Annotated in this window: 107 protein-coding genes and 1 pseudogene (2 of these 108 only partly in view); 32 read left to right on the top strand and 76 right to left on the bottom strand. The window is 41.6% G+C overall.

Annotated elements, in window-relative coordinates; translation table 11 throughout:
• Together CDC37_RS03145 and aat are read right to left on the bottom strand one after the other, a co-directional pair.
• Window positions 1-986, bottom strand: partial view of a pentapeptide repeat-containing protein gene (locus tag CDC37_RS03145; protein WP_096620450.1) — the 5' portion only. 385 nt of this gene lie to the left of the window's left edge; only the first 986 of its 1,371 coding nucleotides appear in the window; the start codon lies at window positions 984-986; its stop codon lies off the left edge, out of view.
• A gap of 295 nt (window positions 987-1,281) precedes the next feature.
• Entirely contained in the window at window positions 1,282-1,857 is a 576-nt protein-coding gene (gene aat / locus CDC37_RS03140; RefSeq protein WP_096620449.1) for a leucyl/phenylalanyl-tRNA--protein transferase, read from the bottom strand.
• 166 nt (window positions 1,858-2,023) lie between these two features.
• On the opposite strand from aat, the gene CDC37_RS03135 reads away from it, so the two are divergent.
• Window positions 2,024-2,353, top strand: coding sequence for a hypothetical protein (locus tag CDC37_RS03135; protein WP_096625864.1), 330 nt, complete (start codon window positions 2,024-2,026; stop codon window positions 2,351-2,353).
• A 378-nt stretch (window positions 2,354-2,731) separates the two neighbouring features.
• On the opposite strand, the gene rpsN is transcribed toward CDC37_RS03135, so the two are convergent.
• The 3 genes from rpsN to CDC37_RS03120 all read right to left on the bottom strand — a co-directional run bounded on the left by rpsN (window position 2,732) and on the right by CDC37_RS03120 (window position 7,722).
• Complete coding sequence (rpsN, locus tag CDC37_RS03130) at window positions 2,732-3,034, bottom strand: 30S ribosomal protein S14 (RefSeq protein ID WP_096620448.1); 303 nt, start codon at window positions 3,032-3,034, stop codon at window positions 2,732-2,734.
• A gap of 439 nt (window positions 3,035-3,473) precedes the next feature.
• On the bottom strand, window positions 3,474-4,298 hold the full coding sequence (locus tag CDC37_RS03125; protein WP_157780628.1) for a DUF3598 family protein: 825 nt from the start codon (window positions 4,296-4,298) through the stop codon (window positions 3,474-3,476).
• Between the two features lie 343 nt (window positions 4,299-4,641).
• Window positions 4,642-7,722 carry a carboxypeptidase regulatory-like domain-containing protein gene (locus CDC37_RS03120; protein WP_096620446.1) on the bottom strand — a complete coding sequence of 1,027 codons (3,081 nt, stop codon included), beginning with the start codon at window positions 7,720-7,722 and terminating at the stop codon, window positions 4,642-4,644.
• A gap of 1,206 nt (window positions 7,723-8,928) precedes the next feature.
• On the opposite strand from CDC37_RS03120, the gene CDC37_RS03115 reads away from it, so the two are divergent.
• Window positions 8,929-9,297 carry a hypothetical protein gene (locus CDC37_RS03115; RefSeq protein ID WP_096620445.1) on the top strand — a complete coding sequence of 123 codons (369 nt, stop codon included), beginning with the start codon at window positions 8,929-8,931 and terminating at the stop codon, window positions 9,295-9,297.
• 131 nt (window positions 9,298-9,428) lie between these two features.
• On the opposite strand, the gene CDC37_RS03110 is transcribed toward CDC37_RS03115, so the two are convergent.
• Window positions 9,429-11,537, bottom strand: a complete 2,109-nt coding sequence (locus tag CDC37_RS03110; protein WP_231943204.1) for a tetratricopeptide repeat protein — start codon at window positions 11,535-11,537, stop codon at window positions 9,429-9,431.
• 530 nt (window positions 11,538-12,067) lie between these two features.
• Window positions 12,068-14,410, bottom strand: a complete 2,343-nt coding sequence (locus tag CDC37_RS03105; protein WP_096620444.1) for an ATP-dependent helicase — start codon at window positions 14,408-14,410, stop codon at window positions 12,068-12,070.
• A gap of 819 nt (window positions 14,411-15,229) precedes the next feature.
• On the opposite strand from CDC37_RS03105, the gene CDC37_RS03100 reads away from it, so the two are divergent.
• Together CDC37_RS03100 and CDC37_RS03095 are read left to right on the top strand one after the other, a co-directional pair.
• The gene (locus tag CDC37_RS03100) at window positions 15,230-16,429 is read left to right on the top strand and encodes a PQQ-dependent sugar dehydrogenase (RefSeq protein WP_096620443.1); all 1,200 of its coding nucleotides are present in this window, start codon (window positions 15,230-15,232) and stop codon (window positions 16,427-16,429) included.
• A 143-nt stretch (window positions 16,430-16,572) separates the two neighbouring features.
• Window positions 16,573-17,010, top strand: coding sequence for a hypothetical protein (locus tag CDC37_RS03095; RefSeq protein ID WP_231943203.1), 438 nt, complete (start codon window positions 16,573-16,575; stop codon window positions 17,008-17,010).
• 105 nt (window positions 17,011-17,115) lie between these two features.
• Here the strand turns inward: CDC37_RS03095 and prfA are convergent, their stop codons facing one another.
• From prfA to rplC, 31 genes are all read right to left on the bottom strand, one after another.
• Window positions 17,116-18,213, bottom strand: a complete 1,098-nt coding sequence (prfA, locus tag CDC37_RS03090) for a peptide chain release factor 1 (RefSeq protein WP_096620441.1) — start codon at window positions 18,211-18,213, stop codon at window positions 17,116-17,118.
• Between the two features lie 100 nt (window positions 18,214-18,313).
• Window positions 18,314-18,553, bottom strand: coding sequence for a 50S ribosomal protein L31 (gene rpmE, locus CDC37_RS03085; protein ID WP_096620440.1), 240 nt, complete (start codon window positions 18,551-18,553; stop codon window positions 18,314-18,316).
• Between the two features lie 280 nt (window positions 18,554-18,833).
• Entirely contained in the window at window positions 18,834-19,250 is a 417-nt protein-coding gene (gene rpsI / locus CDC37_RS03080; protein WP_096620439.1) for a 30S ribosomal protein S9, read from the bottom strand.
• The gene (gene rplM / locus CDC37_RS03075; protein ID WP_096620438.1) at window positions 19,250-19,708 is read right to left on the bottom strand and encodes a 50S ribosomal protein L13; all 459 of its coding nucleotides are present in this window, start codon (window positions 19,706-19,708) and stop codon (window positions 19,250-19,252) included. The genes rpsI and rplM overlap by 1 nt, the downstream gene beginning before the upstream one ends.
• Before the next feature lie 186 nt (window positions 19,709-19,894).
• Window positions 19,895-20,734, bottom strand: a complete 840-nt coding sequence (gene truA / locus CDC37_RS03070) for a tRNA pseudouridine(38-40) synthase TruA (protein WP_096620437.1) — start codon at window positions 20,732-20,734, stop codon at window positions 19,895-19,897.
• 20 nt (window positions 20,735-20,754) lie between these two features.
• Complete coding sequence (gene rplQ / locus CDC37_RS03065; protein ID WP_096620436.1) at window positions 20,755-21,105, bottom strand: 50S ribosomal protein L17; 351 nt, start codon at window positions 21,103-21,105, stop codon at window positions 20,755-20,757.
• Window positions 21,106-21,345: 240 nt separating this feature from the next.
• Window positions 21,346-22,305, bottom strand: coding sequence for a DNA-directed RNA polymerase subunit alpha (locus tag CDC37_RS03060; protein ID WP_096620435.1), 960 nt, complete (start codon window positions 22,303-22,305; stop codon window positions 21,346-21,348).
• A 203-nt stretch (window positions 22,306-22,508) separates the two neighbouring features.
• Window positions 22,509-22,904 (bottom strand): 30S ribosomal protein S11, encoded by a 396-nt coding sequence (gene rpsK / locus CDC37_RS03055; protein ID WP_096620434.1) that lies wholly within the window; start codon window positions 22,902-22,904, stop codon window positions 22,509-22,511.
• Window positions 22,905-23,223: 319 nt separating this feature from the next.
• Window positions 23,224-23,604 carry a 30S ribosomal protein S13 gene (rpsM, locus tag CDC37_RS03050; protein WP_096620433.1) on the bottom strand — a complete coding sequence of 127 codons (381 nt, stop codon included), beginning with the start codon at window positions 23,602-23,604 and terminating at the stop codon, window positions 23,224-23,226.
• A gap of 116 nt (window positions 23,605-23,720) precedes the next feature.
• Complete coding sequence (gene rpmJ / locus CDC37_RS03045; RefSeq protein ID WP_096620432.1) at window positions 23,721-23,834, bottom strand: 50S ribosomal protein L36; 114 nt, start codon at window positions 23,832-23,834, stop codon at window positions 23,721-23,723.
• A gap of 126 nt (window positions 23,835-23,960) precedes the next feature.
• Window positions 23,961-24,185: a translation initiation factor IF-1 gene (gene infA, locus CDC37_RS03040; protein ID WP_006196724.1), complete on the bottom strand. Its 225-nt coding sequence runs from the start codon at window positions 24,183-24,185 to the stop codon at window positions 23,961-23,963.
• Between the two features lie 355 nt (window positions 24,186-24,540).
• A complete protein-coding gene (locus CDC37_RS03030) occupies window positions 24,541-25,101 on the bottom strand; it encodes an adenylate kinase (protein WP_096620430.1) in 561 nt (186 codons plus the stop codon).
• Between the two features lie 635 nt (window positions 25,102-25,736).
• Entirely contained in the window at window positions 25,737-27,050 is a 1,314-nt protein-coding gene (gene secY, locus CDC37_RS03025) for a preprotein translocase subunit SecY (RefSeq protein ID WP_096620429.1), read from the bottom strand.
• 126 nt (window positions 27,051-27,176) lie between these two features.
• Window positions 27,177-27,623, bottom strand: coding sequence for a 50S ribosomal protein L15 (gene rplO, locus CDC37_RS03020; protein ID WP_096620428.1), 447 nt, complete (start codon window positions 27,621-27,623; stop codon window positions 27,177-27,179).
• Window positions 27,624-27,643: 20 nt separating this feature from the next.
• Complete coding sequence (rpsE, locus tag CDC37_RS03015; protein ID WP_096620427.1) at window positions 27,644-28,174, bottom strand: 30S ribosomal protein S5; 531 nt, start codon at window positions 28,172-28,174, stop codon at window positions 27,644-27,646.
• A gap of 54 nt (window positions 28,175-28,228) precedes the next feature.
• The gene (rplR, locus tag CDC37_RS03010) at window positions 28,229-28,591 is read right to left on the bottom strand and encodes a 50S ribosomal protein L18 (RefSeq protein ID WP_096620426.1); all 363 of its coding nucleotides are present in this window, start codon (window positions 28,589-28,591) and stop codon (window positions 28,229-28,231) included.
• A gap of 3 nt (window positions 28,592-28,594) precedes the next feature.
• The gene (rplF, locus tag CDC37_RS03005) at window positions 28,595-29,143 is read right to left on the bottom strand and encodes a 50S ribosomal protein L6 (protein ID WP_096620425.1); all 549 of its coding nucleotides are present in this window, start codon (window positions 29,141-29,143) and stop codon (window positions 28,595-28,597) included.
• 100 nt (window positions 29,144-29,243) lie between these two features.
• Window positions 29,244-29,645 (bottom strand): 30S ribosomal protein S8, encoded by a 402-nt coding sequence (rpsH, locus tag CDC37_RS03000; RefSeq protein WP_096620424.1) that lies wholly within the window; start codon window positions 29,643-29,645, stop codon window positions 29,244-29,246.
• A gap of 21 nt (window positions 29,646-29,666) precedes the next feature.
• Window positions 29,667-30,212 (bottom strand): 50S ribosomal protein L5, encoded by a 546-nt coding sequence (rplE, locus tag CDC37_RS02995; RefSeq protein WP_096620423.1) that lies wholly within the window; start codon window positions 30,210-30,212, stop codon window positions 29,667-29,669.
• Window positions 30,213-30,337: 125 nt separating this feature from the next.
• Window positions 30,338-30,688 (bottom strand): 50S ribosomal protein L24, encoded by a 351-nt coding sequence (gene rplX, locus CDC37_RS02990; RefSeq protein WP_096620422.1) that lies wholly within the window; start codon window positions 30,686-30,688, stop codon window positions 30,338-30,340.
• Entirely contained in the window at window positions 30,688-31,056 is a 369-nt protein-coding gene (gene rplN, locus CDC37_RS02985) for a 50S ribosomal protein L14 (RefSeq protein ID WP_096620421.1), read from the bottom strand. Before rplN ends, rplX begins: the two co-directional genes overlap by 1 nt.
• Before the next feature lie 62 nt (window positions 31,057-31,118).
• The gene (rpsQ, locus tag CDC37_RS02980) at window positions 31,119-31,358 is read right to left on the bottom strand and encodes a 30S ribosomal protein S17 (protein ID WP_096620420.1); all 240 of its coding nucleotides are present in this window, start codon (window positions 31,356-31,358) and stop codon (window positions 31,119-31,121) included.
• A gap of 33 nt (window positions 31,359-31,391) precedes the next feature.
• On the bottom strand, window positions 31,392-31,625 hold the full coding sequence (gene rpmC, locus CDC37_RS02975; protein ID WP_096620419.1) for a 50S ribosomal protein L29: 234 nt from the start codon (window positions 31,623-31,625) through the stop codon (window positions 31,392-31,394).
• 4 nt (window positions 31,626-31,629) lie between these two features.
• Window positions 31,630-32,061 carry a 50S ribosomal protein L16 gene (gene rplP, locus CDC37_RS02970; RefSeq protein WP_096620418.1) on the bottom strand — a complete coding sequence of 144 codons (432 nt, stop codon included), beginning with the start codon at window positions 32,059-32,061 and terminating at the stop codon, window positions 31,630-31,632.
• Between the two features lie 116 nt (window positions 32,062-32,177).
• Window positions 32,178-32,933, bottom strand: a complete 756-nt coding sequence (rpsC, locus tag CDC37_RS02965; RefSeq protein WP_096620417.1) for a 30S ribosomal protein S3 — start codon at window positions 32,931-32,933, stop codon at window positions 32,178-32,180.
• 75 nt (window positions 32,934-33,008) lie between these two features.
• The gene (gene rplV, locus CDC37_RS02960; protein WP_096620416.1) at window positions 33,009-33,368 is read right to left on the bottom strand and encodes a 50S ribosomal protein L22; all 360 of its coding nucleotides are present in this window, start codon (window positions 33,366-33,368) and stop codon (window positions 33,009-33,011) included.
• 2 nt (window positions 33,369-33,370) lie between these two features.
• A complete protein-coding gene (gene rpsS, locus CDC37_RS02955; RefSeq protein ID WP_096620415.1) occupies window positions 33,371-33,649 on the bottom strand; it encodes a 30S ribosomal protein S19 in 279 nt (92 codons plus the stop codon).
• A 106-nt stretch (window positions 33,650-33,755) separates the two neighbouring features.
• Window positions 33,756-34,619 (bottom strand): 50S ribosomal protein L2, encoded by an 864-nt coding sequence (gene rplB, locus CDC37_RS02950; protein ID WP_096620414.1) that lies wholly within the window; start codon window positions 34,617-34,619, stop codon window positions 33,756-33,758.
• A 260-nt stretch (window positions 34,620-34,879) separates the two neighbouring features.
• The gene (locus CDC37_RS02945) at window positions 34,880-35,206 is read right to left on the bottom strand and encodes a 50S ribosomal protein L23 (protein WP_096620413.1); all 327 of its coding nucleotides are present in this window, start codon (window positions 35,204-35,206) and stop codon (window positions 34,880-34,882) included.
• The gene (gene rplD, locus CDC37_RS02940; RefSeq protein WP_096620412.1) at window positions 35,199-35,831 is read right to left on the bottom strand and encodes a 50S ribosomal protein L4; all 633 of its coding nucleotides are present in this window, start codon (window positions 35,829-35,831) and stop codon (window positions 35,199-35,201) included. Before rplD ends, CDC37_RS02945 begins: the two co-directional genes overlap by 8 nt.
• Window positions 35,832-35,905: 74 nt before the next feature.
• Window positions 35,906-36,550 carry a 50S ribosomal protein L3 gene (rplC, locus tag CDC37_RS02935; RefSeq protein WP_096620411.1) on the bottom strand — a complete coding sequence of 215 codons (645 nt, stop codon included), beginning with the start codon at window positions 36,548-36,550 and terminating at the stop codon, window positions 35,906-35,908.
• A gap of 843 nt (window positions 36,551-37,393) precedes the next feature.
• Between rplC and CDC37_RS02930 the strand changes: the two genes are divergently transcribed.
• Together CDC37_RS02930 and CDC37_RS02925 are read left to right on the top strand one after the other, a co-directional pair.
• Window positions 37,394-38,644, top strand: coding sequence for a glycosyltransferase (locus tag CDC37_RS02930; protein ID WP_096620410.1), 1,251 nt, complete (start codon window positions 37,394-37,396; stop codon window positions 38,642-38,644).
• A 17-nt stretch (window positions 38,645-38,661) separates the two neighbouring features.
• Window positions 38,662-39,540, top strand: coding sequence for an alpha/beta fold hydrolase (locus tag CDC37_RS02925; RefSeq protein WP_096620409.1), 879 nt, complete (start codon window positions 38,662-38,664; stop codon window positions 39,538-39,540).
• Between the two features lie 285 nt (window positions 39,541-39,825).
• Here CDC37_RS02925 and CDC37_RS02920 read toward each other — a convergent pair whose 3' ends face one another.
• The 4 genes from CDC37_RS02920 to CDC37_RS02905 all read right to left on the bottom strand — a co-directional run bounded on the left by CDC37_RS02920 (window position 39,826) and on the right by CDC37_RS02905 (window position 42,939).
• Window positions 39,826-40,770, bottom strand: coding sequence for an energy-coupling factor ABC transporter permease (locus tag CDC37_RS02920; RefSeq protein WP_096620408.1), 945 nt, complete (start codon window positions 40,768-40,770; stop codon window positions 39,826-39,828).
• Between the two features lie 173 nt (window positions 40,771-40,943).
• Window positions 40,944-41,558, bottom strand: a complete 615-nt coding sequence (locus CDC37_RS02915; protein WP_096620407.1) for a hypothetical protein — start codon at window positions 41,556-41,558, stop codon at window positions 40,944-40,946.
• A 441-nt stretch (window positions 41,559-41,999) separates the two neighbouring features.
• A complete protein-coding gene (locus CDC37_RS02910) occupies window positions 42,000-42,473 on the bottom strand; it encodes a hypothetical protein (protein ID WP_096620406.1) in 474 nt (157 codons plus the stop codon).
• A gap of 103 nt (window positions 42,474-42,576) precedes the next feature.
• On the bottom strand, window positions 42,577-42,939 hold the full coding sequence (locus CDC37_RS02905) for a TerB family tellurite resistance protein (protein ID WP_096620405.1): 363 nt from the start codon (window positions 42,937-42,939) through the stop codon (window positions 42,577-42,579).
• A 1,170-nt stretch (window positions 42,940-44,109) separates the two neighbouring features.
• On the opposite strand from CDC37_RS02905, the gene CDC37_RS02900 reads away from it, so the two are divergent.
• Complete coding sequence (locus CDC37_RS02900) at window positions 44,110-46,395, top strand: tetratricopeptide repeat protein (protein WP_096620404.1); 2,286 nt, start codon at window positions 44,110-44,112, stop codon at window positions 46,393-46,395.
• A 223-nt stretch (window positions 46,396-46,618) separates the two neighbouring features.
• On the opposite strand, the gene CDC37_RS02895 is transcribed toward CDC37_RS02900, so the two are convergent.
• Window positions 46,619-47,779 (bottom strand): DUF58 domain-containing protein, encoded by a 1,161-nt coding sequence (locus CDC37_RS02895; RefSeq protein WP_096625860.1) that lies wholly within the window; start codon window positions 47,777-47,779, stop codon window positions 46,619-46,621.
• Window positions 47,780-48,814: 1,035 nt separating this feature from the next.
• Between CDC37_RS02895 and CDC37_RS02890 the strand changes: the two genes are divergently transcribed.
• Window positions 48,815-50,032 carry a type IV pilus twitching motility protein PilT gene (locus CDC37_RS02890; RefSeq protein WP_096620403.1) on the top strand — a complete coding sequence of 406 codons (1,218 nt, stop codon included), beginning with the start codon at window positions 48,815-48,817 and terminating at the stop codon, window positions 50,030-50,032.
• Between the two features lie 11 nt (window positions 50,033-50,043).
• On the opposite strand, the gene CDC37_RS02885 is transcribed toward CDC37_RS02890, so the two are convergent.
• Window positions 50,044-50,307, bottom strand: a complete 264-nt coding sequence (locus tag CDC37_RS02885) for a BrnA antitoxin family protein (protein ID WP_096620402.1) — start codon at window positions 50,305-50,307, stop codon at window positions 50,044-50,046.
• Between the two features lie 211 nt (window positions 50,308-50,518).
• Here CDC37_RS02885 and CDC37_RS02880 point away from each other — a divergent pair, with 211 nt between their 5' ends.
• The 3 genes from CDC37_RS02880 (at window position 50,519) to CDC37_RS02870 (ending at window position 53,870) form a co-directional block, all read left to right on the top strand.
• Complete coding sequence (locus CDC37_RS02880) at window positions 50,519-51,643, top strand: RNA-guided endonuclease InsQ/TnpB family protein (protein ID WP_096620401.1); 1,125 nt, start codon at window positions 50,519-50,521, stop codon at window positions 51,641-51,643.
• 637 nt (window positions 51,644-52,280) lie between these two features.
• The gene (locus CDC37_RS02875; RefSeq protein WP_096620400.1) at window positions 52,281-52,778 is read left to right on the top strand and encodes a hypothetical protein; all 498 of its coding nucleotides are present in this window, start codon (window positions 52,281-52,283) and stop codon (window positions 52,776-52,778) included.
• A gap of 264 nt (window positions 52,779-53,042) precedes the next feature.
• Window positions 53,043-53,870, top strand: a complete 828-nt coding sequence (locus CDC37_RS02870) for a P pilus assembly protein, chaperone PapD (RefSeq protein ID WP_096620399.1) — start codon at window positions 53,043-53,045, stop codon at window positions 53,868-53,870.
• An 81-nt stretch (window positions 53,871-53,951) separates the two neighbouring features.
• Here CDC37_RS02870 and CDC37_RS02865 read toward each other — a convergent pair whose 3' ends face one another.
• The 3 genes from CDC37_RS02865 to CDC37_RS02855 all read right to left on the bottom strand — a co-directional run bounded on the left by CDC37_RS02865 (window position 53,952) and on the right by CDC37_RS02855 (window position 55,930).
• Window positions 53,952-54,131 carry a hypothetical protein gene (locus CDC37_RS02865; protein WP_096620398.1) on the bottom strand — a complete coding sequence of 60 codons (180 nt, stop codon included), beginning with the start codon at window positions 54,129-54,131 and terminating at the stop codon, window positions 53,952-53,954.
• A 262-nt stretch (window positions 54,132-54,393) separates the two neighbouring features.
• Complete coding sequence (locus tag CDC37_RS02860; RefSeq protein WP_096620397.1) at window positions 54,394-55,458, bottom strand: DUF3326 domain-containing protein; 1,065 nt, start codon at window positions 55,456-55,458, stop codon at window positions 54,394-54,396.
• A 268-nt stretch (window positions 55,459-55,726) separates the two neighbouring features.
• Window positions 55,727-55,930 carry a hypothetical protein gene (locus CDC37_RS02855; RefSeq protein ID WP_096620396.1) on the bottom strand — a complete coding sequence of 68 codons (204 nt, stop codon included), beginning with the start codon at window positions 55,928-55,930 and terminating at the stop codon, window positions 55,727-55,729.
• Window positions 55,931-56,307: 377 nt separating this feature from the next.
• Here CDC37_RS02855 and CDC37_RS02850 point away from each other — a divergent pair, with 377 nt between their 5' ends.
• A complete protein-coding gene (locus tag CDC37_RS02850) occupies window positions 56,308-58,641 on the top strand; it encodes an ATP-binding protein (protein WP_255408935.1) in 2,334 nt (777 codons plus the stop codon).
• A 123-nt stretch (window positions 58,642-58,764) separates the two neighbouring features.
• Entirely contained in the window at window positions 58,765-62,094 is a 3,330-nt protein-coding gene (locus CDC37_RS25630; protein ID WP_096620394.1) for a GAF domain-containing sensor histidine kinase, read from the top strand.
• Between the two features lie 78 nt (window positions 62,095-62,172).
• On the opposite strand, the gene CDC37_RS02840 is transcribed toward CDC37_RS25630, so the two are convergent.
• Both CDC37_RS02840 and CDC37_RS02835 read right to left on the bottom strand, forming a co-directional pair.
• A complete protein-coding gene (locus CDC37_RS02840) occupies window positions 62,173-62,943 on the bottom strand; it encodes an SDR family oxidoreductase (protein ID WP_096625858.1) in 771 nt (256 codons plus the stop codon).
• 55 nt (window positions 62,944-62,998) lie between these two features.
• Entirely contained in the window at window positions 62,999-64,327 is a 1,329-nt protein-coding gene (locus CDC37_RS02835) for a deoxyguanosinetriphosphate triphosphohydrolase (RefSeq protein ID WP_096620393.1), read from the bottom strand.
• Window positions 64,328-65,731: 1,404 nt separating this feature from the next.
• On the opposite strand from CDC37_RS02835, the gene hetI reads away from it, so the two are divergent.
• Window positions 65,732-66,478 (top strand): 4'-phosphopantetheinyl transferase HetI, encoded by a 747-nt coding sequence (gene hetI, locus CDC37_RS02830; protein ID WP_096620392.1) that lies wholly within the window; start codon window positions 65,732-65,734, stop codon window positions 66,476-66,478.
• Window positions 66,479-66,549: 71 nt separating this feature from the next.
• Here hetI and CDC37_RS02825 read toward each other — a convergent pair whose 3' ends face one another.
• From CDC37_RS02825 to CDC37_RS02815, 3 genes are all read right to left on the bottom strand, one after another.
• Window positions 66,550-67,731, bottom strand: coding sequence for an RtcB family protein (locus CDC37_RS02825; protein WP_096620391.1), 1,182 nt, complete (start codon window positions 67,729-67,731; stop codon window positions 66,550-66,552).
• Between the two features lie 613 nt (window positions 67,732-68,344).
• Entirely contained in the window at window positions 68,345-68,791 is a 447-nt protein-coding gene (locus CDC37_RS02820) for a hypothetical protein (RefSeq protein WP_096620390.1), read from the bottom strand.
• Between the two features lie 76 nt (window positions 68,792-68,867).
• The gene (locus CDC37_RS02815) at window positions 68,868-69,248 is read right to left on the bottom strand and encodes a VOC family protein (protein WP_096620389.1); all 381 of its coding nucleotides are present in this window, start codon (window positions 69,246-69,248) and stop codon (window positions 68,868-68,870) included.
• A gap of 271 nt (window positions 69,249-69,519) precedes the next feature.
• On the opposite strand from CDC37_RS02815, the gene CDC37_RS02810 reads away from it, so the two are divergent.
• From CDC37_RS02810 to psbA, 3 genes are all read left to right on the top strand, one after another.
• Complete coding sequence (locus CDC37_RS02810; RefSeq protein ID WP_096620388.1) at window positions 69,520-70,602, top strand: class I fructose-bisphosphate aldolase; 1,083 nt, start codon at window positions 69,520-69,522, stop codon at window positions 70,600-70,602.
• Between the two features lie 779 nt (window positions 70,603-71,381).
• The gene (locus CDC37_RS02800; protein ID WP_096620386.1) at window positions 71,382-72,452 is read left to right on the top strand and encodes an LOG family protein; all 1,071 of its coding nucleotides are present in this window, start codon (window positions 71,382-71,384) and stop codon (window positions 72,450-72,452) included.
• 871 nt (window positions 72,453-73,323) lie between these two features.
• A complete protein-coding gene (psbA, locus tag CDC37_RS02795) occupies window positions 73,324-74,406 on the top strand; it encodes a photosystem II q(b) protein (protein ID WP_096620385.1) in 1,083 nt (360 codons plus the stop codon).
• Between the two features lie 98 nt (window positions 74,407-74,504).
• Here psbA and xseB read toward each other — a convergent pair whose 3' ends face one another.
• Window positions 74,505-74,759, bottom strand: coding sequence for an exodeoxyribonuclease VII small subunit (gene xseB / locus CDC37_RS02790; protein WP_096620384.1), 255 nt, complete (start codon window positions 74,757-74,759; stop codon window positions 74,505-74,507).
• Between the two features lie 455 nt (window positions 74,760-75,214).
• On the opposite strand from xseB, the gene CDC37_RS02785 reads away from it, so the two are divergent.
• Window positions 75,215-75,826: a TMEM165/GDT1 family protein gene (locus CDC37_RS02785; RefSeq protein ID WP_096620383.1), complete on the top strand. Its 612-nt coding sequence runs from the start codon at window positions 75,215-75,217 to the stop codon at window positions 75,824-75,826.
• Window positions 75,827-75,939: 113 nt separating this feature from the next.
• Here the strand turns inward: CDC37_RS02785 and aroF are convergent, their stop codons facing one another.
• From aroF to CDC37_RS02765, 4 genes are all read right to left on the bottom strand, one after another.
• The gene (aroF, locus tag CDC37_RS02780) at window positions 75,940-76,860 is read right to left on the bottom strand and encodes a 3-deoxy-7-phosphoheptulonate synthase (protein ID WP_096620382.1); all 921 of its coding nucleotides are present in this window, start codon (window positions 76,858-76,860) and stop codon (window positions 75,940-75,942) included.
• Window positions 76,861-77,502: 642 nt separating this feature from the next.
• The gene (locus CDC37_RS02775; RefSeq protein WP_096620381.1) at window positions 77,503-77,676 is read right to left on the bottom strand and encodes an AvaI/BsoBI family type II restriction endonuclease; all 174 of its coding nucleotides are present in this window, start codon (window positions 77,674-77,676) and stop codon (window positions 77,503-77,505) included.
• Window positions 77,660-77,935: a hypothetical protein gene (locus tag CDC37_RS02770; protein ID WP_231943202.1), complete on the bottom strand. Its 276-nt coding sequence runs from the start codon at window positions 77,933-77,935 to the stop codon at window positions 77,660-77,662. The genes CDC37_RS02775 and CDC37_RS02770 overlap by 17 nt, the downstream gene beginning before the upstream one ends.
• A 228-nt stretch (window positions 77,936-78,163) precedes the next feature.
• Entirely contained in the window at window positions 78,164-78,715 is a 552-nt protein-coding gene (locus tag CDC37_RS02765; RefSeq protein WP_096620380.1) for a 2'-5' RNA ligase family protein, read from the bottom strand.
• Between the two features lie 472 nt (window positions 78,716-79,187).
• Here CDC37_RS02765 and CDC37_RS02760 point away from each other — a divergent pair, with 472 nt between their 5' ends.
• The 3 genes from CDC37_RS02760 to CDC37_RS02750 all read left to right on the top strand — a co-directional run bounded on the left by CDC37_RS02760 (window position 79,188) and on the right by CDC37_RS02750 (window position 81,288).
• Entirely contained in the window at window positions 79,188-79,676 is a 489-nt protein-coding gene (locus CDC37_RS02760) for a hypothetical protein (RefSeq protein ID WP_096620379.1), read from the top strand.
• 163 nt (window positions 79,677-79,839) lie between these two features.
• Window positions 79,840-80,703, top strand: a complete 864-nt coding sequence (locus CDC37_RS02755; RefSeq protein ID WP_096620378.1) for a pentapeptide repeat-containing protein — start codon at window positions 79,840-79,842, stop codon at window positions 80,701-80,703.
• A 90-nt stretch (window positions 80,704-80,793) separates the two neighbouring features.
• The gene (locus tag CDC37_RS02750; protein WP_096620377.1) at window positions 80,794-81,288 is read left to right on the top strand and encodes a glutathione peroxidase; all 495 of its coding nucleotides are present in this window, start codon (window positions 80,794-80,796) and stop codon (window positions 81,286-81,288) included.
• 285 nt (window positions 81,289-81,573) lie between these two features.
• Here the strand turns inward: CDC37_RS02750 and CDC37_RS25090 are convergent.
• Window positions 81,574-81,849: pseudogene (locus CDC37_RS25090) on the bottom strand (RNA-guided endonuclease TnpB family protein); the annotation flags it as partial.
• 281 nt (window positions 81,850-82,130) lie between these two features.
• Window positions 82,131-82,880, bottom strand: a complete 750-nt coding sequence (locus tag CDC37_RS02740; protein WP_096620376.1) for a red chlorophyll catabolite reductase — start codon at window positions 82,878-82,880, stop codon at window positions 82,131-82,133.
• A 159-nt stretch (window positions 82,881-83,039) separates the two neighbouring features.
• Between CDC37_RS02740 and CDC37_RS02735 the strand changes: the two genes are divergently transcribed.
• From CDC37_RS02735 to CDC37_RS02725, 3 genes are all read left to right on the top strand, one after another.
• Window positions 83,040-83,996, top strand: a complete 957-nt coding sequence (locus CDC37_RS02735) for an NmrA/HSCARG family protein (RefSeq protein ID WP_096625856.1) — start codon at window positions 83,040-83,042, stop codon at window positions 83,994-83,996.
• A gap of 63 nt (window positions 83,997-84,059) precedes the next feature.
• On the top strand, window positions 84,060-84,881 hold the full coding sequence (locus tag CDC37_RS02730) for an NAD-dependent epimerase/dehydratase family protein (protein WP_096620375.1): 822 nt from the start codon (window positions 84,060-84,062) through the stop codon (window positions 84,879-84,881).
• 615 nt (window positions 84,882-85,496) lie between these two features.
• Window positions 85,497-86,558: an HlyD family secretion protein gene (locus CDC37_RS02725; protein ID WP_096620374.1), complete on the top strand. Its 1,062-nt coding sequence runs from the start codon at window positions 85,497-85,499 to the stop codon at window positions 86,556-86,558.
• A gap of 104 nt (window positions 86,559-86,662) precedes the next feature.
• On the opposite strand, the gene CDC37_RS02720 is transcribed toward CDC37_RS02725, so the two are convergent.
• Window positions 86,663-87,718 carry a hypothetical protein gene (locus CDC37_RS02720; protein ID WP_442861059.1) on the bottom strand — a complete coding sequence of 352 codons (1,056 nt, stop codon included), beginning with the start codon at window positions 87,716-87,718 and terminating at the stop codon, window positions 86,663-86,665.
• Window positions 87,719-87,895: 177 nt separating this feature from the next.
• Entirely contained in the window at window positions 87,896-88,360 is a 465-nt protein-coding gene (locus CDC37_RS02715) for a PepSY-like domain-containing protein (RefSeq protein WP_231943201.1), read from the bottom strand.
• A 904-nt stretch (window positions 88,361-89,264) separates the two neighbouring features.
• Here CDC37_RS02715 and CDC37_RS02710 point away from each other — a divergent pair.
• The 3 genes from CDC37_RS02710 (at window position 89,265) to CDC37_RS02700 (ending at window position 93,785) form a co-directional block, all read left to right on the top strand.
• The gene (locus tag CDC37_RS02710) at window positions 89,265-91,955 is read left to right on the top strand and encodes a TonB-dependent hemoglobin/transferrin/lactoferrin family receptor (RefSeq protein WP_096620372.1); all 2,691 of its coding nucleotides are present in this window, start codon (window positions 89,265-89,267) and stop codon (window positions 91,953-91,955) included.
• Window positions 91,956-92,191: 236 nt separating this feature from the next.
• Window positions 92,192-92,560: a VOC family protein gene (locus CDC37_RS02705; RefSeq protein ID WP_096620371.1), complete on the top strand. Its 369-nt coding sequence runs from the start codon at window positions 92,192-92,194 to the stop codon at window positions 92,558-92,560.
• 283 nt (window positions 92,561-92,843) lie between these two features.
• On the top strand, window positions 92,844-93,785 hold the full coding sequence (locus tag CDC37_RS02700) for an ABC transporter substrate-binding protein (RefSeq protein WP_096620370.1): 942 nt from the start codon (window positions 92,844-92,846) through the stop codon (window positions 93,783-93,785).
• Window positions 93,786-94,372: 587 nt separating this feature from the next.
• Here the strand turns inward: CDC37_RS02700 and CDC37_RS02695 are convergent.
• Window positions 94,373-94,636 (bottom strand): ParE family toxin-like protein, encoded by a 264-nt coding sequence (locus CDC37_RS02695; RefSeq protein ID WP_096620369.1) that lies wholly within the window; start codon window positions 94,634-94,636, stop codon window positions 94,373-94,375.
• Complete coding sequence (locus CDC37_RS02690) at window positions 94,614-94,835, bottom strand: hypothetical protein (RefSeq protein ID WP_096620368.1); 222 nt, start codon at window positions 94,833-94,835, stop codon at window positions 94,614-94,616. Before CDC37_RS02690 ends, CDC37_RS02695 begins: the two co-directional genes overlap by 23 nt.
• Before the next feature lie 50 nt (window positions 94,836-94,885).
• Between CDC37_RS02690 and CDC37_RS25390 the strand changes: the two genes are divergently transcribed.
• Window positions 94,886-95,020: a hypothetical protein gene (locus tag CDC37_RS25390; protein WP_255408884.1), complete on the top strand. Its 135-nt coding sequence runs from the start codon at window positions 94,886-94,888 to the stop codon at window positions 95,018-95,020.
• Between the two features lie 4 nt (window positions 95,021-95,024).
• Here the strand turns inward: CDC37_RS25390 and CDC37_RS02685 are convergent, their stop codons facing one another.
• Window positions 95,025-95,624 (bottom strand): hypothetical protein, encoded by a 600-nt coding sequence (locus tag CDC37_RS02685; protein ID WP_096620367.1) that lies wholly within the window; start codon window positions 95,622-95,624, stop codon window positions 95,025-95,027.
• Between the two features lie 358 nt (window positions 95,625-95,982).
• Between CDC37_RS02685 and bioD the strand changes: the two genes are divergently transcribed.
• Window positions 95,983-96,693: a dethiobiotin synthase gene (gene bioD / locus CDC37_RS02680; RefSeq protein WP_096620366.1), complete on the top strand. Its 711-nt coding sequence runs from the start codon at window positions 95,983-95,985 to the stop codon at window positions 96,691-96,693.
• Window positions 96,694-96,981: 288 nt separating this feature from the next.
• Window positions 96,982-97,773, top strand: coding sequence for a DUF6816 family protein (locus CDC37_RS02675; RefSeq protein ID WP_096620365.1), 792 nt, complete (start codon window positions 96,982-96,984; stop codon window positions 97,771-97,773).
• A 90-nt stretch (window positions 97,774-97,863) separates the two neighbouring features.
• On the opposite strand, the gene CDC37_RS02670 is transcribed toward CDC37_RS02675, so the two are convergent.
• A complete protein-coding gene (locus CDC37_RS02670) occupies window positions 97,864-98,874 on the bottom strand; it encodes a 2-hydroxyacid dehydrogenase (protein ID WP_096620364.1) in 1,011 nt (336 codons plus the stop codon).
• Between the two features lie 376 nt (window positions 98,875-99,250).
• Here CDC37_RS02670 and CDC37_RS02665 point away from each other — a divergent pair, with 376 nt between their 5' ends.
• On the top strand, window positions 99,251-100,057 hold the full coding sequence (locus tag CDC37_RS02665; RefSeq protein WP_096620363.1) for a hypothetical protein: 807 nt from the start codon (window positions 99,251-99,253) through the stop codon (window positions 100,055-100,057).
• Here CDC37_RS02665 and CDC37_RS02660 read toward each other — a convergent pair.
• From CDC37_RS02660 to CDC37_RS02625, 9 genes are all read right to left on the bottom strand, one after another.
• Window positions 100,040-101,134 carry a M48 family peptidase gene (locus tag CDC37_RS02660; RefSeq protein WP_231943199.1) on the bottom strand — a complete coding sequence of 365 codons (1,095 nt, stop codon included), beginning with the start codon at window positions 101,132-101,134 and terminating at the stop codon, window positions 100,040-100,042. The two genes, CDC37_RS02665 and CDC37_RS02660, sit on opposite strands and share 18 nt — an antisense overlap.
• A gap of 965 nt (window positions 101,135-102,099) precedes the next feature.
• The gene (locus tag CDC37_RS02655; RefSeq protein WP_096620362.1) at window positions 102,100-102,975 is read right to left on the bottom strand and encodes an SWIM zinc finger family protein; all 876 of its coding nucleotides are present in this window, start codon (window positions 102,973-102,975) and stop codon (window positions 102,100-102,102) included.
• On the bottom strand, window positions 102,947-103,096 hold the full coding sequence (locus CDC37_RS24665; RefSeq protein WP_172892748.1) for a hypothetical protein: 150 nt from the start codon (window positions 103,094-103,096) through the stop codon (window positions 102,947-102,949). Before CDC37_RS24665 ends, CDC37_RS02655 begins: the two co-directional genes overlap by 29 nt.
• A 17-nt stretch (window positions 103,097-103,113) precedes the next feature.
• Window positions 103,114-104,451 (bottom strand): ferredoxin reductase family protein, encoded by a 1,338-nt coding sequence (locus CDC37_RS02650; protein ID WP_172892747.1) that lies wholly within the window; start codon window positions 104,449-104,451, stop codon window positions 103,114-103,116.
• A 194-nt stretch (window positions 104,452-104,645) separates the two neighbouring features.
• Window positions 104,646-105,548: an SMP-30/gluconolactonase/LRE family protein gene (locus CDC37_RS02645; protein ID WP_096620361.1), complete on the bottom strand. Its 903-nt coding sequence runs from the start codon at window positions 105,546-105,548 to the stop codon at window positions 104,646-104,648.
• A 55-nt stretch (window positions 105,549-105,603) separates the two neighbouring features.
• Window positions 105,604-108,243 (bottom strand): MGH1-like glycoside hydrolase domain-containing protein, encoded by a 2,640-nt coding sequence (locus CDC37_RS02640; RefSeq protein WP_096620360.1) that lies wholly within the window; start codon window positions 108,241-108,243, stop codon window positions 105,604-105,606.
• Between the two features lie 242 nt (window positions 108,244-108,485).
• The gene (locus CDC37_RS02635; RefSeq protein ID WP_096620359.1) at window positions 108,486-109,295 is read right to left on the bottom strand and encodes a glucose 1-dehydrogenase; all 810 of its coding nucleotides are present in this window, start codon (window positions 109,293-109,295) and stop codon (window positions 108,486-108,488) included.
• 269 nt (window positions 109,296-109,564) lie between these two features.
• Complete coding sequence (locus CDC37_RS02630; protein ID WP_096620358.1) at window positions 109,565-110,281, bottom strand: hypothetical protein; 717 nt, start codon at window positions 110,279-110,281, stop codon at window positions 109,565-109,567.
• 312 nt (window positions 110,282-110,593) lie between these two features.
• The gene (locus CDC37_RS02625) at window positions 110,594-111,241 is read right to left on the bottom strand and encodes a chromophore lyase CpcT/CpeT (protein ID WP_157780626.1); all 648 of its coding nucleotides are present in this window, start codon (window positions 111,239-111,241) and stop codon (window positions 110,594-110,596) included.
• A 677-nt stretch (window positions 111,242-111,918) separates the two neighbouring features.
• On the opposite strand from CDC37_RS02625, the gene CDC37_RS02620 reads away from it, so the two are divergent.
• Window positions 111,919-113,628: a pentapeptide repeat-containing protein gene (locus CDC37_RS02620; protein ID WP_096620356.1), complete on the top strand. Its 1,710-nt coding sequence runs from the start codon at window positions 111,919-111,921 to the stop codon at window positions 113,626-113,628.
• 353 nt (window positions 113,629-113,981) lie between these two features.
• Here the strand turns inward: CDC37_RS02620 and CDC37_RS02615 are convergent, their stop codons facing one another.
• Together CDC37_RS02615 and CDC37_RS02610 are read right to left on the bottom strand one after the other, a co-directional pair.
• Window positions 113,982-114,620, bottom strand: coding sequence for a histidine phosphatase family protein (locus tag CDC37_RS02615; RefSeq protein WP_096620355.1), 639 nt, complete (start codon window positions 114,618-114,620; stop codon window positions 113,982-113,984).
• Between the two features lie 357 nt (window positions 114,621-114,977).
• Window positions 114,978-115,343 carry the final stretch of an ATP-dependent 6-phosphofructokinase gene (locus CDC37_RS02610; RefSeq protein ID WP_096620354.1) on the bottom strand. The gene runs 690 nt beyond the window's last position, so only the last 366 of its 1,056 coding nucleotides appear in the window; its start codon lies off the right edge, out of view — the gene reads right to left on this strand; its stop codon occupies window positions 114,978-114,980.

The raw sequence follows: 115,343 nt of genomic DNA, 5'->3' as shown, positions 1-115,343 counted from the left end.
AGGTTTTTGGTGGTGACTATTTGCCGAATTGTGGGGTTATTTAAGTAGCTATTACTAATTTGAGCTAGGTGAATATTTTTGACTTGAAACCAACAGGTTCTAGTTAAATTGGCTTGGGTAAAATTGGCGTTTTTGATTGATGATTTACTAAATTTTGCGTCGGTTAAATTGCTATTTTGAAAATTAGTACCGTAGCGAGTTGCCAGGGATATTGCGGCTTTACGCACGATGCTTTGTTTGGTATCTTCAAATAAAGCCAAACAACCAATATAGGCAGATAGTAACACCACACAAACCGCGATCGCGATCGCAACTCCCCCGGTTAAAATATTTACCTGTAATGCCGCCACCGATACTGCACCACAAATCAATGCTGTAACTGCTACAGTTAATGTCACCGCAAACATTCCTGCAATCGCTCCGGCAAGGGTGACAGTACCCGCAGCTGCGACAGTGCCCGCAATTATACCTAAAACTGCTACGACTCCTGATACAATCACGGCCACGTTGGCAGCTATTTCCATCGCCCCTGTTGTTGTTGCTTCTCCAGCCCAGGTGACGGCGACTACACCAGCCCAGCCAACGGCTGCAATTCCTGCGCAGGTGACGAAAAAGGCTAAAAATCCGAAGGCAGCAGCGATTCCGCGTCGCACTGTAATCAGAAAAAATACGGTAATCACTGCGACACAAACAATACCAACATACAGATTTTCGCGATTGTTACCTAATAATAAAACACCGACTAGGGAGCCACCCACTGCTGCTAACAAACCAGATAGGGAGGCTAAGATTAGTGTCAAAATCATCAACAAAATTGCCCAGCGACGCTGTAATCCCGTATTGGTCTGGCTAAAATCAGCACCAGTGAGATTCGCGCCACTAAAATCTGCGCCACGAATATCTGCGCCCGTAAAGTCTACACCACTTAAATTACACCCGCGAAAGGATTTTCCTCGTAGTTTGGCACGGCGATAATTTTCAGTCATCTTCTAATTGGGGAGTAGGGAGTAGAGACGACCCGACGGATCGTCTGTACAGGGAGTAGGGGAGAGACGACCCGACGGGTCGTCTGTAGGAGAGATTGGGAAGACAAATTCAATATTCAGTCTGATTGATGATTGTTTATCTTCCTATCTCTTGTCTCCTGTCTCTTGCATCCTGTATTCTCAATTCAAAATCCACAATCCAAAATCCCATGACCGTTCAGGATATCAGTTTTTTACTTTTTTCGGTATCTTCCCTGGGTTTCAAAAGATAACAAAACTGAATTTAACCTGGAAGTTAGATGAATTTACAGGGGAGGGACAAAGCTGAATCCAGCATGATTTTATACTCAATATCACCAACCCGAAAGGCTCCAAATCTCTCTAAGTGGGGATTCATCATTTGAGCATCAAATATTTTAAAGTCACGCGATCGCAAATGTTCTACTAGTTTCACCATTGCGACTTTTGAGCCATCGGGAATCCGAAAAAACATGGATTCGCCAATAAATGCACCCCGAATCGCAATTCCTAAAATTCCCCCGGCTAATTCATCACCCGACCAAGTTTCAAAACTATGGGCCCATCCTGCTTGATGTAGGGCATAATATATATGTTTTAATTCGGCTGAGATCCAGGTAGTTTCTCGATTGGCACAACCTTCCACTACTGCGGTAAAATCCCGGTTAATAGCGACTTGAAACCGTTGTTGGTTCAAGACTCGACGGAGGGATTTCGGGTAGCGAAATCTCTCATCCAGGGGGATTAAAGTGCGATCGCGACTACTATACCAACCCAAGCTATCATCATCGTCTGCCATGAGAAAATAACCTTGGGCGTAACCTTGGATAATAGCTGCGATATCATAATCCATAAGTATCAAAATACAAAATGCAGGGTGCAGGATACAGAATCAAATTTTAATTAGGCTTAATTAGACAAAATATACAATTTATCCGCAATCAACTTGTCGGAAACTACTCCAGCTAATCTATCCTGACTCCTGTGTCCGAATGGGTGAATTATTTTTATCACAATCTATGACACAAGCAATACCACCAATTACTTTACCACCATCCCAACATCCAGAACAGGAAGGAGAATGGTTAAAAGAAAAACTACACAAATGGCTAGATGAAGAATTTTTACCCGAAGCCATAAATCAAAAAATCGCCGAACGAGCATCAGCGATTTTTGTGCGTCAACGGATGGAAGGAGAAAATGACCTTGGTTCCTTAGTGATAGCCATTGTCACCGAAATGCAATCCTTTGACTTTTCTAAAAGCTTTTACGGAGAATTTGCGATCGCAAATGCAGTTAGCGACCTCCTCCTGGAAAGTTTGGGTATTGACAAGTGTTGCGGACAGTAAATCAGTTTGTAGAGACGTAATATATTACGTCTCCACACAATATATATTACGTCTCCACAGATATTGTGTTTCGTATTTATGGAGGGTGCATCCCAGCTTTTATTACTCGGTAACAGAATAATATGATCACTGTATTGGAAGTATGACCTTCAGTAATCGATGGACTCATTCCGAGTGATGGATTTTGCGATTGCTACTCTTCGAGAACGCTCCGCGTACGCTGCACTCACTGCGGACAAAACATGTTTTTATATAATTGGGATGCTCCCACTATGGATGTGTTGCCAACATTTTGGGAATTGGTACTAACCTGAAATCAAAAAAATTGGATTTTGGATTTTCAGTCAATCTGAATGCATCCAAGATCCAAAATTCCGATTACCAACTCGATTTAACCACACCAGGTAATAAACCTTTGTGTGCCCAATCCCGCAAAACGTTACGGCACAAACCGAAGTCCCGATAATAAGCACGGGGACGACCTGTCACCCAGCAACGATTATGACGGCGACTAGGAGCGCTATTTCTGGGCAATTGCTGTATTTTGCGATGAATTTCCAGCTTTTGCAACGGATTTTCCGCTTTTCTAAACTCTTCCAACAATGCTTCTCGCTTTGCAGCGTATTTCTCCACCATTTTAGCGCGTTTACGTTCGCGCTCAATCATGCTCTTTTTTGCCATGCAGTTAGTATAACTTAAATTTTAGACAGCATTCCCTATTCTATCTAGAAAAAGCTAATTTGGAAGTCTTTCTAGAAAAAGAATTTGCAGAGGAGACAGAATATAGGGAAACCTGTTGATACCCCAATACGCTTGGTGTTAAAGATAACTGTAGGTTGGGCTGAGGCTTTGCATAGACTGCTGATTTTGTGGAAATTGACCCATAAGTTAACACAGTTTGTGTGATGATCTCGTCCCGATGCTCCGCGTGGGGACGTATTCCACGAGGGCTACTACCTCTAGATTCTTCAATCCAACCTACCCAATAATCAGGCTTTTAAGTCTAAATGAACTGTATTGGTTGATACCCAACAGTGCAAATAATCCAAAATCTAGCTGACAATACCACATTCAGGTGATCGCCCTTTGTCAACAAACCGACCACGGTAAATAAATTGTATTATCCGACCTTCTTTTCAATCATTAATGAAACTTCCTGCCATTCACCAAATTGGTTGTAGTAGCGAGTAATACGGTGACGAACATGGGGTTCAACCAACCAAGCCATTTCTAAATACACAGGTTTGCGCATTTGTAATTTAGCAGGGAAGGAAAGGGAAGCACCACCAGGTAACAACACAACTTTTTGGATTCGCTCGGAATCGTTATCAAATAAAAATAACTGTCCTTTAATTTGAGCAGAGGATTGCCAATGATAGCCATTAACATGTTCATCCTGAGCCAAACGTTGATATTCATCAATGTAGTAATTAACCGTTGTCGTGTATTTAACTCCAGGACGACCATCAAGGTAAATCGTTGTCCCTAAACCTTCCCACTTTCCCAGCAAATCCTTGGCTCCAAAGCGTTTAATTGATTTAGACTTTTCAGTACCTTCCAGGTATTCAGGAATCAGGATTACTCGACCGGGGTATCCCACCACATCAAATAAAACACTTCCCCGCAGTCGGCGTGAACCATGAATTAAGCCGAATTCGCAGGCAAAATCGCCATAGGCTGCGTAATTTAAATTACCCTGGGAATAGGAACCATCTTGGTGGTAAATAATATTTTTGGGTAAAACACTAAATTCTAGCTTTAAATCGGGAAAACCATCCCGTTTTAGACAGGTACGAGCATGTTGCTGGTTATTCAAAGTCTCGACACAACAACAACTCGGAATTTCATGAATCACCCGACCATCCATCGTATAGGTGATATATGAACCTTCCCAAATACCCACATTTTGTAAAAAATATTCCCATTGCGTCTGTGTGTCAATCATTTGGATTTTGGATTTTGGATTACTCTTCGGTTGATCCGCACCACGTGCGTCTATAGATTTTGGATTTAGCTGAATACGGTTCAATTAAGGAGAATTATATTTTGGATGGAGGTGTATATTTTAGTTTGTAGTGAGGACTTTAGTCCTCAAAGTCAGCGTTATACGCACTGACTACAAACAAAAAATCAAAATTATTGTGACACTTGCGTCAGTCCAATAAATTCCCTGCGGAATCGGCTAGTACTTTGTCAACTTTAATTGGATTATGTGACGCTAGTGTAGGTATCCTGTCCGTGTTTGAGTTATAAATAAATGTATCCATCATTTCTATTTTGACAAACCACTAGATATTTCCTTGGGGAAGGTCTTGTGTTAGACGTTTGAGTAGTTGGTTAAGACGGTTTTCATATTGATTATTATTCATTCCTTCCCCAAGAGAATTAATTGTCTCCCTATCTCTATGAGAATCTTCAGCTACCTGTAAATTTAATTCTTGAAAAGATTCTGAATTCTCGTCTAACTGCAAATTACTAATTAATTGACTATTAACTAAAATCTGATATCCCCCCTGTCCTAATCCTTCCAAATAATAAACTCCTGCCGAATTTGTTACGGAAAACCGTCGTTTCCCATCCGCAGAAATTGCTTCCACCCTGACACCAGCCATTGGTTGACCCTGAGCATCCGTAATCACCCCAGAGCGACTGTAGGCACGAACGAGGGGAATCATCACCTCGGTATAACTACCAGCAACGACTTGAACCGCGATCGCATCTTGTTTGGTTTGCCAATCAATCGGATATCCAGCAGGATCTAGGTCTACTCGATAGGTTCCGGGAAATAATCTCACATTGATGCGATCGCGTTGAATATCTGATTGAAAGCGTTTCAGGGGTTTATTATTCACCACTACCAGGGAATCTGTATTGTTGGTATAAAATTCTTCACCTGGGTCATGTTTCCCGTTGTGATTACGGTCAAAGAAGGGACGTAACATCAATCCCCCTTGGGTACGTAGGTAATTAGCCCGTCTGTCTCCGGGACTAAAGCCTCCTTGCAGATTCAAGCTGGAAACTAAATCGATGCTAAAAGTAGCCGTATCGGAAGTTAGGGAGACTCCCTGGTAACGTCCCCGCAATAAAATTCCTGGTATAATTGTTGTCCCAACGGAAGCCGTAATCCCATTTCCCCGACTACCAATAGCGTAACCAAGTTGTCCTTCCAATGCGTAATAACCGTCGTTACTACGACCAGGTGAACGATAACGCCATCCCACCGTCAGTAAATTATCACCTTGATTTTGACTGCGGGTTTCGTAATTCAACAGTAGTGCATGACCCCGACTCGCACTGCGGGAAAAATTGTAAGTAAATTCCGATAAGGTACCGATTTCATTCCCATTTTGCCGAAATTCAGCCCTTCCCCAGCGCTGTAACCAGTTCCACCTTAGTTGATTTGCCGTATTTAAACTCACCCGTCCAAAAGTGGAATAACCCCGTCTACTAAAACTAAATTGGAAACCAGCACTAGCAGGATTGCGATTATCGGCATTGGCAAACACACTTAAACCCCGCAATAAATTCCAATTCACATTCCAACGCTGGGAAAAGCGATCGCTATTAAAGTTCAGACTCAACCGTCGTGATGGTTCAAAACGCACATTAGAAATAATATGCCATTTATCCCCGGAAAGCGCGGATACCGCCATTTCCAGAGGGAAATTACGGGGACGATAAAATATTTCCCCTAATCCCCGTACCCCTTCATCATAAATTGAACCAACTCCTAAGGTCAGAGCTTCCGATACTCCCCACCGTCCGGCAATTCCTCCACTCAAGTCTGTAAAATTACCGAATAAACCAGAATCCCGGTCAAAGCGACGACGATATCCTCCAGAAACAATCCAAGCGGAAGCACCAGGGGGTATTTGACCAGGAACGGTGGAAACTTCAGCGTTGCGGATTTCTGGAGTCGCAGTTAATCGTCCCTCTGGATAAATAAACACACGATAATTAGTCGCAAATGCATCATTCTTGGTGGTAATATTCTCAAACCGATAAATTCCCGACGAATCCACCAACACTTCGGCGATCGCTATATCACCAAATCCTTCTACTAAGCGAACTAAACTCCCTGGTTCCGCTTGTCCGCTAATGGTTCTACCAACGTTTGCTGCTTGTAAACGTTGACGGGGGTCGGAAAAACCACTACTAAAGCGCTGGGGTGGTCGAAATCCCTGACGGTTAATGTAGGTAAATCCCACATAGCCAGCATCATTGCGTCTTTGCCAAAAAGTTGGATGGGAACCGATGAAGTAATCTGCTTGGTTGGTTTGTCGCAGATATTGAGCTTCCGTAATTCGCCAAGTCTCACGGTCGTTGAAGCGAGGTTGGTCGGTACGCACAAACCAGGAACCACCAGCGAAGGAACCAACTGCTTGCAAGTCTCCTTGGTAGGTCGTATTCCGAGTACTACTACCTGCTGCATTCAACTGTTGTTCTATTCCTGCAAGATTAAATCCACCCGGTTGAAACTGGGGTAAACCATCCAAAATCACCGGTAAATCCTCCTGGACAAACCTTCCCCCCCGTTTACCTAACCAGGGTATATCAAATGCGATCGCATATTCGTTGACATCAAATTCAATCCCCACTCCAAATAAACGCCGAATCTCGGCAACGGAAAACACTAAGCCTAATTCGGAGTCGGTTGACAGAGTGCGAGGATTAATCCGTGTCACTAGACCGGGAGAACGTATTTCTAGTTGACCATCATCTAAGGTCTTTACATCTAATCGCAATGCTTCTACGACAGCATCAAAGGGTACTAACCAAGCTTCAAAATTGGTGGCTTGTTCTCCATCTTCCCGACCGCGAATCAAAACGCTTCGCAGTACGTTTCGCCGACCAATATTAATCCCAACTGGAAAAACGCTGAAGTTGGTGGTGTCGCTTGCGGAAAGTTGGACGGGTGTATTTGTTTGTTCGTTGGTGTTTGGCTCTAAGTTATTTGGTTTTGGCTGTTTCTGTAATTGTTGATGACTGGGAAGTTCAGTTGATAGGTCGTTATTTAGGTGATGGGAATTATCTGCTAAATGGGTATTTTCAGATATAACAGCAGGTTCTATCTGAAGTTTGCTGGAATTGACATCGAATAAAGTATCCTGCTGTGCTTGTAGTTTCTCCCAACTACGACGACGTAATCTTTCCCGCCAATTTTCTGCTTGAGGAATAGGCTGTGTCTCTGCAAGGTGACTGGTGATGTGGGGTATTGAATCATCATCTATTCCTAATTCCTCTTCTTCACCAGGTGTATCTATCGCCTTTGCTGATGGAGAAAATAGCTGCAAACAAAATACGACTATTGTGAATAAATAGCTGTTTTTGAGGAAACTATTGGTTAGGAAAGATAGCCGAATCATCATTTTATTTTGCAGATATATATTTTTAACTTCAAATCAGTCAATATCCCAGATTTGGAGCAAACTCCTCAAACTTTTCCGGAGTAGGGATAGATAACCCGGTGAATCGTCTTTATTAGGGATTAGTTGGACAATTAACCCATTACTCAACACTTATCACTCCCCTTATGAGAAATACAGGAAAGAAATATCTTATTTTTCCATAAGAGAACAGAAAATCACGCTCTCAATGAAATTTTGGATATTTTTTCCTGTTAAATAAAATCTCCAGAATTTCCATATCTGATTTAATCGATATTTCAACCTATTTTCAAAAACATTTTTTCAATTAATTGAATAATTTAGTTACATAATCATTGACGTTACACCATGACAACACCGAACCAATTGTAAGCTGCCCAAATCCATTCTCCACAAATTATTTATCTCCGTAAAATTACTATTAGTAAATGCATCTAGATAAAAATACTTGTTTTATCCAGCAGCAAAATACTAACTACAAGGACACAAAAACCGTGGCATTTGGAAATCCACATAGTTATGTTTCCCCAAAACACAGCAAAAATAACATCCCATGAATCATGATTATTTACATTTTTGATTCAAACCACAATCACCGTAGAGACGTAGCGATGCTACGTCTCTACAACATTGGTTTCGTGATGAATCAGGATTCAGTAGAAGATAGCGTCAATAAACACCAGTGTCTGATTGATTAGTTATTTAAATATACAAAAATGCCAAAATTTGACATCTCCCCGGTTTTTCGGCTTATTGACAAAACGACCCGGCTTATTCTCAATATTATTGACTCTATTCTCAATATGCCGACGAAATAATCATACTTTCAGACTGATTATTGACATCTTGACAAAAACCACCTAAGCTAAAGTAAAATTGGGCAAACTATAATTATTTACGCAAGTCTTGTCTGGCATAACCTAAACACCCCCTAAAAGCAACTCACGAAGGCAAAATAGAAGAACAAATAAACAATAGTGTAATAGTGTCAGGATCTAAGCTAGCTATTGGCACATTTTTTTTGCTATTGGAATTTTTTGCTATCGGAATTATTTTGGATTTTGAAAATTACAGCACTCGCCGACCGCATCAAGTTTCTTCGTTAAGTCCGAGAAGTTACTAGCGGCGGGTGAATGGGGTCGTTAGCCGATCAATAGAAGTAGCTCGCCCGTTTCTTGAGGCATTACAATGGCATTTTCAATCAATAACTATGATGAGTTAATAGCACTTCATCGCGTAGTGATGGAGGCTAAATTCAGCACCGATCCAAATGATCCAGTAATACAAGGAAGTCCTTTAGTTTCTACAGTCGCTAATCAAGTTGTTGAAGCATTGATAGAAATGGAGGTTGAAAAAGAGGGAGAAGCGTCGCGGCTAAAATGGCAAGAATGGCGACAACTCTCTCCAGAGCGCAGAGAGTATCAGATCATTCAAGCAAAACTCAAATCAGATTTCTCCTGGAAGAAATGGAATCCAGATGAACAAGTGAAGTATGTAAGAGATTTGGCTAGTCCACTGCAAGTCACTGACGAGCTAATTAGTAATTTGCTCAATTAGATTAGGAATTGTTGATACATCTGTTTGGATCAAGGTGTTTTGAGATCGCAGTGGTCAAGTTCGCCAGCAGTTTGAAGTTCTGATGAGCGATCGTGAAATTTTACTTTTTTTCCGCAGACCCGAAACAAATACTAGTTTGATTGAGTTGGGGATTGATTTTTGAGAATCTCTTCAACCTGATTGCGGGCATTGATAGCAGCTTGATAATCGGGTTTGAGAGCGATCGCTCGTTCATAGGCGGTGCGGGCATTGGTATATTGCTGTAGATTAAAGTAGGCATTACCCTGGGCAAACCAGGCTTCTGGGTGATTATCATCGGCACGGAGGGAGCGGTTGTAAGCAGCTAAAGCTGCACTGTACTTTTGTTGTTGATAGAAGACATTGCCTAAATTGTAATGGGCTTGGTAGTGATTGGGTCGTAGAGCGATCGCTTGATTGTAGGCGGTGATGGCTTCATCGTAGCGTTGTAATTGGTGTAGTGACCAGCCTTTGCCATACCAAGCGGTATAATTGCGGGGGTTGAGTTTATTTACCTGGGTAAAGGAGGCGATCGCATCTTGGTAGCGTCTTTGATTCATGAGAATATTGGCTTGGGATAGCCAAGCTGCGACAAAATCCGGTTTGAGTTCGACAGCTTTTTGGTAGGATGCCAAAGCATCTTGATAGCGTTGTAAATTGAATAGGGCATTACCACGCTGATACCAGGTATTAACGGAATTACTGTGGAGGTTAATGGCTTTGTCGTAATTTGTCACCGCATCATCAAAGCGATTTAATTTTTGTAGAGCCAAAGCCTTATGATAGTAAAACCCTGGATTTTCCGGATTAATTCCAATAGCTTCATCGTAAGCCTTAATTGCCTGTTCTAGCTGGTTTAACTGACTTAAGGCATTACCCTTCGCATTCCAGATAGTCGCATTTTTGCCATCAACAGCCAATACCCGGTCAAAAGCGCTAATTGCCTCGTTGTAGCGTTGTAATCGGACTAAAACCAAACCCCGTTCTCCCCAAGCATCCAGTAAATCCGGTTCTAGTTGAATTGCCCGGTCATAGGCAGCTAAAGCCTCGCGATCGCGTTTTAAGGCAGAAAGAACTTTACCTTTACCATACCAAGCCTGGGGGAAATTATCGCGCATTTCTAAAGCTTTGTTATAAGCTTGTAATGCATCTTCATAACGGTTTAAGTCATAGAGGGTATTTGCTTGTTCATAAAATTGACTGGAATTAGCAGTATTAATCCCCTTAATTACAAAAGCCGCAGTAATTAAACCAGCAGCAGTTAATCCCACAGCCGAAACCATCCACACCATCAGGGATTTTTTCCATCTCGGAAAAGAATTCCTAACTGGTGTCACACCTCCAGAGGGGGGAGCTAGGGCTAAAGTTGCCGTATTTTTCCCCTGCTGCATCCATTGTTGCAAATCAGTCAAAACCGCACCAGCACAACTGTAACGCATCCGAAAATCATGGCAAACCATCTTGTCGATTAAATCCGCTAATCCCCCATCCACCTCACCTGGACAAATATCTCGCCAAGCAATTTCATAGGTATCAGGATGGCGAGGAAAATCCGTGGGATTTACCCCCGTTAAAGCTTGAATTGCCAATATCCCCACCCCATACACATCACTACTAAGACAGGGATTACCCTGAGCTTGTTCCGCCGACATATACCCAGGAGTCCCAATCACCACAGTTCGATTCTGGGGAACCATCTGGGTATTGACAATATTGGTAGTAATTTGCTTAACCGCACCAAAATCAATCAACACCAACGAGCGATCGCGCGATCGCCGAATAATATTCCGGGGATTAATGTCGCGGTGAATCACATTTTGTTGATGGACAAAATCCAAAATTGTCAGGATTTGCTGCAAAAACTCAACCACCTGCTGTTGATTCCAGGGTTGATGGGGGATAAACTCTCCAGCTAAATCCTCCCCGACAATCAACTCCTGAACCAAATAAAATGAGTGATTATCCTCAAAATAGGCTAATAGCTGGGGGATTTGCGGATGATTACCCAACTGAAATAACACCTTGGCTTCCGTATCAAACAACCTGCGAGCAGTTTGCAGCGTTTCCAAATCATCCGCCAACGGCTTTAACTTCTTGACCACACACTGCGGTGAACCAGGAAGTTGGGTATCGCAAGCAATATAGGTTTCCCCAAAACCACCTTCACCCAAATTACGTATAATTTCGTATCTACCAACAAGTTTGGTTCCCAGCATTTGCATGATGCAGTATCAACTAGATATTATTTTAGATTGTTTGAATCGGCGAGTGGGAGAGCAGGAGTCACCTACAGGTGTTGCTTAACCAATTTATTTAGGGCTTGCTGAAAAATAGTAAAACTCTGATTTTGCAAGGAATCTACGGGATTTTAAGTCGTAAAAAGTGCAAACAATAGGCATACAGAAATTTTCAGGAGCCAATAAAAAGAGGAGTTTTTGGTTTAAAACTACTGGTTTGTCCCATTAATTTTGAGGGGTTACAGGAGTAGTTCTAGTCCTTGATTTGAGGGATAAATTCCTCACTACTAAACCTTCAAAACTTATGGGACAGACCACTACTCCCTACTCCCTTCCCTCACTAAAAGACTTTTTCCGCAGACCCCATTTAATTAATATTTAAAGATGCGTATGAAGAACCCCACCCCTTAACCCCCCTAGACAGGGGAAACAAAAATCCAGTTCCCTCCCCGAAGTTTGGGGAGTAATTTGCAAGCAGTTTAATAGAGAAAAATCCAAAATCTCAAATTCATGTATCACCTTGGTGGCAAATTGACCTGATATTCTGCGAACCGCTTTAATAAAGCCGAAAAAACAGGACAAGCAGCTTGTTCTTGTAAATTTTCGGGTTTACTCCAGGTAAATGGGGCTTTTTTTGCCGCAGACATCCACAATAAACGTTTTGCACGGGTAATAGCCACATACAACAATCGATACTCTTCAGCGATTTTCAAATATTTCGCTTGTTCCCAAGCTTTACCGACATCGGGTAATTTTTGACTTCCGTGTAAGGCTGCTCGAATTTGGGCACGGGCTACCTCCGATAGGGTAAAATTACCGAGGAATTGGAATTGGGGAGGTATCCAGGATTTACCTGGTATCAAATTTTCGTGGAGAAAGGGGATAAATACATAATCCCAATCCAATCCCTTGGCTTTGTGCATGGTGATAATTGTTAACTGTCCGGTTTTCGTATATTTCGCTTCCATATTTCCCTCTTCAACGGGTTCAAAGCGCTCGGAACTAACTATTTCCCCTAATACACCCAACATTGTTCCCATATTGGCATTTCCAGCAATTTGTTGATTCACCCGTTCGCTAAGTTTATCAGCAGTCGCGAGTTCAGCTTGTTCATAGTTCAGGGTCAAAGCCAAAAAGGAAATTAACTGGTATATCGGTAATTCCATCCGCGCGCGGAGTAAACTACGACAAATGCGGGCGGCAATACGGGCAGAATCACTGGGGGGTGGAGTTAGGGGAGTTGGGTATAAAAAGTCCTCTGGTTGGGCTGCGAGGGCGTTTAAATCCTGGGTGGGGATGAGTTGACGTTGGACTAAAACCGTGAGTGCAGCTTTGAGATTGTCGGGGGAATGGGGGCGATCGCAAAATTGCAGGAGTGCTAAAATTTCACTGGGAATGTGGGAATGGCGATCGCGTTCTCCGGCATCGTAGAGGGGAATATCATGGTCTTGGCAGATTTGGGCTAAGGCTGCGGCCATCCAGCGACCTTGACGATTTTCCCGCACTAAAATGGCGGCATTGGTTTCTCGGTTGGTTGTCAGTAGTTCTACTATGCGTGTGGAAATCAATTCGACCGTATGGAAAATATCATAGGGTACATACAGTTCTAATCCTTTTCCCTGCGGTGCTGGGTTTTGTTGGAGGTCGTCCGGGTCTAGGGGATGGATGATTTGATTACGAAAGGGTGTGGGGGGAGGAGAGTCTGGTTGTGCTTCCTGGAATTTTTGCCCATAGAAGTTATTGACCCAGCGCAGGGTATAATTTGCGGCTTCAATAATTATATGGGTACTGCGTCCCGCACAGTCCATTGTTGCTAAACGCTGGATTTGTTGACATTGTTCACAAAATTCCCGAAAATAAATTGGGTCTGCGGGGGTAAAGGTGGAGTTAATTGCTTGGTTAGGGTCGCCAACGCGGATAATATTGGGGGGTATACCTTCATCATTGGGGTCACGGGCTAAAATTTCCAGTAATTGGGTTTGCAGGGGACTGGAATCCTGGGCTTCGTCTTCAAAAACGGCAAAAACCTGGTTTTGTTCGCTACGTCGGGTGAAAGGATGATTTAATACCCGTAAAGCCGCCAAAATCATATCATCGTAATCAATGAAATCCCGCGTTTTCATCAGTTCTTCGTATTGAGCATATAACCCGGCAGCAATGCGTAAAATTCCATATTCATCTTCCGTGCTATTACTTAGTTCCAGCAAATTTTCGGGTAATAAACCAGAACTTTTGGCTTCATGGACAACAGTTGTCGTTAATTCCGGTAAAACCTCCGTCCGCAGCACCGATTGACGACGCAACCGTTCCGTTTCCTCCCCATCAAACTGTATCCCCTCCAACAACCGCAGATATGCTTGGGGGTGACTAGCAATCCATTTTTCCACCGCTAACCGGACAAAGCGATGGCTTTGATTGGGTGTAATCAGGGTGGCATTATTCAAATCCAAACCGGACAAATCCGGATGGCGAGTAGCAATATTTAATGCTAATCCGTGCAGGGTATAAACCGCAAAACCCGTTTGGGGAAGAGCCATTTTTTTTAGGTTTTCCGCAATTTTCGCCTTAATATTTGCCGCCGCCGAACGGGTAAAAGTTACTACCACCAACTGCCGACGGGATACAGACCGACCACTATTAGCCACCGCTAAATATTGTCGCGCGATCGCGATAGCAGCAGCAGCAGCCATCCCATAGGATTTTCCCGCACCAGGAACCGCAGATACGGCTAACTGTCCACCCACCCAATCAGCCATTTGTTGTTGTCCACTCCGCAATTTTTGCCGCAAGAGAGCAATACTTGCAGTTAATCGGGTTTGGATATCGGGGTTGATAATTTTATCAGTGGTGTCAGTCATGGGGATTTTGGATTTGGGATTTGGGATTTGGGATTTTGGATTGGTTATACTTCGTACCTTGAATGTAGGTGAGTTATACCGTTTTACTTGGAAGTTGATACCGAAGGGAAGCTTTTGGGAGCAGGGGAAGAAAATGTATCAAAATTTGAAATTTGAGTTCATGAGTTAAATGGTAATTAGATGAACTTTAAGGAATGAAAGTATTGTCTAGTAAAGGTTTGGAAAGCAGCTTTTGCTCAACATCTTTGAACTTATAGATAACAAAACCAATAAATCTGGTATTTGTCAATTATTGACTCTATTGTCAACCAACCAGGGGAGCTTGATGTAAATCCGCATTTCTCACAAAACCCTAAAACTCACAGGGAGTAGGGAGTAGAAGGAAAATCAATCCGTTACTCAAGGCTTATTACTTACTTGTGAGAAATCCAGGTAAACTATAGTTATCATAACCACTAATATACAAGGCTTGTAGCTCTGAAAAAAAAGCTATCTCATCAAGCTACAGTACTATTGTTCATTTTTTTTGCTAAGTCAATACCTTTAGATTTGTACTGCTTAATAATCCATCAACTTTTCTTGGTACAAGATGTCAGCAGACAAGTGTAGCGCAACTTCTCTTCCAGTAACAGTTCCGTGGGAGCATGGTGTTTTCTGGAACATAAACCTGGAAAAATAAGTGGGAACTAAGAACTCTTCCCCCAGACAGTTGAAATTTTTTACTGTCAATTACTAACCTGCGAATGATAAAACAGAAACAATCGACGAATTAAGATGGAAACAGTTCTTAACTAAAAGCTTTCCCCAAAATCTATACAAATGCATATCATATCCATCTCTGCAATTCGTCCCAGCCTTCCCCTCACCTTGTGTCTCGCAATCCTGGTAATATCTGCCTGCAATACCCAAGCATCTAATCCCATCTCCCCAGAAATATCCCCGACCACTACAGCGACAGCGACAAATATCACCAAAACCACCGTAGCTAGTGGTTTAGAAAATCCGTGGGCTATGGTTTGGCTTCCGGATGGGACAATACTAATTACCGAACGTTCGGGAAGGTTACGAATTGTCCGTGACGGTAAACTTGACCCGACACCGATTACAGGAGTCCCAGAAGTTCTGAATCTTGGTCAGGGTGGTTTACTAGATATTGCTTTGCATCCACGTTTTGAGGAAAATAATTTTATCTACCTCACCTATGCCCACGGTACGGAGAACGCGAATTGTACCCGTGTAGCTCGTGCAACATTCGATGGGAAATCCCTTCAGGATGTAAAAGTAATTTTTGAAGTATCCCAAGCTAAATCTGGTGGACAACACTTTGGTTCCCGAATTACCTGGTTGCCCGATAACACCATGTTAGTTGCGATTGGTGATGGTGGCAATCCTCCTGTCCAATTAGCTGGGGAATTAATTCGTAAACAAGCTCAAAATCTCCGCAGTCATCTTGGTAAAATAGTTCGGATAAATGATGATGGTTCCATCCCCCAAGATAACCCCTTCGTCAATAATCCTCAAGCAGACCCAGCAATTTGGAGTTATGGACACCGCAATATCCAAGGGTTGACCTTTGATCCAGTGACCAATCGGGTTTGGTCAACGGAACACGGAGCTAGGGGGGGTGACGAACTGAACCTGATTAAACGGGGAGAAAATTACGGTTGGCCAATTGTCACCCATAGTCGGGAATACTTTGGTCCAGAAATTAGCACCGAGCGATCGCGTCCTGGAATGATTGATCCTCGTATCGTCTGGGAAACTGCGATCGCTCCCTCTGGTCTGACTGTTTATAATAGCGATCGCATTCCTGGATGGCAAGGAAATTTATTTGCAGGTGGGTTGGTTTCCCAAGATATCCGTCGGATTCAAGTGGACAATCAGGGTAATATATTAAGTCAGGAATCCATTCCCATCGGTGAACGTGTGCGCGATGTCCGTCAAAGTCCTGATGGCTTTTTATACGTTTTAACTGATGCGCAAAATGGCCAATTAATTCGTTTGGAACCCCAAGGTTAAGGTCATTGGATTTTGGATTTTGGATTACCCTTCGGTCGATCCGCTAGCCTAAAGGCATGGCTTTCGCCAACGCGTCTATGGATTTTGGATTGTAAAATATTCCCTACTCCCTACTCACCCTATTTACGTAAATAAGTACAGACGTGACATGTCGCGTCTCTACCAATTCCCTCACCCTATTTACAGTAATGATCAACCTATTCAAAAAACTGCGTGGTGGAGCCTTAATGGCTATTGGTTATATGTTATCTCCACTTTCTTGGTGGAATGACCTATTTTTTAATTTACCCATAGCCTTAATATTTGCCTATGCAGTAGCTTGGCTGAACCCAAGTTGGTTTTTACCTGGAGCCATCATTGGATATTGGCTCTCTAACTTACTTGGTATCTTAATGATGCAGTTTGGAGCTACGGATATATTTGTAAATGAAGATAAACGCAACTTGAAGCGAGATTTATGGATTAGCTTGGGTGGTTCAACAATTTATACCATAGCTGTGGCAGCTTTGGTTTATTTCCACATCCTCCAAGTGCCTGAATTCTTTTTGAAGCTATTCCAACTCCAAGCGATCGCATCCTGATTTTTCACTGTTTAGCACAGCAAAGGGTGAAAATATCGCCTCGACTCAACGATTTTTTCACCCATCCTAATTACACTTAAATTAATTAATTAAATTTAAGACAAATTATTTATTTGCAGAAGCCGCAAGTTCAGCTAACTGGTCTTGTTGGTCTTGGGAAATACAGGATTGAATAATATCCTCAATATCTCCTTCTAAAACCGGTGCTAGGGAAAAATTCTGATTAATCCGGTGGTCAGTCACCCGGTTATCTTTATAGTTATATGTCCGGATTTTCTCGGAGCGGGAACCCGTACCAACCTGCAATCTCCGGGCGGATGTAATCGCGGCTTGTTGCTCTTGAAGTTTCATTTCATACAACTTTGCACGCAAAATCTGCATTGCTCGCTCTTTGTTCTGTAACTGACTCCGCTCTTCAGTACAGAAAATGCGAATACCAGTTGGTTTATGGAACAAATCAACGGCAGTTTCCACCTTGTTGACGTTTTGTCCACCTGCACCACCGGAACGAGCTGTTTTCATTTCTATGTCTTTCGGGTCAATTTCTACTTCCACATCATCTACTTCCGGCATAATTGCCACCGTTGCGGTTGATGTGTGTACCCTTCCCCCTGCTTCCGTGACAGGTACTCGCTGCACCCGATGCACACCAGCTTCAAATTTCAGTTTGCTGTAAACGTTATCGCCTTGAATTTCCAGAATCGCTTCCTTGAAGCCACCCATTTCCGCTAATGATTCGCTTACGAGTTTTACGCGCCAACCTTGGCTGTCAGCATAACGGGAGTACATCCGCAACAAATCCCCAGCCCAAATACTGGCTTCATCACCACCCGTTCCAGCGCGAATTTCCAGCATAATATTTTTATCATCGTTGGGGTCACGAGGCAGCAGTAATATCTTCAGACGCTGTTCCAACTCGACGACCTTCGCTTCCAATGACTTTACTTCTGATGATGCCATCTCCTGCATCTCTGGGTCGCCACTTGCCTCTTTTAAAATTTCCCTCGCACCAACTAGTTCTTCCTGGGTTTGCTTCCATGTCTCGTAGGTACTGACTACTTCCTCCAGGGAAGAACGAGCTTTGGCTATTTTCTGATATTCGTCTTGGTTTTTGGCTGTATCGGGATCAGCTAGACGACGGGTCAATTCGTGAAAGGTTTGCTCAACGGATTTGAGTTTCTCCAATAAATACTGTTCAGCCATGATGGGCAATACTCCTATAACAAAAATAACAAATTGGCTCGGTCAAATATAACGATCGACCCAGCACATGCAGGGTCGTCATTTTTCACCAGCCAAGCCGCTACTTTTTGTCTTCTTTGGCGGAGGATTGCGTGTCAAACATGCCGTATTTACGCATAAAGCGTTCTACACGACCTTCGGTGTCAATAATTTTTTGGGTTCCGGTGTAAAAGGGGTGGTTTCCAGACCAGACATCAACATGTAATTCGGGTTTGGTTGAGCCGACGGTCATCACAACTTGTCCGTTGCAATAGACTTTTGCTTCTGGATACCACTCCGGATGAATTCCTGGTTTTGCCATTTTCCTGATGTGGTTTACTTCTTGGTACTACTGATTATATCTTGAGTTTGGGAAAAAAATTTATGGGTAAGAGTTATACTTGGCACGCTGATATATTTCTCTTTTGGTTTGTTGACAGTTAACTGGTGACAGTAGAGATGTCGCAATCCTTAAGTCTTTTCAGATATTAACCATCAAAACCAAGAGCTTAGTTATTGACCGTGTAAAGTATCATCACCGTTACCATTGTCACAATGGAGAATTCCGGGTGGTCTTACGTCTACTTATTCCCGATTCTAGCCTATCGTTTGGAGTATTGGGGAGCTTTGCGAGCTTTGTGTAATCCGTATTTCTTCCGTTCTTTGGCGCGGGGGTCACGGGTAAGGTACCCTTCGATTTTCAAAGGCGGACGATTATTGGGATCAAGTTGACAAAGGGCGCGAGCAACTCCTAAACGAACTGCGTCGGATTGTCCGGTGAGTCCACCACCTTCGGCGGTGACGAGAATATCGTAATCATTCTCCATGCCCAGGGTTTCCAAGGGCGCTTTAATGGCTCCAAGATAATTGGCATTAAATTGGAAGTATAAATCTCCTGGTTTCCCGTTGACAATCAATTGGCCACTGCCGGGGACTAGACGCACACGAGCGATCGCGGCTTTACGACGACCTGTACCAAAGTACATAGCCCGTCCGCTATTAGTTTCGGTTGCTTGCATTAATTATTTTCTCCTGGAATTGTCTGAATGTTTAGTTCTTTGGGCTTTTGGGCTGTGTGGGGATGGGTTGGTCCGGCGTATACTTTGAGCTTGGTAAATAGGCTTTTACCGAGACTGTTTTTTGGTAACATGCCTTTGACTGCTTTTTCGATAATCCGTTCGGGTAGACGGGCTTGCAGTTTTTCAAAGGTTTCTGTTTTCATTCCGCCGGGACGACCGGAGTGACGACGGTAGAGTTTCTGGCTGCTTTTTTTACCAGTTACTACAACTTTTTCCGCATTTACAACTATGACAAAATCTCCCGTATCCATGTTAGGAGTATACTCAGGCTTGTTCTTGCCACGCAATACCCGGGCAATCTCACTGGCTAAACGTCCGAGGCGCTGTTCTGCGGCATCGACGACGTACCAGTCTCCTTGATTACCGTGGGGAGGTAAGTAGGTTTTTTCTCCGTTCATTTGTTTCTAAGTCTTCCTAAATAATTTTTGTTGTCATCTTCGTGAGATATACTGCCAGGGATTGGATATTCTTTACAGGCTGATATTTTTCCCTTTTAGTTTGTTGATGGTTGACCTTTAAGTATTAACCATCTCAACCCAAAGCACACTTTTTGACCGTGTAAAGCATAGATTCAAGGAAAATACTCAGGCAAATATCTCAGAATGGAAGTGGAAGTGGGGTTGTGTATCAAACCAAACTTCCGGGGGAAAGGGAAAATCGGGATAACCGACACGCAGCAAACACAGCCCTTGGGGGGGAGCGGCATAGCGAATTTCCTCCCGTTGTTCCTGTTTCCAGAGGTCTGTAAATTTGACCAAGGAAAGTGTACCAGAACCTACTTGAACTAACATTCCCACCAATAACCTCACCATGCCATACAAAAATCCGTTGGCTTGAATTTCAATCTGGAGCAAATCTCCATTGCGATCGCATTTAACGGCTTGGACTTCCACCCAGGAATGGGGACGGAGGGAGTTGGAACGGCGAAAGGCGCTCAAGTGGTGCTTTCCCACTAACGGTTGGAGGGCTGCTTGGATTAGGGTCTCATCCAGGGGAGGCTGGTAATAATGCCACACATAGGGACCAATAAATAGGTTCGGTCGTTCACCCGTATACAAGGTGTAACGATAACGCCGATAACTAGCACTAAAACGAGCGTGCCAAGTTGGGGCGACGGCTGCGGATGCCAATATGTTAATATCTTTTGGTAGTCGGGAATTGAGTACCTTTGCCCATTTGTGCGGGGGAATTTTACTTGTCACGTCAAAATGGGCAACTTGAGCGGCTGCATGAACTCCACTATCTGTCCGACCAGCGCCGTGGAGTGTCACCCTTTTACCCACAACAGTTGCGATCGCCGTTTCAATTTCGGCTTGAACGCTGCGATGCTGGGGTTGTCGCTGCCAACCATGAAAATGAGTACCCAAGTACTGTATCACTAGGGCTACTCGTTGCTTGGCTGGACTTGGTTCTTGGTCGCTCATTTCGCCTATGACTTGGCTTCCTAAACCAGTTCAATAATTGCCATATCGGCGTTGTCTCCCCGACGGGGAATGGTCCTGATAATCCGGGTATATCCACCGTTACGCTCTTGATAACGGGCAGGAGCTTGCTCAAATAGGGCGTGAACTAGTTGTTTATCATAGATGTATCCCATTGCTTGCCGACGGGCAGACAATGAACCATCTTTGGCGAGGGTAATCATTTTATCAACTTCTGACCGCACGGCTTTGGCACGGACTAAAGTGGTGGTGATTTTCCCATGACGGATTAATTCCGTCGTCAGCGCTCGCAATAAAGCACGACGCTGGTCGGCTGGTTTACCCAGTTTTTTCACTCGGCAACGATGACGCATAACAATTCAACAATTAAACAATAACAACAAAATTTAACAGCATCTTCGACTCTGTTTGGATATACCCCTTAATCTCAACTAGGTTGTCGCAAGCAAAGAGCGGGTTTTACCTACCCTAGGTTGGATTTTCACTTCTAGATTTTACCAAGCTGATACAGCAAAGCTTCCCAATCTCTATTTGCTACGTCCATCTTCCACCTAAGTCAGATTTAATACTCCCTACTCCCTGACCTTGCGTGACTAACCATGTTTAGATGCTCTTTCCGTTGGCAGGGTAATTCCCAATCGTCTTTGGAGAGCTTCTACCACCTCTTCGGCTGATTTTTGCCCAAAGTTTTTGATTTCCAGTAGGTCTTCTTGGGTATAATCCAATAGATCCGCAACGGAATTCACTTGGGCCCGTTTCAGACAGTTGTAAGCCCGTACCGACAATTGCAACTCTTCAATCGGAATTTGGGCAGTTGGGTCGAGGTCTTCAACTATACCCGTATCTTGTTCGGCGTAGGTGAAGTCTTTCAGAGGATTAAATAAATCAACTAAAATCCCGGCCGCCGATGATAGTGCTTCCTGGGGACTAATACTGCCGTTTGTCCACACTTCCAACAATAATCGATCCTTGGGAATACCGTTTTCTCCACGGGTTTCCTCAACGCTGTAATTTACCTTGCGCACGGGCATAAATACAGAGTCAATTTGCAGAAAATCGATGGAAGTTGCTTCTTCTCGGCTTCTTTCCACCGTCCGATACCCCTTACCCCGTTCAATCCGAAATTCCATTTCCAGTTTGGCCCCTTCGGCTAAACTAGCAATATATTGGGTCGGATCAATGACTTCCACTTCACTCGGTAAATCAAAATGGGCGGTGGTGACGGTTGTAGAACCAGGGGATTGAGCGTGAACGAGTAATCGGCCTATTTGCGGTTGACTGGAGTAACTTTTGAGAACTACCTCTTTCATCCGCATCAAAATTTCTAACACGTCTTCACGTACGCCGGGAACGGTGGCAAATTCGTGGCTCACACCTTGAATTCTCACCGCAGTCACCGCCGTCCCTTCCAGGTTGGACAACAAAACCCGTCTTAATGCATTACCAACGGTTGTACCCTGTCCCCGCTCTAGTGGTTCGATGATAAACCGACTGTAATGATTGCGACTTTCTTCGCTAGCTGATTCTAAACATTCAATTTGAAATTGCGCCACGGAGTTACCTCCCTTAATTCAGGTGCTACGAACAAACACGGCCCTAGTAGTTTAGCAAGGGAACTTTGCCTGATACCAAAAATCTCTTTCCCCTGCGTATCCTAACTCCCTGCTTTGTCCCGACGGCTTCATTTCTGAGGAGCATAGGGATTGATCGCTTGGAGTATGTGTGATGAGTTCCCCCATTGGCAGGGTAAATCAGGCTAAACTCGCCGACGTTTCGGTGGACGACACCCGTTGTGAGGGATTGGGGTAATATCTCGAATCAGGGTAATTTCCAGACCTGCGCCTTGTAATGCTCGAATTGCTGTTTCCCGTCCTGAACCAGGACCACTGACCATTACTTCGATTTGCCGCATTCCTTGGTCAATGGCTCGCCGTGCTGCTGCTTCGGCGGCGGTTTGCGCTGCAAAGGGAGTACCTTTTTTCGCCCCTTTGAATCCGCTTGAACCAGCACTAGCCCAGGAAATCACATCTCCGTTTTGATCGGTAATTGTGACGATGCTATTGTTGAAGGTAGATTGGATATAAGCAACTCCGTTGGGTACATTCCGTTTTTGCTTTTTGCTCCCGCTTTTTTTGGTTCCTTGTCGCGCCATATTGGTGTAATCAAATTAATCTCTAAAAAGTGAGTAGTGAGTAGTCAGCCAGCTACCTAATCGCAAAGGACTGAAGTTGAAGCTGCAACTCCTCGACTGAGGCTTCGCCCCACCTCCGAACTGTTGTGTACCAACGTTCTCCAAGAGAAGGCTGCGCCTACATGGGGGAATCGTTTGCAAGTAGTGGTTAGGGGAAGAATAAAAAAACTCTCTAGCGGTAGGCGAGACTTGTTCCCCAGAGGTTACAGTCGTTTTCTGATTTAGTTGTGTCCAACCTCTATGGGGGGCTAACTTGCTAGTGACAATTCCCGGATCCAGTTTATTTCCCTGGTGCTTTTTTCTTCCCGGCAACGGTTTGTCTTCTACCGCGTCGAGTCCGGGCATTGGTGCGGGTACGTTGTCCACGTACTGGTAATCCCATCCGATGCCGACGACCACGATAGGTGCCAATATCAATCAAACGCTTGATATTCATGGCTTCCCAGCGACGCAAATCACCTTCAACCTGGTAATTTGTTTCTACTTCTGCCCGTAAAGCTGCTACATCCGCATCGCTCAAATCCTTGACGCGGGTGTCGGGATTTACTCCCGTTGCTGCCAGAATTTTTTGCGATCGCGATAAACCAATTCCAAATATATAGGTTAGACCAATCTCTATCCGCTTGTCCCGGGGAAGGTCTACTCCGGCAATCCTTGCCACGATGAATATCTCCCTGCTTGTAACTTAACTTGTATTTTTCTGTTTCAATTGCGTTCCTGGCAGCAGCGTCAAGTATCTACTGGTGTGGGGATACTTTGCTGACGCTTTCTCGCTGACTACCCTTGGCGTTGTTTGTGTTTGGGGTTGGAACAAATCACCATCACCCGACCACGACGGCGGATTACAGTGCATTTGTCACATATTTTTTTGACTGAAGCTCGTACTTTCATTGCTTTTTGATGACTCCAAATGTAGAATTATAGCATTTTCCAGGAAAATTTTCTGTTGATTTAACCAGGTGGCGAAGACAAATTTTTCATCACTGATCAATTTGTGTTAGAATCCTCCTGATTAAATCACTTTTTCCGTAATCGGTAGGTAATGCGACCTTTGCTTAAGTCGTAGGGGGTTAGTTCGACTTTCACGCGGTCTCCAGGTAGGATTTTGATGTAATTACGGCGAATTTTGCCAGAAATATGGGCCAAAACGTTAAACCCATTATCTAGATCGACACGAAACATTGCATTGGGCAATGATTCCGTCACCGTACCTTCCATTTCAATTAGGTCTTGCTTAGACAATTTGCTGTTTCCTCAACTTGAATAATATTTCCGGATTTTACTGGCGCTGTATTCGAGTTAAATTATGATGGAAAAGGTAATACCAATTCTTTAAAATCAAACTATGGGGCTAAATATCACCTCACCCCTTGATTCCATGAGCGAAATCAATTCGAGATGGAGCGATCGCGTGTTTCTTTTTTAATCAATCATCATATTGTTCCAGTCCGTTTGAGACTATACACATTTCGACAAATATATCAACAGTTTATTAATATATCTTATTTAAAAGCAATTTGCATTGTCAGTTCAGCAATTCAACAGGTTGGTATCGGGGGTATTTGCAAATTTATCCCCGATGGAAAGGCTGCTAAAACTAGGAATTAATCAATCGGTGTAGTTCCTCTGTCACCACTTCTGGGGATTGATTTCCATTGACGCTCAAGAGTTGACCCTTTTGTTTGTAATAATCGATTAGGGGGGCAGTCTCTTGGCGATAAACCTGTAGGCGACGACGAATCACCTCTTCCGTATCGTCTTTGCGACCTCTGGCAATTAAGCGCTCAACGACGACATCATCAGGTACATCGAGATTAATCACTTTTTCCTCGTTTTCACCCTTGGTGTGCAGCAGGTGTTCTAAAAACTCGGCCTGTTTAACGGTACGAGGGAAACCGTCTAACAACCAACCCCCTTTAGCATCAGTTTGTGCTAATCGTTCCTCAACCATTTCCTGGACAAGTTGGTCAGGTACTAATTCACCTTGATCCATATAGCTTTGAGCTTGAATACCTAAAGGTGTTTGCTCGCTTAGAGCTTGGCGGAGGATGTCACCTGTAGAAATATGAGGTATACTCATGACTTGAGCTAATTGTTTAGCTTGAGTACCTTTTCCCGCTCCTGGCGGTCCTAAAAATATAAGTCGCGTTGCTGTCATTCGTTGTTAGATTTTGAATTGTGGATTGTGGATGACTGACTTGTAAATGGAGTGAGTCGTGAATAGGGATTGGGGAGTAGCCTAAATGCACTGCTGACACCAGAACTGGTATTGGAGATGAAAGTTGTTTTTTCCTAGTAATCGCTACTCTCTACAGTCTCTTGTCTACTGCTTGTGCATCTACAACTTCCAAACCAGGAATGAGTGATTAACACGGTTTGCTTGTGAATAACATTCTCTTAGGATTCTCTACAGAGAAGGCTGCACCTGGTGGGTAGGAGAATTGCTTGATGCAGGGGGAGTGGAGAGTAGAAATGAACCATAACCCTCTTTTGTTAGTTGATTTGAAACTAGTCTCCAGAAGGCTGATGATACTTGAATTTCATCGTTTTAGTTTCAATTTTTAGTTTTTATGGGCAAATAAAACCTCAAACTTAAACTAGTCTTAACTTTCAAATTTTACCTGAGACTTGGACTTTATCCCGATATTGAAAAAATAGAGATATACTCACTATGCTATTCCCCACCCCCTACTGGTTATTTTCCAGTTAAGGATGTCACTGGAAAAGGGCGATTTCCCAATCCAGTGAGCCTATTCCGGGTAATGTATACCCCAAAAACACATTGGTGATTAATTATTGTTTCACCATTCCTTCATAGCGCTGGGAAATAACGTAGGTTTGTATTTGTTTTGCCGTATCAATTGCCACACCAACTAAAATTAGCAAGGAGGTAGCACCCAAACCGCGGAAGGTGGGAACACCGAGTGCGCGTTCAATAGCAGCTGGCAAAATTGCAATTAAGCCCAGGAAAATTGCACCCAGGAAGGTTAAGCGATTCAAAACACGCTCAATATATTCGCTAGTGGCTTTACCAGGACGAATACCGGGGATACTAGAACCCATTTTCTTCAAATTTTGGGCAACATCAACTGGGTTAACAATCAGGGAAGAATAAAAATAACTAAAGAAGATGATCGAGACAAAGTTAACCAGGGTATACACCCAAGACTGGGAACCACCAGGACTGAGGTAAGTATTAACGACTTGAGCTAACTCCGGGTTTTTGATAAAGTTGGCAACAATCAGGGGTAAGCTGAGAATCGCGGTGGCAAAAATGATGGGCATCACTCCACCTTGATTGAGACGTAGGGGTAGGTAACTACGTTGTTCCGCTAAAATCCGGCGACCAACCTGACGACGAGCGGAAATAATGGGGATGCGACGGATACCTTCCTGCACAAAAACGATACCGATAATTGTCAGCAAGAACAGCAGCAGCAGGACAATCACACGACCGACTACTTCCCGATTGCCGCTTTGGACAAAATTTACCGTATCCCCTAATGCCTTGGGTAAGGTGGCAACGATGTTCACAAAAATCAACAAAGAGGCTCCATTTCCCAAACCTCGTTCGGTAATTAATTCCGAAGCCCACATGACAAACATGGAACCCGCTACCAAGGCGATCGCGGTTTCGGCGACGAAAAGGGGGCTAAAATTCAAGGCAAAGGGACGCAACCAAAAGGCAGCCAAAAACACACTTTGCAGAACTGCCCATCCCAAGGACACATAACGCGTAATCTGAGAAATCTTCCGTCGTCCCGCTTCCCCTTCGTTTTTTTGTAAGTTTTCTAATGCCGGAATTGCCGCAGTCAGCAATTGGATGATAATCGAAGCGTTAATATAGGGCAAAATTCCCAACGCGAATACACCTAAAGCTGACAGTCCACCTCCGGAAAAAATATCCAAAAAGCTTAATATTTGATTGTTATTGGCGATCGCATCAGCGAAGGCTTCCCGGTTAATCCCTGGTACAGGGATGTGAATCCCCAGACGAATCAACAATAAAATTCCGACGGTGACAAGCAACCGACCGCGCAGTCCGGCGGCTTGAGCCATCTGCATAAAGGTTTCTTGAGCAGTTGGTGGTCTATCTCGACTAATCATAGGGGCTACCTCGTGAATGGACTCGGCGCGGCGGTTGTGGCGAAATACACCAGTGAATCATCTCCACCAGAAGAGAAATCGATGTGAAGCGGGACTAATTTAAGTTTGATCTAAATCTGACCCAAATCAATTGACGATTTCGCAACTTCCGCCAGCTGCCTCAATTTTGGTGCGGGCGGAGTTGGTAAACGCCGCCGCTTTGACTTGCAGTGCCACATTTAACTCACCATTTCCAAGAACCTTAAGATCACCCTTGGCATCAGTTAGAATACCTGCTGCGAGTAAGGACTCTAGGGTGACTTCGGTGTTGGGGGCGAGGGTGGCTAATTTTTCGACATTAATCGTAGTGTAATGTTTTCGGTTGACTAGTGGGAACCCCTTGAGTTTGGGTAAACGGCGATATAAAGGCTGCTGACCACCCTCAAATCCGGGTCTGGTTCCGCCACCAGAACGGGCTTTTTGTCCCCGCATCCCGGCTCCACAGCTTGCGCCTTGTCCGGCGGAGACACCACGTCCGACACGACGACCACGTTTTTTTGAGCCGGCTTGCGGCTTCACATCATTGAGTCTCATGAATAATTACCTATTCGTGATTATTGGGCGTAGAGGTTCTGAATCGGCACACCCCTATCTTCGGCAACTTCCGCAAATGTACGTAGGGTTGCCAGGGCGTTAACTGCGGCTCTAGCGTTATTTAAGGGGTTATTAGAACCCAACTGTTTGGCAAGGACATTCTTCACCCCTGCCAATTCCAATACAGTCCGCACTGCGCCCCCTGCAATTACACCTGTACCAGGAGAGGCTGGACGCATTAAAACTTTGGCTCCACCACCTGTACCGTTGATGGGGTGGGGAATGGAATTGGATTTGGTCATGGGGATATCAATCAGGTGTTTTTTGCCATCAGCGACCCCTTTTTTGACGGCGCTAATCACATCTGAGGCTTTACCGACCCCAACACCCACCTGTCCGCGTTCATTACCCACGACAACGATGGCGCGGAAACTGAGTTTTTTCCCACCTTTGACGACTTTGCTGACACGACGGATTTGGATTACCCGCTCTTGCCAATTAGTTTCTTCTTTTTTGGCTCGACTTGCCTTACGACGACCACCGGTTGCCATATCTATATCCTTAAGTTACTTTCTACCTAACAGGGCTGGATTTGCAATTGGAGGTTAAAATTCCAAACCAGCTTCACGAGCCGCATCTGCCAAAGCTTTGATACGTCCATGATACAGATTGCCACCACGGTCAAATACCACTTTGGATATACCCTTGGATAGCGATCGCTGGGCAATTAATTTGCCGACGGCGACGGAAGCTTCACAATTCGCACCGGAACTAATAGTTCCCCGCACTTCCGGATCGATTGTAGATGCGGCTGCTAGGGTATGGTGCTGAGTATCGTCAATCACCTGTACATAAATGTGCTGATTGGAACGAAAAACAGCCATTCTGGGACGTTCTGGTGAACCTTTGACTTTGCCACGAATCCGTCGATGACGACGAATTCTTGATTCTTTCCTGGTTAATTTCATAGTTTATTTCTTACCACCTTTACCAGTCTTACCAGCTTTACGCCGTACCACTTCACCCGCATAGCGAATACCTTTACCTTTGTAGGGTTCTGGTGGACGTACTGCTCGAATGCGAGCGGCGGTGTTGCCGACTACTTCCTTGTCAAAGCCACTGACGATGACGTTGGTGTTATTTTCGACTGCGAACTGCACACCCTCCGGTGGTTCAATTTGTACCTGGTGGCTATAACCTACACTCAGTACTAAATTTTTCCCTTGGACAGCAGCTCGATAACCAACCCCTTGTAATTCCAAACGGCGTTGAAATCCATTGGAAACTCCTTCCACCATATTGGCAACTAGGGTGCGGCTTAAACCATGCATTTGTCTTGCTACCCGTGAGTCATTCCGACGGGTGACGGTAACGGTTTCCCCTTCCTGTTTGATTTCCACTTGCATGGGTAAATTGCGGGAAAGTTCTCCTTTTGGACCTTTGACAATTACGTTATTGCCATTAATCGTGAGTTGAACTTTGGCGGGAACCGTAATTGGACGTTTACCAATTCGAGACATAGTTCTGTTTCAGTTAGTGAGTAGGGAATAGGGAGTAGGGAGTTGTTGTGACACAGTTTAGAAGGAAAATCCTCCTGTATCCTGCCTCCTGTCTCCTGTCTTACCAAACGTAGCAAAGCACCTCTCCGCCTAAATTTTGGCGACGGGCTTCCCGGTCGGTCATAATTCCACTGGAGGTGGAGATAATCGCAATCCCAATCCCACCTAATACCCGTGGTAAATCTTTGCGATTGGAATATACACGTAATCCTGGTTTACTCACCCGTTTGAGGGCGGTAATTAGGGGCTGACGATTTTTACCTTTGTATTTGAGTGAAATTACTAGGTTCTTTTTGACTCCCTCGCCAGATTCTTCAAAGTCGCCGATAAATCCTTCATCGCGCAAAACTTTAGCGATACTGCGGGTCATTTTTGTCGATGGCACGATTGTGGTTTGATGCCGTGCCATTGTGGCATTGCGGATGCGCGTGAGCATATCAGCAACTGTGTCATTTACCGCCATTATTTCCTCTTTCGCTCTCTTCTAATTTTCCCGGAAGGGCATTCCCATTTCTTTAAGTAAGGCTCGACCTTCTTCGTCGGTTGGTGCGGTGGTAATAATAGAAATATCCATGCCGCGGATTTGGTCGATGCTGTCGTACTCGACCTCTGGAAAGATTAACTGTTCACGGATACCCAAAGTATAGTTTCCCCGTCCGTCAAAGCTTTTGGGGCTAATCCCCCGAAAGTCACGGATACGTGGTAAAGACAGGTTAATCAGACGGTCGAGAAAATCGTACATGCGATCGCCGCGTAATGTCACCATAATTCCTACGGGCATTCCTTCACGGATCTTAAAGCCCGCGATCGCTTTTTTGGCACGGGTGACTACGGGTTTTTGACCAGTAATAATACCGATTTCATTTAAGGAGCTTTCGAGAGCTTTGGCGTTTTGAGCCGCTTCCCCTAAACCCCGGTTCACTGTCACCTTTGTCACTTTGGGTACTTGGTGAATGTTCTTGTACTCGAACTGTTGAATCAGTTTCGGGACAATAGTCTCTTGATATAACTTTTTTAGTCTTGTGGCCATTGTTTTTTCCTGTAGTTCCCTGGTCTTGGTCAGGGCTATGGGGGATTTTGATTTTTGGATTTGCGTGTAGCGAGGGATTAGCTGTTAGCTTCTAGCTAAATTAATCACCCACCAAACGAACCCACCTATTTATCCAAAATCTCACCGGTTTTTTTCAGCATTCGCACTTTTTTCCCTTCCGGGGTAAAGGTGTAACAAACACGACTAGCAACGTTTTGCTTGGTGGAGTAAAGCATGACGTTGGAACTGTGAATCGGATATTCCTGGGTGACAATTCGTCCCGATTCGCCCTCTGCTTGGGGTTTGACGTGTTTGGTTTTCAGGTTGACACCTTGAACTACCACCTTGCTTTCCTGGGGTAAAGCTTTAATTACTTCACCCACTTTGCCTTTGTCACTACCGGAAATCACCTGAACGGTATCACCGGTTTTGACATGCATTTTGTAAAACTTTGGTTTTTGCTTTTTCGCTGCCATTACAGCACCTCCGGTGCGAGGGAAACGATTTTGGTAAAGTTTTTGTCGCGTAATTCCCGCGCAACTGGACCAAATACCCTTGTCCCGCGTGGATTTCCGTCTTTGTTAATAATCACCGCCGCATTGTCATCAAAGCGAATTGTCATCCCACTATCACGACGGATATGGTGACGGGTACGAACAATCACTGCTTCGACGACATCGGACTTTTTCACTGCCATGTTGGGAATGGCATCCTTGACAACAGCAATCACGCGATCGCCGATAAAGCCATAACGAGCATTACCTTTGCCCAAAACTCGAATACACATGAGTTTACGAGCTCCGCTGTTGTCAGCAACGTTCAAATAGGTTTGGGGTTGAATCACAACTGTTTCCTCGGCACACTAATTTTTAGTCAAGTTGCTCAACAACAATTACTGTTAATCAGCTATTTCGCCAGGATTTCCATCACCTGCCAACGTTTGGTTTTACTCAAAGGGCGGGTTTCTTGAATCCGGACGCGATCGCCGATTTTACATTTGTTGTCTTCGTCATGGGCTTTAAACCGCCGGGTTTTGACGACGATTTTTTTATACTTAGGATGAGGAGAGCGGTTCTCAACGGCAACAACTACCGTTTTCTGCATTTTGTCGCTGACAACCAAGCCTACCCGTTCTTTTACAGCCATAGTTCTCTAACTCTTGTTAGTACCAAATTACACTTAACTATCACTACTATCACTAGCTTGATGAGCAGCTGCTCGTTTCCGTTCCCCCTCTACCGTCAACAACTGGGCTAACCGGTGACGAGCATGGCGGAATAGATGGGGTTTTTCCAATTGACGTGTTGCTTTTTGCAACCGCAGTTGAAACAACTGTCTTTTCACCGCCAAAATTTCTTCTGCTAGTTTCTCATCGCTCAACTCGCGTGCTTCGGCAATTTTTGGAAGTGCCATATTCTTAACCCTCCTCCGAAACAATGTCCTGTTCCCGGACGATAAATTTGGTTTTAATGGGTAGTTTGTAAGCAGCCAGTCGCATTGCTTCCCGTGCAGTTTCTTCGGCAACACCGGCAATTTCAAATAAAATCCGACCGGGTTTGACAACTGCTACCCAATATTCGGGTGAACCTTTCCCGGAACCCATCCGTGTTTCTGCTGGTCGCATCGTTACTGGTTTATCCGGGAAAATCCGAATCCAGATTTTACCACCCCGACGAATATAACGTGTCATCGCTCGTCGAGAGGCTTCAATTTGTCGGGAGGTAATCCAGGATGGCTCTTGAGCTTGCAGTGCAAAGTCACCGAAATTAATCGTACTTCCCCGCGTCGCCAAACCCTTCATTCGTCCGCGCTGCTGCTTACGGAATTTTGTTCTTCTTGGACTTAACATATCTCTAAATACCAATTAAATTGGATTTTCCTGATTTCAGACCCAGACTCGGTATTCACGCCAGCACAAAAAACCAGATCAAATCATGAATCCAAAATCTAAAATCCGAAATCCTTTTATCCTTCATTCGAGCGGTCTTCAAATTGCTGACGACGACGCTGTTGATTGCGACGACGGGGTTCCCGTTCCCGATTAGCTGGGGGAACTTGAATGTCTTCCTGACCAGGAATCACTTCACCCTTGAATATCCACACCTTAATACCGAGAATCCCATAGATGGTTTTCGCAGTCACGTAGGAATAATCAATATCCGCACGCAAGGTATGCAAAGGCACTCGTCCTTCCCGTGTCCACTCAGTTCGAGCAATTTCTGCCCCATTCAAGCGACCACTGACTTGAACTTTTATCCCCTGGACACCAGCTTTTTGAGCGCGTTGGATGGCTTGACGCACAACCCGACGGAAGGAAACCCGACGTTCCAATTGCTGGGCAATAAACTCGGCAATCAGGTAAGCATCCGCATCAACCCGTTGTACCTCCACAACGTTAATCCGGATTTGTCGGGTTCCCCCTAACAAGTCCTGTAATCCTGTCCGCAGAGAGTCGATTCCCTGACCACCACGACCAACAACCACACCAGGACGAGCTGTACGTACTTCCAAGTCAATTTGGTCGGCTTTACGCTCAATCCGGACATCGGAGATACCCGCATTATTCTGGGCATATCTGCCCAATTTTTCCTCAATGTAACTGCGCAGTTTGTAGTCTTCCTGCAACAGTTCTGGATAACGACTCGGTTCTGCAAACCACTGCGATTTATGCTCTTGAGTAATCCCCAACCGAAAACCGACTGGATGAATCTTTTGTCCCACGAACTATTTCCTCTCAAAATTTCTGACTGTAGAGTTTTTGTCTCTGGATGTATTTACACTAATCCAGCAAGAAAATTAATCCTCAGCCGCAACCGCTAGGGTAATATGACAAGTTGGTTTGCGAATCTGATAGGCTCGTCCTTGGGCACGAGGTTGGAAACGTCGTAGGGAAGGACCCCCATCTGCGTAGGCTTGGGTAATTTTCAGCGAGGCTCGATCCAGTCCGGCATTGTGTTCGGCATTGGCTGCGGCACTACGCAACAGTTTTAACACCGGGTCACAAGCCCGATAGGGCATAAATTCCAGAATAATCAAGGCTTCGCGATAGGAACGACCCCGAATTTGGTCTAAAACGCGACGAACCTTGTAGGGAGACATGCGGACAAATTTGGCTACCGCTTTGACTTCGTTGGGCTGTAATGTTTTTGTCGCCATGATTATCTCCCTGATTTTTTATCGCTTTTGGCATGTCCGCGATAGTTTCTGGTGGGTGCAAATTCACCTAATTTATGACCCACCATTTGGTCGGAAATAAATACGGGAACATGCTGTTTACCGTTGTGAACGGCGATTGTGTGTCCTACCATCATCGGCAAAATCGTGGATGCTCGCGACCAGGTTTTAATTACCTCTTTTTTATTGTTCGCGTTCAATTTTTCGATTTTTTTGAGCAGATGGTCGGCAATAAATGGTCCTTTTTTCAGTGAACGACCCATAGTTGTTTCTGTTTTGAATTAACTGCAATTCACAATATTTTTTGTTTGTTTTGCTGTTGTGACTAACTCGCTGGCGGTATATCAAGTGTCAATCGGCTAATTACGACTAGGATTCCCGTCCACCACGTCCGCGCTTGGATACCTTACGACGACGACGTACAATGAACTGATCACTGGCTTTCTTCCGTTTCCGGGTTTTCAAGCCTAAAGCTGGTTTACCCCAAGGTGTCACCGGTCCAGAACGTCCAATTGGCGCACGTCCTTCTCCACCTCCGTGGGGGTGATCGACTGGGTTCATCACACTACCCCTGACTTGGGGACGACGACCTTTCCAACGGGTGCGTCCTGCTTTTCCAGCGCTGAGGTTTCGATAATCTGTGTTGCCGACTTGACCAATGGTGGCGTAACATTCACGTCGTACCATCCGCACTTCCGTTGAGGGCAGTTTCAAGGTTACGTAGTCACCTTCTTTCGCAACCACTTGAGCACCTGCACCTGCTGCTCTGACGATTTGTCCTCCTTTTCCGGGTGTGAGTTCGACGTTGTGAACCACTGTACCCAAGGGGATATTCATCAAGGGTAAGGCATTGCCGTCTTCGATTGGTGCATCGGGACCAGCGATGATGGTTGTTCCCACTTTTAAGCCGTTGGGTTGGAGAATATAGCGTTTTTCTCCGTCCTGATAAAATAGCAAGGCAATGCGAGCGTTCCGGTTAGGGTCATACTCTATGGCTGCTACTTTGGCGGGAATATTTCGCTTGTCCCGTTTAAAATCGATGATTCGGTATAGTTTTTTGTGCCCACCACCCCGGTGACGACAGGTAATTACACCTTGGCGGTTACGACCTTTGGCTCTGTGTTTATGAACCGTTAATGACTTTTCTGGTTCACTTTTGGTAATTTCCGAAAAGTCTGAAACCGTTAGTTGTCGCGTACTGGGGGTATAGGGACGAAATGAACGAGTACCCATAGTTAGTTCTAGATTTTTAAGTGGAAATTTACTGAATTTTTAGGCTGGTATTTTTTGGATTTGGGATGAACCCCCAACCTAAAATTCACAATCGACATTAGAGGATATTTGTCAAGTATCAATCGATACTTTCTCAACCACTTCTTGAAGACAGCAAATCGGCCTAAACGGTATTTTTATCGTTATAAACTACTCCCGATTCCCTTCTGCCTATTCCCAAAAAGCGAGCTTGTTAAGTATAAAATATTTCAAACATCCTCTTAGACTTCAGGGAATAGAACCTGACGGATTTTCTCCTCATCCCCAGCCGCAACGGTGACAATTGCCCGTTTATAATGGGGTTTATAGCCAATAAATCTACCGACGCGTCGCTTTTTCCGAGGCGGATTTAAGGTGTTGATTTTAGTCACCTTCACCTCGAATATGGTTTCAATCGCTGCTTTAATCTCAGGTTTTGTGGCTTTTGGAGCAACCTCAAAGGTATATTTATTTTGCTCCATCAACAGCGTTGCTTTCTCGGTGACTATCGGACGACGAATTAAATCCGCGAGTGACCGGGGGTCAAACTCTGTGACTAACTTACCCACCGTAAACCTCCTGAATTTTTGCAAGCGCGGATGGGGTGACAATAATCTTGTCTGCGTGTAATAAATCGTAAACGTTGAGATTGGTGGCTAAAATCAGTTTGACATTCTCTACGTTCCGAGCTGATAAATACACTCCCTCAGATTTCTCACCAGTAATTAATAAAGCTTTGCTATCTGGATCACACCCCCAACGGGCGATCGCATTTACCAATTCTTTGGTTTTAGGGCGTTCAAATTGACTATCAAATTCCTCAACCACGATGATGTCATCCACACGACTAGCAAATGCTGTCCGCAATGCTAAACGCCGCTCTTTGCGATTCATTTTGATGTCATAATCCCGTGGCTTCGGTCCAAATATCACCCCACCACCTCGCCATAGGGGAGACCGAATCGAACCCGCGCGCGCTCGTCCAGTTCCTTTTTGCCGCCAAGGTTTACGTCCTCCACCCCGCACTTCCGAACGGGTTTTGGTACTTGCGGTTCCCTGACGGGCATTGTTCATCTGCCGCACTAAAGCCCGATGGACTACGTGACTGGCGGTTTCTTCTTTGGCAACCCGCAACTCGAACGTTGTCTGTCCGACCTGCTCGCCTTGCCAATTTTTGACTACACACTCAAACATGTTTCTGTTGTCCTTCAATTTTCGCTGTTAGTTTTTTCTCAACAATCAATGTATTAATCAATACAAGCTAACAACTACTTGGATTTGCGAGTAACTAGGTTGGCAGGGACAATATTTAGCAAGGCTCCAGGTTTTCCGGGAACCGCACCCTTGATTAAAATTAGATTTCTTTCCGCATCAACACGCACTACGGTTAATTTTTTGACCGTCACCTTTTTGCCTCCCAGGCGACCAGCACCGCGTATACCCGGAAATACACGACCGGGGGTAGTACCAGCACCGATTGAACCTGGTTCACGGTGATTTTTAGAACCGTGGGACATGGGTCCTCGACCAAAGTGATGCCGTTTTTGATAACCAGCAAAACCCCGTCCGATACTGTCTCCTGATACGTCTATTAGTTGACCGGGACTAAAAATATCTGCCGTAATCTGTTGACCTAAAGAATACTCTTCTGCGTTTGCAGTCCGATATTCCCGTAAGTGACGCAATGGCGGTGCTGATGACTTTGATAGATGACCTAACAAAGGTTTATTGAGCGCCTTTGGCTTCACTTCCCGATAGCCAACTTGAATCGCAGAGTAACCGTCGGTCTGTTTTGTTTTTACTTGTGTAACGGTACATGGACCCGCTTGCACTACAGTTACAGGAATCGCAACTCCAGCTTCGTCAAAGACTTGGGTCATGCCCAGTTTGGTGCCGAGAATACCTACAGACACAGTTACTGGTTCTCCTTTATACTTAAGTTGGATATGAATACACGTCCGATTCGGTCGATGATTTCTAACCATCAAGATTTGTTTGGCGAATCCGTGTAGAACAAACACACCTCACGTTTGCAGATCGAACTTAATTCATCCACAAAAAAATTGTGTTGACAATCCAATGACAATACAAACAGTGAATGTGTCACGTGCAACAATGAATTTAGATACTGTCAATCAAGAACATCTAAACCAATTGTCTTGGCACTTTCCGAAGGGTTTAGGGACTTAAACAGCTTGCTGTTCAGTATCCACGACACAGAGTTTTTGATGATAATGCCCAAACCAACATTTTCACTCTGTCTATACCATTTACCCTTAACTTGCGTTGAGGAACCCGTCGGCTTTGGAAACAAATTTACTTTGAATTACACTCCCACCAAATTTAACACATAACTTTGGTGGGTGGCGATGAGCCTAGGGCTTAACGCGTCGTTTCACCTGAGTATTGTTTCTGCTGTGGCTTATTTATATTAACCTCAAACTGAACTAACAATACTCTAGATAGATTGCGATCGCATTTAGTAAAATTTGGTCACAATCTAAAAATATAAATCATGCTTTTCTTTTTGTCTAGCGTTTTGACTGGAAATTTTACGAATATGCTGTGGAGTCCTTGCAGGGATTAACTAGCATTGAAGCTTTAATATCAAGGCGCTATACCCGCAGGTTTGTCGTAGACTAGCGCTACTACGAACCTTTCCTCACCCATTGCAAGTTAATGCTGGCACGAATTTTATAGGAATGTACCTCACCTATAGTATCCTACCTAAAGATTAACCTTCAACTTGCGAGATTATGCCCCATATTGGTCTATACTGTCCTGCGGAAACTGGCCATTTGCATACAATGTTACCGTTGGGACAGGAATTACAACGACGCGGACATCTGGTGACTTTTTTGGGTGTACCGGATGCGGAGGAAAAAGTCCGGACAGCGCAGTTAGATTTTATGCCAATTGGTGCGACAAAGTTTCCCCTGGGGACGACGGAGGCGATGTTTGCCAAGTTAGCAACTTTAAGCGGGATTAGGGCTTTGTTGTTTACATTGAATTGGATTCGGGAGAGTGGGAAGGTTTTTTTGGAAGAAGCACCAAGTGTTTTGAAACAAGCGCAGGTAGATATTTTAATTGTGGATCAGATTACTCCGGAGGGGGGAACGGTTGCGGATTTTGTCGGGATTCCGTTTGTGACTGTATGTAGTGCTTTACCGATGATGCAGGAGTCGAGTATTCCTCCTTTTTTTACGACTTGGGTGTATTCTCAATCGATGTGGAATCGTTGGCGAAATAAACTGGTTTATCAGTTAATTAATCCTTTTAATTTACCAAGTCAAAAACTGCGTCAAAAATATCGACTAAAGTGGAATTTACCAAGGGAAAATTCTCCCGATTCTCCCTATTTAATTTTGAGTCATCAACCGGTAGGATTTGAGTATCCCCGGCAAAATTTACCTCAACACTTTTATTTTACTGGACCTTATCATAATCAACAAAGTCGGCGAAAAGTTGATTTTCCTTGGGATGAATTGGTCGAAGGTAAGCCATTGATTTACGCTTCAATGGGTACTTTGCAAACTGGCTTAAAACAGGTTTTTGCAAAGATTGCTGGTGCTTGTGCAGATTTAGATGCTCAATTAGTTATTTCCTTGGGTGGTTCGGGGGATTTAGATGGATGGAAAAATCTACCGGGAAAGCCCTTAGTTGTTAACTATGCACCGCAGTTAGAATTGCTGCAAAGGGCAAAATTATTTATTACCCATGCGGGGATGAATTCGGCTTTGGAAGCTTTGACCTACGGAGTTCCGATGGTGGCTATTCCTATTACCAATGACCAACCAGGAATTGCTGCGAGGATTGTTTGGTGTGGTGTGGGTGAATTAGTTCCTTTGGGTCAACTGACGGTAAGTAATTTAAAATTGGCGATTAATCGGGTGTTAAATCAGCTAAGTTATAAACAAAAAGCACTAGAGTTACAAGCTGAAATTCGTCAATCTGGGGGAGTTGTCCAAGCTGCGGATTTAGTGGAGGGTATACTATGGAAAAAGTAAAAGTTGGGGTGGGGTAAATGGATAGTTATCTACCGAAACAAACTATTAATTTAGGTGAGTATACTGCTGCTTATGCTGTTTTGGGTGAGGGTGAACCGATTATTTTTTTACATGGCTTTTTCGGTGATGGTTGGACTTTAAGACCAATTATGGAGCAGCTGCGGTCTAATTATTGTTGTATTGGTTTAGATTTACTGGGTTTTGGTGATTCTTCTAAACCGAATATTCGTTATTTGATTGACCATCAAGTGGGGTTTTTAAAAACTTTTTTGGCGAAGAAACAAATTCAAAAGTTTTATTTAGTTGGTTATTCCTATGGTGCATGGGTAGCTGCTGCCTATGCTATTTCTTTGGTCAATTCCCATAGTCGTCAAACTCAACAAGATAGAGATAACTTGTTAGGAATGACTTTAATTGCTCCAGCCGGAATTCGAGACGATAAGTTTGTCGGCAGGTATAATCATCTAAAGCCATTGCTGTGGGATACTAAATTAGTTGATCTGGCTTTGAATGCGATCGCTCCCCTCTCCAATCTTACAGGAAAACAGCAAGCCTTTCAAGGGATTCGACAAGCTCGAATGGAACTGGTTCGACAACCTGCGGCAAAATCTTTACTGTGCGATCGCCTCAAACCGGAGGATGCTGTCGATACGGTGGAAAACCAGATTCACTGCATCAACACACCGACTTTGGTAATTGCGGGTGGTGCTGATAGACATATACCGTTATGGCACAGTCAAACCTATGCAGAGCGGATTCCCAATGCCAAGTTAGAAATTATCCCCGGTGCTGACCATGATTTGGTGCAAACCCATAGTTGGGAAATTGTTTGTTTACTCCAGCAGTGTTGGGAGTTGAAAATTGGGAGTCGGGAGTCGGGAGTCGGGAATGGGTAATAATGTTGGGAAATTGTTTGTTTACTCCAGCAGTGTTGGGAGTTGAAAATTGGGAGTCGGGAGTCGGGAATGGGTAATAATCAAGTCATGCTTTCCACGAGATAATCAAGTTGACAGCCAAGGATGGAATCGGTGTTTCAGCTAATCCCGAACTCAGGTTAATTATCACTATTTTGACTCCCTATTGCCGTACAGACGCGACACGTCGCGTCTCTTCCTGCTCCCAAAAACGATAATTCAAGCATTAAAATCGACTTTTAAAACATCCTCTTAAACCCATACAAACTAGGGATTGACAATATTGCGATCGCTATTTGCGCTCTGGGTAAATTTGACAACCACAAAAGCTGTCACAAAGCAAATAATTGCACCGACAATTCCGGAAATACTTGTACCTAAAGTATTTAAACCGGAAATACTATAATCAGCGAAAGGAGTGGGAACGGCTATAGGAATATTTTCCGCTAGTTTAGCAAAACCAATTTCTTCTGCTACTGCTTCCAAACCATCTGGCCATGAAGATGCAAATAGGGATAGGATTGCAGCAACAACAAAAATCCCAATAACGGGTATCAACCATCCCTTCAGGGGTTGTTCGATGGCGACAAATAAATCCGGTCTAAATTTGACCAAACCAGCAACCACAACAGCAGTAATTATCCCTTCACCAATACCAATTAAAACATGTATGCCAGCCATTGCTGGTAACACCACACCCAGGGGTACAGTATGGGAAAGGGCTAACTCGATACTACAAGCGATCGCAGCCATGACGACGCTGATTCCTGCACCAATTCCCGCAAATAGGGGTAAACGGTTCCAGGAATTACCAAACTGGGTTCGGAGAATTTGGGTTAATCCCCAACCTACCCAAACACCGATCACGCTAATATTCAGGATATTTACACCTAAAGCTGTAATTCCCCCGTCAGCAAAAAAGACCGCTTGAATAATTAACACTAGAGCAGTAGATAGGGTTGCTAACCAGGGACTTCCCAGGATGATTGCAGCCAAAACTCCCCCTAATAGGTGTCCGCTTGTACCACCTGTAACGGGAAAATTCACCATTTGAGCGGCAAAAATAAAAGCTGTAGTTAAACCGAAAATAGGTGCTGTTTTTTGACTGAAGGAAACTTGGGATTTTTTGAGGGAAAATGCGATCGCACCTGTACTTACCAAACCTGTTCCCAGTGCAACCGGGAAGGAGATAAAACCATCGGGAACGTGCATACATCACTCCTTAATGATGGGATGGTGTGGATCCCTAATCATACCAGATACCAAGGAGGAAGAGTATGTACATTTGCAAACATCAGACTACTTGTTTTTACTATTCTTGGTTCACCAATTGTAGATGCCTTGAGGATAAATTTTCAAGCAAGATAGCGATCGCATCCGCTTTCCTATTTTACCCAAATTGCTAAACCACCACCCCGTCCCCGTGCGGCGATAAAATCTTCGGCGACTAAAAAAAATGCAAAGAATGGTAATTTTGCAATGGGTTGTTGTGCAAAATTTGGAGAATTCCCTTTTTTCCTAATTTTTCCTTTATAAATAATCCGATTTAAGCAAGATATTTCTACCTGTTCAAAATCAAATGCTAGTAAATTTTTCTTCTCTAAATATTTACATAATCCTGTTAATTTTAATCGAAATCCAGCTATTTCTATTTGATTGGTAATTACTCCAATATTTTCCGTTTGATGATTCGGTTCAAAATTAATATCAGCGAAAACGAACTTAGGCAGATAAAACCCTTTACCTAAAACAATTCCTGCTCTTTGCTGCGCTTTTTTCGTACCCGTTGCAAAATACAAGCGCCATTGTCCACTTAAATTTCCAAACTTGTAATTCAGCCGTTGCTTTTTTGCCGCGATTTCTGCATTCAATAAAGCAGATACCACATTACTCGCACTCGGACGCACTAAAACTTTTGGATTCCTAGCTGCTACTGCTTGCTGAATAATATCTAAATAATCAGAATTATCAGATAAAAATTCATTCCTTTTTTCTTTCATTATCACCCCACCCCAACATAAAATAGGACTTACGCAAAAGTAAAGTCACTGCGTCATTACTTAACTTGCTTCCAGCAGAGTGCGGATAGGGAAGTCATCTCTCACAAGAAGCCGTACTATGCGCGTCTACACACAAATAAGAGCGATCGCTTCCCTACACTGCGTTTCGGTCGCTGCGGATAAATTTTCTCTTATGAGAAACCACACTACCTGCGTCTACATTGCCTCAGAGGATGTTTGTCAAGTGTTAATAAATACTTTATCAACCACTTATTTTCAGACAGTAAATAGGCTCAAACTGTATATTTGTCGTTATAAACTACTCCCGATTCCCGTACAGACGCGACTTTTAAAACACCCTCTAAGTCCTTTAAAATATCCCAATCTTATCTTAAACCTTGTCTGGCTAGAAAATAGGGAGTAGCCATCATAAACAGGAATTTAAAAATTCGGAATACAACCTGTTCCTTGTCTTTGTAAACAGTCGATAAATCTATTTGCTCCATCAATGGTACGGTCAGCTTGATTAAGTGCCACTCCAGCATTATAGTTGGCAATCATTCGCTCAATCACAAAATTCCTTTCATTCGCTCTTGCTCTAATAATTTGCATCATCTGCGCAACCGTTCCATTGGTGACTGGTAAGGGTTGTCCAGTACGCTGATGGTAGGCATAATGGATTTGGCTTATTTGGGTTGCCAGACTCTGTTGTCGAGGAGTCCAGGAATTCCACAGATTCCAACTTCCTTGGGTTGAGATGGCAGCAGATTGACAGTTTCCGCGACGGATAGGGTCAGTGATTCTGGCACAATTAGCAAGGGCTGAATTCAGGGCTGGATTAGCAAAAACAGGTAAACTGGTTACTATACTAACTATACCAAATACGGCAGTAGTTAAGATTTGCACTTTCTTCATAGATACCTCACAAATTTTTATTTACGGAAAAATCCATCAACTCAAACAATACCCACATTTGCAGCAAATTCTCAGATTTATTCTCTACATCTGAGTTACTTACCTATCCCAGCAATTTGCGCAAATCAATATTCCAGATGTCCCCTAAATAGGTAATTAAATACGCTTCTCCTTCCGAGATATTACCATCAGCAGCAATCACTTCAATTGCAAACTGCAATAGGTGAATTCGCTCCTGTCCATAACTGGAGTTTCTAAATATTTCAGCTGCATTTGCAAACTCTTCGAGAATACCTGCACCACTGAGGTAGCTAATCGCCTTAATTGTACTTTCAACATCAAAGTTAATGCTATTCAAATTACTCATTAAAAAGTTTGAGATAACTTGAATTTTTCTGTCATCGACCACACCTTCAGCAATTGATAAGATATAGAGAATCTCGAAAGCTGCCTGAAATTTATCCATTTTACTCTTTGATTTGTAGGTACATTTTTCGCCGGGTAATTACTTTCTCACTACCTAGTAGTCGATAGCTTAATCCTTTTTTAAATACTGGGGGATAAGGCAAAAATACAATCAATAATGACGAATAAAATCCCTTGTATGAACAAAAATCAAGGGCTTATTCCTTTACTTTCAGATACTTTTATCGTCACAAAGTCAAATTTAATTTAAAGCAAAACTGTGAGAATTACTTCTATTTTTATGCTCCTATTTTTTAGTGTATAAATTACTTAATCAAACCAACAAATCTTGATTTATAATGTCTAATGATGCACTGTCAATTGATATATTCAACGCAATAATTATCTCTACATATGCACCATTTTTTTTATTAGCAGTAGCATCTCAATAACTAAGGATTCCCAAAAATTCCATTTTTATTTGGGAGGATATTATATTTTGTGGCGAGTATAGGATTTCCTTTGATTTCCTCGACAAAATTCATCAAGCCTAATTTATCCCTAATTTATTGATTGAGAATGCTCCCGATTTTTACTGCTACAAATGTTACTACTAATATTTGATGAAGCCAATTACGGGGAACAATTTATTTCTGTTCAAACTATGTCTGACTGAACCCTTGTAGTTACATATTATGTCTTGTCATCTAGGGACGGCAATACACAAAAGCTGGAAATTACACCTCACATTTGTGAGTTGGTATTTTGACTATGGATAGGCTTAATTACTCACTATTTTTGTTGTTTTGTGCTTATTTGTATTTTTTCAACTTGATTTGAGACAAGGAGGTGTATTAGATTATTATTTAATTTGTTTACTGATGCAATGAGCATGTAAAAGAAAAAGGCAAAAGGCACTCCAAAAGAAAGAAAGAAAGCCTATTTTTAATCTGACACCATGTATAATTTAAAAATATATTTTTCCCAGTATTTATCCAATTAATCTACTACATTTCCCGAATCTTGCACGCACAATATTTTCAAATTCTGATGAAATCTAGGTTGCCATATTTTCCTCTGCACTGTAGCCAGGATTCAAAATACTGGAAAAGATAGTTGAGTAAAGGATTTACAAAAATCATCCTCAAACTTTTGATAAATCCAAGATTATCATTAGTACGTTCCTAGATATCAGCAAGTATTTCATATTGATTTACCATTTTTAAAAACTATGAACCAGGATGAGTTTCAGAAAATTTATTATCAACTAGGGGATAAATGCCGTCAGGTCTTACAATTGAAATTAGCTGGTAAGAGTAATAAAGAAATTGCTGATAAATTAGAGATTAAGAGTGAAGCTACAGTTAGAAAGCACTTGGAAATAGCATATAAAAAATTTGCGATCGCCAGTGAGGATAAGCGGGGTAGTTGGGCTGATTTACAAAGGTTGTTTACTCAATTTATCCCGGAATTAATTCCTCCGATTCCCAGCTACTCCCAACCTAAGTGGGTGGGAAGAAGTTGGGAAATCAACACATTACAACGGTGGAAAAACGAAAGTTATCAAATTATAATGCTGGTTGGTGAAGGTGGGGTTGGGAAAACCACGTTAGCAGAAAGATTTATTAGTGTGTGCGATTTTCACCAACGTTTAGATATCAAAATTGCTCTGGAAATAGCTAATCTGGAAAGAGCGGAAAAAGTTGTACAAACCTGGTTACAACGGGATTTCCATGAAGATGTACCTCGTGATTTTTATCTGAGTTTAAAGTTATTGTCAGAAAAGTTGATTCAGTCAAAGATTTTAATTTTTATTGATAACCTGGAAACTTTATTAGTAAACGGTGTATTTTTACCTGATTACCGTGATTATTTAGAATTATTCAGGGTGCTGAGTGACCCTCGTAATCGAGGTTTAACCTTAATTACCAGTCGTGAATATTTAAAGGAAGCACAGATTAAAGATATTCAAACTCTGGGTTTATCTGGATTAAGTTTAGGAAATTGGCAAGAATATTTTGGTCAAAATTTATCATCTGAAGATATTATTTATTTAGAAAAGTTCCATAAAACATATAATGGTAATGCCTATGCAATGAAGCTTTTGTATAGTGAAATTCATCATCAATACAATGGTGAGATTAATACTTTTTACCAACAAAATAGATATGATATTCAAAATTTAGAGCCATTTTCCTCTTTAATTGACAATCAACTAGACCGATTAAATCAACATTCTCCAGCCGCTTATAGGTTAATTTGTCGTTTAGCCGCTTGTCGCTATCAACAAATCGAATGGCTACCGGATAGTTGCGTGAAAAGTCTACTATGGGATATCGAACATGAACAACGTGGAAAAATAGCTAGAAGATTATTTGACTGTTCCTTAGTGCAATTTCACCGTGGTGAATATCGAATGCATCCGGGAATTTGTGCTGCGGGATTAACTCGTTTGCAACAGAGTGATGATTGGGAACAAACTCATCGCACTATAGGAGAATTTTGGTATCAAAGCCATCCCCAAATTCAATCATCACGACAGGGTTTAGAAGTTTTAGAAGCGTACCATCATTATGTGAAAATACAAGATTATGATGCTGCTTGGGATGTTCTCCGTCGTCCAGCAATTTCCGATTTACCTGAAGAATTGTTTCTGTATTTTTTATCCTGGGGATTCATTCGTGAAGTCAAACAATTAGCAGAGGAATTAATTGGCAAAATATCACCTATCAAAGAAGCAAGTTTATTACGTTGTTTGGGTGATTGTCATGCATATTTACTTGAAAATGGAATTGACACAGCCCTAGAATACCATCGACAAGCACAAATATCTGCTCAAAAATCAGGTGATATTTGGACAGAATTTAACTCCTACAGTGATATGGGTTTATGTTACTACATTGCCGGAGAATATGAACAAGGTTTAAATACCTATAAAAGCAAACTCAAAATAGCCCAGTCTCCAGTTTCGGGAATTATTCAAGCGAGGGAAAATAGTTGCTGGTGTGAAATTGCGCTGCTAAATTCCTGTTTAGGGAACATCTTTGCCACGAAACATGCAATTACATCTTTAGGTGATTATACAGACCATCCCCTGGATTTTGTTCCTCCTTGGCAGGTTTGTTGGGATTTAAATATGTTAGCCTTAGCGCAACGTAATACTGGTAATTATACGGATGCACTGGCTAACCTTGAGCAGGTAATGGTTTTAGCGGAACAGTTTAACTTTAACTGCGACCGAGCCAGATGTTGGTCAACCAAGGGAGATGTGTATCGATTAATGCAGGATTTCCCCCAATCACTGAAGTATCAACAACTGGCGATCGCATTTTTTGGTAAGATAGGCAATAGTTACGAATTAGGGGAAAGTCAATACTATTTAGGACAGCTATATTTAGCTATGGGAAACTTAGAACAAGCGAGGGAATGCTGGCAAAAATCCCTCCAGCTTTTTCAAAAAATGCAACTTTCTCGACAAGTAGCTAAGGTATTAACTACACTGGATGGGATTAGCTGATAATTTTGGATTTTGGATTACTCTAGCCTACTGTGCTACACACAGAGAAATCAGAGAACGATCGATCCACCCTATTTGGGTCTATGGATTGGGAACCCCTTTTTGTATCCAGGTTTCTTATTTCTATCTGTCGCATTCCTTTTCAAATTGGTATAGAAAATGTTTGTGATAAATTACTCCACCCACCCCTATTCCCGCAGAGACGACCCACTGAGTCGTCTCCTCATACCCTCTTTTGTAACTGCATCACCAGGTCTGTATGGGGTTCCATAATCATACCGGGGATATCTCGTTTGAGAATCTGTTGGGGATTAGATAAATCATCATTTGTCCAGAGAATTCGACGGCTACCTGGTGGTAAATTGATCGTAGTTTGCTGGGTTTGGGTGAGCCAAATTATGGGACTCGTGAAAGCTGTTTCTCTTGATAAATCTGAGTTTACATCCTCTTGGGGATGGGTTGCAGCTAAGGTCATTAAAACTTGTCGATTTCCGCGAATAGTTCCCGTTGCTGCTGTCCACAATTGCACCTTTAAACCCTGACGTTGAGCATAAAAGTACAAAGAAGCAGCTGTGGTGACTGCGGCTTCAAAATTATTGTCATCCCAGGAAGTCACCGTATCCAAGGCAATAATTACCTCCTTTCCCTCTGTAATCGTTTCTAACTCCCGTACCCGTAATTCCCCATAACGAGCGCTACTACGCCAATGTACCAAACGAATCGGGTCGCCGATATGGTAAGGACGTACTGCCCTAACCAAACCCTCCATCGCAGCTTGGTAGGGATTACCAAACCAATCTTCCCGTCTGCTGTCATCCCGTCCTAGTTCATCAATAATTGGACAACTGGTGAGGGGAAGAATTTGCGGATAAACGTAGGCAATAGCTGCACAAGCTTGGGAACGACGACACCAAAATAACCCCAAAGGAGCACCACTAATTAAATCGACAGTTTGCCAACGGTACACACCCCGTCGAGAGGTGGGATAGGTGTATTCCCATGTATAGGTGGTTTCCGGAAATATTCCATCAATGGGTTTACTAATGGGTTGTCCTAGAACTATTGGTATTTTATCTTCAATCCGCAACAAATTGACGGTCTTTTTGCCGTGATTGTGAATTTCCAGGGTGACGCTTAAATCATCCCCCACCGTGACCGGGGTGATTGGTTGACGCACTACTGATAAACTCGCAAGCGATCGCGCTGGTAAAATTGCCGCCACAAATAGTAAAGCACAACTAATCCCACTAATTACATACAGCCACCCAGCCATTGTGTTAATTGCTGCACCAAAAAAACAAATACAAATTCCTCCCAACACCCAACCACTGTAAGCAGGTGTGCAGAAGCGTCTTTCTAACCAATTTGTTAATCTGCGAACCATTTTTAGATTATAGATTTTAGATTTTGGATTGTAGAGACGCGATACATCACATCTCATACTCATGGATTGCGTCGCGGGACAATCAAAAATAAAGGCGATCAAAACAAAAAATTCCCCTAAATCAACGTGAGTTTGATGAACCTCACCCCAACCCCTCTCCAGGATGGAGAGGGGCAGAAAAATCCGTAGTTTTAACCAAAAATCAATGTTTTCAAAGCCTCTCTCCAAGAGGGGAAAGGTTTGGAGAGGGGTTATTTGAATCCGTCGTAGTTCGCTACGACCTAGGAGTACTCACGTTAAATCAGCTAGTTGCTAGATAGTTCAACCTTAAGATACCCAGGGAATACACATAAATTCACACTTCCCTCGGTTTTTTGTGAAATGACTGTAAAGGGTATGGCGCTATCGTGGAGATTAACTAAGATAGTTGTAGACTAACTATCTCCGTATGTTTGCGGTTGAGCTTGGTTTCGCTGATTAAAATTTTTTCTATTGTTGAAAATTTGAATCGGTGATTTCAAGTCCAGATACAAACTCCGATGATGTTGATTCAATAGTTCGATAGGATGAAGATGTATAAATTGATGCATAGAATACGAAAACCTCCATAGCCATCAAACAGCTATACTTTACACGGTCAATAAGTAAGCTTTTGGTTTGGATCAGCAAAAACTCACATAACTACTTGATGTGCTATTGACAGCTAACAGTTAACGATTAACATTTGTAGGCGTAGATGCGCATAGCGCGACCTTCTGTAAAGAGAACTTATTGCAGGGAACAAGTCATCTATCAAAAGTAGTAAATATACAACTTAAAAACACAACAGCTTGGTTAAAGCTTAAAGGTCAACTGTCAACTGTGAACAAACCAAAGGGAAAATATATCAGCGCGCAAAGTATACATCTCCACATCTAAACCCATCGTCAAAGTCAGCTACATCCAAATTTTGACAGTCCTAGAAAAAGGTGGCAAAACAGAAATTGTTTTCTCCTGTCTCCTGTACCCTATTATTTTTTACCCAAGGAAGCAGCAATGGAAGAGCCGCTCGCGTCCCCCTTATCCAACCCTAATTTGCCCCATTTACCTTCGTCTTCTTCCCATTCCTTTGGCAATGGACGGTTAGAGATGGTGACAAATAACACTATGACTATCCAGCAGATGGTACGCGATGCCCATACTCAACAAGCTTCCGACATTCATATTCGAGTCGGTGAGGTACCACGATTTCGCGTGCGTGGACAGATTTTGGTTTACCAGAAAGGGGAAATTGTTACACCCCAGGACTTTGAAGCCTACTTGATGGAATTACTTACCCCATCCCAGCGATCGCGTTTTCTCGAAACCAAGGAATTAGACACGGGAATATTCTATCCTGGTTTTGTACGCTGTCGGGTAAATTGTTTTGAAACCTTGACAGGAGGAGCGATGGTGCTACGGTTAATTAACCTAGAAGTACCATCCATAGAAAGTTTACGCCTACCTGCGGTACTCAAGGATATCGTCAGTCAGAAACAGGGTTTAGTCTTAGTCACCGGTGCAACCAACTCCGGTAAAACCACCACCATCGCAGCGATGATTCGCTTTTTAAACGAGAACTTTCAAAAGCATATCGTCACCATCGAAGACCCGATTGAATACGTCCATACCTCCCGTAAATCCCTAGTTACCCAGCGAGAAGTGGGTTTACACACCCAAGCTTACCACGATGCCCTACGCTCAGTGCTACGGGAAGACCCGGATGTAATTATTATTGGAGAAATACGCGATCGCTTGACCATCGATACCGCCATTAAAGCCGCTCAAACCGGACACCTGGTAATTGGAACCCTACACACAAAAAATTCCCTGGTCGCCATTGATCGATTACTCAGCCAATACCACCCCGAAGAACAGGCAATGATGCGGGTACAAATTGTTGATACCCTAGTAGCGGTAATTACCCAGCAACTAGTCCCCAGCACTGACGGACGCAGAGTAGCAGCTCTAGAAATTTTGCTGAATAATCCCACCATGCAAGATTATTTACTCAAAGGTGAAGACAAAGCAATTTGGCAATTAATGGAATCCAGCACCCACGAAGGAATGCAACTCATGAATTATGCCCTATGTGCTTTAATGCGTAGTGGCAAAATCAGCATCGAAGAAGCCATCAACGCTTCCCCCGATGTCGCCGATTTACGTCGTCGCACCAGAAATGACGCTATAAATCCCCTACCCATCACCCAGAGGGCGATTTGTCGTGAAGTATAGAAACCCGACTTCTAGGCACAATCCTGCATACGTTCAAGTTCTTCACGAATTACGCTCCGCAAAACATCCTCCAAAGGTTCGCGACTCTGCTGAATATACTGACGCAAAGCCTCATTAATCAGGGTTTGATAGTTTCCTCCCCCAGCAACATTAACTTGCTCCCGAAACCACGCTAAAACCTCATCATCTAACCGAATTGTAATCCGAGTTTTTCCCCTTGGAGTTGGGTCAATCGCACCCCGCTTACCTTGACTAAAATCATATTCAGCTTCCATAGTTACCGAAAGAATGGGTCTAAAGCCCCGTCCTGGAAGGACGGCTTTTTCTTTAATCTTCAGGTTTCTAATGAGTTCTCTAAGCACATCAGTTTTTGTTCTGCCGACAAATAAGCAGTAGTCTTCAAGGATTTGAAGTTCGTGTTCTTCTACTCTAAAATCTAATCGTTTCTTCATACTATTGTACAGCGCTATTGTGTACAATAGTAGCATGAGAACACTACGATTTAAGTTGTACGAACACAAACGCAATAAACACCTCAAGCGAATGATTAACGCTTCTGGGGTGATTTATAACCATTGCATTGCCCTTCATCGTCGATACTACCGGATGTGGGGTAAACACTTGAGTTGTGCGAAACTCCAATCTCATATAGCCAAATTGCGGAAGCGTAACTTGTTTTGGCAATCAGTAGGTTCTCAGGCAGTACAAGATATTTGCCAACGCATTGAGAAAGCATACCAATTATTTTTTAAACACAACAAGAAGGGGGTTCGTCCACCAGGATTCAAGAAAGTTAAAAAGTACAAATCATTCACCCTTAAGCAAGCGGGTTATAAGTTTTTAAGTGGCAACAAGGTAAAGATTGGTAATCGAATATATCAATTTTGGAAGTCAAGAGAGATAGAAGGAACAGTCAAAACTTTAACTAGAAAACGCACATCATTAGGTGAGCTGTTTATGGTTATTGTTGTTGATGATGCTAGCAATCCAGACGTTGAAATCAAGACAGGTAAAATCGCTGGTTTCGATTTGGGATTAAAGACATTTCTCGCTTGCTCAGACGGCACTAAAATGGAGTCGCCCCAATTCTTCAAACAGTCACTTAATGCTATTAAAAAAGCCAGTAGGCAGCATTCCAAAAAGTTGAAAGGGTCAGCTAATCGAGAACGGGCTAGAAAGAATTTAGTACGCAAGTATGAGGATATTTCTAATGCTAGACGTGATTGGTTTTGGAAATTAGCTCACGACCTAACTAATAGGTTTGATGTGTTGTGTTTTGAAACACTCAACCTCAAAGGAATGCAACGTCTTTGGGGGCGCAAGATATCAGACCTGGCTTTTGGAGAATTTCTACAAATTCTAGAGTGGATTGCCAAAAAGAAAGGCAAACAAATCGTATTTATTGATCAATGGTATCCGTCTAGCAAAACTTGTTCTAATTGTGGACACGTTCTAGAAAAATTAGATTTGTCAGTTAGAAAGTGGCGTTGTCCGTCCTGTCAGTCAGTCAATGGGAGAGACGAAAACGCAGCTAAAAATATTTGTGCAGTTGGGACATCGACTGCTGGGTTAGACGATTTAAGACGGACTTTGTCCGCAATCGTTGTTTGAGCCTAGAATCTCTGCTTTTGTAGGGCAGGGAGTATGTCAACTTTCCTAATTAGGGCTTGCTAAAAACTAGTAAAACTCTTGTCTTGTAAGCTTTTAAGGGTATTTTAGTCGCAAAAAGTGCTTTCCAAATAGGCGTATATTGCAGTATGCACACCTGTACACCAATACATCCTATGAGGGATTAACTTCTTGCCAAAAAATCACCGTATAATCCCGATCTTTAATTTACTCTTAGCTACACAGCAAAACCCAAAAACAGTATATACACGCAAAAAACTATGGACAATATTTTGCGTGTAATCACCCTAGAAAATGTCTATTTTGCTAGTTAAACTTGTTTGCAGACACCAAAAAAATCAAAGATTGAATTAATTCGCAATTTGTTTCCACTTGCCGTTTTTTAGATTATTTACATCCAGTTATATCAGCCTTGGTGTTAGCAATTCACAGCGCATATTCAACTAAAGAAATATTCACAGTTTCAGTATTTATCAAAGTTGAAAATCTCCAGCATATATTTACATATCTCCATGCGGTGCATTTATCAACCTTTAAATACGTGGACTGAACGCGTGATAAATAGGTTGCCTGATTTTTCACTTAATTTGGACAAAATTTTTAGTAAGAGGACTTTTTCATGTTACGTCGTTTTATTTTGGTCTCCGGTTTGATTGCTGCTACTGCATTAGGTTTCGCAGGTCGCGCAAGTGCGCAGGTTTCAGAAACCTTTGAAGCTAGATTTTCCGGTGGTATTAATGATGCTTGTACACTGGGTGACCCTGCTACCACAACAGGAGAAACTGCTAGCGGCACCTTGACCTATGATACTGCTAACAGACGATTCACCGGTTCACTGGCTAATCCCATTGCTATTAATTGTTCTGGAGGAACCCTGGAAGCATCGGTTACAGAAGGAACAAATCCCACCCCCGCAGAAAGTGTTGTTGCGACAGTTTCAGATGGTACTAACACAGCTACTGCTAACTTAACTACTTCTGATGAATTCACCGTAGCAAACAGTGCAACAGGTTTAACTGTTGGTTTAGAAGTTACTTTCCCTGCTGATCCTGCTCCTGCTCCTACTTCTGGTGCTTACACATATGTAGTTACTCTCACTGGAACTTCTGCTCAGTAATCTTTCGATTAAATGCAGCGTTCTCTAAATGAATAAATATGCAAAAAGCCTGCGATTGTGGGCTTTTTATTTATGGACTGTTTTTCTGTGGAATATACGGTTTTATTTTATTCAGATAAAAACCATCATGAGTAAAAAATCATCAGTCAATAGTCATGAATGATTATTTTATTACTTGCGATATATAGAAACAAAATATATAAATTCTCAGTCAAAATTTACAGTTAAATCGTCAATTTAATAACTACAAAGCCGGAAAATACTGTGTTGAAATCATCTGTTACTAGCCTTATTTTTACGACAACGGCAATTGTTGCATCTCCCTTTATTGATCAAAGTGTCGCATCTGCTCAAGTATCCATATCTCCGATTACTATCGAAGTAGAGGCCAAGCGTGGACAAGCACAGGAATTTATCGATGTAACTAATCCAGGTGACAGACCCTTTCGAGCGCGGGTCTATGCAGAAGCTTTCACCTATGATGCTGATACTGGTTTTAAAATCTTAAAATCTAGTCCGACAGATTTACGTCCCTACCTCCAATTTTCACCACGGGAATTAGTAGTTCCCCCCCGTACTACTCGGAAAATTCGTTTGATTACTCGTCTAGCACCAAACCTTCCTGATGGTGAATACAGAGCCATGATTTTTACTGAGCCATTACAGGAAAATATTACTCGAAATACTCAGGGTGCGAGAACTCGGGTAATTACTCGTGTTGGTTCTGCACTTCTAGTCAGGAAAGGAAATGTTAGTCCAAGATTATCTGTGGAAAATGCTCAGTGGGATAAAAACACTAAAAAATTAAGATTATCAGTACGTAATACTGGTAAAGCATCAGCATTTGCCAGAATGAATTGGAGTCTCACACAAAATGGGAAAAATATCAAAAGTGGAAGAACAGCCACTTCAGCTTTAATTGCAGAAGGATTACGAAATGTAGTTGTAAACACCTCAAAAGAGGATGAATTAAACCTCACACCTGGAAATTATCAACTTACAGGTGAGTTTACCTGGGGTAGAAATAATGAAAATAGACAACCATTCAGTATCAATTTCACCATACCTGCACAAACAGGGGTGAGAAAATAGCACACGGATTGAATGACGACGGAGACAATGTATCGAACTAACTAAACAACCACAATCCGTCGTCAACTAATAATTAGCAATTTATAAAATTCGTTGATTAAACCCGTCCCGAATCCGAAAATCAGCCTCTTGAATCATTCTGTTCATTAAAGTTAGTATGGCTCCTACAACTAATGCGATCGCAGATTCCCAAACTGGCTTGGAAAATGCAGCCGCAAACGGTAGAATGAAAACAAGAAATTCTTCCCGTAGCAAGTTCATCAGAAACATTCCAAACTATCTGATTTCTGATCTTGCTACCATTTCCTCTTCAATAAAATAGATAAAGTCGAGCTTAGAGGTTGTGTTAAAAGTTGCTTTTAACACTTAACAAGCTTGCTTTTTGGGAGTAGGGAGTAGGGAATCGGGAATAGTTGATAAAAACAAATATACTGTTTGAGCTTATTTCCTGTCTTCACAAGGTGGTTAATATGGTGTTTATCGATAATTGACAAACATCTTTTTATCGTTAAAGGTTGCTTTCTCAAGTTAATCTTTCGATATGTTGGGACGATTTGGTTGTGATAAAACCTTGGGGGTCGATACCTGATTTATGAGCTGCGAGGATACCGATGGCTTCTAAGTAGGATTGAACTTGTAATGATTTGATGCCGATTGTATGGGGGAGTACTTGAATTTGGGTGTAATTTTCTTCAACAGCGATGATCAGTGTGTTTTGTTGGCTGAGGTGCATGACACAACTATTTCCACTTGCGGTTGCAGGGATTACCAGCGCGTCTACTTGGTTTGACCAGATATCCCATGGTTGGGGAAACGGGTCTGATGGATGGGATAGGAACTGGGGAGCGCGATGGAGTCCAACTAGGACGCTGGGTAAAAATGTATAGCCAATTTCTTCGGCGGCGGAACGGGGTGATAGGTTAGTATCTAATGGAGGTGGGGAAAAGGCTGGTGCGTGAGCGCAGGGAATTTGAAATTCACGGACGATTAGATGGCTAATAATTGCTTCGCACCCGGCTATTGGGTCTACGCCTTGACCTTTGCGGTAATTGAGGTCGGCAATTGGATCTATTTCGTCGGGGAAGCGAGCTACTACTGCGATCGCATTTACGTTTGCTTTTTGAATCAATTGATCTGCGGCTTGTAACAAGGCATCCGGGTTCCTAATTGTACCCCAACTACTACCACTGTTTGATATTTGCAATTCGACACCTAGGGGTGCATCTGTAATTATGTAATCGGATATTTGCAATCCCAAGGTGGCTCTGGCTGCATCTGCTGCTTGTAGTTGCCTAATTCTTAATTCTGGCTCTATTTCCTGGTCTAAGATTATACCGATTTTATTCTGATGTACTGGACGTAAACCCCAATTTCCAGAAGCAAAGCGGTCGAGTCCGTATCCTTCCACGTAGAGGGTGTTAGGTATAGGCCAGTACATCATTGCCCCGTTCATGACGTTGGGGTGGGTAATCAGTCTATCCACAACTTGTGACATGGCTTTGGCTACGGGTAGTCCGTCTCCAGCATAGCCACCGATGGCTGCACCAATTCCTGTGGGGATAATCAAAATTGCTGTATAGGGACGCACGGAGGGTTATAGGATTTTGGATTAGAAAGTACGTAGGGAGAGACGCGATATATCGCGTCTCTACGCCGAAGATTGGTTGCATTGTGGTTTTATGTTTAATTGTACCTACCTTATCTGTCGTATTTTTTTTCAAATTGGTATTACATTGACTAAGATTAGGATTTACCAAGATTTAGGTGAATACTCAGCTACTACTACTTTTAAACACAAAACAAAAAACAACTTTCTTCAGGCATCTGTAACAAGGTTTTTCAATGTACTGCAAGTCTTAAATATCTTCGGGAATGACCCATTTAGGTGGTTCCATGAGTTTTTTTAGTCTTGCGGCTTCGGCGATTTCTAGCATTTGGTCAAGGGATGTTTCAGCAATAAATTTGGTTGTTGCTTGGCGGTTTTCTAGATTTGGGCATTTTTCTGGGAGAAGACAACCGTTAACGCAGTCTACTTTACAGTTAACTTGTGTTTCTTCCATGATGTTCTCCTGGTGATGTTGTTTGTGATTAATCTTAGTTGGCAATAATTAGGATTTTACCCGATGTGGAGCCTTTGCGTTGACACCCTCGTAAAAGGATTTTGACGTTGATTCAAAAGATGCAGGATGTACAATCATAGTTCATTAAATAAATTCAAATGCTCCTACTTGAAAGTAAGTGGGAAGTGGGGAACAAGGTGTGGGAAAAACTACTTTTATGGGTTCTGGTGTCCGCAGTCAATGTAGGTGTCATAATTTCTGGTTGGAAGTTTAATTTTTCAGGCAAAGTGGGAAGACTAAACATAGAAAATGTTCAGCAATAGTAAGGATTTCTTCCCAGTATGATTACTAACCACGGCAGTATTCCCTGATACGAAATTCTCGAAGAACTATATCATGGTTCTCGGACAATTGTTTATCGAGCAATTCGAGAAGGCGATCGCTTACCTGTGGTGGTAAAACTACTGAGAAATCCTTCTCCGACTCCCCAGGAGATATTTAGATTTCGTCACCAGTACACCATTACTCAAAAACTGGATATAGCGGGTGTTGTTCCGATTTACAGTTTTGATGTATGTGGGAATAGTTACATGTTGGTGATGGAGGATTTTGGGGGAATCTCTCTATGTAAATATTTCGGGGAGGGAAATAGGGGTGTGGGAGAGGTTTTAGGAGTTGCTGTACAAGTTGCTGGGATTTTGGAACATGTTCATCAGCAAGGGGTTATTCACAAGGATATAAAACCTGCGAATATTTTGATAGAACCGCAATCGGGACAGGTAAAGCTGATTGATTTTAGTATTGCAGCTCTGGTTTCTCAAGAAATTCGGGAAGTTGGAAACCTTGATACTTTGGAGGGGACTTTAGCTTATTTGTCTCCCGAACAAACTGGAAGGATGAATCGGGGGATTGATTACCGAAGCGATTTTTATTCCTTGGGTGTGACCTTGTATGAACTATTAACGGGGGAATTACCCTTTGCTGGGGATGACCCAATGGAGTTGGTTTATGCTCATTTGACGAAAAATCCTCCTGCTTTCCTTCCAAATAAGGGGATACCAACGATGGTGGAAAGGATTGTTGGTAAATTAATGGCAAAGAATCCGGAGGATAGATACCAAAGTGCTGGGGGTTTAAAGTCAGATTTACAGCGATGTTGGCAAGAATATCAGCAAACAGGTACTGTCAATAACTTTATTTTAGGGCAACGGGATACTCCTATGGAGTCGCTTCGCGATCGCATGTCTCAATTACGTATTCCGGAAAAACTTTACGGTCGGGAAACCCAGGTCAAAACCTTACTAGATGCGTTTGCTACCGTCCAAAAGGGTGGTTGTCAGGTGGTGGTGGTGTATGGATATTCCGGTGTAGGGAAAACCTCCTTGATTCGGGAATTGCTCAAACCTGTCACAGCTAGTCGTGGTCATTTTATCAGTGGAAAGTTTGACCAGTTGCAGAGAGATGTTCCCTATGCTTGTATTGCAGCTAGTTATAGGGATTTGATTCGACAAATATTGAGTGAGGGTAAGGAAAGTTTACAATATTGGCGCGATCGGTTTTTAGCAGCTGTGGGTTCAAATGGACAATTGATAATTGATTTGATTCCGGAGTTGGAGTTATTAATTGGTCAGCAACCATCGGTGGAGGAATTACCTGTACAGGAAGCACAAAATCGTTTTGAACAGACTTTGATGGATTTTGCAACTGCTACTGGGAGTCCGAAATCTCCTTTGGTGGAGTTTATTGATGATGTACAATGGGCTAATTTAACGACCATATCTTTTCTAAAAAGGTTGTTGACAAGTTCCCAGACTCAGCATCGTTTGGTAATTTTAGCCTATCGGGATAATGAAGTTGACCCCACCCATCCCTTTATACAAGCTTTAGCTGAAATAGAAGCGCAAGGGTTAGGTTTGACAAGGATTGTTTTGGATTCTTTGTCATTACATGATGTGATGCAATTAATTGCGGATACTCTGAATTGTCATTTTTCACGGATTCAACCCTTGGCAAAGTTACTGTATGAAAAAACCCAGGGAAATCCTTTCTTTTTAATTCAACTACTCAAATCTTTGCAAGAAGGAAACTTATTGAGTTTTGAGAGAGAAACAGGTGAATGGAAATGGGATTTGACGGCAATTAGGCAGCAAAATATTACAGATAATGTGGTTGAGTTAATGATAGGTAAATTGCGAAATTTATTTATGTCAACTCAGGAAGTATTAAGATTAGCTGCATGTATTGGTGACAAGTTTGATTTACAGACTTTAGGAATAATTAGTCAACAATCTCCCCAATCTGCGCTCAAAAATTTATGGCCAGCGATAGCACAAAATTTAGTTATTCCCTTAGATAAGGATTATAAATTATTCTTAGATGAGATTATAGCTCAATATAGCGTTCAAGATAAAAACCCTAGATTTAGATTTCAACATGACCGAATCCAAGAAGCTGCTTATTGTTTGATTCCCCAGGAGCGAAAACAACAGGTTCACAAGCAAATCGCTGAGTTACTTTTACAGAGCATATCTTCAGAAAAGTTAGCAGAAAATATCTTCGAGATTGTCAATCACGCCAATCAGGCTGTTTCCCTATTTAAAAATCATTCAGAAAGGGAAAAATTTGCCCAATTAAATCTCATGGCTGGGAAAAAAGCCAAAGCTGCAATTGCTTACGAATCCGCTTTGAATTATTTTCATATGGGATTATAATTCATTAATTTTACTTCCCAAATTATTAGTCACAGTCAGGGAAAAATAGCAAATGGAGATTTAATTTTAGCACTGTTAGAAGAAAAAGCAGAAGCTGCTTATTGCTGTGGTAGATTTGCGGAAATGGAAGAATGCCTCAAAATCATTTTTACAAAAACCACAAATAAACTAGACCGCATCAAAGCCTATGAAATTCAGATTCAAGCCTACGCAGTTCAACATCGATTTTTAGATGCGATCGCAATTGCTTGCACAGCTCTAAAAGAGTTTAATCTCAACTTACCAGAAACTGTCACCTCTGCGGATACAATAGCTGCTCTAAAGGAAGTTCAAGACTTATTAGGGAATAAAACAACAGATGATTTATTAAATTTACCAGCAATGATAGATGCAGAAGCATTAGCTATTGCTAGTTTATTATTTAAAACTACTCCAGCTATCTATATATGTAAACCATATTTATATCCATTAGTGATACTAATTCAGGTTAAACAATTAATTTTATATGGGAAAAATTCAAATATAGCTTATATTTACGCTGCCTATGGAGCATTAAAAAACATAATTTTAGAAGACATATGCGCAGCCTATGAATTTGGGAACTTAGCGCTGCAAATGCTAGGTCATTTGAATCATTATAACCGCAGTAAAGTTAATCTCGTTGTTGCCCAATCTAATCTTAACTGCAAACAACACTATCGCGATAGTTTGCCACTTTTAATTGAAGGTTATCAAGTAGGAATGGCTGTAGGGGATAGGGAATTTGCTGGGTATAATGCTGGATTTGCGATTCACTGTGCTTATTTGACAGGAGTCAATTTGAAAACAGTTATAGATGACGCTCAAGCTTATATTCAGCAATTACAAAAATTTAATTTATTATCCGCTTTAGATTTAGCAAATATAGCTATTTTTGCAGTCAGAGATTTAGAAAATTTTCTCGATAAAGCAGTTGTTAAATCACAAAAAGAGGAATTTTACAGTCGTATTCATAAAACCGGAAGTCTAAATGGATTATGTTTATATTGGTTCTATGAAATGATTCATGAATATCTGTGCGATCGCCGAGAAGAGGCAAATCAAGCTAATGTTCATGTTCATCAAACCATAGTATCCTTTGCAGGGACTATTTTTATTCCTCTTTTTCACTTTTATGATTCTCTGGTTGCCTTAAATAATTACCCGCATTGTACCGATGAAAATGGAAAAGAAGAGATTTTAGAAAGAGTCAAAAACAACCAACAAAAACTACTACATCGCGCTCACCATGCACCGATGAATTTTCAGCATAAGTATGATTTAGTGGCAGCCGAGATGCATCGCATTCTCGGTAATATTCCAGAAGCGATGCAAATGTATGACGAGGCAATTCAAGGTGCTGTAGCTCATGATTATATCCAAGAAGCTGCATTAGCTAATGAACGTGCAGCAGAATTTTATTTAGAAATTAATAAACCTAAAATTGCCTGGATATACCTACAAGATGCCCATCAATATTATCAAGAGTGGGGTGCAAAAGTAAAAGTACAACAATTGGAAACAAAATATTCCCAATTATTCAACCTTAAATCTCAATCCAGTAATTATTTACCTCGAAATCTAACTCAAACTTTTACCCAAACTAGAGGTAGTAGTAGCACTGCAATCCAACTTTTAGATTTGGGTACTGTGATGAGAGCTGCAACAGCAATTTCCAGTGAAATTATCTTAGAAAAATTGCTGCACAAGTTACTACAAATTATCTTAGAAAATGCAGGAGCGCAAAAAGGCTGTATTATTCTGGAACAGGATGGGGATTTATATGTTGAAGTTGCTGATTGTAACCAGGAAATTAGAGAAGTTGTTGTAAATAAAGTTTCTCTGGAAACAAGCGAAAGTTTCCCCGTTGAACTCATTCAATACGTTGTTCGCACCCAGGAACCCCTGATTTTAAACAATGCAGCGAAAGAGGGGATGTTTATCAATAACCCCTACATAGTTAAAAACCAACCAAAATCCATTCTCTGTTTACCCATTTTCTCCCAAGGGAAATTTTTAGGTTTGGTGTACCTAGAAAACAACCTATTGAAAGCAGCATTTACCAGCGATCGCCTGGAGGTTGTTAAAGTTTTAACATCCCAAGCTGCGATCGCCATTGAAAATGCTCAACTCTACAGTCGGGAACAGGAAAAAGCAAAGGAATTGACCCAGAAAGAACAGCAGTATCGTAGTATTTTTGAAAGTGTCAACGATGGATTAGGTATCTGGGACTTAGAAACCGGTGAGTGTCTTGCTGTCAATCCAGCAAATTGTCGAATGTATGGTTATTCTCAGGAAGAGTTTTTAAAAATAACTGCTGCGGATTTTGTTCATCCCGATTATTTACATGTATTTACAGAATCTCTACAAGCTGTTACCGCAGGTAAAGATTTCTACGGTCATGCAATTGTAATCCGAAAAGATGGTAGTCAGTTTGATATCGAGGTGAGGGGAACACGCTGTTTTTATAATGGTAAATATCAGGGTTTATTTATTGGTCGGGATATTAGTCAACAAAAAGCCGCAGAACGGGAAAAAGTACGAGCAGAAGCGGAAATTAAACGTAAAAATCAAGAGTTAGAGCAAGCTTTAATGCAGCTACAACAAAGTCAAGCTCAGGTAATTCAATCGGAAAAAATGTCGGCTTTAGGTAACTTAGTTGCAGGTGTTGCGCACGAGATTAATAATCCGATTAGTTTCCTCAATGGTAGTATCAAAAATGCTCAAGATTATATTCGAGATATTTTAGGTCACTTACAACTTTATCAAGAACAAGTGGAAGCAACATCAGTTATTCAAGAAAGTGCAGAAGAAATTGATTTAGAATTTCTCATGGAGGATTTACCGAAAATATTATTAGGTATGCAAACAGCTACTGAGCGAATTAAAAATATTAGTAACAGTCTACGAACTTTCTCCCGCGCAGATACGGAGCATAAAGTTACTGCTAATATCCATGATGGTTTGGAAAGTACTTTATTAATCCTCAAATATCGTCTCAAAGCCAATGAGCATCGTCCCGCAATCGAGGTCATTCGTGAATATGGAGATTTACCTCCGATTGAATGCTTCCCTGGTCAACTCAATCAAGTATTTATGAATATTTTGGCTAATGCCATTGATATGTTTGATGAAGTGTCACAAAATCAAAGTATGGAAGAATTAAAAGCTCATCCACAGAGAATTTGTATTAGTACAAGTATGGCAGATGAAGAGTTACAAATTCGGATTCGAGATAATGGTAAAGGAATGACTCCGGAAATTCAAAGTAAAATATTCGAGCATTTATTTACGACTAAAGGAGTGGGGAAAGGAACAGGGTTAGGATTAGCTATTGCGAAACAAATTATTGAAGAAACCCATGCAGGTAAATTAACTTGTGTTTCCCATCTTGGTCAGGGTACGGAGTTTATTATCACTATTCCGACTAAATAGGGTTGGCTGAAAATTAGTCAAGAGACGTAATATATAGAATGTAATATTTATGTAGAGACGTAATATATTATGTCTCTACTAACGACGATGTACTAGGGTGCTACTAGCTTGATCAACTGGCATGAGAATCACCTGATTAATATTCACATGGGGAGGACGGGTTGCGCAAAAAAAGACGACATCCGCGATATCGTCCGCAGTTAGGGGTTGCATACCTTGATAAACACTAGTAGCACGTTCAACGTCTCCGTGAAAGCGAACCTGACTAAATTCTGTTTCCACCATACCTGGGTCTACGGATGTCACCCGAATTGGTGTACCGACTAAATCTAATTTCATCCCCTCGGAAATGGCTTTAACTGCGGCTTTTGTTCCACAGTAGACGTTTCCACCGGGATAGGTTTGATGTCCGGCAATGGAACCAATGTTAATAATATGTCCATATTCTCGTTCAAGCATACCGGAAATTACGTAGCGACTCACATACAATAAACCCTTAATATTGGTATCAATCATTTCTTCCCAGTCTTGAAAATCCCCGGACTGAATTTTATCTAAACCACGACTAAGACCAGCATTATTAATCAAAATATTAATACTTTGCCATTGTTGAGGTAGGTTGGCGATCGCATTTTCGACAGCAGAGCGATCGCGTACATCTAGTTGAATTAGATAGGTATCAGTTGGACATTCTTGCTGAATCTGTTTTTCCAGTATCTGTAATCTTTCTAACCGTCTGGCTGCCAAAATTAATTTTGCTCCTGCGGCTGCAAATATTTTGGCACAGGATGCACCAATTCCGCTACTTGCACCTGTAATGAGGACAATTTGGTTAGCTACGGATACCATGATGTATTTTCCAACCTGATGTGTTTTCAAATCAAAGTTAATTTTACCGTTTAATTTAACCCAAGGAAATACCACTATATTTTTTAAATATGCTGGTTGCATAGGAATCACTCATCCCCGAAATATAATCGGTAATCCGCAGAATTTTGTTATACAAACTTTCATTGGGGAAAGGGCGATATTTTTCGGGTAAAGTTAGTAAAATTAATTCGGATTTTTTACTATTACTTAAAACTGCATCGATGAAATCGGTAAATAATTTCCCTAAAACCTCATATCCAGCTATTCTGGTTTCTAAAACATCTGGATGTAGGAAAACTTGTGTGGATACCGTTGTCGCTATATTTTGTAATTCTGGCAAGTATTTACTCAATTTTAATAAATTATTATCAAACTTACCAGCCAAAATTTCCGATTCAAAATCGAGAAAAATAGATGCGGTTTCATCCACTAAATTATTAATTGACTTTGCACGCAAATGCTTAATTAACTCCGCATTACTTGCATGGTGATGGGATAAATCTAAATTAGCGATCGCAGCTAATAAATCACGGGCTTGTTCAAAACTAATATAACCCATCCGATACCCATCTTCCACATCTACAATCGAGTAACAAATATCATCCGCAGCTTCCATTAAAAAAGCTAAAGGATGACGACACCACCAAGCGATATCGGGATGACGACGGATTAATCCTACCTGCTGTGCAACCTGACTAAATAATTCTTTTTCGGCTTGAAAAAAACCGTATTTTTTGACACTGCAACCTGTGTAACCGTTTAATTTTTCTGGGGGAATATAGGATTCTCTAGGATACTTAGTAAATGCGGCTAAAGTTGGACAAGTTAAACGCATTCCCCCTAAACGAGGTTGGGTTTCTAATTTTGTTAAAATCCGAAATCCCTGCGCATTCCCTTCAAACAAATCTAAATCTGTTTTTTCCGCAATACTTAATAATGATTCCACACTATTAATTAGCTGATTATACCAATTTTTAAATCCTGTTTGAATTGCATCTTCCCCTGAATGACCAAAGGGGGGATTACCGATATCATGGGCTAAACATGCAGCTGCAACAATATCACCAAAGTCTGATGCACTTAAATCTAAATTATCTAAATGATGACGCTGAACAATGTCGTAACCAACTATTCTTCCTAATGACCTCCCCACACAAGATACTTCTAAACTGTGAATCAAACGGGTACGAATATAATCATTTTTTGCTAGGGAAAAAACTTGGGTTTTATCCTTGAGACGACGAAAGGGAGAAGAAAAAACAATCCGGTCGTAATCTTTATGAAAGGGGGTGCGGTGATAGCGAATATCTTCCGCTTCTTTTTTCCCTAAGCGTTGCGGAGTCAGTAGTTTTTGCCACTCCATTATCCCCTGCTCCGTGATGAATCGAAGTTATAGAATTATATTATACATGATTTTTTAAGAAATTCAGCCAATCCCTCTGTAATACAGAGGAGAGGGGCGGCAAAATCCGTAGTTTTAACCAAAAATAAATGTTTCTAAAATTTCTCTACAAGAGGGAGAGGGGTTCTTTGAATCCGTCGTAGTACTCACGTTTTTTCAGGTATGGTGGATATGACTGGACATACTCAAAAACTTAGTGCGGCTAAATACAATTATCAATGGAAAATGTGGAGATTTAGATTTATTATTTTGTTGGTTTGAAAATACTAAAGTAGGAAAAAATATATTCGTGGTGATGAATTGATATTAGGAAAATTGTAAGCGTAATTATGATTTTTAATCTTGGAAGTAATTATATCTAATCTTGTCCGAATCAACTCATTATAACTAAAAAAATTTAGAAATGTGACATTTTATATTTTTATAATTTTTGACTATTTATTTTTTGATAAAAATCACTACAATAGGAAATTAACAGCAATATGAAGTTTCTGTGAACCTGAACTTTTAAGCTCAAGCTCATCTTTGTATAACTGCTTTACAGGTTGTTGATCGTTGATTGTTAACCGTTAACAGTTAACTTCAACAATGAGTAGATATACAATTTAAATGTGTCAAAGCTTAACAAATATTACTTATTCACCTATCCGATTGAATTTAACTTTTCAATGGGATGATACTCCTGTATTTGACTAGCTATATCTAGATGATTTTTCTCGGTATAGTTACTGTTACTGTGTCCAATTTATTTCCTGTAAAAGCTATGTTGACTTATTTGTGAAATAAATATTTGAACCTTTTGGAAATTGACCCGTTTACTTGTGAATTCTCAATTAATAATACAAGACGAGAAGAATGCTAATATCAAGCCTTTTTGAGTTCATTCAGGACAATCAGGCTGATTTACCCTAAATTCCTAAAATAAGGAGTAAAAATATCAAGATATTGTCATGCTTAACAGTTCCTTGATAACTGCTTCAGCTAAACTAAACAAAGATATGAATAGACTTCACTAATAATTCATGGTAGACAGGCTAGAGACAAACTCCACAGTCCCTAGCCAATACCAGCGAAGATGAAATAACCCACAGGTTAAAACAACAACTAAAATTGCCCAATTTAAATTTACAGCAGTGACTGCACACTGTGCCAATTTGTTGTGGAAATTAGTGTATCTACCAAGTAGGCAAAATTAACTAGCTGTCAATTTTCGTCAAGCAAAACAATAATTACTTGATTAAAACAACTGACGAAAAAAGATGGGCTATGTTCCGGGCTTACTTTTTGAATATGAAATCGACCCTGTTCCTCTAAACTAATTTCATTCGGCTTTCACTGGAAGTCGCACACACTGAAGATATTAAAATGCAAAGACCTAAACTGCGTACCTCAACCATCAACAGCCCTAGCGCATGGCTACCTGCACCGAAGGAAATGACAATACTACCGGATGAAATTCACATCTGGCGGATTGATTTAGATCAATCTGAGTCTACTTTAAAACATTTTGCCACGATTTTATCTGCTGATGAATTATCGCGGGCTGACCGTTTTTATTTCCAACAACATCGCCAACGCTTTACTGCTGGACGGGGTATTCTACGAACTATTTTAAGTCAATATCTCAATGTTACACCTGGGGAAGTAGAATTTAGTTACGAAGAATTTGGTAAGCCAGTACTCTCAGAAAAGTTTAGCGATCGCAAAATCTGGTTTAATTTATCCCATTGTCAAGGATTAGCATTGCTAGCTGTGTGTCAAAATCGTCCCATCGGGATTGACTTAGAGTATGTACGTCCCGTTTCTGATGTACTTTCCTTAGCCCAGCAATTTTTCTCCACCAATGAATATGCTGTGATGCGATCACTCTCACCTTACCAGAAACAAGAGATATTCTTCCGGTATTGGACGTGTAAGGAAGCATATCTCAAAGCCACTGGTGCAGGTATTTCCCAATTACAAAAAATCGAAGTCAGCATCAACGGCAACGAACCAGCTAAACTCCTATCCGTCAGTGACTGGAGTTTACTAGAACTTGTTCCCGAACATAATACCGTCGCTGCGATCGCTGTTCCGGGTAAAATCAGTTCAATCAAGTGCTGGCAATATTGATCCAATTGGTTGACCGTTGACGGTTCACGGTCAACAGTCAACATTCAGCAGTCAATAAAAACCAGCTAACTTTACCCTTTAACACACACTACCTGCTTCAAAGTCGCAACCACCTCCACTAAATCCGCTTGATTTTCCATTACCTGTTCAATCGGCTTATAAGCTCCGGGAATTTCATCGATTACCCCTTCATCCTTACGGCATTCTACCCCGGCGGTTTGCGCAATCAAATCATCCAAAGTATACACTCCTTTGGCTTTGCTACGGGACATCAACCGACCTGCACCGTGACTACAGGAGCAAAAACTATCAGCACAGCCTTTACCTTTGACGATGTAGGACTTCGCACCCATTGAACCGGGAATAATCCCGTAATCTTCAGTTTGAGCGCGGACAGCACCTTTACGGGTGACATAGACCTCTTCGCCAAAGTGTACCTCCCTTTCTGCGTAGTTGTGATGGCAATTGACTTCCAGCAAAGGTTTAAATGGTTTTCCTCCCGCAAGATGTTTCTCCAGGATGCGTTTGAACCTTGCCATCATCACATCGCGATTCATACGCGCATAATTTTGTGCCCATTGCAAATCATGCCAATAGGCTGCAAATTCGGGTGTACCAGCCACAAAATAGGCTAAATCAGCATCAGGAAGTTTGATTTGTGCCATTTTCGCCAATTCCTTCGCTGTATCGATATGACAGCTAGCCAATTTATTGCCAATATGACGAGAACCGGAATGTAACATCAACCACACTTGATTATCTGTATCTAAACAGACTTCAATAAAGTGATTACCACCACCTAAAGAACCCATTTGTCGCATGGCTTTGGTTTGCAAATCCTGCACCCCTGGATGCAGCTGATTAAATTCCCGCCATTTTTGCCAGTTAGTTACGGTTTTTTCGATGTCTTTATTTTCCTCAAAACCAGTAGGAATAGCGGCTTCAATTTCTTGACGAATTTGCTTAAGTTTTCCCTCTAGTTTATCTCCAGAAAAAGGTGTTTTAATTGCTGCCATTCCACATCCAATATCCACACCAACTGCGGCTGGAATAATCGCTTCTTTTGTGGCAATTACTGAACCAACTAGTGCCCCTTTTCCTAAATGAACATCGGGCATTAAGGCAACATGTTTAAATACAAATGGTAAGGAAGCAACGTTTTGAGCCATTTTACTTTCATCACTTCCCAGTTCATGATTTGCCCAGGATAATATGGGTGATGGAGTTTTTAATTCTAATTTTTGATAAGGCATAATCGATTTTGGATTTTAGATTTGGGATTTAAATTATGATATATGATAGTTAACGGGATAATTTCATACCCTTCATTTGCTGAGGATATTAGATTGTTCGTTGATGTGCGACAAACTCCGTTGTTCGCACACTCTAACTTCTAACACAGACCAACAATATTTACCTGTATTTATCACCGGTGAATGGTAAGTTTTAAGTCAGGGCTTAATTAATTATCTTTCTCCCTTGATGCAGAGGAAGTAGAAATAAACTATTTTCTTATTTTATTGTGTCCAAACGACATGGAAAACTTGCTAGAAAACAGGGTGTCAGAAGTGGGAAAACTAACTTTCATCAGTTCTAGTTTACGTAGTACATGACGACTATTCTCTTTTCCTTGCTCCCTGAAAGTTTTCGGTTTTTGTGGAAAATCTGGGATTTAGGCTGTCATTATGTAATATAATATAATACACATAGTTACAAATGTCAATCCAGTCCCATTGTCATCATGGGAAAATAGGCTAAAACACACTTTGTTTTTAATCAAAAAGGCTTTAATTATATACCCTCCCGTACAGACGCGACATGTCGCGTCTCTTCCCACTCCCTACTCACTTGGTTAAAAATATAGCTTTAAAAATCGGTAACTCGCAGTTTGACACCAGAATCTAAACTGGGGACTTTAAAGTATTCCAACTGTTCAGTCCGTGGTAGGGGTTCGATGGTAGCTTGCTTTTCACATTTTTCGAGAATTGCACTGGGGTCTTTGAAAAAGTCGAGGGGATTGGCTTGACGACATCCATCTTCACGAATCAGGGGAAAAGTATGATTGGAAGTGGTATTTGGCTGATTTTGAACCGGTTGTGGTTGCATCCAATTATTGTTAATGGTTGCTGGTTGGGTGATTAAATCATCTGCGCGATTGATGGGTGGTAAGGTTGCTGGATTCTGAATATTTTTGTTGTCTGGGGTATTTATTGGAATCGAAGGTGGATAGGAATTTACGGATTCAGCTTGAGCTGGAATATAAATCGAAAGGTTGAATAGTAAACCCCAAGCAAGATAGTGAATATTTTTCATGATTCTTGTCATTATTCATCAAAAAATCTTTAAAAGTAATACACTAAAAATGATTAAATACGTATATTTGCTTAATTCAAGGTAATAAAGGTTGATAGAGAATAATTCGATTGCCATCGGGGTCATATACGTAAATTTCCCGTCCATGGGAGGCAACATGAATACTCACAGTATGGAGGTAATCAATACTTTTGAGATAGGCGATCGCATTATCTAAATCCTCTACTATCATACACAAACTCAGTGGTGATTGTTGAGGTTGATTAAATTCCGTTATATGTTCTGCTTTAGGGGTAAAGATTGCAATTTTCACCGAATTAATCATAAATTCAGCGTATTTACCTGGTATTAACTGGGTTGGATTTACACCTAACAATTGGCTATAGAACCTGATTAATCCTTCCCAGTTAACAGTAGCGATGGATATAAATATTTGCTGGATAATTAAATCTTTCATGTTGGAATTCAGGGTGACTAGGAATAGTTATACTTCGGAAGCTGATATGTTTCTCTTTTGTTGACGGTTGACAGGTGACAGTTTACTTGTAAACATTAACCATGTCATATCCTGACAACTTTATTACTTTTGATAGAGAAAACTTGGGTAAATTAATTTTTGCTCCTTTGGACTCTAGCGAAATTGTATCTTCTCTGCTAATTGGGTGAATCTAGTACTAAGGGTAGGTGTTATTTTAAAAGCAAATAAATGCGAATCTTTGAGGATTTTTATGATTGCGATGAATAATACATCCCACTCGATTGAGTCCTTACTGGGAGAATCAGCAGCAGATTTACTTACTTATAAAGCCAAAGTACCAAAAGATTTATTACACTTACCTGGTACAGATTTTATCGATCGAGTTTGGTTAAATAGCGATCGCAATGCCCAAGTGTTACGTAGTTTACAAACATTGTACGGTAGTGGTCGGTTAGCCAATACGGGATACCTTTCGATTCTTCCCGTAGACCAGGGAATTGAACACTCTGCGGGTGCTTCCTTTGCACCGAACCCGATTTACTTTGACCCGGAAAATATTATCCAATTAGCCCTATTAGCAGGATGTAATGCGGTTGCAACTACCCTGGGGGTTTTAGGAGCGGTATCCCGCAAATATGCCCATAAAATCCCCTTTATTGTCAAAATCAATCATAATGAACTGTTAACCTACCCCAACCAATTTGACCAGGTGATGTTTGCGGATGTGGAACAGGCTTGGAATTTAGGGGCAGTGGCAGTTGGTGCTACTATATACTTTGGTTCCGAACACTCTACTCGCCAAATTCAAGAAGTTAGCCGTGCATTTAAACGCGCTCACGAATTGGGAATGGCAACAATTTTGTGGTGTTATTTACGTAATAGCGCCTTCAAACAAGACCAAGATTACCATCTCGCAGCAGATTTAACTGGACAAGCCAACCATTTAGGTGTAACCATTGAGGCTGATATCATTAAACAAAAACTACCGGAAACTAACTACGGGTATCCCGCAGTAGCTAAAATCACAAACAAGAGCTACGGAAAAACTGATAAACGAGTTTACTCGGAACTCACAACAGACCATCCGATTGATTTAACCCGCTATCAGGTTTTAAATTGCTATTGTGGACGCGCAGGTTTAATTAGTTCTGGTGGAGCTGCGGGAGAAAACGATTTTGCGGATGCAGTGCGCACCGCAGTCATCAATAAGCGAGCAGGGGGTACGGGTTTAATTTCTGGACGCAAAACCTTTCAGCGACCCCTAGAGGAAGGGATTAAGCTATTTCATTTAATTCAGGATGTTTATCTATCTCCGGAAATCACTATCGCTTAAAAAATTCAGCTACAAGCTGTCTCCCTGTCCCTTGCGACATGAACACAAAGTGGGTTAATTTTAAAAAGCCATCAGGAGCGATAATATCGGGCAAATCTATGGAAATCCAGTATTCCCACTGAATCAGTAGATTTTTCCTGATTGAAATAATTGCTCTTTGAATTTGATGATGGTTAGATGACAAAACTGTCATCAGTACCTGGGTTTTTCACAGCCGAGGTGCTTTTTGTTGTAATAATTAAACCTTGTGTGATTGTTGTTTGGATTTTGTTTATATTGAGGGCTTATGCGCAGATTACCGAATTTATCCCTTGGTGTCGATGGGTAGGAGACTCTGAAACCATAAGTAGTAGTGCAAAATTACTTTGACATTCCCAGATGCTGAAATCTTTGCGATCGCTACTCTTCGAGAAGGCTTCACCAACGTTCCGAGTCCTGGGGACACACTAGGTGTTTACGTAGTATAGCGAAGCTAATGCTGCGGAAAATATATATTTAATTTTGCATCAGCACTTAATCTGGATTTCTTTGCTCTTGCGCTCAGAGTCGTACACAAGTAGTCTTAAACCAAATTTCTCGGTGATGAGTGCATCAGTTCTAAATATTTATCAACCAAGGTTTTTATACTACGAGCGGTTAGCTATTAGCTCAATAGCCAATTCCAAAACTTAATTAATTTATTGCCGTTTGCAGTATAACCTAACAACAAAACACCACAAAAAACTTAGTTAGAGCAGCAAAATAAGTCTACATAATATGCCATTCGGCAATCATTACCCATGACCTCGAACGCGTCGTTTGATACACTTGATACTTTGCAAGCGGAAATTATCGATTTGATTAACCGCTTACCATCATTAAAGCACCAAAAATTTATTCAGCAAGCCCTATCAACTATTATCAAGCTTGCGGATAGCGAGATTGAACGTCTCGACTGGAAAATCCTTTCCGCTTCTTTGGCGGATATGGAAAAGGGGTTTGAATTATTTTACGATTACCGTCATGTCCGTAAAGTCACTATTTTTGGCTCCGCACGGTTGGCAAATAATACACCAGAATACCATGCAGCCGTCGAATTCGCCCGTCGAGTTGCCCAATTAGGATTTATGGTGATGACTGGTGGTGGTGGTGGTATTATGCAAGCTGGTCATGAAGGAGCTGGACGGGAAAATTCCTTTGGCTTAAATATTCAACTACCTTTTGAACAGCAAGCTAATCCCTATATTCAGGGCGATCGCAAGCTCATTCACTTTAAGTATTTCTTTACACGTAAATTGTTCCTTCTCAAGGAAAGTGATGCTGTTGCTGTCTTTGCTGGGGGTTTTGGTACCCAGGATGAAGTATTTGAGTGCATGACCCTCAGTCAAACGGGTAAATTTGGCCCTGTTCCCCTGGTATTAATTGATGCTCCCGGTAGTGATTATTGGCACTCCTGGAGTAACTATGTAGACGAGCATTTACTCAAGACTGGATTGGTGAGTCCGGATGATTCTAGCCTTTACACAATCACTGATAACTTAGATGTTGCCTGTGCCGCAATTACTAAATTTTACCAAGTTTACCATTCCAGCCGCTATGTCAATAATCGCTTAGTGATTCGTCTCAAGTCGGAATTGTCAGATGCTGAGGTTGACCAACTCAATAGGGATTTTGGCGATATTTTGGTTGAGGGGAAAATAGAAAAAACTCAAGCTCTACCCCAAGAGGGACAGGATGAAACCTGTCACCTCCCTCGTCTGATTTTAAGCTTCAATCAGCGCGATTTAGGTCGTCTATACCAAATGATTGCCGCTATTAATCAAATGGGTCAACTGACTGCTGAGGAAAAAGCTCACCCGGAAATCAAATAATATTTAGCTAGATTGCGATCGCAATCTAGCAATCCCATTTCTCGAAAATTTCATGTCTCTTTTGCCAACTTCCCATCACGACTTTTATCTTAATTAGGATTTACGCAAAATTAACGTCATTGGGTGATTACGTAGCTTGCTTCCCCAGAGTGCGTTGCGGTCGCTGTGGACAAATCTTCTCTCATGTAAAACAGTTTACACCGTAGGCGTTGTCGTCGAAAACACCGCTCTATGGGCATCTACGTTAGTTATGTCAGTTGTCTTAATATAAGTTAATATTTACGAGAGAATTTTCAGAATTTTTATGAGAAATATTTATGTACTTTTATCACAAAAAAATTAACTAAATATAAATATTTCAAGGTGTAATCACAGCAAGTGTTAATCAATCACATTTTCTCAAAGTGTATATAAATCAAATTTTACAGACGAGTTCCGATTCACCCATAGACTATTGAGCAAAAAAATATCAGCAATAACTTAATATTTTGTAACAAATTAATGAGCAAATACTAAATGAAAAAGCGGAAAATTTTAATTAAACTCAATACATAAATAACCGAAATTAATGTAAAAACAAATATTAAGAGCCGAAAAAAATATTTGTAATCGTACCCTCTCTCTGGGGATATTCATCATGAGAACAGATGGACGAGATCAACTAGATTAATTTCTGGTTGATCTAAGTTCTAAAAAAAACAAACACGGTTGTGATTAATCAAGGCAAACTAGCCAAATAAAATTACAGCCTCAAAAAATATTTCGGCTGCCCTTGAGAAGGTACTTGGCAATTTATTCAAACAGCAATAACCAGTTTTTGAACCAAAACTGGCATGATTGTTGTCCGCAAAATTATTAACATTATTCAGCCATGACCACAACAATAAGACGCGAACGTCGCGACAGTGCATGGGACAGATTCTGTGAATGGATTACTAGCACCGATAACCGTCTCTATGTCGGTTGGTTCGGTGTAATTATGATTCCCACCCTCTTGAGCGCGACAATTTGTTTTATCATCGCCTTCATTGCTGCACCACCTGTAGATATTGACGGTATCCGTGAACCAGTTGCTGGTTCTTTGATATACGGCAATAACATTATTTCCGGTGCGGTTGTACCATCGTCTAACGCGATTGGTCTGCACTTTTACCCCATTTGGGAAGCCGCTTCGATGGATGAATGGCTCTACAATGGTGGTCCATACCAGCTAGTGGTTTGCCATTTCTTGATTGGTATTTTCTGCTGGATGGGTCGTCAGTGGGAGTTAAGCTATCGCTTGGGAATGCGTCCCTGGATTTGCGTAGCTTATTCTGCACCTGTAGCGGCTGCAACATCCGTATTTTTGATTTACCCCATCGGTCAAGGTTCCTTCTCGGATGGAATGCCCTTGGGAATTAGTGGTACATTTAACTTCATGTTCGTGTTCCAGGCAGAACACAACATTTTGATGCACCCATTCCATATGTTAGGGGTAGCTGCGGTATTTGGCGGTAGCTTGTTCTGTGCAATGCATGGATCCTTGGTGACTTCTTCCTTAGTACGGGAAACAACCGAAACAGAATCTCTAAACAACGGTTACAAGTTTGGTCAAGAGGAAGAAACCTACAATATCGTTGCGGCACACGGTTACTTCGGTCGTTTGATTTTCCAATACGCATCCTTTAACAATAGCCGTTCCTTGCACTTCTTCTTAGCTGCTTGGCCTGTTGTTGGTATTTGGTTTACCGCTTTAGGCATCAGCACAATGGCATTTAACCTCAATGGTTTTAACTTTAACCAATCGGTGTTAGATTCCCAAGGACGGGTTATTAATACTTGGGCTGACATTCTCAACCGCGCTAACTTGGGTATGGAAGTGATGCATGAACGCAATGCTCACAACTTCCCCCTCGATTTAGCTGCTGGTGAAGCTACACCTGTTGCAGTTCAAGCACCTGCAATTCAGGGTTAAGGGCGAAATAACTTGCTTTAATCATCTTTCTGAGGACGGGTATTTGCTGCTCGTCCTATTTTTTATGTCACAGAGATGACCTGACGGGTCGTCTCTACCTAGGATTCTGGATGTAGGGTTTCAATGAGCAAATCAATTTGTTGTTGATGGCTGTGTAGAAAGCGATCGCATTCTTGGAGATAATTAATTGCGATGGAAAACTGCTCAAACACATCAGCTAAATCCAATTCCCCTGTTTCAATCCGGGAAATAATCTCCTCAATTTCTGCCACCTTTGCTTCGTAACTCCAATTTTCCTCGGTAGCAAGGGTTTCTGGTTTATCCTGATTTTGAGTAGTCTTGCGTCTGGGCATAGTTAAAACTTGGGATTCGGGCAGATGGGTTCTATAAAAATAAATATAACAACTTTAAAGGGATTAAATTAGCAGAATTAATACCTGTTGCAGGGTGAATAATCAAGTAATCCTCACGAACTGTGTACATTAGAAAGGAAGTATGGGAAAAAATTCCGCCTCTACTTTACACAACTCAAATTTACTGATAAATTTTTGGTATCAAGAAAGGGAGTAGCTGCTGGTAAAAATTTTACCAGTTCGTCTAAATCAACATACTGGTGATGAACCTGGTTTAGGCGTTAAGAATTTGGAACTGTTGCCAACGACAACAGAATTAAAGAATTAAACTAAATCCCAAATCCTTAAAAGCGAGACTTTCACTGAGATTCACACAAACAGGTGTGAAGCTTGGTGATGGTCTCCTTTGCACTCATCAAGCTTCACATCGCTACAAGATAAAGGAGCAATTGAGAGTGTTAACGGCGTTTACAGCAGGCTTGTCAATCATCACCGTTTCTGAATTAGGTGATAAAACCTTTTTTATGGCCATGTATTTAGCCATGCAAAATTCGCGACGGGTTGTTTTTATCGCGGTGACAGCAGCGTTAGCGGCAATGACGGCATTATCGGTGGTTACGGGAAAGGTTGTTTCATTTTTGCCGCAAACCTTTTTAAACCATGCGGAAGTTGCTTTATTTTTGGGTTTTGGACTCAAACTACTGTATGATGCCTACAAAATGCCTCGCAAGAGCGATTGTGACGAGGTACTAGAGGAAGCTAAAAGTACCATTGATAGTGCTGCGACCAAACTGCAAAAGGCGAGTATTTGGACAGTTATGGTACAGGCATTTACTTTAACCTTTATAGCCGAATGGGGCGATCGCACTCAATTAGCGACAATTTCTTTAGCAGTCAATAATAATCCCTTGGGGGTAGGGATGGGAGCAACCCTAGGACATGCAATTTGTACCGCGATCGCAGTTTGCACTGGTCGAGCTATTTGCAACAAAATTTCGGAACGAGTCCTTACCCTAATTGGTGGATGTTTATTTATTTTGTTTGGTATCCTGGCAATTTTTAAGTAGGAAAAATTTGGGAAAGAAGGGAGTGAGGGGAAGCAGAGAAAAATATTTGTTTTCAGACCTGACCTACCCCTCATGTTGAATGCATCAGACCAGCAGAAAAATCAATTCACCAATTAAATCGTGATGGGTAAGGTCTCATTTTTGAGCATCCCATAATTTTTTGGCCAATCAATAGGGGTAGACTCATTTACTGAACCTACCCCTGTATTTTTGTGGATTTTCCGACCAACGGCTGTTGCAACTGCTTCTAAACTATGGGCTAATTCCATCATCGCTTCTAAAGAAAGAGCTTGACGCGCATCGGAAATGGATTTTTCTGGTTCGGGGTGACACTCGATAATTAAACCATCTGCACCACAGGCGATCGCAGCTTTAGCTAGGGGAACAACTAATTCCCGTTTCCCTAAAGCATGGGACGGATCGACAATCACTGGTAAATGGGTAATTTGTTTGAGTGCTGCTACTGCTCCTAAATCTAGGACGTTGCGGGTATAGGTGTCGAAACTGCGAATCCCCCGTTCACATAAAATCACCTGGGGATTCCCATGACTGAGGATGTATTCCGCAGCCATCACGAATTCTTCAATGGTTGCTGCTAATCCCCGTTTTAATAAAACTGGTTTATCAATACTTCCTAAAGCCTTCAGGAGGTCGAAGTTTTGCATATTCCGACTACCAACCTGCAATACATCCACGTATTGAGCGATTAATTCAATCTGGGAAATAGCCATGACCTCCGTCACCACCGGTAAATGATATTGCGATCGCACTTCCTGCAATATCCGTAATCCTTCCTCTCCCATCCCCTGGAATGCGTAGGGGGATGTCCTCGGTTTGAAGACACCCCCCCGCAATGCTTGAATTGGTGCTGTGGATAATTTGGCTGCAACGGTTTGCATTTGTTCCCGACTCTCCACTGCACAAGGTCCAGCGATCACCACGATTTCCTCTCCTCCTACTGCTAGGGTGTGGGAAATATTCACAATTGTAGTGGAGTTCAGTTCTGATTTGGCTGCTAATTTAGCGTTCATCATTGGTTTTGTCCTTATAGTTTAGGTAATTTAAGTTGATGGAAATTCGTTTTGTCGATACACAACAGTTCATAAAAAAGCCCGGTAGTTCTGAACTCCGGGCTTGATTACACAAGTACATACGTTTCTATGCCCGGAGTCTATGCCGAACCAGTAAAAAAACCAAAAATAAAAATTGCAAGTGTAGTTAATTTGGGATGCCATGATTGTGATTTGGGATTTTGGATTACCGTAGAGACAAACCGTCAGGTCTTCTAGGGATTGGATTTGCAAAGACTTGGTAATGTCACCCTTCGAGCAGGTGTAACAGCATTTTTATTTCCAGTAGAGAAGAGGGTATAAAAAACAAAAACCGCAGGAGCTACATCGCTCTGCGGTTCACCGGGATGTTTCCATGCGGAACACTAATTCACGCCCGGTGAACCTCCCTAAACCAAAAATAAAAGTAGCTATATACTGCTGGGTTTGACATTTCTAAGGTTATCTTTAACAAAAATTGAGTAATAAGGGATAAATAGATAGAGCTATACCCTTGAGATTACGATAACAGAACCAAACTAAATAAGTCAATGGAAAATCAAATAATTTTGTTCAACCGGGATTCATCGGTAATTGGGGAAACACAGATTGACTAATATACAAGGCTTACAAGCTGCATAACCATCGGGAAATAGATGCCACTTGTCTATCTTGAGTGGGATTAGCTGCATTGGAGAGGGTCTGATCTTCTAACTGATGCCAAATTTCACTAGCCATTCTTTTAGCGATCGCAGAACCAACAAAAAAGTATAGGGTGAGTATCCTACTTTTTCCAGACATAAACGCATTTTCTTAGGGGTTCTAGTCCGTGATTGCCCATTTGTTGGCTACTATGACCCTTATCACTGGGTAAAAGTAAAATATTTTCTATAGTAAAGCCCAATTGTGTAGCAAAATCACAGAGAATCAGATCAACGGAAATACTTACACCTGCATAACGTACATTATCGTTAACCATAAATAAAATAGCACCAGGTTTAAGAAGACGAGCAGATTCTTGAATTACACAAGCCACTTCATCAAAGTATCCTTTCACCATCCGAAGTATACTATTATTATTTAAGTTACCTTGTGTTTTTTGAGTTTCTAAATAAATTAAAATAGCTGCCTATCTAAGATATTAATTTCTCCTAAAATATCATTCTCTGTTTCTGGTGATTTTTCGGAGATATTTGACAGATTGACCACAAATGAATCGTCCTTCCCTATCAGATAAGAAACAACAGTATATCAGTACCCTACAAAATAGTCTATGAGCAAACCCATATTAAAAAACTTCCAGAAACGGAAATTCCGTATCCACAAGCCAACGCTGACCATTATGACGTAGTAGGGTCAAACTGGTGGCGAAAAATTCAAATTCAAAGGAGCGATGGATAAACTCCGACCAAGCAAGGTGAAAATTGGCTTTGGTGAGGTCTCGAAATGCGACGGTCATGTGGGGTGTGAATGGACGGTTGTCTGAGGGGATGTGTAGGTGGGTGTGGAGATGGGAGATTAAATCGGTTTGTAATGTTAATAGTTCTGAGGTTTTGAGGACATTGATATAGATGACGCGGGGTGGAAATGCGGCATAGTTATTTAAAGTGATGGGAATCGGTTTAATGGATGCGACAAAGGACTCTAGGGATTGTTTCAGGGTGGATATTTGCTGATTTTCCCAGAGGAAGGGTGGTTGTAAAGTGATGTGGGGTGGGGATTTTTGCGCACTGCGACTGTTATATCTGTCGGCAAAATACTGTTTAATGTGGTTAGCTTGATCGAGTATGGGTTGGGGTGGTAGCAGAGCGATGAAAAAACGACTTTGGGAAGTATCCATGTTAGTTGACGGGGAGGAGATAGGAGACAGGATCAAGAAGAACAGGAAACGATTAACTTATACTTTACGCCGTCAAAAAGTGAGCTTTTTGTTTTTATTCCTAACCAGTTTCCCTAGTTTCTACTTTCTTGGCAAGTATCGCGATCGCTTGACTAATAGCTACAATTAGATAAATTGGGTCAAATGGAGAAATTTATTAATAATTAATCATTTAGAATAATTCGTAATAAAAGAAAATTTTCTAAAATTTTGCAGTAATTTGGCGATTCAGCAGGGAGAATGAGGGTCTAATCACCCCCAATCCTGTATTTCTCATGAGTGAATAAATGAACGGTAAGGTTTGAGCAACGACTGAATTTTCGTTCTATTCTCTAGTCCGGAACAGACGACCCGGTGGGTCGTTTCTCCCTACTACCGTAAATACGAGAAATCCGGGACAATATTCATTTTATCTTCACGGACGACGGATTCTATGAAACACACTTCAAAACTTTTGGCAACATCCTTCCATGAACATGATACCTATCCCTGTCCAGTTTGCCATGTGGGGAAGATATCACATATGCCCTTGATGGAGGCAATGTCCTGTGATTTTTGTCAACAAATTTTTACCGTGAATGTGGAGCAACAACAGTTAAAATTACCATCACGACAACCTCCTTTAGTATGGCGTTGGAATGGTTTTGGTTGGACAGAAGCCCAATTAGAAGGGGTAGAATTTGGTTGGGGTTATGCGATCGCAGCTGTTGCTTTTATTATTCTACCGACCTTTGTGATTGGTGTGGTTGCCTACAATTTTCCTCCCCATCCCGATGTACCTTTGAGTTGGTTGCCCTACATTTGGACGGGAATGACCTTCATGTCCCACTTGGTCATTATTTTGTGGTTAATTGTGGAAATTTACCAAATCCCGATTCATGCTTATATGCGCGCAGTTCGCGAGCGTTTAATTTGGTGGTAAGTAGTCAATTAAACTAGACTTCATCACGGTATCTATTTCACTATGGATGTTTTAAGTGTCTCAATTGTGTGAGCATGGGAAAATACAAACATATTTTCAAGAAATAGCACGCAAGGACAGCATAGTTACATAATTAAAGATAGACTCAAAAACTAAACGTCTTATGCGACATTTGGAGCGATACTACCGTATTTTAGAACTTGAGCCTGGAGCTTCCATCGATGAGGTCAACCAGGCTTATAAGGATTTAGCATTCATTTGGCATCCTGACCGCATTCCCCCGGAAAATGAACGTTTACGAGAAAAAGCGGTACGGAAATTGCAAGATATCAACGAAGCACGAGAAAAATTGCGATGCTCCATAGAAACCGTTACGCGATCGCATAAGACCCAATCTCACAGTAAGTTTTATCAAGCAACTTCCCGCTCCAATGGGAGTTCTTCCCACACCAAAACTCCCAAACCTCCCACACCCACCAAAACCTATTCCTATCAAAAAACCTACCAGTCTGCTTACCAACCACCCAAAGCAGACCCAAAACCCCCACCACCAAAACCAGAACCACCTCAAACCCAATCGACTACCCCACCACCGAAATCCCCCCAATCAACCTACCGTCCACCCTACGACACTTCAGAACGGTTTAAACCACCCGCACCCCATCCAGATTTAAGTGGTAAAGATTTTAGTAACGCCAACTTAAGTAACAAAGACCTGTCTGGACGTAATCTGAGTTACGCCAACCTCAGTGGTGCAAATTTAAGCGATACCTTCATGCACAAGGTGATTTTACGTGGTGCAAATTTAAAAGATGCCAACCTATTCCGAGCTAATTTATTACTTGCAGACCTACGGGAAGCAAACCTACGTTCCGCTAACTTGATTGGTGCGGATTTGAGCGGTGCGGATTTGCGAGGAGCTGATTTAACCGGTGCGCGGGTTAGTTCCGGCGATCGCGTATTAGTTAAACTCATCGGTGCAAATCTATCGGGAATGATTATGCCAGATGGTTCCGTCCATGAATAATCTCAGATAGATGGGATTTTTGAAAATGGCCTAAATATGGGAAACTGGTCAATGGATCAATCATTCCATTGATAATCACTGCCATTACCTATGAGTACCACAGTTGCCGATATTACAGTTAAAACCATCACTGGAGAAGAGAAGAAATTAAGTGAATATACAGGAAATGTCCTGTTAATTGTTAACGTAGCCTCCTACTGTGGATATACAGGACAGTATTCTGGACTAGAAAAATTGCACCAAAAATATCAATCTCAGGGATTGCGGGTACTTGGCTTTCCCTGTAATGATTTTGGTGCCCAAGAACCAGGCACAAACGAAGAAATTGTCAATTTTTGTACCCGTAACTACGGAGTAAGTTTTGAACTGTTTGACAAAGTTCACGCCAAAGGAGACCAACAACATCCCCTCTATGCCAGATTAACAAATTCAGTGGAACCGAAAGGGGATGTATCGTGGAACTTTGAAAAATTTGTAGTTGCTAAAAATGGGGAAGTAGTCGCTCGTTTTAAAAGTGGAACTACACCCGAATCACAAGATTTGATTCAAGTGATTGAACGGGAATTACAAGCTGTCACAGCCTAAATTAACGCGCGATCAATCCCAGAAAATTTTCGATTTAGAGGTTTGCGGAAAGTTCGTGAGAGGTTTATTCTTCCACCAAACTTTCTCAGACAGATTTTGGATTACTCTAGCGTAGCTGTAAGCTGTAAAGCGTTGTTGCTAGTGTTCCACCATATTAATGGTATAGGTGAGAAATGGCACGTAGTTGCCCTTTACACCTCCAAAATTAGCCCTTTTTCCCAGCTAAACCACATCTACAGGGTGGGGTCATTTACCATCCAACCTCACCTTACTGGTTTTTTAAATTTTGTTGTGTTTAAAAAATAATTGGTAGGCTCTCTCAATGCGTTGACAAATATCTTGCACTGCTTGAGAACCTACCAACTGCCAAAAAGAATTACACTTTCTCAGCTTGGCAATATGAACCTGAAGTTTCGCACAACACAAGTGCTTACCCCACATCCGTTAGTACCGACGATGGAGGACAATGCAATGATTCCAAATCACTCCCGCAGCATTAATGGACTGCTGGAGGTATCGGTTTCGTTGATGTTGATAAAACTTAAACTTCAGTGTTTTCATACCTCTTATGATACCATAAGTGGGTAGCTATTGGGAAGCCAGCGCCGTTAACAAAATGCCAAAGGAAAGATTAAGTGTTCGCATCTCTAAGACCCGACTAGAAAAGCTTCGCAGAATTGCAGAGCAAAGAGAGAAGACGATGACTCAGCTAATTGAGGACTGGATTGATAAACTGAAAGAAAAAAAGCCGTCCTAGAAGGACAGGGCTTTCAACCCATTTCTTCGGTAAAATTTATTTTGAACCTGTACGTGGTGGAAGATATAAGCCTACAGGGAATTGACTAACCTCCCCAAAGTGCGCGAACTAACTTATTTGTCAGTTCTTCCCCAAATAGACCCACAGCGATTTTGTTATCGGGGTCTCTTTCTGCAACAGTTCGACGAACCAGTAAATCACGAGCAGATAATTCATTACGCTCATGTTGTGGAACCATCTCAGCTTCGTCTACCCAGGTCAGCCAAAGATTGAACATTTGTAAAGCAAGTTTGTGAATTTGGGATATTTTTTCCTCAGTCAGTGGACATGTATAACACAAGTGAGAAGGTGACATCGCTTGACGCATATACGCATCTTTACTAACAAACCGTTCAAAAGCAGAATCAGACTGGAGATTGGCAAAAATTTCGTTAACTGGTTCATAGTAACGGTCAAAGGATTGCAAATCAACAGAAAGGTCACTTCGAGGTACGTAGTCAATATAAAAGAAAAGCTGTGGAACAGTACCAACTACAAAAGCAAAATGGGGAACGCGAACCTGCGACCCTAACCAAACAGTGAGGTGGATATTACAAAAATTGAGTTGAGGAGCTTTTATCCATGAATGAACTAACCAAGTAATCTCCGGACCAGAAAAAGTATTTAATGAACCATTCGCTTCTCCTGTGGGGGTACAGTAGCTTTGTAAATCCTGTGTAGATAGATTTGGATGTAATTCAAAACGTGCTTCTAACTTTTGTCGCAGTTCCAGAGTTATCCCCCATAACTGTTCAAAAATAGCTGTATTATCCCTATGGGATGATTGCTTAGTCATTTTTTACTAGAATCTCATTTTTCTATACAATTAAAAAGTAACAATAATTATCTTATATATAAAGTGATTTCACTATCTTGACTTACCCTTGATTATTGTTTTGGTAAACCCAAACACAAATTTATGGAGACAATTTTTTCTAATGCTCTCAATACAATTATGTCTGAAGATATAAATACGAGCAAAAAATCTGAAGTCCAGTTTAGCAGCACTACACACTTTCACAGCAAAGTCCTACTTATCGGTGTTACTGGAGGTACAGGTAGAAACGTTATCAACGGATTTTTCCAGCAGGGAGTCACCAACCTGCGTGTCATCACTCGAAAAATAGACCCCAACCGTTCTGTATTATCAAAACTAATTGATTTAGGAGTGGAAATAATTGAAGCAGACCTTGACGATGAAAAATCCCTCCCTGGAGCTTTTACAGATATTGCCGCTGTTTATTGTCATGGTATTGCGACTGATTCTGCTAAACCCAACCCGAAAGAAATTGCAAGAGCATATCGTTTAGCACAAGCAGCAAAACAGGCAAATATTAAACATTTTGTCTATAATTCTGCTGGTGGAGCTGAGAGAAATTCCGGAGTTCCTCACATCGAACAAAAGTACAAAGTAGAACAAATTCTTCAGGAAAGTAATTTACCGACAACAATGCTGCGTGCTTGTTTGTTTATGGAAGAATTTTGGAAGAAATATACACGTCCATCAATTTTAAAAGGGAGTTTTCCTTTTTCCATACCCAAAGATAAACCCTTACATTTAATTACAACCAAAGATATGGGTCGGGTAGCTGCTTATGTAATTCAGCATCCCGAAAAATATATTGCCAAAGAAATTGAGCTAGCTGGGGATGTCTTAACACCGCAACAAATAGCAGAAATATTTTCCCAAGTTCAGGGGAATACAGTCACCCATAAACAGCTACCAGCTTGGATTTTTTTGTTATTAATGCAGCAAGAGCTTTACACTATTATTCGCTGGTACAGCACCAAAGGTTATCAAGCTGATGTGATGAAGTTACGAGCAGAATTTCCTGGGCTTTTGACAACATTTCGGGAATTTTTGCAGGAAACAAATTGGGCAAATACGGAACTTACCTATGAAAATCTTTGAATAAATCTCACCATCAATCAGATAAAATTACTTGCTCATATTACATACAAATTCCAAATAATCATGAACATCGCAATCATTGGCTGTGGATATGTCGGTTCAGCTGTAGCTAAGTATTGGCAACAGAAAATGACCTTAATCATTACTGCTACCACTACCACCCCCGAACGTGTCCCAGAATTAAATAATATTGCTCAAAAAGTATTCGTAACCCGTGCTAATCATCCAGAGGCGATTTTACCAGTGATTGAGCATCAAGACTGTGTATTGATTAGTGTTGCTGGTGGTCGTAAGACTTCCTATCAAGCAACCTATTTAGAGACAGCACAAACTATTAGTCAGATGATTGATCAAACCCAGGTAAAACAAATTATTTACACCAGCACTTGTTCAGTTTACGGCGAACAAAATGGACAGCTAGTTAACGAAGATACACCATTAAATCCCAAAAGTGAAAATGAGCGGATTTTAGCTCAAACAGAGCAAATATTACTAGCAACAAGTAATTCCAATCGCCAAGCATGTATTTTGCGTCTAGGGGGAATTTATGGACCAGGACGGGAATTGGTGAAAATCTATAGCCGTGTTGCAGGACAAACCCGACCAGGAGAAGGAAAAGAACCTGCTAATTGGATTCATTTAGATGATATTGTCGGTGCAATCGAGTATGCTCGTCATTACCATTTAAGTGGTATTTATAACCTAGTTGATGATACTAATTTGACCAATCGTCAAGTGATTGAAAATACTTGTCAAGTCCATAATTTACCACCTGTGACTTGGGATAGTTCCCAACCTAGTAATCGTAATTACAATGCAAAAGTCTCCAATGCCAAAATTAAAGCTGCTGGATACAAGTTTATTCATCCGGTCATCAAATTTTAGCTGGATTTAAATTCGCCATTATTACTATTTCCTCGCTTGTAGGAGTAGGGAGCAGAGACTACCCGTCGGGTCGTCTGTACAGGGAGTAGGAATGAGTTATTTAACGCTGCATGTCAAGCTAAAGCTATATGCTTTGATTGGAAGTTTCCCCATATCAAGATCGACTTGAAATTGAGTAGTGCAGACCCGCAGCAAGACGAGCAACTGAAGGAAAAACCAGTTTTATGAATTTTGGTGTTAGTAGTGCATATAGGCTATTCTCTATTCTTTATTCTCTCGTGATTTTTTTTACGGGGACTCTATCTTGCGTTTGAGATACTGTTTCCTATATCCTATATTCTGTGTTCTTTGATATAAAACTCTTATTCTATATTCAAACCATAAAATATTCTCAACCGAATTGTATAAATCAGGATAAAAACACCATTTCTTAAACAAAATTTAAGTAAATCATCGTTTAGATCAGTTAATTATCATTCAGGTTGTGCTTGAATAGTGTAAAGAGGTGCAACCTTGGAACGTATGTCTGATATTATCAGTCGAGATCAATATCAAACTTGTACTTAAGTATAAATTCGAGATTGTACAAAAAAGTTACCAAGACGAGGACCATCGATGGAAAGTCTAGAATCTTCCCAAAATAACCAATCAGTTACCGACTTTGATGCACCCACCAGTCCGGTGATGGAGGGTCTAGCGAGTGCTATTGTGACGACGGATGCATCGAATGATAGTTATGAACCGGAGATGGGTGAAAGTCGTCCACGTCCTGGATTCTTACGTCGTCGCTTACCAGCTATTCTCGCAGGTTTAGTGTTAGGAGGTGGAGCTGTTGCTGCATCGGTTTACGGGTATCGTTGGTGGCAGTACTCCCAGCAATTTAAGGTGACGGATAATGCCTATGTTGCGGCTGATATGTATCAAGTGGAGTCACCGGTCGTAGGTGTGGTGACGGAAGTCAGTGTGACACCCAATCAGGAGGTTAAACCTGGAACTGCTTTAATTAAGCTTGATCCACGGGAATACCAAGCGAGTTTAAATCAAGCCAAAGCTGCTTTAGAAGCTAGCAAGAAACAAGTGGAATTGGCTCAGAAAAACTTGAGTGCGATCGCAAATCTTTCTGTCCCCTCCCAAGGAACGGAAGCTGGTACATCCCCGGTAGTTGTACCCAATCTAGAACAACAGCGCGATTTAATCCAACAGCAGCTACAAGTAGCCCAAGCTACAGTTGCTCAAAAACAAGCCGAACTCAAACAAGCGGAATTAAAGCTGTCCCAAACCAATATCTTGGCTTTGGCTGAAGGACGAGTGACTAACCCCAATGTTCAAGTTGGTCAACGGGTTCAACCAGGACAGTCCTTGATGACCATTGTTAAACCCAATCCTTGGATTATTGCTAATTTCCAGGAAAACCAATTTGAAAAAATCCAACCTGGACAACCTGTAAAAGTCAGAATTAATGCTTTTCCTAGTCAGACTTTCAAAGGAACAGTGGATGGGATGCTGTCCACGGTTGTCAACGTCAATGGAACTACTGGAGATAGCCAAAACAATCAAAGTGGTAAGCGGATTCCATTCAAAATCAAACTAGATCCAGAAAGTCTCCAAGGCTACGAATCACGCATTACTCCCCAAATGTCGGCAATAGTGACTGTTGATACTAAAGCCAAAAAGTAAGAGTGAATGGGAGGAGGAGCAACTTTCTCCTGACTCTCCATCCCTTTTAACTTCTCCTCACTTCCTAGTCAAAGCTCAGGGATTCATCTCAAAAATTATTCTTTTTACACTTCCTCCTCCGTCAACTGTATCCGAATAGTCCGTTCCGTGGTTTCAGTGCTACCGATTTTAATTTCCATCAATTGACTACCCAAGGGTTCGATACATTCCAATAACGAACGTAAATGGGGTGTACTAGCACCCGTATCCACGTATAATCGATCCGCAAGGTTGGCAATCCGCTTCCAAGTCATGTACATTTTAGCGATTGTCTGTTCCATTTGAGACGCTTGATTCACCAAATCAGCCGCCACATTTAAACAATTAATTCGCTGCGCTTCTAACAAAGCTTGTTCCACATCAACTTCTTGGCTAGCTAAAGCTTGAACTTGAGCAGACGCTTTGAGATATTTCGCTAAATTACGAGCTTCCGTTGTTGCTTGTTTAACCGTATCTAGGTCAGGATTCTCCGCAATTTCCCTTTGGAGGACAGTTTGATGGACTTCCGGTAGTTTTTCCATTTCCCGAACTAGAGGGGCTATATAACGGGGAGGAAGGGAGTTATCAGCAGCTTTTTCGCGAACTGGTTCTGGCAATAGGTCACTGGACATGGCTGTCCATTCTTCCGTTAGTTGTTTCACCTCGCGCCCCGTAATTTTATCACCTTTTTTAGCCGCTTCACCTAACATTTGCTGAACTTCTGGTGCAGCCTTAGCTGTTTCCACAAATGCCCGTTTGCTAAAATTGTTAATGGAACGCGGATCAACTTTCCCCTCATCTAGCAAGGTATCCGCACTATTAGCCAGTTGAATCCACTTATAGGCTTGACTTTTGCTAATTTCCCGTTCCTTGAGCCAGCGCAAAAAGCCAGTTCCCCGACCATCACCACCGATTTTTTCCCGGTCACGTACTGCGCGTAAAATTCGCCCTCGCCAAATTTCTGTTTGCAAATCGAATTTATCACAAACTTGCCACGCCACATCGACTTTTTGCATGAAATCCGCATCCGGAATCCCCTCATCCTCCGGATCGGGTAATTCAAAGTCAAAATCAACTGGCTGTTGAAGGGCATCTGCCAGATTATCCATCGAATCGGTGTATTCCACAATATGTAGCCGCATAATCCTGTGCAATCGGCATATTATACCAACTTGCGACACCCATCGCGGGAAAAATTTCCCTGATTATTTTTGTTTATGGAGTGCGATCGCATGAATTTTGCTCGGTGAGAAAAGGCACAGATAAATCCCTCAAATCAAATCAAGGACTAGAACTACTCCCACAACCCCTCACAATCACTAGACATCTTCATGATAATTTTCAGCCAAGTTGCCTTGTCCGTCAAAATATAATTCTATTTCCTCACTACCATTTTCCACTTCTACTTCATAGAACACTCCCTTGGGTGTAATTTCGATTTCCCGCTTGGTAATTTGGTATCCAGGATACCGAGAACGAACCTGATCTAATACAGCAGCAGGAAATTGCTCATCGCTCGACACCTCATATTCTGTTTCCAACCACCGTCCGTCTGCGGAAAGTTCTACTTCGTACTCAATTCCATTCTCGGAAAATACAGCTTCGTAACCATATGGTTGACTTTCCCACTGCGGGGTTCTTCCAGGATATTTCTGGGCAAATACATTTTGCACTATTTGGGGAACTTGATCACCGGAAATAACTGCGTCCTCCGAGTTCACTTCTGATTCCGGTTGACAACCAACTAAAATTATACTGCCACCCAAAATCATCCCCATCATCATGAAATTTCTCCACCAAGATGAAAAAGACAGAGCTTTTCCGTTGCCGCCAGTAAGTGTATGTATCATAAATATCTTTAATCAAAATAGCTTACACAGAACTTCACGGACGGTTTGTTTAATTCCTGAAACATTGAAATCATTTTAATCATCGGGAAATTAATCAGTATTATAACTTAAGTTTATTGTGATTCATATCACATTAATCTCCGAATAGCTACAAATAAGCAGAATGGCGGAGGTCGTTTGTACTGATTATCCAATTTGCCCCTGCTATATTCAGTATTTTTATTAATTAACTCTTCTTTAGCGATAAGACTAATCAAATTTATTATCAGATATTAAAGTCCCAGCAATCATTTTATTTAAAGATTTGTAGACAAAAGCTAACCGAAGTAGTTGACAATAAGTTTTATTAGTGTTCCAATGTTTACATAGCAGCAAGTATCTGCGAGTAAATCTCAAGAAGCGAAATTACGGATTGTAGTTTCAAGTACATCTCGAATAGTCCGAATACAGGATTTGAGTATTTTGTTTGACTACAATTTTCTGAATTCTGAAATTATTTGACTCAGGGTGAAAGAAATCGAACAGTATGTGCATTTATTAGCTTGATATTTATATCTTGGTCTGATGGTCTACTTCACCTGGATTTCTCATGAGTAAGTTGTAAGCCTTGAGTGACGGACTAATTTCCCCTATACTCCCTACTCCCTATGAGTTTTAGGGTTTTGTGAGAAATGCGGGTTCAGTGAATATTGGTGAGATGTCATTGGTTGATGACTAATGACTATTTTGAAGTGGAAAATTTCAGGTGATATGAATTCCGTGTAAATTGGATGGGATTTTTGGGGTCGGGAATTGAGATGTGTAAGTCGAATTTACCAAAAAGATGCGGTGAGAATTTATGAAATTACGCTTATTATTTTTCAGTGCAACGTTATTAAATCTGTATTTGCTGTCCTTGTCATCTACACCAGCTTTAGCAACACATAAAAGTGAATCTATTGCTCAACAGCAAGAAAATTCTGCTCATACCAACCTGCAAATAGCTCAGTCTTTGGTAGAAATTACTGGGGTGAAATTGGAGAAAAATGAAAAGGGTGTGGAAATACTTCTGGAAACACCTGCATCTGATAAATTACAAGTAATTCCCCAGGAAAGCGACAAATCGTTAATTGTCAATATACCTAATGCTAAATTGCGTTTAACATCTGGGGATAGGGTTGGTTTTACAAAACCGACAGAAGGGATTGTCGAAATAATTGTCAATCAAACAGATGCCAATACAATTCAATTTACTGTAGTCGGGGAAACAGGTAAACCCCAAATTGAATTATTTGATGACCAAAAAGGTTTAGTATTTCAAGTTAATTCCATTAAAAATAACCAAGTATCCCAACCTCCAGCACCAGAAAAACCAGCGGAACCGGAAGCAACACCAGCAGTAGAAAATCAACCTACATCTGTAAATCCGAGGAATGAAAATACTAGAAGTGAAAGTGATATTGAAATCACCGTCACCGGGACAAGAACGGAACGAGCAGTTCAAGATACTCCTGGAACAATTTCTGTGATTCGTTCTGAAGAATTAGAAACTAACTTTGTCCAGGATATTAAAGATTTAGTTAGATATGAACCGGGTGTTTCAGTACGCAATCGTCCCACCCGTTCCGGAAATTCTAGTATTAATATTCGGGGAATTGAAGGGAATCGGGTATTAATTCAGATAGATGGTGTAAGAGTTCCCGATATTTACTTCAATACCAGTCGTGATTTAGTTGATTTTGATAGTCTCAAACGAGTGGAAATTATCCGGGGACCTGGTTCTAGTTTGTATGGGAGTGATGCTATTGGAGGTGTGGTTTCCTACATCACTAAAGACCCTATAGATTATTTAGATATCTTTGGTAAAGAAGGGTTTGTGAGCGGGAAAGTTGCTTACAACAGAGTTGATTCCAGTTTTGCAGAAACCTTCACCGTTGCAGCTGGAGATGATAAACTATCCACCTCCTTTGTATATACCCGTCGGGATGGTCAGGAAAACAAAAACTTTGGTGGTCGTAACCCTAATCCCCAAACGATAGGTGGTAACAACTTTCTCGGAAAAGTCGTCCTACAACCCGACAGTCGTAATACTTTTAAACTCACAGGGGAATTCTTTGAACAACAGACGGATACGGATGTGAGAAGTGCTGCTGTTTCGCTTCCTGGACCTCCTGGTTCGCGACGTTTAAGTCAAAATGCTGAAGACTATACCCGTCGAGGTCGGGGAAGTATTGCCTACGAGTATAATAACCCCGATGGTAGCTTCGTGCAAAAAGCGCGATCGCAATTCTACTATCAGGATGCAGAAACTACGGAAAACGTTGAGGAATTGCGTCAAATTGGAACCTCCCTCCGTCGTCGGGTTTCCCAAAACCGCTTCTTACAGAACACGGTTGGTGGTGATGTCCAACTAGAAAGTAACTTCCGAACAGGTAGTCTGAATCATCGCTTAGTTTACGGTTTAGATATTCTCAACACCAACACATCCCGTCCCCGTGACAACACGGAATTTAACTTGACTGCGGGAACTTCGACCAAAAACGTTGGTGGTGAACTCTTCCCCAATAAAACCTTCCCTGACGCCGACACTCTCCGTATCGGTTTGTACATACAAGATGAAATATCCCTAGGGGATGATAGAATCACCATCATACCTGGTATCCGTTACGATTATTACCAACTCAAACCCGACAATAACGATGCAGATTTTGCCCGTATTAACACCGAGAATTACAAAGTAGAGGGAATATCAGCTTCAGCGATTTCACCCAAATTAGGGATAATAGCCAAACTTACACCCGAAGTATCATTATACGGACAATATGTCCGTGGTTTCCGCAGTCCTCCCTACGATGACGCTGCGATCGCCTTCACAAACTTTGCTTCTTTTTACACCGTATTACCGAATGCAAATTTAAAACCGGAAACCAGTGATAGCTATGAGTTGGGATTACGTTACAACTCTTCATACTTGAATGCTGGGGTGACGGGATTTTACAACCGTTACAACAACTTCATCCAAACAGTGAATGTGGGAACATCCGTGATTGGAGGAAGAACATTCCAACAATTTCAATCCCAAAACACTAAAGGTGCGGAAATTTATGGTGTGGAAGCAAAAGCAGAATACCGCTTCAATGGAAAACCAGAAGGGTTGAATTTATTTGCAAGTCTTGCGTATGCAGAGGGAACAGATTTACAAACTAACCAACCCCTGGAGTCTGTAGACCCCATTAAAGGAATTATTGGAATTGGATATCGTTCACCGGAAAACCGTTGGGGAACCCAATTATTCACTACCTTGGTAGGGAGAAAAGACCGAGTTGCATTAGCAAACCAATTTAAACCATCGGGATACACTAGTGTGGATTTGATTGGGTATTACAACTTCAATCCCAATACAACTTTAAATATTGGTGTATTTAACCTGTTCAATCAAAAATATTGGGAATGGTCTGATGTTCGAGGATTAACTACAACCAGTCCAGATTTGGAACTTTATACCCAACCTGGTTTAAGTGTTGCAGCTAGTTTGACGGTGAGGTTTTGATGGGGAGGATATCCCAGGAGTCGGGTTTTTTATAACATCTCTCCAGTATTAAAGATATCTATTCTCAAAATCCGACTTCTCACTTCAAATTTAGGTTTTGCCTACTTTTACCAAGTTTATTTTTACCCTCCAGAGGTTATCACCCTTTCAAACTGTAAATATTAATCATCAGTGCATCTTATTAACAGTATTTTGTCAGCAAAAATCACAATTAATTTACAATTAGGAGATATGAGATGAAACCTCAATTTACACAAGTGTTACTCATGGTTAAAGATACGCAAGCAGTAGCAAAGTTTTACAATGAGGGATTGGGAATTACTATTAAGGAAATCAGTAATGGAATGGCAGAATTAGATGCAGATGGAACAACTATTGTCTTACATCATGCAGAAAATCCCAATCCAGGAAGTTCTCCAATTTTAAGCTTTCGCGTCGAAGATGTTTATGGAATAGTTGAAAAATTGGAAGCAATGGGAGCAAAATTAGAAGGAAGAATTCGTGAACCCTTCTTTGGAAAAGTCGCAGCAGTTCGTACACCCGATGGACATTTAATTAGTTTGGTACAACCAACTGCACCAGTAACATCATCTGAAAATCAATAAAGTCATCATTTCCCTGGGGAAGTAGTAAAAATACGTAATTCAGATCAATTTGTGAGAATTAGGGTTTTTAGCAAGATTTTCTGCTGGAATCGACATTTATTTGAAAAACCCAGCTTCTGAAATGATTTTTTAACAACAACCTGACCCATTGCTGACAATTCAGATTTCTGAAAAAACTATCTCATTTAATCGAGATTTCTCTGTTAATAAATCGGGTTTTTCACAAGATTATCTTGTTTAAACCCGACTTATATAACTAGTAAACCCTACTCCATTACTAATCATGAAATATTCCACTTTACTATCATCCGGACTGGGAATAATTTTAAGTCTGACTTTAATAGGTTGTACAACCTCAAATGTATCCCCAGTTCCAGAAACACCCAAAGCGGTAGATAATAAGATAAATACAAATTCCCCACAACCCCAGGAATCAGCAAAGAGAATTATTGCGTTAACTTCCTTGAGTGCGGATATTATTTATCAACTAGATAAATCTAAATTAGTGGGGATAACAGGAAGCAGATTACTGAATCAAAACCCGAATTTCCAAGATATTCCCCGTGTCAGTCAAGAAAGAACACCGCCAAATTTAGAAAAGATTTTAGCCCTCAAACCCGATTTAGTCATTGGTGCGGAAGGTTTTTCTAATCAAGTTACAGATAGACTCAAAGAACTAGGAATTAAAACCCTACTCACCAAAGTCAATAGTTGGGAATCATTGGAAGCACTAACCAAAAATCTCGCTCAATTAACAGGTACAGACCCCCAACCCTTACTAAACCGTTACCAAGGCTTTTTAAAAACCAATTCTACATGTACCACTGAGAATTGCAAAGTACCTACCCTAGTCATAGTCAGTCGTCAACCGATTTTATCACCCAATAAATCAAGTTGGGCTGGAAACCTTTTGGAAAGATTTCCCATCAAAAATATAGCTGCTGATCTGCAAGGTAAAAGTCCTGTGAGTGGTTATGTCACCCTGTCTCCAGAAAAAATTTTAGCAGCAAATCCAGAAGTTTTGATTATTGTTAGTAATCCGCAAGCTGGTTCACCTCAAGAGGTATTAGATGGGTTTAAAAAAGAACCTTTTTGGAATAAATTAAAAGCTGCTCAAAATAATCGAATTTATATGTTTGATTACTATGGATTAGTCAACGCCGGAAGTATTGACTCAATCGAAAAGGCAACTACAGAATTACGAAAAGTTTTATCTGTTAACTAAATATGAAATATTTACCCCTAAATCTTTTACCTGAACAGCAAATACATAAATATCCATAATTATGGTAAATAATTACTCTCAGTATTTATGTTTAATTTGTAGTCTGTTGAAATGGATTTAAGCTGTTAAAAAGACATTTTGAACAACACATCATACCCTAATACCAATTTGAGATGAAGCTGCATATAATTTTTTTGCGTGTCGTTGTGTAGCTTGCTTTTTGCTCTTGCAGTGCGGAAACAACTGGAACTCGGCAATCTCAGCAACTTGTTATCATTGAAGATTAGGAGATTGGTTCGTCATTCCTCCCCGCTTCGGACAACCTGTGATGTGCAACTTCATCTTAAAACAGTACGATAGCGATCGCGTTTTCCTTTCTGCTATATTTCCAACTTTTACCCCTTCAGGCGATCGCAATTAATTTTGCAGATGGATTTTTGGCAGTGGGATCACCAAAGTAATATTTACAGGACTTACGCAAGGACAACGTAAGCACCGTCATTACACTTCTTCGCGTAGTGGATCGACCGTAGGGTCACAAAGTAGCAATTCCAAACACCTGATTTCTCACAACGAGTGCATAAGTCCTAATTGTAGGATAACAACCCATCATACTCCTTATGAGTACCGATCCAAAACCAGTAATAATCATCTCCCTTCTTTAGAGCTAAAGCTCGATATCCATTAGTCACACGCGCAGACCAAAGATTTTTGCCAGCTTTCTTAAAATGCAAAGATGGGTGGGATTGATTTTCTTGCCACAGTTGATATACTTTTTTTGCCTGTTCTTTTATATCTTTTGGTAGTTGAGCATAGGTTTCCCAAAAATCAGGAGTCGATAAGGATTTCATCTATATCTCGCACCCGGTTTGCTGCAATATCTGCTTCGGCTTTGGTAATTAATCGATCTAATTTTCCCGATACCAAATCATCTTCGATTTGTTTATCCCACATCTGTTCCAAATATTCTGCCAACCATGCAGCTAATTGACGAGCATCGTTTTCGGGTAGCTGTTTGATTGCGGCTTCAATTTCTGGCAAAGTACCCATTTTGAGGCTTCTCCCTAGATTTTACTGACATTTTACCGTGGGTTGTGGCAATGGGCAAAACCTGGTCTGCAAGCACCGCGTTTTCCTTTCTGCCATATTTCCAACTTTTACCCCTTCAGGCGATCGCACTTAATTGTGTCGATGGATTTTTAGCAGTGCGATCGCAAAACAACGACGAAAATTGAGTGATTAACCACTACACATCCAAACCAGTTTACCTAAAAGGTCTGATACAGGTTCTAAGGAATAATCTTTCAAATCTACAGTGATTTGTTTTTGTTCCAGTTTCAGAAATCTCCATAACAAGCCATTAGTAACACAACCGTAAATCGGTAATGATTCTTCTCCCGCTTGCTGATTAAATTGTTGTGCTGCAACCATTTCTGCCATACATTGTCCCATACCACTGTTAATATCAGCTTTTTTCGCTTCTACTAACACGACAACCGGAAACTCAACTTCTAATTGTTCCGGTGATCGACTAATTATAAAATCACATACTCCCGATAGTCCAACTTCAGGGTTAACTGTAAATTCCTGTCCTGAAAATAAACTAATTTGTCGTTTGAGATACTTTCTGACTTCAACCAAAATTGGGCTAATTAGTAGTTCAGATTTTGCTTTTTCACTTGGTAATGCAACTGCTAGTGGAAGATTTTCTGATAACACCTCCAACAATGTGGAAGTTGGTGCAACAGGGGAGATTTCCGGGAAAAATGAGACACCTTCAATTGTTTGAATACCGAAGGTCTGCTTAACTTTACCAACCGTGAAATCGCTGTATGCCATGAGATTCACTTGTGACCCAAATAATATCTTACCAGTCTTACCTGAATTCTAGAGGGTGGGATTAAACCTACCTTTTTGAGGGTTCAAGGAGTGGGGTAAAATTCTGTGCAACTTCACAAAACAAATAATTGGGATGAGCAATATATAAGTTTACCAAGTGCGATAGAATTTGATCAGCTGTTGCCCATTTAAGCTGTATATTCAATACTTTTCATAGATGGCTGTACCCGACACGAAGGCTTTGCCTATAACCGTTAACTGTCAACAGCAGATCAAGTAGTTATGTGATTTATGCGAGTTTTAGCTGATTAATCCCAGAAATCTGAATATATAGCATGTCTCCTGTCTCCTAGCCTATATGCAAAACACACTATTTATCACTGGAACCGATACTGATGCAGGTAAAACCGTTGTCACCTGCGCTTTAGCAGCTTATTGGCAAATCTATCGTCCAGATACCCGCTTGGCGATTATGAAACCCCTTCAATCAGGAACAGGCGATCGCGAAATTTACCAAAGTTTATTTTCCCTGGATTTATCTGCGCAACAAATTACACCTCAATATTTCGCAGCACCCCTAGCTCCTCCCATTGCCGCAGTTCTGGAAAACCGCCAAATCGATTTAAGGGTGGTCTGGAAGGAGTTACAAAATTTACAAGCAACGCGGGATTTTCTGTTGGTGGAAGCTCTGGGGGGGTTAGGTTCCCCGGTCACCGATGAATTAACGGTGGCTGATATTGCTGGAGAATGGCGTTTACCAACGATTTTGGTCGTTCCTGTGCGATTAGGTGCAATTTCCCAAGCAGTAGCGAATGTGGCTTTAGCTCGACAAACTAAGGTCAATTTACTGGGGATTATTTTGAATTGTACTCAGCCTCGGACTGAGGAGGAAATTCATAATTTGACTCCTGTGGGGATGATACAAAGGTTGACAAACGTACCGGTGTATGGGTGTGTTCCCTATTTGGAGAATACTCAAGATTTATCTCAGTTGGCGTTAGTAGCTTCAGAATTAGAATTGGAGCGGATATTCCCATCTCTCAAAATTCCTGCGAAAGCACATAATTAGTAGGTAGGTACAATTAAACATCAAACCACAATGTAACCAATTATTCGGCGTAGAGACGACCCGACAGGTCGTCTCTACTCCCTGATCTGAACGACAATTTTTACCACCCACCTATTTAATGCTATAGTTTTAACGCGGACGCATTTCCCTTTTGGTTTGTTGACGGTTGACGGGTGACTGTTGGTCTATAAACATTAACCATCTAAACAAAAAGCTTAATTACTGACTGTGCAAAATCTAGTAGCGTGGGTATGGTTTATATCTGTTTTTGTCTGGATAATTGGATTAATGGGATGGCCATACCCTATTTATGCAAGTTCGCTGTTCCCGACCATAGAAGTAAATACACCTGCTTTAGTCAGGGATGGTTTACAACAACGCTTGCAAGAATTTCCTAATTGGCAAAACTTACCAAAAACTTCCATAGCCAAGGGTGATTTATTCTACCCTGACTGGTTTGCTGGAGAATGGGAAGTAAAAACGACTTTAGTAGATTTAGCTGCTCCCTTCGCTCCAGAAATCGTCACCCCTGGTTTTGCAGCTAATCAACAAGCATTACAGCAACCAGTAACTTTTGTTGCGCGATTTGTCCCGGAAAATACAATCCGCACTGGGACTATTTTCTCACCTGCTTCCACAAAATTGGTTGCAGATCGAGTTTTTAACGGGTTGAATTTAGCGGAAGCAACTTTAACTGGTACAGGAAAAACTAACAAAAGTCCGATATTAACTATTAAAATCGATCCGCAGAATCCCAATCGTCAGATAGCCTTACTACGACAGGAAGGGCAAATAGTATATACAATTACTGGACGTAGAGTGGAAACACCGAGGGAAAACCAATTTTTGACGACGGAAATTTTTCAGCAAGAATTTCGAGGTCTGCCCCAAATTTATTTTAACGTGGTTGAAAATACCACCGCCTATACCAGACAATCAGGTACAAATCCTTCCATTATTGCAGACCAGGTGACAGCTATATATTTATCACCTCAAGACCCAAAGTATTTCCTGACCCGCGATCGCCCTGTAGCCCTTTATCGTTATTATATGGAATTTAACCCGATTAAATCCCGATAAAAAATTGTAGAGACGTAATATATTACGTCTCTACGTCGTATTCCAAAAATAATTGATTTTTCGGTGTGGTTTATATTATTTATATTCCACCTAACCAACGACTTGACGTTCTGGTTCTACCAAGTTAGGACATTTTTTCCCTGTTTCAATATCGGTAATATTAGCGACTGTAGTATCGGCAATATTCCGTAAAGCTTCCTCAGTAAAAAAGGCTTGATGGGCTGTAATTAAAACGTTGGGAAAGGTGACTAAACGTTCAAAAATATCATCCTGAATTATGACATCGGAAAGGTCTTCAAAAAATAAATTGGATTCTTTTTCGTATACATCCAATCCTAGATAGCCTATTTTACCAGATTTCAACCCTTTAATGACTGCATGGGCATCAATTAAAGCCCCACGACTAGTATTTACGAGCATAACACCAGATTTCATCTGATTAATGGCTTCGGTGCTAATTAAATGGTGGGTAGCTGGAGTGAGGGGACAATGGAGGGAAATTATATCGGAGCGGGAGTAAATTTCCCCTAATTCGACGTATTCAACCCCTAAAGCAGTACATTCCGGATTGTGGTAAACATCGTATGCTAATATCCGACACCCGAAACTTTTGAGGATTTGCGCTACCAATACACCGATTTTTCCTGTACCAATAATACCAACGGTACGGCCATGTAAATCAAATCCCATTAATCCATCTAGGGAAAAATTTCCTTCCCGAACACGATTATAGGCACGATGATATTTACGATTTAAGGCTAGAATCATACCGATAGTATGTTCGGCAACTGCGTAGGGAGAATAGGCTGGTACTCGAACTACTTTTATCCCCAATTGAGCAGCTGCATTAATATCTACATTATTAAACCCAGCACAGCGCAACGCGATTAATCGGGTTCCCCGTGCAGCTAAATATTCCAAAGTTGGGGAATCAGCTTGATCATTCACAAAAATGCAAACTCCCGGATAACCAGCAGCGAGAACAGCTGTATCACGATTGAGGTGGGGTTTAAAAAAGGCGAATTCGTGATGATGATTACGATTTGCTGCTTCGAGAAATTGGTGATCGTAGAGTTTGGTGCTAAAGACTGCGACTTTCATAAGCTTAGTTAGTTGATGGGTCGTTCGGTCTCGCGTTGATTTTAAACCAGATGGGAAAAAATAAAAATGGGATTTTTAGCTTTGGTGGACGAGGAGACGGAAGAAACTTGTTAACGCTTAACAGTCTAAATAATCCAAAATCCGTCTGGGAAAGTTTGGTGGAAGAATAAATTTCCCCTGAAGTTTACCGGAAAGCGCAAAGTCTGCGGGGGATAATCCCTCCGTATAACTTTGTCAGAAGAAAATCTTCTTGGTAACTTATGTTCCCGAACTTTCCGCAAAATCTAAAATCGAAAATGCGGGAAATACGCAGATAATTTACATGAATTTGAGGGAATTCTAAAAATAAGGCATTTTTAGTTCTCAATAACTACACATGAATACCACTGCAAAACCGTTTGATTTCTCAATTGAAAATGCATGGGTACGGGAACCTGCAAATAGTCGAATTGCGGCAAATGATGCTGAGACTGACGCGGGGACACTGTTGGAATTAGCTGGACATGGGGACTTTTATGTACGACGTAGCGTCGCTAATAATCCCAATACCCCAGGGAAAGCACTGACATCATTGGATAATGACATGGAAGAACAGGTTAGATTTTATCTCGCTGCGAATCCCCGTACTCCCATTGAAACTTTGCAAAAGTTGGCCTGTGATATTTCCTGTGATGTGCGATCGCAGGTTGCGGGAAACTGTCATACTCCGGTAGAACTTCTGGAAAAGTTAGCAATGGATTCCGCTCCAGAGACTTTACGACAACTTGCGGAAAATAGGAATACACCTACCCATATTTTAGAAAAAATTAGCCAACGGCTATTAGAATTGGCACGAAATTCCCCCATATCCAGTGACGAAGCGGTGGTATTGCGCAGTTTAGCCAGGAATCCCCACATTTGTGAAGCAACTTTGGAGCAAATTTGTCAGATTAATCATACCGACAATCATTATTGGGTGTTGGCTTTAGGGGTTGTGAAAAATCCTAATATCAGCGTAGATTTACTTACAAAACTAGCCAATCATCCGGAAATTGATGTTCGAGTTGCAGTTGCACAGCATACAAAAACACCCGTGGAAGTATTAGAGCAACTGGAGTCTGACCGAGAGTATCCTGTCCGTCAAGCTGTCAAACAACGCTTTAGTTCCCTAAATACCGATCAACATTTAAGCATTCACCGTTGACTGTTGACTGTCCATGTTGACCACAGCAACCTGTTGTAACCAAATTTCTGCTTCGCGATATTGTTTAAATTTAAGCTCATCACGACGGAATTCTGGTGTATGAATCATCCGTCTCCCATTAACTAACTTAGTTCCGTGGAGTTTGTGTAACAGTTCATGGTATAGAACAAACTCCACCACATATTGGGGGACTGTATGATGGTCTAAAGCTAAACTCATGACAATGCGATCGCGTGCTGGTTCATAGTGACCTAGTTTACGATAGGTAGGGACAGAACTCCATATTAAACGGGGTTTTTTCAGGGTTGCAGCGAAATATTCCCGATTGATTTTTGTAAATAGGTAATCTAAATCATAGTGTTCTCCCTGGGGATTTTCGGCATTCACTTCAGTAATCTGGTCTAATTCACGCAAAACCTGGCAATATTCCTCAGAATAAGCAAAATCACAGATAATTTTGGTGGTTCTTTTCTCTCTTTGAACTAGGGAATTATAAACTAGCGCCATTAAAATATCATCGCTAGCATTAATAAAACCCTCACTTACCGTTAAAATTGCCGTATCGCGGGTATGTTTGACACGGTATAAACCAGATATATTTGTGACTTCTGCGACTATTTTTTGCCAATGGGGACGGTAGGATATACCATCAATATCACTGGAAAATGAGCTAAAAATATGACTAATCCCAGAGTTTTTCCGGAAGTCACTACGGGAATGCAATAAACTATTTGCTATTTGTTGAATGCGATAGGTAGTGTAATGGTGGATTTCCACTTTACCTGGATGGGTTAAAAACTTCATCCATGCGTAAATCTGTCGTGAGGGGTTTGTCAAATTTGCAGGAGTTGTATTCGTATCAGCACAAATTTTTTCAATTACATTCACAGTCTGATCCAGTTTACTGCTGAGGGAATATAGCTGGAGAGGGGTCAAACTGGGATAGGTTGTAGCGAAAAAAGACATTTCTTGTAAAATTGCTCGCTGTCGAACCTTAATATTGCGTAAACTAACCGTTGTCGGTTCACTTGGTTTGACTTCCCGTACAGAAGTTAATGCTTGAACTCTTTTACCCACTGTTATTTGCGCTATTTAAATACTTTATCTTGACAATAAGTCGAAATCAGGATTGCCGTAAAACCGGATATTATCCCCTTCCAAGATGAAAATTAGAGTTTCGTGGGATTGTGACCACATTATTCCGCAATCTTGATTGAATACAACACTTTTTCATCGGGATTGAGTCTAAATCTAGTTTGTATATATGATTGTATGATACTCCTACGGAGTTGCTTTTTTCGAGAAGCCGCGTTAAGCGTGTCTACACGATAAGTAAAGCTGAATGCAATCATGTACAATCCTGCCTACCAAACCCTATTTAGACATCATAAAATATTTAGCGCTGGTTTTATATAGAAGTCCTACTGGAATATTTGCAAAACCTTCTTAGCTTGAAAATAGGGTGAGTAGTCTGTGACGGGAGTAGGGAGTTGGAATAGGTTATTTACATGGTTTGGTTTTGTCCACACAACATGGGAGACTAGCTTGAAAATCGGGATATACTCCTTCAAAGTCGCTACGCGATCGCTTTTGGGACTCCCATCTGTATTGCGATCGCATAAACACAGTCTACACGGTTTCTCCTCGAAAAATTGTCCGTGAATTCTACCGAATACTTTAAAGGTCTAATATCCTTTACGCTAATGCTTGCTACATATCAGGGGCTGTAACCTTTGATTATTCTAGTTTCATTTATTGCAAAGTACAAGAGAATCGATATAAATTACAGCTAGTCGCACTGCTAGTCTGTCGGAGAGAAAGGCTTAATAATTGCACTTTTCCTGGATTTTGAGCGAGTAAGTTGTAAGCTTTGAGTAACGGATTGATTATCCTTCTATACCCTACGGGTACGCGCAGCCTTGTGGTAGACTAGACGCTACGGGTCTACACTACTCCCTAATCCCTATTCACCGTGAGTTTTAGGGTTTTGTGAGAAATAGGGGTTTAGTGCGTATAGCTCTCTTTGCACAACTACGAACGAATTAATCATTACCAATATTCATTGCGGATAAAAATGCTTTTTGACTGACATCTTTATAGATATTTTCTAAATATCTCATCACTACATCACTGGTACTAAGACTGGCTATTTTTTCCTCATCTCTTGCTAGGGGAATAGTTCCCAGAAAATCAAGAATTGTCTCACCAGTAGATGGGGATATCACCACTAATGAGGGTTCTAGGGGTTCGTTGTATTCCCAATATTTATGCAAATCAATGGTAATTTTCGGGTGTTGTTTGACTTCAATATTTGGGGTTTTATCGGTGCTATTATCTACAATAGTACCTGTTTCTACGTCACTGGGAACAGTTTCTGGATGTAATTGCTGATAACGCAGTTTGCGCAGGTCTTGAATGATTTTCTCCTTATCCCGTCCCCGTAATTGAAACAACACAAAAGGGTCTTCACTAAACCGATCACCTAATTGATAGTAAACTGCGGCGATATGTTTACAAGGATTCGCTTTATCAGGACAGGTACAACGACTGTGGACATCTCCTAAAGTAAAGGGAAATAGGGATAAACCATTTTGGGTAAATACTTCTTCGATATTTTGGGGCATTTCCCCCGCTAACAGTTTAGCTGCATAGATGGATTTTTGCAGCATGGTTTTAATCACAAAATCCCATTGTTCACTATCAAATTGATCCAGGGAAAGGGAAACTCGGTAAGGTTCGGGTTCACTACCTTGAACCTTTGCTAATACTTTAGCTCCTTGAAATTCGATACTGAGAACATTTCCTTCCCGTGCATAAATACGTCCCCGTTCGAGTCTTTTTTTGAAACGGTAGGAATCAAGTAATTCTAACCAGCGTTGGGACCACCATTCACGGTTGGTTTGAGGTGTGTAGGACATGGGTTTTGGACTCTACTGGTGTGTCGAGGGTGCGGTTTTGTATCCAAGCAAATATGGCCGCTCCACCAACAAGAACTAAGGTGGTAGCAGCAACTAGTTGTAACATTATACTGTAACGCATTTTTTCTCCTTTCCATCTCAAGCTAAGTTAAAGTGTTCCATGTGGACATTGGTGACGGGGACATCTAATTCAAATAAAGCTCGTTCCACTGCGTCCATCATCGCTGGTGCTGCACAGATAAAGTATTGACGACTACCTCGGTGGATAGGAATATGACGCTGTAACAGGTCTTTGTCTACATAACCTGTTTCTCCTCCCCAATTTTCGTCGGCTTTGCGCAGTACATAAACAATTGTTAAATCCAGTTGACTTTTTAAAGCCTCCAATGATTTCCGGTAGGTAATATCTTCCCAGGAGGGAGCAGCATAGATTAAAAGAAAAGGTCGGTCATCCTTGCGTTCGCTAGCGGTGAGGAGAATACTGTATATAGGGGTGATACCGACTCCACCAGCAATGAGGACAAATCCAGCACTATCCCAATAACGTTCCGTAGTAAAAACACCGTAGGGACCATCCAGGTAAGCTTTAGTTCCCGGTTTCACATCTTTAATACGTTTGGTAAAATCCCCCAGAGCTTTAATCCCAAACTGAATTTGATCAGCGCGATCGCCACTAGATGACATGGAAAAGGGATGTTCGCGCATACTTAAGGGAGTGATATTGAGGGTCAACCAGGAAAATTGACCGGGGTGGAAGGTAAAACCATCATGACCTAAAGGACGTAATGTCAGTGTCCACACATCACCCCGTTCAGGGGTGACAGCTTCTACGATGTAGGGACGTTTAGTCATTAACCAGGGTTTGACAAGACGCACATAGATAATTAACCACAGTGCGATCGCCATCATCACTGACCAAAGTAAAATTTTCCAGAACAAACTTAGATAATTACCAACGCCAACTGCATGGCCAAAGCCTAATCCGACGGCAACCACTGCTAAAATAGAGTGAATCGCTCGCCAAGGTTCGTAGGGTATTTTTAGCTGTTTGCGCCAAATTGTGGTGACAACCATGACCAAAAAGGCAATGGTTCCCACTACCGCCATTCTCGCTCGCCAAGGTGCTTCTGGAAAGTTTAATAATTGTAGAGTTTCTGGTTGAACAATAAATAAGATTACCGGATGTACCACCACCATCACAAAGGCGACAATAAAAGTATAGCGGTGGAATTGGATGAGAATATCGATACCGTAGGAGGATTCAATGCGGTTGACTCGAGCAGCGAGGACAAATTGTAACGCCATCATCGCTAATCCAATGAATCCCAGAGCAACGGAAAATTCAATCCAGAACCCCCGTCCAGTAGGAGCAGGATGGAATAGGAGGACTAGTAAGGGGAATAAAATGATAAATAGGTAGGCGATAATCCACATCACCGCGACAGCAATGGGACTGTGCATTAATAATCTTCGCATGATTCGATTTTAGATTTGGGATTTTGGATTTTGGGTGATACCAATTCTGTAAAATTAGGCATCAGATGGAATCTACAAAAAAATCATTTTCATATATAGATTTTTGAGTTAAGCAATACCAGAAACCATTTCAAATTACGTAGCTTGCTTCCCGCGTAGCGGGTATTACGTAGGCGCAGCCTTGCCGTAGGCTATTACAAATTACATTCCCTACTTTCTGTTTTCCCAAATGCGGAAATCATCATTCCTGGGATAGTTGTAGAAACATGAAATACATCCCCTGCATAAAATCCCCGTTGAATTTCTGTTTGCGAAAGACCGACAGATGCGGAGGTAATATACAAATCTGTTAAATTTGCTCCACCAAAACAGGGAGATGTAGGACGTTGGACTGGTAATTGCAAGCGCTGGATTTCTTTTCCTGTAGGGTCAAAACAAGCGATCGCCCAACCATCCCACAAAGCTGACCAAAGATTTCCCTGTTGGTCTATGGCTAATCCGTCGGGTTCAACTGGTTCATCAGCTAAATCAATCAAAACCCGTCGGTGGGAAATTTCCCCTGTTTCCCCATCAAAATCGTAGGCGTAAATTTGCTTTTCGGCAGAATCGGTTAAATAAAATACCTTACCGTCGGGACTCCAACCTAAACCATTGGAAATTGTCAATCCGGTTTCCATTACCTGGAGGGAACCATCGGGGTCATAACGGTACAGGGATGCAGCAGCAGGTTCCTCACTGACGGAACCAATCCAAAACCGTCCTTGAGGGTCACATTTACCATCATTCAGACGGGTACTAACATGGTCAAATTGCACCTGACATTTGGTGGCGATCGCACCTGTTTGCGTATTGAAGATAGCCAAGCGATCGCGTAATCCTAAAAGTAATTGGTTTTCGTCGCTAATTGCTACCGCACTCACCATATCCCCAACATCAAAGCAACGATTATTACCCGTGTTTGGTTCTAGTTGGTGAAGGCGATGATTATATATATCTACCCAATACAGGCATTTTTGGCGGTCGTCCCAAACTGGACATTCACCGAGACGAGCGCGGGCATGGTGAATATTTTTTACAGGTGATGTGGTTAAATTCATGGTGCCCCCTATTGGTTTGTCAAATTATTTTGGTAAGACGCGATATATCGCGTCTCTACATCTTGACCAAATTACCGATTAACGTCGCAACTAGGGCAGACCAACCGGTTTGATGGTTTGCTCCTAAACCGGAGCCGTTGTCGCCGTGGAAATATTCGTAAAATAGGATGAGGTCACGCCAATGGGGGTCGGTTTGGAATTGGTGACGATGACCGTGGACGGGACGATATCCCTCTGAATTACGAAGGAAAATATTGGTTAGACGTTGGGATATATCCGTGGCAACTTCGGCAAGGGTGTAATATATACCGGAACCAGTGGGGTATTCTACGGTAAAGTCTTCGCCTAAGAAACTGTAAAACTTTTGCAACGACTCGATTAATAAATAATTCACTGGAAACCACACCGGACCACGCCAGTTAGAATTACCACCAAACATGCCGTTGGTGGATTCTGCGGGTTCATAACCGACTTGGTAGGTTTGTCCACCGACACCGAAAGTATAGGGATGTTCTGCATGGTAACGGGAAAGCGATCGCACACCATAGTCACTCAAAAATTCGGTTTCGTCTAGCATCCGTTGCAGGATTTTCCTTAAGCGTTCGGGACTGGCGATCGCTAACATGTGACAACCTGTGGCATTTTCGGCTACAAGGGAGGCGATATTTTCCTGAAGTTGGGGACGGTTAGCGACGAACCAGTCGAAGCGTCGTTTGAAGTCGGGGAATTTGGCAAAGATGGATGCAGGTAATATGGTGGTGGCAAACAGGGGGATTAATCCCACCATTGACCGAACTTTGAGGTGGTGACGTTCGTTGTTAGCGGTATGGAGGACATCGTAGAAGAATTGGTCGGTGTCATCCCATAGGTGAATATCCTCACCTCCCATGTGATTCATGGCATCCGCAATATAGAGAAAATGCTCGAAAAATTTGCTGGCGATGTCTTCATAAACGGGATTGGTTTCGGCTAGTTCTAGGGCAATATCTAACATATTCAAGCAGTACATTCCCATCCAACTTGTACCGTCTGATTGCTCTAGATATCCCCCAGTCGGCATTTGGGAACTGCGATCGAAAATTCCAATATTATCTAATCCCAGGAATCCCCCTTCAAAGAGGTTATTACCGTTTTCGTCCTTGCGGTTCACCCACCAGGTAAAGTTTAAAAGTAGCTTTTGAAACACCCTTTCTAAAAACTCCCGGTCTGCACGACCGTAGATTTCCTTCTCAATTTGATAAACTCGCAGGGTTCCCCAAGCATGGACTGGTGGATTCACATCACTAAAATGCCATTCATAGGCTGGCATTTGTCCGTTAGGATGGAGATACCATTCCCGCGTTAAGCGACTCAGTTGACGTTTGGCAAAATCCGGGTCAATCAAGGCAAAGGGAATCATATGAAAAGCTAAATCCCAAGCTGCATACCAGGGAAATTCCCATTTATCCGGCATGGACAAGATATCATCATTAAATAGGTGCAGCCATTCCCGATTCCGCAGGTAGTGACGATGGGGTCGAGGTTGGTTGTCATCCCCCTTTAACCAGTCCTCCACCACATAATGGTAATATTGCTTTGTCCACAATAATCCGGCAAAAGCTTGTCTTTGCACCCTTTGGGTATCTGGATCACAGGAATGACCTAAAATCCGTTGATAAAACTCGTCTGCTTCCCGTTGTCGCTGATGAAAGGTATTGATAAACCCCTCCCCAAAGGGTTGTTGACAGGTTTGGGGTGACTGATTTGTCAAACGCAAGTGAAATATCTGTTCCTCCCCTGGTGCAAATTCCCGGAAATAGTAAGCAGCGACCTTAGTACCTTCCCGCTTCAGATTTACCGCTTCCTTACGTCCCTCCACAATATAATCATTAATACCATCCTTCACATAGGGACTGGAATTCTCAACCCCAAACAAACGTTGCAGATTGGTTTCGTTTTCCGTAAACAGTAAATCATCCGCAGCATGGCTATAGAACCAGTATTCCCCCAAAGTCGGGTGGGATGCATAGACAACCTGCTCATTTCCCGAAACTTGTTTTAATAGGGGTTTTTCCGCATTTTTAAACCATGACCAGGTATTACGAAACCATAGAGTTGGTAACAAATGCAAAGACTTAGAAGTATCAGAACGATTAATGACCCGAACTTGAATTAATATATCCTCCGGGGAGGATTTAGCATACTCTACAAACACATCAAAATACTCATCCCCATCAAAAATACCCGTATCCATCAACTCATATTCCGGGTCATGGAAACCCCGTTCCCGATTTACCCGTACCAACTCTTCGTAGGGAAAAGCCCTTTGGGGATACTTATAGAGATACTGCATATATGCATGGGAAGGCAGATTATCCAAATAAAAATAATATTCCTTCACATCTTCCCCATGATTACCCTCCGGACCCGACAAACCGAAAATTCGCTCCTTCAAAATCGGGTCTTGACCATTCCACAACGCGATCACAAAACACAAACGTTGGTGATTATCAGAAATCCCACCGATACCATCCTCACCCCAACGATAAGCACGCGATCGCGCTTGGTCATGGGGAAAATAATCCCACGCTGACCCATCACTGCTATAATCTTCTCGTACCGTACCCCATTGACGCTCACTCAAATAGGGACCCCAGCGTCGCCAATAAGCTACACGGGAACGGTCTTGTTCTAATCTTGTTTCTTCGACAGTCATTGGATTTTAGATTTTAGATTTTGGATGGCGTTGCGAATACAAATATGAATTGAAAATTTTACGTCGTGTTGTGTAGAAACGTAGCAATGCTACGTCTCTACGGTGATTGTGGTTTTAATCCAAAATGTAAACATTTATAATTCACATGTTTGGTGTTACAGATATCTACGCTCAAAACCCCATATCCGATACCATTTAGCGAAAACTCTGATATGAGCATGTCTTCCCCATACTCCCCTCACCTACGCAGACCAAGCTTCACGGAAGTCTGCATACAGGGTCAAACCACCGTCAATAAATAAAGTCTGTCCAGTAATATAGGCAGCCTCATCAGATGCTAAAAATGCTACTGCTGCCGCCATCTCCTCCGTAGTTCCCGCCCTTCCCATCGGAATATGACTTTCCACCACAGCTCGTTTTTCCGGGTCATTTGTCCAATCATCGTTAATTGGTGTCACCGTTGCACCCGGAGCAATCCCATTCACACGGATTCCCTGTTGAGCATATTCTAAGGCTAGGGTTTTGGTTAAATTACCCATTCCCCCCTTACTGATAGAGTAACTAGCATAGAAGGGTCTAGGTATAATTTCATGCACACTAGAAATATTAATAATCACACCCGGACGATTAGTGGCTAATAAATGCTTAATCGTTTCCCTCGCACACAGAAAAGCTCCACGCAGATTTACATTTAACACCCGGTCAAAATCAGCCGTTTCCACTTCATGGGAGGGACTTTCAGTCTGAATTCCCGCATTATTAATTAAAATATCCAAACTTCCCAACTTCTCGATGGTTGTCTCCACCATCTTGATAATATCAACTTCCTGGGACACATCCCCCTGTACAATTAGCGATCGCACTCCACAATCTTCCATTTGATGACAAGCTTTTTCCATCGCTTGTGTTTGGGTATCCTCCGCAGATTCCGGATTACGACGGTAATTAATCGCAACATGACAACCCTCCTGAGCAAGTCGAATCGCGATCGCTTGTCCAATTCCTGATGTTGCACCTGTAATTAAAGCTGTTTTCCCCTTTAATCCTTTCATGAGATAGCCATCCCAGTTTTTTCGTGTAAAAAGTTAATTTATTTGCTTTGAATGGCCATCAGCATACAAATAAGTGGGGATTAAAGGGGTGTATCTCCAGTTATAACTACAGGGATGATATTGGTGAAGTTCTAAGTAATATTCTATGTCGAAAGGTAGTTGTAATAATTTGGCTCTTATTCGCGCTTTAGCGCTATAGGCAAAGCCTTCACCCCCTTTCGCGGGAAACAGTAGAGACAACCCGTTGGGTCGTCTCTACTTCCTGACCATCAAAAATAGCGCGGATTAGTAGATTTATCCACATATTGAATAATCACCCGACCAACATCTTGCCGTTCCTGTTTTAACATTGCCTCAATCTCATTCAAACTACGCAGCATATTCCCATATTCAGTATTTGCTTGTTTTTGCGTATTCCACTCTGCTAAAACAGCTCGATTTTTCGCTATTTGGGGATTTCCTACTTCCAATTTCCTGCGAATACGATTGATGATACTAGCACGCAGTTGCGGATCTAAACCAATATTCCTCCGATTTCCCTGCAAATATAAATTAATAATTTTCTCAACCATCTCTTCATCTATCACTACCCCCCGCACAGCCAGATGACCATATAAAGTCCCTCCACCAGCATAAGCCATTGTCAAATATTCAGAAGCCACTCGATAATCCCTAAATAACTTACGATACCTAGCAATCCTCTGATTTTGAACCGGAGAAAGTCTTTTCGCTAAAGAATTATTTCTTTGTTGATGACAATCTCCATACACAACAAAAGCTGTATTTTGATCAACTTCAGAAAACCCTCTTCTTTGCGTGTAATACTCACTCCATTTATCTGTCTTCATCTTCAGAATTTGGTCACAGCTTAAACCCAATCTTTCTGCAACTAAATTAGTTTGAGCTAGAGTATGGATAGGAAGGAAAGGTAATACTAAAAAGCTAATCAGACAAGTTAAAAATATTTTTGTAGGAGAGAATTTCATTTGTGTTAATCAATACTTTTTATTTCCTGGATATCATAGGCGAATTCCGTCTTTAATAGCAAGCAAAAATACGCTGCTCAACATAATTTAAAACCAAAAATCTCTGTTAGCGATTAAGTAGGTAGGTGCAATTACACATAAAACCGCAATGTAACCGAGCATTCGGCTCAAAGCCTTACAGACGCGATATATAGCGTCTCTCCCTAGTACAGACCCGATATATCGCGTCTCTTAACGACAATTTTCACCACCCACCTACTTATTTAATAGAGGCACTAACTAGCAACTTGCGTTATTACAAATTACGAATTATTAATTACTAATTCGTTCAAACTGATAGGATTCCTCCCTTGCACCCCAGACCTGCTTTCCATTCGCATCATAACCCCTATCCCAGGTTTGCATTTTGTTTTTTTGCAAAATCACCCGATTAGTACTGCGGACAGCACCTCTGACGTTAGTTGGACAACCAGTAGGAGGTGTTACACCTATATAACCATCTCGATAACGTCGTAAAAATAAACTACACACCTGCGTTTGTAAATCAATATCTGAAATCGTGCGGGATGCTAAGGGTTTGTCACAAAAATTTACCCAAGCTACCAGGTTATTAGGTTTGAAAGCAAGAGAACGAATACTTTGAGTTGCAGCATCAGCAGACAATTCCAACAATCTTTGACGGTATGGTTTACGTAAATCTTCTTCCAGAGCTTGTTCTTGGTAAAGATATATGGAATCAGGCTTTTGAGGATTTTGCAAGCGGACTCTACAGGTTATCATAATCACGCTTGTGGTTGGCAGATTCCCCTTCGCTGGAATTACTGTCCGCATTTTACCTTCTAGTAGGGATGCAACTTCTTCAACTTGCTGGTTCAAAGGGGGATGAGGAGTTTTTACTGTTTGAGCATGGCTAACATACTGTGTTCCCCAAGAACAAGCTAATGCCAATAACGTAATCACTTTTGTTTGAAAATTGTAAATGCACCCCATGACGATGGATAATTAGTTGGTACGGAACAGTTTGGTTTTAAATCTTAAATCATAGCACATAAATTCATTAAGATATTTAAACTTTTCAATCTATCGACGGTTCTTTCCACTATCCCCGTTGAGGATAATTTTTTGGCAAGATTTTATTTATCAATGGTAGTTGTAATTATTTTTATCCCCACTGATTGGAACCATTAGATACCTATAATCATCTATTTCTTTAATCGTATCCGATTGTGGATTATCCTACCCCGCATTTCTCACAAAACCCTAAAACCCACAGGGAATTGTGAGGGAGTAGGGAGTAGTCAGAAAATCAATCCGTTACTCAAGGCTTACAACTTACTCGTGAGAAATCCAGGCTACGAGTACGCGTAGGCAAAAGCCGTGCCATTAGGCTAGCATTATTGTCGAAAATGCCACTATTACAGGTTGGCTGAAATAAACCGAGTATTAACTTTTTATCTAGTGACCATGCTCCGCGTGGTCGCTTAGTGAGTTGAAGGCTCTGCCTTCATTCACGAAGCAGGAGCGAGGGGATTTTAGATTTTGGGTAGAAATTATAATTATCAACATTTTGGATTAACACCACAATCATCTGAATTTCCATATCCGATATTGTCTAAATGTAGTCTAAATATATAAATATGATTTATAGTTTATCCCTAAAAAAATTAATTACTACCATCTTCACTAGTTTAATCATTACCTCCCCATTGTTATTCATCTCACCAATTCGGGCAGAAAATCCGGAACATGTGAAACAACTATTAGAAACCAAAAAATGCCGTCGCTGTGATTTGCGGGGAGCAAACCTCAGCCGACAGAATCTCGAAGGAGCCGACTTATCCAGTGCAAATTTACGCCGGGCAGATTTAACTAGAACTAATTTAGTAAGAGCCAATTTTAGAAGTGCTGATTTAAGTAATGCTGACTTGAATCACGCGAATTTAAGACATACAGATTTTAGCTCGGCGGATTTGAGTAACGCTGATTTACGGGGTGCGGATTTGCGTTCAGCAAACTTCAGTTATGCGGATTTAACGGATGTGGATTTCCGCAGTACAAGATTGGATTTTGCTCGCTTCAATGGAGCCAAATTAAGGGGTGCAATATTTGATAATCACGCATTACAAAATGTCCAATTAGAAGGAGTAGATTTAAGTGGTGTGGATTTGCGCTTATTAAACTTACGTGGTGTTAATTTACGTCGAGTCAGTTTGAGTCGTGCAAACCTAATAGGTTTTGATTTTCGCGGTACAGAATTGGAAGGTGCTAATCTCAGTTTTGCCAATCTGCGTGATGCTAATTTCAGTGATGGAAAATTGAGAAATGTGGATTTTAACAACGCTAACTTACAAGGTGTAAATTTTCGTAATGCCGATTTACGGGGTGCAAATTTGCGCAATGTCAACCTACAAGCAGCCGATTTACGAGGTGCAAATTTAGATAGCGATAACCTTCCCCCAGATAATTTTACCGCCGATGCTAGCGATTGGTTGCGATGGGGAAATAACTTGCTGGGACAACAAAAATATCAAGCAGCGATCGCCATGTTCAATCAAGCTTTAAATCGCGATCCACAACTCGTAAATGCCTACATCCAACGAGCTTCTGCCCACTCCCAACTCCAGAATACATCAGCAGCCTTAGCAGATTACAATCGAGTTTTAACAATTGAGGGTAATAACCCCATCGCCTTGACGGGGAGAGGATTAATTTATACTCAGCAACAAAATTATCCCGCCGCTTTCGCAGATTTTGACAGGGCAATTCAAAGTGATAATAGACACGCACCAGCCTACGCGGGTAAAGCCGAAATTTACCGATTACAAACCGACTATCAACAGGCAATTAACACCGCAACCACAGCCTTGAATTTAGACCCGAAACTAGCCAAAGCTTACCATACCCGTGGATTAGCTCAATTTGCCTTGAAAAACTATCCCGCAGCCATTAAAGACTACGACAAAGCCGTAGATCACTCCCACCGCTGGGCTGAATTATTCCTCAACCGAGGTATGGCAAGATACGCCATCGGTAAATACCGAGAAGCCACTCAAGACTATGACTACGCCATCCAAATCAATAATAACTACGTGGAAGCCTACTACCAACGCAGTTTAGCCCGATTTGCCCGTCAAAAATATCAAGATGCCATCAAAGATTGCGATCGCGTCATCCAACGTCGTCCTGACCATGCACCAGCCTACGAAAACAAGGGTAACGCCCTCCAAGCTCTCCAGCAAACATCCGCAGCAAGACAAGCTTGGGAAATGGCAATCAAATTATATACTCAACAGGGTGATAATTCCAGCGCCAAACGAGTTCAAGAATTATTAACTCAAATTCGGTAGTTAAGCTTTACACGGCAATAAACTGAGCTTTTACTTAGACAGAGTAGTTAAATGTTGATTGTTAATTGTTAACTGTCAACCAATCAAAAGGGAAATATACCATCATCAACTACTCCTGACTCCCTTCTCCCTGCTCCAAAAAAACGAGCTTGTTAAGTATTCAGTACTTACGCAAAGAAAATTTGTCCGCAGCCACTGAAACGCAGTTTCGGGAAGCAAGCTACGTTTCGGTTCCAGTGACCTTAGCTTTTGCGTAAGTCCTAGTATTAAAATCGACTTTTAAAACATACTCCAAAATCCATAGACGCACCTAGTGGGGCTTTTCGCAGAGTAATCTCAAATCCAAAACCGAATTAGGTTCCTGGACGAGAGCGAATATGCTCCGGAATATGGTGGCGATCGCCTAATATTTCTAACAAGGGACCATTAACATCAAATTTGACCATGCTCACCGACGCGACCAAAATATTCACCCGATAGCGATAACGTCCTAAATCAATTCCCAACAAGCTACACAGCATAATCCGAATCGTGGCTTTGTGGGAAACCACTAACACATTACCCTGGGGATGTTTTTCTTGAATTTCCGCAATCACCGGCATAGAGCGGTTGGCGATATCCACGGCCGTTTCCCCACCCTTGGGTGCATTCCAAGCAGGTTCTGTTAACCATTTTATATAGTTTTCCGGGTAATTTTCCTGGGCAAAGGATTTACTTTTGGCTTCCCATTCCCCATAACTACCTTCCCGAAGTCCGCTACGCAACTGCATATCCATACCGATAGCATCACACAATGGTTTTGCAGTTGCGATCGTGCGTTTCATTGGACTGACATAAACCGCTTCCCATTTCAATTTTTGATAAACATCAGCAAAACTGTATGCCATCTGTATACCTTCCGGTGTCAACTCCGCATCAGTTTCACCGCAAAAATTACCACTTTGACTAAAAGTAGTTTCTCCGTGTCGTAGAAAGTATAAATTGAGAGTCATAATTTAGTATCGCGATGGAAAGGGATTTGCTGAGAATGAACATACCATCAATCTTCCAAGCTGGTCTGTAACATTGCGACAAACCAACTAAGAAGAAAAGTCAACTAACCACAGACATAGGAAATACTTTTTCGGTATCTTGACTGCCACATTTACCGCAAATCCCTAAAAAATAAATACTTCCCTAAAGGCATTTTAGATGACTCAAGTGAGATAAGTCGATTCACTATAATTTGCAAACAGCATAACTATTTTTCGCTGTTTTCATCAATACCTACAAGATTATGAGATTGCTTCCTTGTTTCTCCTCGCTTCGGACAACTTCAAATTCAAGCGGTATGACTTTAGTTGCTTTTGTTACAAACCCATATAAATACCGAGAGCGCGAGCTGTTTCGACTAGATAGTGGTGACTAGCTACCCGTAGAGGACTATGAGCAAGAACTTCTGTTAACGATACGGCTTCTACTCGTCCGGATTGCCAAGCCACCATTTTACCTGTTTCCCCATTAGCCAGTAAATCCACTGCTGTTTTGCCAAAGGCTGTTGCAATTAAGCGGTCTAAAGCGGAGGGAATACCCCCCCGTTGGATATGTCCGAGGACTGATGTGCGAATATCAAGTTGATCATGGCTGCAACTGCGAAGTTCGTCGGCAATGTATTGTCCCATACCACAACTGGGTCGGGAACAGGATGTATGGGCTGAATCATCGGCGATTTGTGC

Origin of the sequence: Calothrix sp. NIES-3974, from assembly GCF_002368395.1 — a bacterium.
Taxonomy (GTDB): domain Bacteria; phylum Cyanobacteriota; class Cyanobacteriia; order Cyanobacteriales; family Nostocaceae; genus NIES-3974.
Note: the sequence above shows the minus strand (reverse complement) of the source record. Positions and strands in the feature narration are given on the sequence as shown.

Coding starts and splice junctions, on each gene's coding strand:
- CDC37_RS25630 (WP_096620394.1), top strand. CDS start 58,765: ATGGAAGAATGCCTCAAAATCATTTTTACAAAAACCACAAATAAACTA.
- CDC37_RS02880 (WP_096620401.1), top strand. CDS start 50,519: ATGAGAACACTACGATTTAAGTTGTACGAACACAAACGCAATAAACAC.
- CDC37_RS02775 (WP_096620381.1), bottom strand. CDS start 77,676: ATGTCTGGAAAAAGTAGGATACTCACCCTATACTTTTTTGTTGGTTCT.
- CDC37_RS02760 (WP_096620379.1), top strand. CDS start 79,188: ATGAAACACACTTCAAAACTTTTGGCAACATCCTTCCATGAACATGAT.
- CDC37_RS02930 (WP_096620410.1), top strand. CDS start 37,394: ATGCCCCATATTGGTCTATACTGTCCTGCGGAAACTGGCCATTTGCAT.
- CDC37_RS02875 (WP_096620400.1), top strand. CDS start 52,281: ATGTTACGTCGTTTTATTTTGGTCTCCGGTTTGATTGCTGCTACTGCA.
- rplM (WP_096620438.1), bottom strand. CDS start 19,708: ATGAACGGAGAAAAAACCTACTTACCTCCCCACGGTAATCAAGGAGAC.
- rplR (WP_096620426.1), bottom strand. CDS start 28,591: ATGAAATTAACCAGGAAAGAATCAAGAATTCGTCGTCATCGACGGATT.
- CDC37_RS02710 (WP_096620372.1), top strand. CDS start 89,265: ATGAAATTACGCTTATTATTTTTCAGTGCAACGTTATTAAATCTGTAT.
- CDC37_RS02855 (WP_096620396.1), bottom strand. CDS start 55,930: ATGGAAGAAACACAAGTTAACTGTAAAGTAGACTGCGTTAACGGTTGT.
- rpmE (WP_096620440.1), bottom strand. CDS start 18,553: ATGGCAAAACCAGGAATTCATCCGGAGTGGTATCCAGAAGCAAAAGTC.
- CDC37_RS02685 (WP_096620367.1), bottom strand. CDS start 95,624: ATGGCATACAGCGATTTCACGGTTGGTAAAGTTAAGCAGACCTTCGGT.
- CDC37_RS02700 (WP_096620370.1), top strand. CDS start 92,844: ATGAAATATTCCACTTTACTATCATCCGGACTGGGAATAATTTTAAGT.
- CDC37_RS02755 (WP_096620378.1), top strand. CDS start 79,840: ATGCGACATTTGGAGCGATACTACCGTATTTTAGAACTTGAGCCTGGA.
- CDC37_RS02645 (WP_096620361.1), bottom strand. CDS start 105,548: ATGAATTTAACCACATCACCTGTAAAAAATATTCACCATGCCCGCGCT.
- CDC37_RS02810 (WP_096620388.1), top strand. CDS start 69,520: ATGATTGCGATGAATAATACATCCCACTCGATTGAGTCCTTACTGGGA.
- CDC37_RS02695 (WP_096620369.1), bottom strand. CDS start 94,636: ATGAAATCCTTATCGACTCCTGATTTTTGGGAAACCTATGCTCAACTA.
- CDC37_RS02690 (WP_096620368.1), bottom strand. CDS start 94,835: ATGGGTACTTTGCCAGAAATTGAAGCCGCAATCAAACAGCTACCCGAA.
- CDC37_RS03135 (WP_096625864.1), top strand. CDS start 2,024: ATGACACAAGCAATACCACCAATTACTTTACCACCATCCCAACATCCA.
- CDC37_RS02655 (WP_096620362.1), bottom strand. CDS start 102,975: ATGTCCTACACACCTCAAACCAACCGTGAATGGTGGTCCCAACGCTGG.
- rpsE (WP_096620427.1), bottom strand. CDS start 28,174: ATGGCAACCGGTGGTCGTCGTAAGGCAAGTCGAGCCAAAAAAGAAGAA.
- rplO (WP_096620428.1), bottom strand. CDS start 27,623: ATGAGACTCAATGATGTGAAGCCGCAAGCCGGCTCAAAAAAACGTGGT.
- CDC37_RS03105 (WP_096620444.1), bottom strand. CDS start 14,410: ATGACTGACACCACTGATAAAATTATCAACCCCGATATCCAAACCCGA.
- CDC37_RS24665 (WP_172892748.1), bottom strand. CDS start 103,096: ATGCGTTACAGTATAATGTTACAACTAGTTGCTGCTACCACCTTAGTT.
- CDC37_RS02825 (WP_096620391.1), bottom strand. CDS start 67,731: ATGCCTTATCAAAAATTAGAATTAAAAACTCCATCACCCATATTATCC.
- rplV (WP_096620416.1), bottom strand. CDS start 33,368: ATGGCGACAAAAACATTACAGCCCAACGAAGTCAAAGCGGTAGCCAAA.
- CDC37_RS02835 (WP_096620393.1), bottom strand. CDS start 64,327: ATGGAGTGGCAAAAACTACTGACTCCGCAACGCTTAGGGAAAAAAGAA.
- CDC37_RS02915 (WP_096620407.1), bottom strand. CDS start 41,558: ATGAAAGAAAAAAGGAATGAATTTTTATCTGATAATTCTGATTATTTA.
- CDC37_RS02815 (WP_096620389.1), bottom strand. CDS start 69,248: ATGAAAGATTTAATTATCCAGCAAATATTTATATCCATCGCTACTGTT.
- rpmC (WP_096620419.1), bottom strand. CDS start 31,625: ATGGCACTTCCAAAAATTGCCGAAGCACGCGAGTTGAGCGATGAGAAA.
- CDC37_RS02905 (WP_096620405.1), bottom strand. CDS start 42,939: ATGGATAAATTTCAGGCAGCTTTCGAGATTCTCTATATCTTATCAATT.
- CDC37_RS02665 (WP_096620363.1), top strand. CDS start 99,251: ATGAATACCACTGCAAAACCGTTTGATTTCTCAATTGAAAATGCATGG.
- CDC37_RS02705 (WP_096620371.1), top strand. CDS start 92,192: ATGAAACCTCAATTTACACAAGTGTTACTCATGGTTAAAGATACGCAA.
- rplQ (WP_096620436.1), bottom strand. CDS start 21,105: ATGCGTCATCGTTGCCGAGTGAAAAAACTGGGTAAACCAGCCGACCAG.
- CDC37_RS02770 (WP_231943202.1), bottom strand. CDS start 77,935: ATGGTGAAAGGATACTTTGATGAAGTGGCTTGTGTAATTCAAGAATCT.
- prfA (WP_096620441.1), bottom strand. CDS start 18,213: ATGGCTGAACAGTATTTATTGGAGAAACTCAAATCCGTTGAGCAAACC.
- CDC37_RS02750 (WP_096620377.1), top strand. CDS start 80,794: ATGAGTACCACAGTTGCCGATATTACAGTTAAAACCATCACTGGAGAA.
- rplB (WP_096620414.1), bottom strand. CDS start 34,619: ATGGGTACTCGTTCATTTCGTCCCTATACCCCCAGTACGCGACAACTA.
- rpmJ (WP_096620432.1), bottom strand. CDS start 23,834: ATGAAAGTACGAGCTTCAGTCAAAAAAATATGTGACAAATGCACTGTA.
- CDC37_RS02640 (WP_096620360.1), bottom strand. CDS start 108,243: ATGACTGTCGAAGAAACAAGATTAGAACAAGACCGTTCCCGTGTAGCT.
- rpsK (WP_096620434.1), bottom strand. CDS start 22,904: ATGGCGCGACAAGGAACCAAAAAAAGCGGGAGCAAAAAGCAAAAACGG.
- rplF (WP_096620425.1), bottom strand. CDS start 29,143: ATGTCTCGAATTGGTAAACGTCCAATTACGGTTCCCGCCAAAGTTCAA.
- CDC37_RS02840 (WP_096625858.1), bottom strand. CDS start 62,943: ATGGTATCCGTAGCTAACCAAATTGTCCTCATTACAGGTGCAAGTAGC.
- CDC37_RS03110 (WP_231943204.1), bottom strand. CDS start 11,537: ATGCAAATGCTGGGAACCAAACTTGTTGGTAGATACGAAATTATACGT.
- CDC37_RS03125 (WP_157780628.1), bottom strand. CDS start 4,298: ATGATTGACACACAGACGCAATGGGAATATTTTTTACAAAATGTGGGT.
- CDC37_RS02910 (WP_096620406.1), bottom strand. CDS start 42,473: ATGAAGAAAGTGCAAATCTTAACTACTGCCGTATTTGGTATAGTTAGT.
- rpsI (WP_096620439.1), bottom strand. CDS start 19,250: ATGCAAGCAACCGAAACTAATAGCGGACGGGCTATGTACTTTGGTACA.
- CDC37_RS03030 (WP_096620430.1), bottom strand. CDS start 25,101: ATGACAGCAACGCGACTTATATTTTTAGGACCGCCAGGAGCGGGAAAA.
- CDC37_RS02920 (WP_096620408.1), bottom strand. CDS start 40,770: ATGCACGTTCCCGATGGTTTTATCTCCTTCCCGGTTGCACTGGGAACA.
- rplD (WP_096620412.1), bottom strand. CDS start 35,831: ATGTTTGAGTGTGTAGTCAAAAATTGGCAAGGCGAGCAGGTCGGACAG.
- CDC37_RS02670 (WP_096620364.1), bottom strand. CDS start 98,874: ATGAAAGTCGCAGTCTTTAGCACCAAACTCTACGATCACCAATTTCTC.
- CDC37_RS02820 (WP_096620390.1), bottom strand. CDS start 68,791: ATGAAAAATATTCACTATCTTGCTTGGGGTTTACTATTCAACCTTTCG.
- CDC37_RS02925 (WP_096620409.1), top strand. CDS start 38,662: ATGGATAGTTATCTACCGAAACAAACTATTAATTTAGGTGAGTATACT.
- rpsH (WP_096620424.1), bottom strand. CDS start 29,645: ATGGCGGTAAATGACACAGTTGCTGATATGCTCACGCGCATCCGCAAT.
- rpsQ (WP_096620420.1), bottom strand. CDS start 31,358: ATGGCTGTAAAAGAACGGGTAGGCTTGGTTGTCAGCGACAAAATGCAG.
- rpsN (WP_096620448.1), bottom strand. CDS start 3,034: ATGGCAAAAAAGAGCATGATTGAGCGCGAACGTAAACGCGCTAAAATG.
- CDC37_RS02720 (WP_442861059.1), bottom strand. CDS start 87,718: ATGCGGCTACATATTGTGGAATACACCGATTCGATGGATAATCTGGCA.
- CDC37_RS02895 (WP_096625860.1), bottom strand. CDS start 47,779: ATGGTTCGCAGATTAACAAATTGGTTAGAAAGACGCTTCTGCACACCT.
- CDC37_RS02890 (WP_096620403.1), top strand. CDS start 48,815: ATGGAAGAGCCGCTCGCGTCCCCCTTATCCAACCCTAATTTGCCCCAT.
- CDC37_RS02675 (WP_096620365.1), top strand. CDS start 96,982: ATGGGATGGCCATACCCTATTTATGCAAGTTCGCTGTTCCCGACCATA.
- CDC37_RS02765 (WP_096620380.1), bottom strand. CDS start 78,715: ATGGATACTTCCCAAAGTCGTTTTTTCATCGCTCTGCTACCACCCCAA.
- CDC37_RS02620 (WP_096620356.1), top strand. CDS start 111,919: ATGATTTATAGTTTATCCCTAAAAAAATTAATTACTACCATCTTCACT.
- CDC37_RS03115 (WP_096620445.1), top strand. CDS start 8,929: ATGGCATTTTCAATCAATAACTATGATGAGTTAATAGCACTTCATCGC.
- psbA (WP_096620385.1), top strand. CDS start 73,324: ATGACCACAACAATAAGACGCGAACGTCGCGACAGTGCATGGGACAGA.
- CDC37_RS02740 (WP_096620376.1), bottom strand. CDS start 82,880: ATGACTAAGCAATCATCCCATAGGGATAATACAGCTATTTTTGAACAG.
- CDC37_RS02635 (WP_096620359.1), bottom strand. CDS start 109,295: ATGAAAGGATTAAAGGGGAAAACAGCTTTAATTACAGGTGCAACATCA.
- rplX (WP_096620422.1), bottom strand. CDS start 30,688: ATGGCAGCGAAAAAGCAAAAACCAAAGTTTTACAAAATGCATGTCAAA.
- CDC37_RS02735 (WP_096625856.1), top strand. CDS start 83,040: ATGTCTGAAGATATAAATACGAGCAAAAAATCTGAAGTCCAGTTTAGC.
- CDC37_RS02730 (WP_096620375.1), top strand. CDS start 84,060: ATGAACATCGCAATCATTGGCTGTGGATATGTCGGTTCAGCTGTAGCT.
- CDC37_RS03120 (WP_096620446.1), bottom strand. CDS start 7,722: ATGATGATTCGGCTATCTTTCCTAACCAATAGTTTCCTCAAAAACAGC.
- CDC37_RS03100 (WP_096620443.1), top strand. CDS start 15,230: ATGCATATCATATCCATCTCTGCAATTCGTCCCAGCCTTCCCCTCACC.
- CDC37_RS02630 (WP_096620358.1), bottom strand. CDS start 110,281: ATGAAATTCTCTCCTACAAAAATATTTTTAACTTGTCTGATTAGCTTT.
- CDC37_RS02715 (WP_231943201.1), bottom strand. CDS start 88,360: ATGATGATGGGGATGATTTTGGGTGGCAGTATAATTTTAGTTGGTTGT.
- rplE (WP_096620423.1), bottom strand. CDS start 30,212: ATGGCCACAAGACTAAAAAAGTTATATCAAGAGACTATTGTCCCGAAA.
- CDC37_RS02725 (WP_096620374.1), top strand. CDS start 85,497: ATGGAAAGTCTAGAATCTTCCCAAAATAACCAATCAGTTACCGACTTT.
- hetI (WP_096620392.1), top strand. CDS start 65,732: ATGCAAAGACCTAAACTGCGTACCTCAACCATCAACAGCCCTAGCGCA.
- truA (WP_096620437.1), bottom strand. CDS start 20,734: ATGAGCGACCAAGAACCAAGTCCAGCCAAGCAACGAGTAGCCCTAGTG.
- xseB (WP_096620384.1), bottom strand. CDS start 74,759: ATGCCCAGACGCAAGACTACTCAAAATCAGGATAAACCAGAAACCCTT.
- CDC37_RS02650 (WP_172892747.1), bottom strand. CDS start 104,451: ATGCGAAGATTATTAATGCACAGTCCCATTGCTGTCGCGGTGATGTGG.
- CDC37_RS02865 (WP_096620398.1), bottom strand. CDS start 54,131: ATGAACTTGCTACGGGAAGAATTTCTTGTTTTCATTCTACCGTTTGCG.
- aroF (WP_096620382.1), bottom strand. CDS start 76,860: ATGATGAACGCTAAATTAGCAGCCAAATCAGAACTGAACTCCACTACA.
- secY (WP_096620429.1), bottom strand. CDS start 27,050: ATGATTAGTCGAGATAGACCACCAACTGCTCAAGAAACCTTTATGCAG.
- CDC37_RS02885 (WP_096620402.1), bottom strand. CDS start 50,307: ATGGAAGCTGAATATGATTTTAGTCAAGGTAAGCGGGGTGCGATTGAC.
- CDC37_RS02615 (WP_096620355.1), bottom strand. CDS start 114,620: ATGACTCTCAATTTATACTTTCTACGACACGGAGAAACTACTTTTAGT.
- aat (WP_096620449.1), bottom strand. CDS start 1,857: ATGGATTATGATATCGCAGCTATTATCCAAGGTTACGCCCAAGGTTAT.
- CDC37_RS02800 (WP_096620386.1), top strand. CDS start 71,382: ATGACCTCGAACGCGTCGTTTGATACACTTGATACTTTGCAAGCGGAA.
- rpsS (WP_096620415.1), bottom strand. CDS start 33,649: ATGGGTCGTTCACTGAAAAAAGGACCATTTATTGCCGACCATCTGCTC.
- rplP (WP_096620418.1), bottom strand. CDS start 32,061: ATGTTAAGTCCAAGAAGAACAAAATTCCGTAAGCAGCAGCGCGGACGA.
- CDC37_RS02900 (WP_096620404.1), top strand. CDS start 44,110: ATGAACCAGGATGAGTTTCAGAAAATTTATTATCAACTAGGGGATAAA.
- bioD (WP_096620366.1), top strand. CDS start 95,983: ATGCAAAACACACTATTTATCACTGGAACCGATACTGATGCAGGTAAA.
- CDC37_RS25390 (WP_255408884.1), top strand. CDS start 94,886: ATGGGCAAAACCTGGTCTGCAAGCACCGCGTTTTCCTTTCTGCCATAT.